Annotated in this window: 102 protein-coding genes, 1 tRNA gene, 1 other RNA gene and 1 pseudogene (2 of these 105 running past the window's edge); 48 read left to right on the forward strand and 57 right to left on the reverse strand. The window is 63.8% G+C overall.

Features of this window, described 5'->3' with window-relative positions; translation table 11 throughout:
- Positions 1-190: the 3' portion of a glutathione S-transferase family protein gene (locus tag HYH07_RS04915; protein ID WP_220001401.1), read on the forward strand. The gene continues 437 nt to the left of window position 1, outside the view; the window shows 190 of its 627 coding nt (coding positions 438-627); its start codon lies beyond the left edge, outside the window; its stop codon occupies positions 188-190.
- 123 nt (positions 191-313) lie between these two features.
- On the opposite strand, the gene HYH07_RS04920 is transcribed toward HYH07_RS04915, so the two are convergent.
- From HYH07_RS04920 to HYH07_RS04930, 3 genes are all read right to left on the reverse strand, one after another.
- The gene (locus HYH07_RS04920; protein WP_220001402.1) at positions 314-949 is read right to left on the reverse strand and encodes a LysE family translocator; all 636 of its coding nucleotides are present in this window, start codon (positions 947-949) and stop codon (positions 314-316) included.
- Positions 950-1239: 290 nt separating this feature from the next.
- The gene (gene polA / locus HYH07_RS04925) at positions 1240-4317 is read right to left on the reverse strand and encodes a DNA polymerase I (protein ID WP_220001403.1); all 3078 of its coding nucleotides are present in this window, start codon (positions 4315-4317) and stop codon (positions 1240-1242) included.
- Positions 4318-4398: 81 nt separating this feature from the next.
- A complete protein-coding gene (locus HYH07_RS04930) occupies positions 4399-5241 on the reverse strand; it encodes a LysR family transcriptional regulator (RefSeq protein WP_220001404.1) in 843 nt (280 codons plus the stop codon).
- A gap of 95 nt (positions 5242-5336) precedes the next feature.
- On the opposite strand from HYH07_RS04930, the gene HYH07_RS04935 reads away from it, so the two are divergent.
- Complete coding sequence (locus HYH07_RS04935) at positions 5337-6308, forward strand: quinone oxidoreductase (protein WP_220001405.1); 972 nt, start codon at positions 5337-5339, stop codon at positions 6306-6308.
- 107 nt (positions 6309-6415) lie between these two features.
- Here HYH07_RS04935 and HYH07_RS04940 read toward each other — a convergent pair whose 3' ends face one another.
- Entirely contained in the window at positions 6416-7483 is a 1068-nt protein-coding gene (locus HYH07_RS04940) for an acyltransferase family protein (RefSeq protein ID WP_220001406.1), read from the reverse strand.
- Positions 7484-7675: 192 nt separating this feature from the next.
- On the opposite strand from HYH07_RS04940, the gene HYH07_RS04945 reads away from it, so the two are divergent.
- From HYH07_RS04945 to HYH07_RS04960, 4 genes are all read left to right on the forward strand, one after another.
- Entirely contained in the window at positions 7676-8992 is a 1317-nt protein-coding gene (locus HYH07_RS04945; protein WP_220001407.1) for a UDP-glucose/GDP-mannose dehydrogenase family protein, read from the forward strand.
- A 118-nt stretch (positions 8993-9110) separates the two neighbouring features.
- A complete protein-coding gene (gene hrpB / locus HYH07_RS04950) occupies positions 9111-11585 on the forward strand; it encodes an ATP-dependent helicase HrpB (RefSeq protein ID WP_220001408.1) in 2475 nt (824 codons plus the stop codon).
- Positions 11586-11703: 118 nt separating this feature from the next.
- On the forward strand, positions 11704-12216 hold the full coding sequence (locus HYH07_RS04955; RefSeq protein WP_228749239.1) for a TIGR02281 family clan AA aspartic protease: 513 nt from the start codon (positions 11704-11706) through the stop codon (positions 12214-12216).
- A gap of 180 nt (positions 12217-12396) precedes the next feature.
- On the forward strand, positions 12397-13896 hold the full coding sequence (locus HYH07_RS04960; protein WP_220001409.1) for a phosphomannomutase/phosphoglucomutase: 1500 nt from the start codon (positions 12397-12399) through the stop codon (positions 13894-13896).
- Between the two features lie 153 nt (positions 13897-14049).
- Here the strand turns inward: HYH07_RS04960 and HYH07_RS04965 are convergent, their stop codons facing one another.
- From HYH07_RS04965 to HYH07_RS05005, 9 genes are all read right to left on the reverse strand, one after another.
- Entirely contained in the window at positions 14050-14559 is a 510-nt protein-coding gene (locus tag HYH07_RS04965; RefSeq protein WP_057748368.1) for an Lrp/AsnC family transcriptional regulator, read from the reverse strand.
- Positions 14560-14658: 99 nt separating this feature from the next.
- The gene (locus HYH07_RS04970; RefSeq protein WP_220001410.1) at positions 14659-15579 is read right to left on the reverse strand and encodes a sugar kinase; all 921 of its coding nucleotides are present in this window, start codon (positions 15577-15579) and stop codon (positions 14659-14661) included.
- A gap of 8 nt (positions 15580-15587) precedes the next feature.
- Positions 15588-16526: an NAD(+) diphosphatase gene (gene nudC / locus HYH07_RS04975; RefSeq protein ID WP_220001411.1), complete on the reverse strand. Its 939-nt coding sequence runs from the start codon at positions 16524-16526 to the stop codon at positions 15588-15590.
- Positions 16527-16536: 10 nt separating this feature from the next.
- Positions 16537-16956 (reverse strand): HIT family protein, encoded by a 420-nt coding sequence (locus tag HYH07_RS04980; RefSeq protein WP_057748378.1) that lies wholly within the window; start codon positions 16954-16956, stop codon positions 16537-16539.
- Positions 16957-17171: 215 nt separating this feature from the next.
- Positions 17172-18299, reverse strand: a complete 1128-nt coding sequence (locus HYH07_RS04985; protein WP_220001412.1) for a muconate cycloisomerase family protein — start codon at positions 18297-18299, stop codon at positions 17172-17174.
- Positions 18296-19051 carry an SDR family NAD(P)-dependent oxidoreductase gene (locus HYH07_RS04990; RefSeq protein ID WP_220001413.1) on the reverse strand — a complete coding sequence of 252 codons (756 nt, stop codon included), beginning with the start codon at positions 19049-19051 and terminating at the stop codon, positions 18296-18298. Before HYH07_RS04990 ends, HYH07_RS04985 begins: the two co-directional genes overlap by 4 nt.
- A complete protein-coding gene (locus HYH07_RS04995; RefSeq protein ID WP_220001414.1) occupies positions 19051-19845 on the reverse strand; it encodes an amino acid ABC transporter ATP-binding protein in 795 nt (264 codons plus the stop codon). Before HYH07_RS04995 ends, HYH07_RS04990 begins: the two co-directional genes overlap by 1 nt.
- Positions 19842-20504: an amino acid ABC transporter permease gene (locus tag HYH07_RS05000; RefSeq protein WP_220001415.1), complete on the reverse strand. Its 663-nt coding sequence runs from the start codon at positions 20502-20504 to the stop codon at positions 19842-19844. The genes HYH07_RS04995 and HYH07_RS05000 overlap by 4 nt, the downstream gene beginning before the upstream one ends.
- Positions 20505-20689: 185 nt before the next feature.
- Positions 20690-21544: a transporter substrate-binding domain-containing protein gene (locus HYH07_RS05005; RefSeq protein ID WP_220001416.1), complete on the reverse strand. Its 855-nt coding sequence runs from the start codon at positions 21542-21544 to the stop codon at positions 20690-20692.
- A 183-nt stretch (positions 21545-21727) separates the two neighbouring features.
- On the opposite strand from HYH07_RS05005, the gene ffs reads away from it, so the two are divergent.
- The 5 genes from ffs to HYH07_RS05030 all read left to right on the forward strand — a co-directional run bounded on the left by ffs (position 21728) and on the right by HYH07_RS05030 (position 25169).
- Positions 21728-21824: signal recognition particle sRNA small type (ffs, locus tag HYH07_RS05010), an RNA gene on the forward strand.
- A gap of 95 nt (positions 21825-21919) precedes the next feature.
- Positions 21920-23758 (forward strand): DNA polymerase III subunit gamma/tau, encoded by a 1839-nt coding sequence (locus HYH07_RS05015; protein WP_220001417.1) that lies wholly within the window; start codon positions 21920-21922, stop codon positions 23756-23758.
- 24 nt (positions 23759-23782) lie between these two features.
- Complete coding sequence (locus HYH07_RS05020; protein ID WP_128949514.1) at positions 23783-24103, forward strand: YbaB/EbfC family nucleoid-associated protein; 321 nt, start codon at positions 23783-23785, stop codon at positions 24101-24103.
- Position 24104: 1 nt separating this feature from the next.
- Positions 24105-24707: a recombination mediator RecR gene (recR, locus tag HYH07_RS05025; protein WP_220001418.1), complete on the forward strand. Its 603-nt coding sequence runs from the start codon at positions 24105-24107 to the stop codon at positions 24705-24707.
- A 24-nt stretch (positions 24708-24731) separates the two neighbouring features.
- Positions 24732-25169: a hypothetical protein gene (locus tag HYH07_RS05030; RefSeq protein ID WP_220001419.1), complete on the forward strand. Its 438-nt coding sequence runs from the start codon at positions 24732-24734 to the stop codon at positions 25167-25169.
- A gap of 140 nt (positions 25170-25309) precedes the next feature.
- On the opposite strand, the gene HYH07_RS05035 is transcribed toward HYH07_RS05030, so the two are convergent.
- From HYH07_RS05035 to HYH07_RS05045, 3 genes are all read right to left on the reverse strand, one after another.
- On the reverse strand, positions 25310-26674 hold the full coding sequence (locus HYH07_RS05035; RefSeq protein WP_220001420.1) for an AmpG family muropeptide MFS transporter: 1365 nt from the start codon (positions 26672-26674) through the stop codon (positions 25310-25312).
- A 196-nt stretch (positions 26675-26870) separates the two neighbouring features.
- On the reverse strand, positions 26871-27173 hold the full coding sequence (locus tag HYH07_RS05040) for a GIY-YIG nuclease family protein (protein ID WP_220001421.1): 303 nt from the start codon (positions 27171-27173) through the stop codon (positions 26871-26873).
- Between the two features lie 135 nt (positions 27174-27308).
- The gene (locus tag HYH07_RS05045) at positions 27309-28508 is read right to left on the reverse strand and encodes a DNA recombination protein RmuC (RefSeq protein ID WP_220001422.1); all 1200 of its coding nucleotides are present in this window, start codon (positions 28506-28508) and stop codon (positions 27309-27311) included.
- A 169-nt stretch (positions 28509-28677) separates the two neighbouring features.
- Between HYH07_RS05045 and def the strand changes: the two genes are divergently transcribed.
- The 3 genes from def to truA all read left to right on the forward strand — a co-directional run bounded on the left by def (position 28678) and on the right by truA (position 31093).
- Entirely contained in the window at positions 28678-29205 is a 528-nt protein-coding gene (def, locus tag HYH07_RS05050; RefSeq protein WP_220001423.1) for a peptide deformylase, read from the forward strand.
- Between the two features lie 131 nt (positions 29206-29336).
- Positions 29337-30260, forward strand: coding sequence for a methionyl-tRNA formyltransferase (fmt, locus tag HYH07_RS05055; protein WP_220001424.1), 924 nt, complete (start codon positions 29337-29339; stop codon positions 30258-30260).
- Positions 30261-30355: 95 nt separating this feature from the next.
- A complete protein-coding gene (gene truA / locus HYH07_RS05060; RefSeq protein WP_220001425.1) occupies positions 30356-31093 on the forward strand; it encodes a tRNA pseudouridine(38-40) synthase TruA in 738 nt (245 codons plus the stop codon).
- Between the two features lie 188 nt (positions 31094-31281).
- Here truA and dapE read toward each other — a convergent pair whose 3' ends face one another.
- The 11 genes from dapE to rpmH all read right to left on the reverse strand — a co-directional run bounded on the left by dapE (position 31282) and on the right by rpmH (position 40707).
- Positions 31282-32448, reverse strand: coding sequence for a succinyl-diaminopimelate desuccinylase (gene dapE / locus HYH07_RS05065; RefSeq protein ID WP_220001426.1), 1167 nt, complete (start codon positions 32446-32448; stop codon positions 31282-31284).
- A complete protein-coding gene (locus tag HYH07_RS05070) occupies positions 32445-33068 on the reverse strand; it encodes a DUF805 domain-containing protein (RefSeq protein ID WP_220001427.1) in 624 nt (207 codons plus the stop codon). The genes dapE and HYH07_RS05070 overlap by 4 nt, the downstream gene beginning before the upstream one ends.
- 241 nt (positions 33069-33309) lie before the next feature.
- The gene (gene dapD, locus HYH07_RS05075; RefSeq protein WP_220001428.1) at positions 33310-34155 is read right to left on the reverse strand and encodes a 2,3,4,5-tetrahydropyridine-2,6-dicarboxylate N-succinyltransferase; all 846 of its coding nucleotides are present in this window, start codon (positions 34153-34155) and stop codon (positions 33310-33312) included.
- A gap of 205 nt (positions 34156-34360) precedes the next feature.
- The gene (locus HYH07_RS05080; protein ID WP_220001429.1) at positions 34361-35056 is read right to left on the reverse strand and encodes a pyrimidine 5'-nucleotidase; all 696 of its coding nucleotides are present in this window, start codon (positions 35054-35056) and stop codon (positions 34361-34363) included.
- 15 nt (positions 35057-35071) lie between these two features.
- Complete coding sequence (locus tag HYH07_RS05085; protein ID WP_220001430.1) at positions 35072-36058, reverse strand: DUF1036 domain-containing protein; 987 nt, start codon at positions 36056-36058, stop codon at positions 35072-35074.
- A gap of 77 nt (positions 36059-36135) precedes the next feature.
- Positions 36136-37023, reverse strand: a complete 888-nt coding sequence (argB, locus tag HYH07_RS05090; protein ID WP_057748412.1) for an acetylglutamate kinase — start codon at positions 37021-37023, stop codon at positions 36136-36138.
- Positions 37024-37114: 91 nt separating this feature from the next.
- Entirely contained in the window at positions 37115-37474 is a 360-nt protein-coding gene (locus tag HYH07_RS05095; RefSeq protein WP_220001431.1) for a DUF423 domain-containing protein, read from the reverse strand.
- Complete coding sequence (gene yihA, locus HYH07_RS05100) at positions 37474-38127, reverse strand: ribosome biogenesis GTP-binding protein YihA/YsxC (protein ID WP_220001432.1); 654 nt, start codon at positions 38125-38127, stop codon at positions 37474-37476. Before yihA ends, HYH07_RS05095 begins: the two co-directional genes overlap by 1 nt.
- 106 nt (positions 38128-38233) lie before the next feature.
- The gene (gene yidC / locus HYH07_RS05105; RefSeq protein ID WP_220001433.1) at positions 38234-40099 is read right to left on the reverse strand and encodes a membrane protein insertase YidC; all 1866 of its coding nucleotides are present in this window, start codon (positions 40097-40099) and stop codon (positions 38234-38236) included.
- Between the two features lie 16 nt (positions 40100-40115).
- Complete coding sequence (rnpA, locus tag HYH07_RS05110) at positions 40116-40544, reverse strand: ribonuclease P protein component (protein ID WP_220001434.1); 429 nt, start codon at positions 40542-40544, stop codon at positions 40116-40118.
- 28 nt (positions 40545-40572) lie between these two features.
- Entirely contained in the window at positions 40573-40707 is a 135-nt protein-coding gene (rpmH, locus tag HYH07_RS05115) for a 50S ribosomal protein L34 (protein WP_008542748.1), read from the reverse strand.
- Between the two features lie 386 nt (positions 40708-41093).
- On the opposite strand from rpmH, the gene HYH07_RS05120 reads away from it, so the two are divergent.
- Together HYH07_RS05120 and HYH07_RS05125 are read left to right on the forward strand one after the other, a co-directional pair.
- Positions 41094-42632, forward strand: coding sequence for a HAMP domain-containing sensor histidine kinase (locus HYH07_RS05120; RefSeq protein WP_083514284.1), 1539 nt, complete (start codon positions 41094-41096; stop codon positions 42630-42632).
- A gap of 298 nt (positions 42633-42930) precedes the next feature.
- Positions 42931-43007 (forward strand) — tRNA-Arg (locus tag HYH07_RS05125).
- A 29-nt stretch (positions 43008-43036) separates the two neighbouring features.
- Here HYH07_RS05125 and HYH07_RS05130 read toward each other — a convergent pair.
- From HYH07_RS05130 to HYH07_RS05150, 5 genes are all read right to left on the reverse strand, one after another.
- Positions 43037-43408: a hypothetical protein gene (locus tag HYH07_RS05130; protein ID WP_228749240.1), complete on the reverse strand. Its 372-nt coding sequence runs from the start codon at positions 43406-43408 to the stop codon at positions 43037-43039.
- A gap of 50 nt (positions 43409-43458) precedes the next feature.
- Complete coding sequence (locus HYH07_RS05135) at positions 43459-48282, reverse strand: NAD-glutamate dehydrogenase (protein ID WP_220001517.1); 4824 nt, start codon at positions 48280-48282, stop codon at positions 43459-43461.
- A 307-nt stretch (positions 48283-48589) separates the two neighbouring features.
- Complete coding sequence (locus tag HYH07_RS05140) at positions 48590-48874, reverse strand: GYD domain-containing protein (RefSeq protein WP_220001435.1); 285 nt, start codon at positions 48872-48874, stop codon at positions 48590-48592.
- A 231-nt stretch (positions 48875-49105) separates the two neighbouring features.
- Positions 49106-49999 (reverse strand): sensor domain-containing diguanylate cyclase, encoded by an 894-nt coding sequence (locus HYH07_RS05145; protein ID WP_220001436.1) that lies wholly within the window; start codon positions 49997-49999, stop codon positions 49106-49108.
- Between the two features lie 234 nt (positions 50000-50233).
- The gene (locus HYH07_RS05150) at positions 50234-51901 is read right to left on the reverse strand and encodes a tetratricopeptide repeat protein (RefSeq protein WP_220001437.1); all 1668 of its coding nucleotides are present in this window, start codon (positions 51899-51901) and stop codon (positions 50234-50236) included.
- A 189-nt stretch (positions 51902-52090) separates the two neighbouring features.
- On the opposite strand from HYH07_RS05150, the gene HYH07_RS05155 reads away from it, so the two are divergent.
- On the forward strand, positions 52091-53779 hold the full coding sequence (locus tag HYH07_RS05155) for a methyl-accepting chemotaxis protein (RefSeq protein ID WP_220001438.1): 1689 nt from the start codon (positions 52091-52093) through the stop codon (positions 53777-53779).
- A 12-nt stretch (positions 53780-53791) separates the two neighbouring features.
- Here the strand turns inward: HYH07_RS05155 and HYH07_RS05160 are convergent, their stop codons facing one another.
- From HYH07_RS05160 to HYH07_RS05180, 5 genes are all read right to left on the reverse strand, one after another.
- Positions 53792-56926 (reverse strand): efflux RND transporter permease subunit, encoded by a 3135-nt coding sequence (locus tag HYH07_RS05160; protein WP_220001439.1) that lies wholly within the window; start codon positions 56924-56926, stop codon positions 53792-53794.
- On the reverse strand, positions 56923-60108 hold the full coding sequence (locus HYH07_RS05165; RefSeq protein ID WP_220001440.1) for an efflux RND transporter permease subunit: 3186 nt from the start codon (positions 60106-60108) through the stop codon (positions 56923-56925). Before HYH07_RS05165 ends, HYH07_RS05160 begins: the two co-directional genes overlap by 4 nt.
- An 8-nt stretch (positions 60109-60116) precedes the next feature.
- Entirely contained in the window at positions 60117-61349 is a 1233-nt protein-coding gene (locus HYH07_RS05170) for an efflux RND transporter periplasmic adaptor subunit (protein WP_312016642.1), read from the reverse strand.
- Between the two features lie 210 nt (positions 61350-61559).
- Positions 61560-62657, reverse strand: coding sequence for a glycoside hydrolase family 3 N-terminal domain-containing protein (locus HYH07_RS05175; protein WP_220001442.1), 1098 nt, complete (start codon positions 62655-62657; stop codon positions 61560-61562).
- Between the two features lie 198 nt (positions 62658-62855).
- Positions 62856-64181, reverse strand: a complete 1326-nt coding sequence (locus HYH07_RS05180; RefSeq protein WP_220001443.1) for an MFS transporter — start codon at positions 64179-64181, stop codon at positions 62856-62858.
- Positions 64182-64268: 87 nt separating this feature from the next.
- On the opposite strand from HYH07_RS05180, the gene HYH07_RS05185 reads away from it, so the two are divergent.
- Positions 64269-64865, forward strand: a complete 597-nt coding sequence (locus tag HYH07_RS05185; protein ID WP_220001444.1) for a TetR/AcrR family transcriptional regulator — start codon at positions 64269-64271, stop codon at positions 64863-64865.
- On the opposite strand, the gene HYH07_RS36780 is transcribed toward HYH07_RS05185, so the two are convergent.
- Positions 64777-65010, reverse strand: a complete 234-nt coding sequence (locus tag HYH07_RS36780; protein ID WP_409363882.1) for a hypothetical protein — start codon at positions 65008-65010, stop codon at positions 64777-64779. The two genes, HYH07_RS05185 and HYH07_RS36780, sit on opposite strands and share 89 nt — an antisense overlap.
- On the opposite strand from HYH07_RS36780, the gene HYH07_RS36550 reads away from it, so the two are divergent.
- The 3 genes from HYH07_RS36550 to HYH07_RS05200 are packed head-to-tail and all read left to right on the forward strand — an operon-like array spanning position 64988 to position 65834.
- The gene (locus tag HYH07_RS36550) at positions 64988-65110 is read left to right on the forward strand and encodes a hypothetical protein (protein WP_283842795.1); all 123 of its coding nucleotides are present in this window, start codon (positions 64988-64990) and stop codon (positions 65108-65110) included. The genes HYH07_RS36780 and HYH07_RS36550 overlap by 23 nt on opposite strands.
- Before the next feature lie 33 nt (positions 65111-65143).
- A complete protein-coding gene (locus HYH07_RS05195; RefSeq protein WP_220001445.1) occupies positions 65144-65362 on the forward strand; it encodes a hypothetical protein in 219 nt (72 codons plus the stop codon).
- A 10-nt stretch (positions 65363-65372) separates the two neighbouring features.
- Positions 65373-65834, forward strand: a complete 462-nt coding sequence (locus HYH07_RS05200) for a hypothetical protein (protein WP_220001446.1) — start codon at positions 65373-65375, stop codon at positions 65832-65834.
- A 77-nt stretch (positions 65835-65911) separates the two neighbouring features.
- Here HYH07_RS05200 and HYH07_RS05205 read toward each other — a convergent pair whose 3' ends face one another.
- The 3 genes from HYH07_RS05205 to HYH07_RS05215 all read right to left on the reverse strand — a co-directional run bounded on the left by HYH07_RS05205 (position 65912) and on the right by HYH07_RS05215 (position 67329).
- Positions 65912-66340 (reverse strand): hypothetical protein, encoded by a 429-nt coding sequence (locus tag HYH07_RS05205; protein WP_220001447.1) that lies wholly within the window; start codon positions 66338-66340, stop codon positions 65912-65914.
- Between the two features lie 19 nt (positions 66341-66359).
- Positions 66360-66713, reverse strand: a complete 354-nt coding sequence (locus tag HYH07_RS05210) for a hypothetical protein (protein ID WP_220001448.1) — start codon at positions 66711-66713, stop codon at positions 66360-66362.
- Positions 66714-66786: 73 nt separating this feature from the next.
- Positions 66787-67329 carry a hypothetical protein gene (locus HYH07_RS05215; protein WP_220001449.1) on the reverse strand — a complete coding sequence of 181 codons (543 nt, stop codon included), beginning with the start codon at positions 67327-67329 and terminating at the stop codon, positions 66787-66789.
- A gap of 282 nt (positions 67330-67611) precedes the next feature.
- Here HYH07_RS05215 and HYH07_RS05220 point away from each other — a divergent pair, with 282 nt between their 5' ends.
- Complete coding sequence (locus HYH07_RS05220) at positions 67612-68046, forward strand: hypothetical protein (RefSeq protein ID WP_220001450.1); 435 nt, start codon at positions 67612-67614, stop codon at positions 68044-68046.
- Between the two features lie 27 nt (positions 68047-68073).
- Here HYH07_RS05220 and HYH07_RS05225 read toward each other — a convergent pair whose 3' ends face one another.
- Both HYH07_RS05225 and HYH07_RS05230 read right to left on the reverse strand, forming a co-directional pair.
- Positions 68074-69096: an LLM class flavin-dependent oxidoreductase gene (locus HYH07_RS05225; protein WP_220001518.1), complete on the reverse strand. Its 1023-nt coding sequence runs from the start codon at positions 69094-69096 to the stop codon at positions 68074-68076.
- 151 nt (positions 69097-69247) lie between these two features.
- Entirely contained in the window at positions 69248-69463 is a 216-nt protein-coding gene (locus HYH07_RS05230) for a hypothetical protein (protein WP_220001451.1), read from the reverse strand.
- 296 nt (positions 69464-69759) lie between these two features.
- On the opposite strand from HYH07_RS05230, the gene HYH07_RS05235 reads away from it, so the two are divergent.
- Positions 69760-70236: a histidine phosphatase family protein gene (locus tag HYH07_RS05235; RefSeq protein WP_220001452.1), complete on the forward strand. Its 477-nt coding sequence runs from the start codon at positions 69760-69762 to the stop codon at positions 70234-70236.
- Between the two features lie 74 nt (positions 70237-70310).
- Entirely contained in the window at positions 70311-71474 is a 1164-nt protein-coding gene (locus HYH07_RS05240) for a hypothetical protein (RefSeq protein ID WP_220001453.1), read from the forward strand.
- 68 nt (positions 71475-71542) lie between these two features.
- On the opposite strand, the gene HYH07_RS05245 is transcribed toward HYH07_RS05240, so the two are convergent.
- Both HYH07_RS05245 and HYH07_RS05250 read right to left on the reverse strand, forming a co-directional pair.
- The gene (locus tag HYH07_RS05245) at positions 71543-72898 is read right to left on the reverse strand and encodes a hypothetical protein (protein WP_220001454.1); all 1356 of its coding nucleotides are present in this window, start codon (positions 72896-72898) and stop codon (positions 71543-71545) included.
- A gap of 209 nt (positions 72899-73107) precedes the next feature.
- Entirely contained in the window at positions 73108-73785 is a 678-nt protein-coding gene (locus HYH07_RS05250; RefSeq protein WP_220001455.1) for a hypothetical protein, read from the reverse strand.
- Positions 73786-74043: 258 nt separating this feature from the next.
- Between HYH07_RS05250 and HYH07_RS05255 the strand changes: the two genes are divergently transcribed.
- Positions 74044-75132, forward strand: a complete 1089-nt coding sequence (locus tag HYH07_RS05255; protein ID WP_220001456.1) for an FAD-dependent oxidoreductase — start codon at positions 74044-74046, stop codon at positions 75130-75132.
- Positions 75133-75222: 90 nt separating this feature from the next.
- Here the strand turns inward: HYH07_RS05255 and HYH07_RS05260 are convergent, their stop codons facing one another.
- The 3 genes from HYH07_RS05260 to HYH07_RS05270 all read right to left on the reverse strand — a co-directional run bounded on the left by HYH07_RS05260 (position 75223) and on the right by HYH07_RS05270 (position 78893).
- Positions 75223-76215, reverse strand: a complete 993-nt coding sequence (locus HYH07_RS05260) for a cysteine synthase A (protein ID WP_220001457.1) — start codon at positions 76213-76215, stop codon at positions 75223-75225.
- 1237 nt (positions 76216-77452) lie between these two features.
- Positions 77453-78109 (reverse strand): phosphoribosylanthranilate isomerase, encoded by a 657-nt coding sequence (locus HYH07_RS05265; RefSeq protein ID WP_220001458.1) that lies wholly within the window; start codon positions 78107-78109, stop codon positions 77453-77455.
- Positions 78110-78299: 190 nt separating this feature from the next.
- The gene (locus HYH07_RS05270; protein WP_228749242.1) at positions 78300-78893 is read right to left on the reverse strand and encodes a hypothetical protein; all 594 of its coding nucleotides are present in this window, start codon (positions 78891-78893) and stop codon (positions 78300-78302) included.
- A gap of 495 nt (positions 78894-79388) precedes the next feature.
- Between HYH07_RS05270 and HYH07_RS05275 the strand changes: the two genes are divergently transcribed.
- Positions 79389-79706 carry a DUF1648 domain-containing protein gene (locus HYH07_RS05275; protein WP_220001459.1) on the forward strand — a complete coding sequence of 106 codons (318 nt, stop codon included), beginning with the start codon at positions 79389-79391 and terminating at the stop codon, positions 79704-79706.
- 53 nt (positions 79707-79759) lie between these two features.
- On the forward strand, positions 79760-80050 hold the full coding sequence (locus HYH07_RS05280; RefSeq protein WP_220001460.1) for a hypothetical protein: 291 nt from the start codon (positions 79760-79762) through the stop codon (positions 80048-80050).
- Positions 80051-80667: 617 nt separating this feature from the next.
- Here the strand turns inward: HYH07_RS05280 and HYH07_RS05285 are convergent.
- From HYH07_RS05285 to HYH07_RS05295, 3 genes are all read right to left on the reverse strand, one after another.
- Positions 80668-80862, reverse strand: a complete 195-nt coding sequence (locus tag HYH07_RS05285; RefSeq protein WP_220001521.1) for a hypothetical protein — start codon at positions 80860-80862, stop codon at positions 80668-80670.
- A gap of 383 nt (positions 80863-81245) precedes the next feature.
- Entirely contained in the window at positions 81246-82136 is an 891-nt protein-coding gene (locus HYH07_RS05290) for an ABC transporter substrate-binding protein (RefSeq protein ID WP_220001461.1), read from the reverse strand.
- Between the two features lie 297 nt (positions 82137-82433).
- A complete protein-coding gene (locus HYH07_RS05295; protein ID WP_220001462.1) occupies positions 82434-82838 on the reverse strand; it encodes a VOC family protein in 405 nt (134 codons plus the stop codon).
- A gap of 310 nt (positions 82839-83148) precedes the next feature.
- Between HYH07_RS05295 and HYH07_RS05300 the strand changes: the two genes are divergently transcribed.
- The 5 genes and pseudogenes from HYH07_RS05300 to HYH07_RS05320 all read left to right on the forward strand — a co-directional run bounded on the left by HYH07_RS05300 (position 83149) and on the right by HYH07_RS05320 (position 88201).
- Positions 83149-84924, forward strand: a complete 1776-nt coding sequence (locus HYH07_RS05300) for an adenylate/guanylate cyclase domain-containing protein (RefSeq protein ID WP_220001463.1) — start codon at positions 83149-83151, stop codon at positions 84922-84924.
- Positions 84925-85113: 189 nt separating this feature from the next.
- Complete coding sequence (locus tag HYH07_RS05305; RefSeq protein WP_220001464.1) at positions 85114-85962, forward strand: class I SAM-dependent methyltransferase; 849 nt, start codon at positions 85114-85116, stop codon at positions 85960-85962.
- Positions 85963-86146: 184 nt separating this feature from the next.
- Positions 86147-86401 (forward strand): annotated as a pseudogene (gene fusA, locus HYH07_RS05310) (elongation factor G); the annotation flags it as partial.
- A 53-nt stretch (positions 86402-86454) separates the two neighbouring features.
- The gene (locus HYH07_RS05315) at positions 86455-87015 is read left to right on the forward strand and encodes a GNAT family N-acetyltransferase (protein ID WP_220001466.1); all 561 of its coding nucleotides are present in this window, start codon (positions 86455-86457) and stop codon (positions 87013-87015) included.
- 892 nt (positions 87016-87907) lie between these two features.
- A complete protein-coding gene (locus HYH07_RS05320; RefSeq protein WP_220001467.1) occupies positions 87908-88201 on the forward strand; it encodes a DUF718 domain-containing protein in 294 nt (97 codons plus the stop codon).
- A 15-nt stretch (positions 88202-88216) separates the two neighbouring features.
- On the opposite strand, the gene HYH07_RS05325 is transcribed toward HYH07_RS05320, so the two are convergent.
- Entirely contained in the window at positions 88217-90238 is a 2022-nt protein-coding gene (locus HYH07_RS05325) for a YgiQ family radical SAM protein (protein ID WP_220001468.1), read from the reverse strand.
- A 265-nt stretch (positions 90239-90503) separates the two neighbouring features.
- Between HYH07_RS05325 and HYH07_RS05330 the strand changes: the two genes are divergently transcribed.
- Positions 90504-90668: a hypothetical protein gene (locus HYH07_RS05330; protein WP_220001469.1), complete on the forward strand. Its 165-nt coding sequence runs from the start codon at positions 90504-90506 to the stop codon at positions 90666-90668.
- A gap of 7 nt (positions 90669-90675) precedes the next feature.
- Here the strand turns inward: HYH07_RS05330 and HYH07_RS05335 are convergent, their stop codons facing one another.
- Together HYH07_RS05335 and HYH07_RS05340 are read right to left on the reverse strand one after the other, a co-directional pair.
- Complete coding sequence (locus HYH07_RS05335) at positions 90676-91353, reverse strand: GntR family transcriptional regulator (RefSeq protein ID WP_220001470.1); 678 nt, start codon at positions 91351-91353, stop codon at positions 90676-90678.
- A gap of 8 nt (positions 91354-91361) precedes the next feature.
- Positions 91362-92774: an FAD-binding oxidoreductase gene (locus HYH07_RS05340; protein ID WP_220001471.1), complete on the reverse strand. Its 1413-nt coding sequence runs from the start codon at positions 92772-92774 to the stop codon at positions 91362-91364.
- A 169-nt stretch (positions 92775-92943) separates the two neighbouring features.
- On the opposite strand from HYH07_RS05340, the gene HYH07_RS05345 reads away from it, so the two are divergent.
- From HYH07_RS05345 to HYH07_RS05355, 3 genes are all read left to right on the forward strand, one after another.
- A complete protein-coding gene (locus tag HYH07_RS05345; RefSeq protein ID WP_220001472.1) occupies positions 92944-93828 on the forward strand; it encodes a dihydrodipicolinate synthase family protein in 885 nt (294 codons plus the stop codon).
- Positions 93829-94014: 186 nt separating this feature from the next.
- Positions 94015-96348, forward strand: coding sequence for a TonB-dependent siderophore receptor (locus HYH07_RS05350; protein WP_220001473.1), 2334 nt, complete (start codon positions 94015-94017; stop codon positions 96346-96348).
- 2 nt (positions 96349-96350) lie between these two features.
- Positions 96351-97586: a PepSY domain-containing protein gene (locus HYH07_RS05355; protein ID WP_220001474.1), complete on the forward strand. Its 1236-nt coding sequence runs from the start codon at positions 96351-96353 to the stop codon at positions 97584-97586.
- Here the strand turns inward: HYH07_RS05355 and HYH07_RS05360 are convergent.
- Positions 97500-98363, reverse strand: coding sequence for a LysR family transcriptional regulator (locus HYH07_RS05360; RefSeq protein ID WP_220001475.1), 864 nt, complete (start codon positions 98361-98363; stop codon positions 97500-97502). The genes HYH07_RS05355 and HYH07_RS05360 overlap by 87 nt on opposite strands.
- A gap of 135 nt (positions 98364-98498) precedes the next feature.
- Between HYH07_RS05360 and HYH07_RS05365 the strand changes: the two genes are divergently transcribed.
- From HYH07_RS05365 to HYH07_RS05385, 5 genes are all read left to right on the forward strand, one after another.
- Complete coding sequence (locus HYH07_RS05365; protein WP_220001476.1) at positions 98499-99398, forward strand: alpha/beta fold hydrolase; 900 nt, start codon at positions 98499-98501, stop codon at positions 99396-99398.
- Positions 99399-99482: 84 nt separating this feature from the next.
- Positions 99483-100715 carry a rhodanese-like domain-containing protein gene (locus HYH07_RS05370; protein WP_220001477.1) on the forward strand — a complete coding sequence of 411 codons (1233 nt, stop codon included), beginning with the start codon at positions 99483-99485 and terminating at the stop codon, positions 100713-100715.
- Between the two features lie 99 nt (positions 100716-100814).
- Complete coding sequence (gene serA / locus HYH07_RS05375; protein ID WP_220001478.1) at positions 100815-102059, forward strand: phosphoglycerate dehydrogenase; 1245 nt, start codon at positions 100815-100817, stop codon at positions 102057-102059.
- 230 nt (positions 102060-102289) lie between these two features.
- Positions 102290-103309 (forward strand): patatin-like phospholipase family protein, encoded by a 1020-nt coding sequence (locus tag HYH07_RS05380; RefSeq protein ID WP_220001479.1) that lies wholly within the window; start codon positions 102290-102292, stop codon positions 103307-103309.
- A gap of 3 nt (positions 103310-103312) precedes the next feature.
- The gene (locus HYH07_RS05385; protein WP_220001480.1) at positions 103313-104767 is read left to right on the forward strand and encodes a GntP family permease; all 1455 of its coding nucleotides are present in this window, start codon (positions 103313-103315) and stop codon (positions 104765-104767) included.
- Positions 104768-104846: 79 nt separating this feature from the next.
- Here HYH07_RS05385 and HYH07_RS05390 read toward each other — a convergent pair whose 3' ends face one another.
- Together HYH07_RS05390 and HYH07_RS05395 are read right to left on the reverse strand one after the other, a co-directional pair.
- Positions 104847-106469 carry an MDR family MFS transporter gene (locus tag HYH07_RS05390; protein ID WP_220001481.1) on the reverse strand — a complete coding sequence of 541 codons (1623 nt, stop codon included), beginning with the start codon at positions 106467-106469 and terminating at the stop codon, positions 104847-104849.
- On the reverse strand, positions 106411-107673 hold the full coding sequence (locus HYH07_RS05395) for an HlyD family secretion protein (RefSeq protein ID WP_220001482.1): 1263 nt from the start codon (positions 107671-107673) through the stop codon (positions 106411-106413). The genes HYH07_RS05390 and HYH07_RS05395 overlap by 59 nt, the downstream gene beginning before the upstream one ends.
- A gap of 141 nt (positions 107674-107814) precedes the next feature.
- On the opposite strand from HYH07_RS05395, the gene HYH07_RS05400 reads away from it, so the two are divergent.
- The 7 genes from HYH07_RS05400 to HYH07_RS05430 all read left to right on the forward strand — a co-directional run.
- Positions 107815-108423: a TetR/AcrR family transcriptional regulator gene (locus tag HYH07_RS05400; RefSeq protein ID WP_312016640.1), complete on the forward strand. Its 609-nt coding sequence runs from the start codon at positions 107815-107817 to the stop codon at positions 108421-108423.
- Between the two features lie 47 nt (positions 108424-108470).
- Positions 108471-108944, forward strand: a complete 474-nt coding sequence (locus HYH07_RS05405) for a MarR family winged helix-turn-helix transcriptional regulator (protein WP_220001484.1) — start codon at positions 108471-108473, stop codon at positions 108942-108944.
- Between the two features lie 12 nt (positions 108945-108956).
- Positions 108957-109727, forward strand: coding sequence for an enoyl-CoA hydratase (locus tag HYH07_RS05410; RefSeq protein ID WP_220001485.1), 771 nt, complete (start codon positions 108957-108959; stop codon positions 109725-109727).
- Between the two features lie 124 nt (positions 109728-109851).
- Positions 109852-111933, forward strand: a complete 2082-nt coding sequence (locus HYH07_RS05415; protein ID WP_220001486.1) for a methyl-accepting chemotaxis protein — start codon at positions 109852-109854, stop codon at positions 111931-111933.
- 112 nt (positions 111934-112045) lie between these two features.
- Positions 112046-112984 (forward strand): dihydrodipicolinate synthase family protein, encoded by a 939-nt coding sequence (locus HYH07_RS05420; RefSeq protein ID WP_220001487.1) that lies wholly within the window; start codon positions 112046-112048, stop codon positions 112982-112984.
- A gap of 311 nt (positions 112985-113295) precedes the next feature.
- Positions 113296-114696 (forward strand): selenium-binding family protein, encoded by a 1401-nt coding sequence (locus tag HYH07_RS05425; protein WP_220001488.1) that lies wholly within the window; start codon positions 113296-113298, stop codon positions 114694-114696.
- Positions 114697-114779: 83 nt separating this feature from the next.
- A protein-coding gene (locus HYH07_RS05430) for a hypothetical protein (protein ID WP_220001489.1) crosses the window boundary here: on the forward strand, positions 114780-115343 show its 5' portion. The gene runs 45 nt beyond the window's last position; the window shows 564 of its 609 coding nt (coding positions 1-564); it begins with the start codon at positions 114780-114782; its stop codon lies off the right edge, out of view.

Raw genomic sequence — 115343 nt, forward strand, 5'->3', positions numbered from 1 at the left:
CCGTCGCCTGGACGGCCGCGAGTTCGTCGCCGGCGACCTCTCGGTCGCCGATTTCGCCATCCTCGGATGGGCCTGGCGCCATCCCCGCCACAAGGTGGATCTGGCCGACTTCCCCAACGTCAAGCGCTGGTACGAGGCGCTGATGGCGCGTCCGGCGGTGAAGCGCGGCATGGATGCGAAGCTGGATTGAAATGACGTTGTCGTCGCCCGGCTTAACCGGGCGGCCCAGTATTCCAGAGACGGCAGTGATTGAGCCGAGAGGCCACGGCGTACTGGATGCCCCGGTCAAGCCGGGGCATGACAGTTTGCCTTCTCACACCTTCTTTGCTTCCACCGCCATCCGCACCGCAAGGCCCGCCAGCACCGTGCCCATCAGCCAGCGCTGCACCAGCATCCAGCTCGGCCGGCTCGCCAGGAAGAGGGCGATCGATCCGGCCGCGAGCGCGATCATCGCATTGACGCTGACGCTGATCGCGATCTGGATCGCCCCCAGCACCACCGACTGCATCAGCACGCTGCCGGCCATGGGATCGATGAACTGCGGCAGCAGCGCCAGATACAGCATCGCGATCTTCGGATTGAGCAGGTTGGTGACGAGCCCCATCGTGAACAATTTGGGCGGGCTGTCGATCGCGAGCTTCTTCACCTGGAACGGCGAGCGGCCGCCCGGCTTCACCGCCTGCCAGGCCAGCCACAGCATGTAGCCGGCGCCGGCAAAGCGCAGCGCGTCGTAGGCGAAGGGGATCGCGAGCAGCAGCGCGGTGATGCCGAACGCCGCGCACAGCATGTAGAACACGAAGCCCAGCGCGACGCCGCCGAGCGAGACGATGCCCGCCGCCGGGCCCTGCGTGATCGAGCGCGAGATCAGATAGATCATGTTCGGCCCGGGCGTGAGCACGAGACCGAGGCAGACGAGGGCGAAGCCGAGCAGGGCGGAGGTGTGGGGCATGGCTGAACCGGTGCGGGAGATGCAGCGATTCTAATATGCGACGTAGAGCCGTTCCATCGCGCAATTGCACGGAGGACAATTCATAGGCGGGGTCTCACCTCAGGTCGCCCCGGCGAAGGCCGGGACCCATACCCCCAGGAAGAAGTTGTGACGCGAGATCATAGTGGGCAATCTTCGCCTAACTCGATCCTGTGGTGATGGGTCCCGGCCCCCCGCGCGCAATTGCGCGCTAGGCCGGGACGACACCTGTACGTGGCGTCGGCCGAGTGCAGGAGAGGTGAAGAAAGAACTCAATGCGCCTCGTCCCAATTATTGGCCGCCCGCGCGTCCACATGCAGCGGCACGGACAGCAGCACGGCCGGGAACGGCGCGTCCTGCATCACATGCTGCACGACGGGAAGCGTCTTCTCGACCTCCGCGTCCGGCACCTCGAAGATCAATTCGTCATGCACCTGCAGCAGCATCTGTGCCGAGAGCTTCTTCTCGGCCAGCGCGTCCTCCACCCGCGTCATGGCGCGGCGAATGATGTCGGCGGCGGTGCCTTGCAGCCGAGCGTTGATCGCGGCGCGCTCGTTGAAGGCGCGCACCGAGGCGTTCGACGCCTTGATGTCGGGGTAGTGGCACTTGCGGCCGAACAGCGTGGTGACATAGCCGTGGCTCCGGCAGAAGTCGCGCGTCTCGTCCATATAGGCGCGGATGCCGGGGAAGCGCTCGAAGTACTTCTTGATGTAGGCCGAGGCTTCCTCGCGGGCGATGCCGAGCTGGTTGGCGAGGCCGAACGCCGAGATGCCGTAGATAATGCCGAAATTGATCGCCTTGGCGCGGCGGCGGATCTCGCTCGGCATGCCCTTGATCGGCACGCCGAACATTTCCGATGCGGTCATTGCGTGAATGTCGAGGCCGTCCTTGAATGCCTGCTTCAGCACGGGAATGTCGGCGATCTCTGCCAGCAGCCGCAGCTCGATCTGCGAATAGTCGGCAGAAACAAGCTTATGGCCCGGCGTCGCGATGAAGGCGCGGCGAATTTTTCGGCCGTCCTCCGTACGTACCGGGATGTTCTGCAGGTTCGGCTCGTTCGACGACAGCCGACCCGTGGTGGTCGCGGCCAGCGCGTAGGTCGTGTGCACGCGATGGGTCTGCGGATTGACATAGGTCGGCAGTGCGTCGGTGTAGGTCGACTTCAGCTTCGAGACCTGGCGCCACTCCAAAATCTTCCGTGGAAAATCGTGGCCCTGCTCGGCGAGCTCGTCGAGCACCTGCGCGGTGGTCGACCACGCGCCGGTCTTGGTCTTGGTACCGCCTGGCAGACCCATCTTGCCGAACAGGATGTCGCCGATCTGCTTGGGGCTGCCGACATTGACGGGCTCGCCGGCGATCTGCTGGATCTCGGCCTCGACGCGCGCGGCGGTCTGAGCAAAGTCGCCTGACAGCCGCGACAGCACCTGGCGGTCGATCGAGATGCCGCGCCGCTCCATGCGCGCGAGCACCGACACCAGCGGCCGCTCCAGCGTCTCGTAGACCGTCGTCATGTGCTCGGCGACGAGGCGCGGTTTCAGCACGCGCCAGATGCGCAAGGCGATATCGGCGCCCTCTGCCGACAGCGGCGCTGCCTTGTCGATCGGCACCTGGTCGAAGGTGATCTTGCTCTTGCCGCTGCCAAGCAGCTCGCCCTCTTTCAGCATGGCATGGCCGAACCAGCGCTCGGACAGCTGCTCCAGCGCGTGCGAGCCGCGGCCGGCATCGAGAACATAGGAGATCAACTGCGCATCATCGGTGTTGCGCAAGGTGATGCCGTGCTGCGCCAGCATCACGGCAGCGAATTTGACGTCGAAGCCGATCTTGAGGATGCCGGGTGATTCCAGCACCGGCCGCAGCGCTTCGATTGCATCGGCGTGCTTGACCTGATCCGGTGCGAGGCCGGCGTCGAACAGGCCGGCGCCGCCGCCGGACTGCTTGTGGGCCAGCGGCACATAGCAGGCCTCGTTCGGCGCCACCGCCAGCGCCACGCCGCAGAGATCGGCCTGCATGGGATCGATCGAGTTGGCCTTGATCTCGATCGCGACCTGGCCGGCATCATGGATGCGTGCGATGAAGGCGTTGAGCTCCTTCAGCGACTTGATGTTTTCGTACTTGGCCCGGTCGACCGGAAGCTTGCGCAGCGCCTCCTCCCGCGCAGCGGCGAGCGAGATCGGCGCGCCCTTCGTGCTTGCGGCCTTGTCCTCCTTGCCGGCCGATGCGTTGCGCTGGCCCGGACGGGCCTGCGGCGGCGTGCCTGTTCCCGGCGTGGGCACGACGTCGGAGGGCGGCAGCGTCGTGAACACGCTGGCGCCGCTGGCATAGCCGGGATCGGCATCGACATTGGAAGGATCGATCTGCGAGTAATCGGCGACACGACGCGTCAGCGTCGAAAATTCCATCGCCTTCAGGAAGGCGATCAGCTTGCGCGCGTCTGGCTCGTGGACCGCGAGGTCGTCGAGCGGCACTTCCAGATCAACCTTGTCATCGAGCAGGACGAGCTGGCGCGAGATCCGCGCCTTCTCGGCGTTTTCGAGCAAGGCTTCGCGGCGCTTCGGCTGCTTGATCTCGGTGGCGCGGAACAGGAGCTGTTCGAGGTCGCCATATTCGACGATCAGCTGCGCCGCGGTCTTGATGCCGATGCCGGGCACGCCGGGTACGTTGTCGGTGGAATCGCCGGCCAGGGCCTGCACCTCGACGACCTTCTCCGGCGGCACGCCAAATTTCTCGATCACCTCAGGGATGCCGATGCGGCGATCCTTCATGGTGTCGTACATCGTGATCTTGTCATCCACGAGCTGCATCAGATCCTTGTCGGAGGACACGATGGTCGTGGTGGCGCCGCGTTCGCTCGCCTGCCGCGCATAGGTGGCGATCAGGTCGTCAGCCTCGAAGCCGGTTTGTTCCAGACAGGGAAGATCGAAGGCGCGCACCGCCTCGCGGATCAGGGCGAATTGGGGGATCAGATCGTCAGGCGCCGGCGGCCGGTGCGCCTTGTAGTCGGGATAGATCTTGTTGCGGAAGGTGATTTCCGACTTGTCGAACACGATCGCCAGATGCGTCGGCCGGTTGTCCTCGGGCATCTCGCGGAGCAGCTTCCACAGCATGTTGCAGAAGCCGAGCACGGCATTGACCTGCAAGCCGTCGGACTTGCGGTTCAGCGGCGGCAGCGCGTGATAGGCGCGGAAGATGTAGCCGGAACCGTCGACCAGGAAGATATGGTCGCCTCTGCCCGCCGCCTTGGCTGCGACCGGTTTGGCTGCGACCGGTTTGGCAGCAGCTGTCGCCGCAGCGGGCTTGGCGTCGGCTTTGGTGGAGGTTTTCGGGGATGTCTTTTGGGAGCTCTTGGGCATGGCCGCAATGTATGAATTTTTGCGGCAAAAGACAGCCTCGGGGGATCGCTATTTCGCCGAGTCGCACAGCAAATCGCGGCATCAGGCCAGGCAGTCCTCGATGAAACCTGCAACAATGCGCACCGTCGGCGTGCGGCGCAGGTCGCGATGGACGACCAGCCAGACCTCGCGCCCGACGGGACGTCCGCCGATGTCATGGCGCTCCAGCCCTGGATCGGCCTCGCCGAGGAATTTTGGCAGGGCGGCGAGCCCCATTCCCGTCCGCGCGGCCGCCGCCTGGTTCTCCAGGTCGTTGCTGCGAAGCACGATCTCGCGCGAGGCGGCGAAGCGCATCAGCCATCGTTGTTGCGGAACATCACCCATGCTGGAATCGTAGGCGATGAATGCGAAGGCATGTGGTGGCGTCGTCTTCAAATAGTCGGGCGAGCCATAGAGGGCGAACTCGAAATAGCCGATCTTGCGTGCAATCAGCCCGGGCTCCGTCGGACGCGACAGCCGAAGCGCCAGATCGGCTTCGCGACGGTTCAGCGAGGCCGTGCGCTTCTCGCCGATCAGCTTGATCCTGATGCCGGGATGCTGTTGTCGCAGCCGGATCAGCTTCGGCGCGATCAGGACGTTGGCGAGCGAAGGTGGCGCGCTGATCGTGATCTCGCCGCCGATGCCGGATTTCGAGGCCTGCACGGCGCGCTCCACCGCAAATGCCGTGTCCGTCATCGGCGCTGCGATCTTGGCGATGCGCTTGCCGTCCTCGGTGAGCTCGTAGCTGCGCGGCCTGCGATCGACGAGCCTGAGCGACAAGGATGCTTCCAGGGCGGCGACGCGGCGCGCCACGGTGACGTGGTCGACATTGAGGCTCCTCGCCGCGGCGGACAGTGTGCCCTCGCGTGCGAGCGCCAGGAAATGCTGCAGGTCGGTCCAGTCCATTTGTGCAAATTCTCACAATGGGGTCTCGATCTTGAGCAGTTTCGCAGATCTTCACGTTGTTCCATAGTCCTCCGTCATCGACAGGAGGACCCGATATGGCCGTGATCGTGAGATTGAAGAGCCCCGGCGGCGCAGACCAGCTCGAGCTGGCGAGCGCTGATTTGCCGCCGCCAGGCCGCGGCGAAATCCGGTTGCAGCAGAGCGCGATCGGCGTGAATACCATCGATATTTATCAGCGCATGGGTCTTTACGCGCTTCCACCCGAGCGCATTCCCGGCGTCGAGGCGGTGGGCGTTATTGCGGCGCTGGGTCCGGAGGTGAGCGGCCTCGAAATCGGCGACCGCATCGCCTATGCGGGCACTCCCGTCGGCGCCTATGCGTCCGAGCGCAATTTGCCAGCCTGGCGCTGCGTCAAGCTTCCCGCCGGCATTCCGGACGAGGCCGTCGCGGCAGTGTTCGTCAAGGGCATCACGGCCGACATGCTGCTCAATCGTGTTTTCCCGGTTGGCCCTGGCACGACAATTCTCGTCCATAGCGCGGCAGGAGGGCTCGGACAGCTCCTGACGCGCTGGGCCAGCGTAACAGGGGCGACCGTGATCGGGACCGTCGGATCATCTGATAAGACCGAGATCGCCCGTGCTGCCGGTGCGTCGCATGTGATCATTGGGCGGGATGCCGATTTTGCCGCAGCCGTCGCCGATGTCACCGCCGGGCGCGGGGTCGATGTCGCCTATGACGGCGTCGGCGGGACGACGTTGCAGAAGACGCTGGGCTGCGTGCGGCCGTTCGGCGTCGTGGCAAGCATTGGCCAGTCGGCCGGGCCGATCCCATCAATCGACGTTCACGATCTCGGGCCGCGGCGCAGCCTGATGCTGGCGCGGCCGAGCGTCATGGCCCACATGAGCGATGCCGATGCCTATCACCGTTCTGCCGCGCGGGTGCTCGCCGCAATGACCGACGGCGTGCTGCAGGTCAGCGGCACAGCCTACAGCCTGCGGGACGCGGCGCGGGCTCAGGCCGACCTCGAAGCGGGGCGGACGACGGGCGCTTTGTATCTGCGTCCCTAAAGCATGATCCGGAAAAGTGCGAAGCGGTTTTCCGAAAAGATCATGCTCAAACAATAATCTAAAGCGCGATGACGATTCATCTTGGTCTCATCGCGCTTTACAGCGGTCTATTCCGCCGCTTGCAAGACCGGCCCGGCCTGCTTCGGCGCGATCCAGAACGCGTCGGGCCGTTCGAACAGGAAGTCGGCGTGGAGCAGCAAGGCGGCCTGCCAGATCGCGAGCGAGCCGAGCACGCCGGCGATGGTCACGATCAGCGACATCGCGCCGATATCGGAAATGACTGAGGTGTGCAGCAGCAGCGTTCGCGTTGCCGCCATCGGCAGGAAGAAGGCGAGATAGATCACGATCGAATGCTCGCCGCAGAAGCGCAGGAAATTGCACCATCCAGCGCGCGCCAGCAGCGTGCCCGATGTGATGATCGCCCCCGCGCCGGCAAAGCCCAGCAGGAGCGAGACGATCTTCCACTCGCTGGTGCCCGATGCGACGAGGCCGGCATTGACCAGCGCCCAGGTCGTGAGCGCCGCGAGTGCAAGCGCGGGGCGGCTTCGTGCGCGGTCCGCCAGTGCGAACACATAAGGCGCGAACAGATAGCCGGAATAGAAGTAGACGAAGCGCGCGCAGAATTCGTCGATCGCGGTCCAGCCTGTCGTGATGCGGGCCGTCTCCAGCGCGGCCGCGATCAGCCAGATCGCGAGCGGCGGCCATTTGCGTGTCAGTTTCGTGACGATGAAGAACACCGGCAGCAGATAGATGAACCAGAGCGTGCCGAAGGGCTCGATGAAAGATTCCAGATACAGCAGGCCAACGTCGCGCCAGCCGGTTTCGGCCGCGAACGCAGGCGCCTTGAAGCCGAACTGGATTGTCACCCAGACGACATAAAAATAGGCGAAATGCACCACCTTGCGGTCGAGATAGGTTCGCCAGTCCCGATCGATCACCAGCGGCAGGAACAGGCCCGAAATCAGGAAGAAGTCCGGCATCCGGAACGGCTTTGCGAAGGCCACGAGCGGATGCATGAACCCGGGTTCGCCGGCGGCGAGCTCGACCCCCAGCACCGAATGCATCATCACGACCATGATGATGCAGATGCCCTTGGCGTAATCGACCCAGTCGACACGCGCGGCGTCCGGGGCTTTCGGTCCCCCGGTCGCGGCGATAGTGCCTGGTAATGCCATGGTGTCCCTTTTCGAGGCGTATTCCGACCGGCTCTGTGCGGGCGTGGGGCAGTTTGCCGCCTTGTGGCTTAGGATTTCTTTACCTGTACAATTCGCATGCCTGATTTCGCGCCGGATGGTTTTCTTCTGCCGGGAAAATGCTAAACCGTCCCGTATCAGGGGTTTCGTTAACCAAGCCAGGCAGGGATTTTCATGCGCATCGCGATGATCGGAACGGGCTATGTCGGACTGGTGTCTGGAGCCTGCTTTGCGGATTTCGGTCACGACGTCACCTGCGTCGACAAGGACGAGAAGAAGATAGCAGCGCTCCATCGCGGCGAGATCCCGATCTATGAGCCGGGCCTGGACGAGCTGGTGGCCAACAACGTCAAGGCCAAGCGGCTCGAGTTCACCACCGATCTGTCCAAGCCGGTTGCGGATGCCGACGCCGTGTTCATCGCGGTCGGCACGCCGTCGCGCCGTGGTGACGGCCACGCCGATCTGTCCTATGTCTACGCCGCGGCGAAGGAGATCGCGCAGTCGCTCTCCGGCTTCACCGTGGTGGTGACGAAGTCGACCGTGCCTGTCGGCACCGGCGACGAGGTCGAGCGCATCATCCGCGAGACCAATCCGTCAGCGGATGTCGTGGTCGCATCCAATCCGGAGTTCCTGCGCGAGGGCGCCGCGATCCGTGACTTCAAATTCCCTGACCGCGTCGTGGTCGGCACCTCCGACGAGCGCGGCCGCAAGGTGATGGGCGACATCTATCGCCCGCTGTCATTGAACCAGGCGCCGCTGATGTTCACCGCGCGCCGCACCGCCGAGATGATCAAATACGCCGCCAACGCCTTCCTCGCGACCAAGATCACCTTCATCAACGAGATCGCGGATCTTTCCGAGAAAGTCGGCGCCAATGTGCAGGAGGTCGCCCGCGGCATCGGCCTCGACAACCGCATCGGCACCAAATTCCTGCATGCCGGTCCCGGCTTCGGCGGTTCCTGCTTTCCGAAGGACACCAAAGCGCTGATCAAGATCGCGCAGGACTACGACGTCAACTTGCGCATCGTCGAATCCGTGCTCGCGGTCAACGAGAACCGCAAGCGCGCGATGGCACGCAAGGTGAGCCAGGCGCTCGGCGGCTCCTTGCGCGGCAAGACCATTGCGGTGCTCGGCCTGACCTTCAAGCCCGATACCGACGACATGCGCGATGCGCCGTCGATCCCGCTCGTCACCGGTCTGCTCGACATGGGGGCGAAGGTGAAGGCGTTCGACCCTGTCGGCATGGAGCAGGCGAAGAGCGAGCTGCCCAGCATCACCTATTGCGAAGATGCCTATTCCTGCGCGCAAGGTGCCGATGCGGTTGTCGTCGTCACCGAATGGACCCAGTTCCGCGGCCTCGATCTCGATCGGCTGAAGGCGGCCATGGCCCAGCCCGTCGTCGTCGACCTCCGCAATATCTTCCGCGCCGAGGACATGGCTACGGCCGGCTTTGTCTATGAGAGCGTCGGACGCCCGCCCGTGCAGGGCTGAGATAAGTCGTAATAGACTGAAACCGTCATGGCCGGGCTTGTCCCGGCCATCCACGTCTGTTTTCTAGTCCAAGACGTGGATGCCCGGGACGAGCCCGGGCATGACCAGTGGATAGGCCTTGCCCCGCAACTTCGACACGCCCCTCCCGATCGATGCCGTGCTCGAGGACCTCTCGCGCACGCTGGATCAGCACAACGCCGCCGTGCTGGTGGCGCCCCCCGGCGCCGGCAAGACCACGCGGGTGCCGCTGGCGCTGCTCGATGCGCCCTGGGCCAAAGGCAAGAAGATCATCGTGCTGGAGCCGCGCCGCATCGCGGCACGGGCCAGCGCCGACCGCATGGCCAAGTCGCTCGGCGAGCGCGCTGGCGAGACCGTGGGCTATCGCGTCCGCTTCGGCTCGAAGATCTCGCGTACAACCCGCATCGAGGTCGTGACCGAAGGCATCTTTACCCGGCAGATCCTCGACGATCCCGAGCTTTCCGATGTGGCCGCCATCCTGTTTGACGAATTCCACGAGCGCTCGCTCGATGCCGATCTGGGCCTTGCGCTGGCGCGCGATGCGCAGCTCGGCCTGCGCGAAGACTTACGCATCCTGGTGATGTCGGCGACGCTTGATGGCGCGCGTGTCGCAAGGCTGCTCGGAGAAGCGCCGGTCGTCGAGAGCGAGGGCCGCGCCTTTCCGGTCGAGACCCGTTATCTCGGCCGCAAGGTGGATGCGCCGATCGAGCGGCAGATGGCGGATGCCATCGCATCGGCACTGCGCGCCGACAGCGGCTCGGTGCTCGCCTTCCTGCCGGGTGCCGCCGAAATCCGTCGCACCCAGAATTTCCTGGCCGAACGCGTGCAGGACGCCAGTATCGAGATCGTGCCGCTGTTCGGCGCGCTTGATGCCGCCGTGCAGGATCGCGCCATCGCACCGGCGCCGAAGGGCACGCGAAAAGTGGTGCTCGCGACCTCGATCGCGGAGACCTCGCTCACCATCGAAGGCGTGCGCATCGTTGTCGATTCCGGGCTTGCCCGGGTGCCGCGCTATGAGCCCGATATCGGCCTGACGCGGCTCGAGACGGTGCGCGCCTCGCGTGCGGCGGTGGACCAGCGCCGCGGCCGCGCCGGCCGCACCGAGCCTGGCGTCTGCTACCGGCTCTGGGACGAGCCGCAGACGGCCTCGCTGGCGCCCTACACGCAGCCGGAAATCCTCAGCGCCGATCTCTCCTCGCTGGTGCTTGATCTCGCGCAATGGGGCGTCGCCGATCCGGCTGCGCTGTCGTTCCTCGACCCGCCGCCACAGCCGGCATGGAAGGAAGCCAAAAGCCTCCTCACCGAGCTCAACGCGCTCGATCGCGACGGCCGCATCACCGCCGAGGGCAAGAGCCTGCGCGCATTGGCGTTGCCGCCGCGGCTGGCGCGCATGATCGTGGATTCGCATCGCGCAGGGTGCGGCGAGGAAGCGGCCGAGATCGCGGCGATCCTCACCGAACGCGGGCTCGGCGGCGACAGCGCCGATCTGGAGCACCGGCGCGACCAGTTTCGCCGCGACCGTTCGCCGCGAGCGGCGAGCGCGCGCGATCTGGCGCGGCGCTGGGCCTCGCAAGTGGCAGCGTCGGAGAAGCCGGGACCGCAGGAGGATCTCTCGACCGGCCTGATGCTCGCTTATGCCTTCCCGGACCGTGTCGCGCGCAACCGCGGCAATGGCAGTTTTGTACTCGCCAACGGTCGCGGCGCCGCAGTGGAGCAGACCTCGTCGCTGGCCCGCGCGCCCTACATCGCGATCGGTGAAATGACCGGCACGGCCGCAAGCGGTCGCATTCTGCTGGCAGCGCAAATTGCTGAAGAAGATATCGAGCGACATTTTGCCGAACATATCGACACCACCGACGAAATCTCCTTCGACCGCGGCGCGATGGCGCTGCGCGCGCGGCGCAAGCGCGTGCTGCACGCGATCACGCTGTCCGAGGCCACGCTTGCGGTGTCGCCCTCGGAAGACACTGCGCGCATTTTTGCCGATGGTCTGCTCGCCATAGGTCTCGACCGGCTGCCCTGGTCCAAGGCCGCAAAGCAATGGCGCGACCGTGTGATGTTCCTGCGCAAGGCCGAGGGCGACAATTGGCCCGACCTGTCGGACGATGGGCTGATCGCGCGGCGCGACGATTGGCTGGTGCCCGCGCTCTACGGCAAGATCGCGCTGAAGGACGTCTCCGCGGGTGATCTCTCCGATGCGCTGATGGCGCTCTTGCCCTGGGAGATGCGCGCGCGGCTCGACCGCGAGGCGCCGACACATTTCGAGGCGCCGACGGGTAGCGTGCTGGCGATCGATTACGAGGCCGAACAAGGGCCGACCATCGCCGTGCGGCTGCAGGAATTGTTCGGCCTCAACACCCATCCGTCGATCGCCGCCGGCAAGGTGCCGCTGGTGCTGGAGCTGCTGTCGCCGGCGCAGCGTCCGGTGCAGGTGACGCGCGATCTCCCCGGCTTCTGGCGCGGCAGCTACGCCGCGGTGCGCTCCGACCTGCGCGGCCGCTATCCGCGCCATCCCTGGCCGGACGATCCGGCGACTGCGCTGCCGACCCGGCGGGCGAAGCCGCGCGGGACGTGAGTCCGCATTAACCGTTCGCTCATCCTTTTCGTCAAAATGACCCGGGCCCTGCCGCGGCGTCGCTCGCAGACGGGCGCGCCGCGTGGTGAAATCGAGCGTTCGGCTCGGAAGTGGTGTGATGCGTAACATTATGATCTTCGCGGCCGTGATGATCGGTCTCGGTACATTCATGGCGCAGATGGCGGACAGGATGAGTTCCGCCTCCGCCACGTCGGCGCCGCATCCGACGGTCGTAGTTACAACCACCGCGCCGGCCGGCAGCCGCAGCCTCAACATCCCCCGGGACGTCCGCGGTCATTTCCAGGCCGAGGGCCGCATCGAGGGCCAGCGCATCGGTTTCATGGTCGACACCGGAGCTTCCGTCGTGGCGCTGAACGAGACCTCGGCCGCCCGCTTCGGCCTGCGTCCCTCGCGCAACGAGTACAACGCCGCGGTCACCACTGCGAACGGCACCGTCAAGGCCGCGCGCACCCGGATCGCGATGCTTGAGGTCGGCGACCTCGTCGTGCGCGATGTCGATGCCATGGTGCTGCCGGACGCTGCGCTGTCCGAGAACCTGCTCGGCCTCTCCTTCCTGTCCCGCCTGAAGCGCTTTGAATACGCCAACGGCCAGATGGTGCTGGAGCAGTAAAGCGACCGCATTTCAGCCTTATGATTTCGAAAATGCCTTGAGCGCGTCTGCGGCCGGTAACGTTTTCCCGTTACCAAACTGCCGCAATTATCGGCCATAAGCCTTCATTCCCGCCTTCCGCCGCGCCCTGGCATTCGCTAAGGCTGCAACAATTCCTGTCATTTTCACGAGACCGTCTCAATGTTCCCCAAGCCGAAATCCGTCTTGTTGCCCAACACCTACGCCTTCGAATCCGAGCCGATGGTGAAGCCCACGGGTTTCCGCGAATACGACGCGCGCTGGTTGTTCCAGAAGGAAATCAACCTGATGGGCGTGCAGGCGCTCGGCATGGGGCTCGGCGCGCTGATCGCCGAGCTTGGCGTCAAGCAGGAGATCGTCACCGGCCATGATTTCCGCGGCTATTCGGCCTCGATCAAATATGCGCTGATCTCCGGCCTGATGGCGGCGGGCTGCAAGGTGCACGATATCGGTCTTGCGGTGACGCCGATGGCCTATTTCGCGCAATTCGATCTCGACGTGCCCGCCGTCGCCATGGTCACGGCCTCGCACAACGACAATGGCTGGACCGGCGTGAAGATGGGCGCCAACCGTCCGCTGACCTTCGGCCCCGACGAGATGACGCGGCTGAAAGAGATCGTGCTCAATGCCGAGTTCAAGAACAAGGCGGGTGGCTCCTACCAGTTCCACGAGAACTATCCGGCACGCTATATCGCCGATCTCACCAACCGTCCGAAGCTGACGCGCAAGCTCAAGGTCGTCGCGGCCTGCGGCAACGGCACGGCTGGCGCCTTCGCGCCGCAGGTGCTGGAGGCGATCGGCTGCGAGGTGATCCCGCTCGACACCGAGCTCGACCACACCTTCCCGAAATACAATCCGAACCCTGAGGACATGGAGATGCTGCACGCGATCCGCGACGCGGTGCTGCATCACAAGGCCGATGTCGGCCTTGGCTTCGACGGCGACGGCGACCGCTGCGGCGTCGTCGACAACACCGGCGAGGAGATCTTTGCCGACAAGGTCGGCGTGATGCTGGCGCGCGACATGTCGGCGATCCACAAGGAGGCGCAGTTCATCGTCGACGTGAAGTCGACCGGTCTCTTCATCACCGATCCCGTCCTGCAGAAGCAGGGCGCCAGGACTGCCTATTGGAAGACCGGCCATTCCTACATGAAGCGACGCACCAACGAGACCGGTGCGCTCGCCGGCTTCGAGAAATCAGGCCATTTCTTCTTCAACAAGCCGTATGGGCGCGGCTATGACGACGGCCTCGTCTCGGCGATCGCGATCTGCGACATGCTCGACCGCGCCCCCGGCAAGTCGATGGCTGACCTCAAGGACGCGCTGCCAAAGACCTGGTCGTCGCCGACCATGTCGCCGCATTGCGCCGACGAGGTGAAGTACGGCGTCATCGACGCCGTGGTGAAGCACTTCGAGGGCTTGCAGGCCAAGGGCGCCAAGATCGGCGGCCAGGCGATCCGTGATCTCGTCACCGTCAACGGCGTGCGCGTCACCGTCGAGGACGGCAGCTGGGGCCTGGTCCGCGCCTCCTCCAACAAGCCCGAGCTCGTGGTCGTGGTCGAGAGCCCGGTCTCCGAGCAGCGCATGCACGACATGTTCGAGATGGTGAACAGCGTGCTGCGGACCCATCCGGAGGTGGGAGAGTACAATCAGAAGATTTGAGATCGGACCGTAGCGCTTGCCGCATTCGCTGCTGTCATCACCCGCGAAAGCGGGTGATCCAGTACGCCGCGGCCTCACGGTTCTATCACTGGCGTCACGGCGTACCGGATCGCCCGGTCAAGCCGGGCGATGACAGTTTTCGTGTGGTGAGCCCTACGCCGCCACCACCGCCGGGATCGGCAGCGCCGTCACCGACTTGATCTTCTCCATCGCAAAGCGCGAGGTGACGTTCTTCAGCGGCACGGCGCTGATCAGCTTCTTGTAGAAGATGTCATAGGCCTGCATGTCCGCGACCACGACGCGCAGCATGTAATCGACGTCGCCGGCCATGCGGTAGAATTCCATCACTTCGGGCATGGCGCTGACCGCCTCGGCAAACTTCTTCAGCCAGGCATCGGAATGATCGGAGCTCTCCACCGACACGAACACGGAGATGCCGAGCCCGATCTTGTTCTGATCGACCAGCGCCACCCGCTTCAGGATCACGCCGTCGGCCTCGAGGCGCTGGATGCGCTTCCAGCAGGGGGTCGAGGACAGTCCGACCCGGTCGCCGATTTCGGCAACGGACAGGGAGGCATCCTCCTGGAGGACCATCAGGATCTTGCGGTCAATGGCGTCGAGGCGGCGGCTGGTCTCGGGGATTTGGACAGCGAGGTCGGTCATTTGAAGAACTTTGTTCCATTTCAGGGGCTGATTTCCCTGATATAGAGAAAATCATTCTATAGCAAGCCCATAATCTCGGCGGCGGGCTGGCTCAGCGTCTCAGAAGCTGCGCAAAAGCTCTTCAACTTCAACACGTTGCGGTGCGACCAGGCCGCCACCATGGCGGGTGCATTTCAGCGCCGCAGCGGCCGCGGCGAATCGCAGCGCCTCGCGCAGGCCTCCGCCCTCAGCGAGCCGGAGGGTGAAGGCGCCGTGGAAGACGTCGCCAGCGCCAAGCGTATCCACCGCCTCGACCGGGAAGGCGGGTGTTTCCTCCAGCCGGCCTGCCTCGTTCAGCCAGATCGTGCCGTGCGGGCCGCGGGTGGCGGCGAGGAAAGCGGGCGTGAGCTTGGCGAGCTGCCTCAGCGCCTCGCCGTCCTCAGTACCGCCAGCGGTTTCCTGCACCTGCTCGCTGGCGAACAGCAAATGCGAAGCGGCTGTGAGCAGATCGTCGGTCAGCGCCATCGCGCGATCGACGCCGACAATGACGGGGATGCCGCACCGGCGCGCCTCGGTGCAGAGATCAATGCAGAAGGCGCCGCAGCGGCTCTCGACGAGAACCGCTTGGCAACCCGCGAGCAATTCGTCGGCGTCAGATAGCTTCACGCTCCACAGCGCCGGATCGCGGTAGATCGTCAGCGTTCTTTCGCCTGATGCGTCGATGATGATCGCCGAGACGGGCGTGGCCGTATCAGGAACGCGCACGATGCGCCCGACATCAATCCCCTCGGCAGCCATCCGTTCGAGAATGAAGCCGCTCGACGTCTCCTGCGCGTCGCCCATGGGACCTGCAAACGCGACGCGGCCGCCAAGTCGTGCCATCGCGATCGCGGCGTTGAGCGCGTTGCCGCCGCATATCTCGGCAAGATGCGTCGCGTTCGCCTTGCTGCCGCGCTCCGCCACGGCCTCCACCCGGAAGGTGAGGTCGCGCACGGGAATGCCGATGCACAGGATGCGCGGCGCGATCGCAGAGTGCGCCATCGGCAGCCTCAGCTCCTGTCGTGCACCCAGCGGCCGAGCAGATGATGTGCGATCGCAAACGGATGCGGCCCGGCTAACCCGTTCGGATGCGTCCGTTTCAGCATCAGCGCCGCCTCATCGCGCGTGAACCAGCGTGCGTCCTCCAGCTCGGAATGATCGACGACGATGTCCTCGTTCAGCGCCCGCGCGCTGCAGCCAATCATCAGCGACGACGGATAGGGCCAGGGCTGCGACATGTAATACTGCACGTCGGTGCAGCGAATGCCTGACTCTTCGAGGATTTCACGGCGCACCGCATCCTCGATGGTTTCGGCGGCCTCGACGAAGCCGGCGAGGCACGAAAACATGCCGGGCGGAAACTGCTTCTGGCGGCCGAGCAGGCACTTTTCGCCCGATGCCACCAGCATGATCACGACAGGATCGGTGCGCGGAAAATGCTCGGCCTTGCACGCCGGGCAGTCGCGCTTCCAGCCGCCTTCCTTCATCGCGCTGCGGGCGCCGCAATTGGCGCAATAGCCGTGGCGCTGATGCCAGCTGACCATCGACTTCGCCATCGCGATCGCCGACAGCTCGTCGGGCGGGATCGCGCCCTGCATCGCCATGCCGCGCAGCTCGGTGACGGTGTAGTCGTCACGGCCGATCAGCTTCTCGGCTGCGGCTTGCGCCAGGCCCATGCCGAAGATCGCCGCGCCGTCGCGCAAGCCCAGAAAGATCGTGCCGGGATTGGCGCCGCATTTCAGCGCCTCGTCGATCGAGAGCAGCGCACGCACCTTGTCGCCCTCGCGCTTCACCAGCAGCGAGTCGCGGTAAACGACATAGGCGCGCGACGACGGTTTCTGTTCCAGTGCAAACAGCTTTTCGTCATCGCGGCGCAAATGCGCGGCGCGGTCGAGGACGTTGGTGACGAAAGCGGGTTGCCCCAAGGGAAACGAGTCGAATGCTGACATTCTTTTTCTTTCAACCCAACCAGATTTTCTTGCGAAGCGCGCTGATGAAATTCTGTACCTCGGCCGCGTCATGCGCCAAGGGCTTCATCACGCCCCAGACTGGCCGCGGCCAGGCGGCGTCACCGGTGCGGCGCGCGATGATGTGAATATGAAGCTGCGGCACGAGATTGCCGAGCGCCGCGACATTGAGCTTGTCGCATCTGGTGATCTCCTTCAGCGCGCGCGAGACGCGGGAGATCTCGGTCATCAGCTGTGCCTGCTGCACCTCGTCGAGATCGATGATCTCGACCGCATCAGGCCGCCGCGGCACCAGCAGCAGCCAGGGATAGTTGGCGTCCTTGATGACCAGCACCTTCGACAGCGGCAGATCGCCGATGTCGATGGTGTCCTCTTTCAGGCGGGAGTGCAGGGACCAGGCGGGTTCGGGCATGAAGGTTTCCGGATGGCCCGATGGGTCGGGCGTGTTGGGCCAGACCATACGATAGGAGGTCAGTAAGGGAAAGGATGGCAACCGCATACGCGATCGTCGTCCTGGACAAGCGAAGCGCAGATCCGACCATTACCCCAGGGAGCCGTTTTGCGAAGAGTCGCGGCGACCAGCTCGCCTCACGACTCCTGCCTGGGGTGGGTCCTGGCTTTCAAAAACTACCCCTCCGCCAGCACCCGCGCATTGGCGCGAATCGAGGCTTCGCTGACGCGGATGCCCAGGCCCGGCCCGTCGGGCACCACTATCTGTCCGGCGCGGTTGGCAACGCGCTCTTCCAGCACGTCTTCGGTCAACACGTGATGCGGCATGTAGAATTCGCAGCCGAGCGAGATGCCTGGTGTGGCCGCGATCAGCTGCGTGCCGGCGGCGAGGCCAATGCCGCCTTCCCACAGCGTGCCGCCGTAACCGGGCAGGCCGGCGATGTCGGCGATCGCCATGATCGCCTGCGCCTCGTACAGGCCGCCTGATTTCATCAGCTTGATCGAGACGGCATCGGCCGCCTTCCGGCGCACCACCTCCATCATGTCACGGCGATCGAAGCAGCTCTCATCCGCGAGCAAGGGCGTTTCCAGCGCCGCCGTCAGTTGCGCCATCACGTCGAGAAACTTGCGCGGCACCGGCTGCTCGATGAAGGTCGGCGCGAACTCTTCGACATCGCGCAGGATCTTGATGGCGCCGAACGGCGCCAAAGCCTGGTTGTAGTCGACGCGCAGATCGACCTTGTCGCCGAACTCTTTCCGGATCGCTTCGAGATGATCGAGGTCCTCGCGATGCGGTTTCACGCCGGTCTTGACCTTGTAGATGACATTGCCCTCAGGAACCATTTTTCGCATGCGTTCGAGATCGGCGGCGAAGTCAGGATCGGCGATGGAGAACGACAGCGGGATGGTGTCGCGCACGCGGCCGCCGAGCAAATCGGCAACCGAGAGTCCCGACGATTTGCCGACGATGTCGAGCAGCGCCATCTCAATCGCAACTTTTGCTTCGGCGTGCCCAACCAGCGCGCGGTCGAGCTCGGCCATCAGCGCGCGGATGCGGCGCACGGATTTGCCGATCACGATCGGCCGTAAATAAATGTCGAGCGCCGCGAACGCAGCTTCCGGTGTTCCCGTGAACACCTCCCACGGCGCAGCTTCGCCCCAGCCGATCACGCCATCGCTCGAGGTCAGCTCGAGCAGCACGCGCTTCACGGTGCCCTTGACGTTGCCGACGCCCTGCAGGCGCGCCATCTTGATCGGGCTTTCGATCAGGAACAGGCGGAGACGCTGGATGGTCGCTTCGGTCATGTCAGGCCTCCATTGACGTGCCAGACCTGGCCGGTGACGTAGGATGCTTTCGGGGACGCCAGAAAGGCGATGATCTCGGCGACTTCTTCCGGCCGCCCGCGGCGGCGCATCGGGATCAGCGCTTCCGTTGCGGCGATCTGCTCGGGCGACAGCCGGCTCTCGCCCGGCTTGTCCTTGACGATCAGGCCGGGCGACACCGCGTTGACGGCGATGCCGTCTTTTGCAAGCTCCATCGCGGTGAGCCGCACCAGCGCTTCCAGCGCGGAGCGGCTCGCGGCCGTCGCTGCGAACGGCGCGAATTCGGGCCGGATCGCGTGTGCGACGAAGGAGGACACCGCGACGATCCGCGCATCATTCCCGGCCCGCAGCAGCGGCAGTGCAGCCTCGACCATCCGTGTGAAAGCCAGCGCCGATTCGTCCATCGCCTGCCGGAACTGATCCGCCGGGGTGCCGATCGGGCTGCCGCGGCGGGCATGGCCGCCGACGAGAATCAAGCCATCGAGCCGGCCGAAAGCCGATTGCACGGCAGCGATGGCATCGGTCGCGGCTGTTTCCCCGGCGAGATCGCCAAGGCATTTGGCGACCACGGCGCCCTTTGCTTCGGCTTCCGCTGCCGTGGCATCCAGGCCGGTGGCGTTCGAGCGCGTGTGCAGCAGAAGCGCCGTGCCCGGCGCGGCAAGCAGCTTTGCCGTGGCGCGGCCGATGCCGCTGGCGGCGCCGGTGACGAGATAGACGCGATTGATCTCGGACATCACGATGTCGCGTTGGCCGGCGCCAGCGCGCCGGTGCGGTGGAAATGGCTGAGGAAGGCGCGCGTTGCGGCTTCCCTGGGATTGTCGATCACCTGCCGCGCGGGTCCTTCCTCGACCACGACGCCGTCGCGCATGAAGATCAGGCGGTCGGCGACTTCGCGGGCAAAGGCGATTTCGTGGGTCACGATCACCATGGTCATGCCTTCGGAGGCCAGCTGCTGGATCACGTTCAGCACCTCGCCGACGAGCTCGGGATCGAGCGCCGACGTCGCCTCGTCGAACAGCATGACGTCAGGCTCCATCGCCAGCGCACGTGCGATCGCGACGCGCTGCTTCTGGCCGCCTGACAGCGTTGCCGGATATTGGTCCGCCTTCTCGGCGAGCCCGACCTTGGCGAGCTGCGCGCGTGCGAGCTGTTCGGCGTCGGCCTTGGCCATGCGCCGCACGGTGACGGGCCCCTCCATCACGTTCTGGAGTGTCGTCATGTGCGGGAACAGGTTGAAGTGCTGGAACACCATGCCGGTGGTGGCGCGGAATTTTGCCAGGCTCTTTACATCAGGCAGCTTTGTGCCGTCGCCGAACGCAAAGCTGATATCACCGACGCGCACGCTGCCGCCGTCGGGCACGACCAGAAGATTGATGCAGCGGAGCAGCGTCGACTTGCCGGAGCCTGATGGCCCGATCAGCGCCACGACACCACCCTTGGCGACGTCGAGACCAATGTTCTTGAGGACCTCGTTGCTGCCAAAGCTCTTGCGCAGGCCACGGATCTCGATTTTTGAAGTCTCGCTCATTCGCTGACCGCCAGTCGCTTCTCGCCGCGGCGGACGATGATGGTGAGCGGGATCAGGATCGCCGCATAGGCGACCGCAACCGCGGTGTAGGTCTCGAGCGGCCGGTAGCTGTCATGAGCCGCGACCTGGCTCTGATACACGAGGTCGGGCACCGCCAGCACCGAGACCAGCGAAGTGTTCTTGAACTGGATGATCGACTGGTTCATCAGCGCCGGGATCATGCGCTTGATCGCCTGTGGCAGCACGATGCGCCGCATGCTCTGGCTTGGGGTCATGCCGAGCGCGGCACCGGCTTCCGACTGGCCCTTGTCGATCGAGATGATGCCGCCGCGGATGATCTCCGAATAGAACGAGCCACCATAGAGCGAGAGCGCCAGCGCCGAGGCCGTGATCGGCGTCATCTCGACGCCGGCGAGGATCGGCAGCGCGTAGTAGAACCAGATCAGCTGCACCAGGATCGGCGTGCAGCGGAACGCCTCGATGAAGGCGAGGGCGACGAGCCGCACCGGCTTCAAGCGCGACAGGCTGCCGAAGGCGCCGAAGAGGCCGAACACGAGGCCGAGCAGCACGATCACCACGGTGAAGCCGACGGTGACGCCAAGCCCGTTGAGAAAGAGCCAGCGATAGCTCCAGAGGATGCCGAAGTCCCACTGATACATGTTTGCCTTCTTGCTTCACCTCTCCCGCTTGCGGGAGAGGTCGCATCGCATCGTAGATGCGATGCGGGTGAGGGCTCTTTCCTCCGGGGGAGTCTTGCCGGCGGAGACACCCTCTCCCCGACCCTCTCCCGCAAGCGGGAGAGGGAGCCCAGCGAGGATGCCGATGCCGCGACGCTCGATCACGCTTACAGCGACACGCCCGGCGGGATGTCCGCCTCGGTCACGCCCACCAGCTCCATATTGGTGATGATGGCGTTGCGGATGAAGCCGAGGCCCTTGTTGAAGTCGATCCAGGTGTTGACGTAGTCACGCCAGGTCTTGTCGTTCTCGCGCCGGAAGCCGGCGTTCGACGTCGTCGCGAAGATCGGCGTCGGCAGCACGAACTGGCCGAGCGAGGGGTTCTTCTTCAGCACGGTCAGCGACAGCATGGTGATCAGGCACTGCGCGTCGACGCGGCCGGTCTGCAGCGCGGCGGTGGCGTCGTCGGCGGTCTTCAGCCGCGAGATCTGCGCCTTCGGCGTCAGGCGGCTGACGACCTGGTCGTGGGACGAGCCCTGATCGACCGCGATCTTGATTTCGGGCGAGTTCAGCTCGGCCCAGCTCTTCGGCTTGAAGTCCTTCTTGCAGAGAATGCCGAAGGCATTGTTGAAGACAGGCACTGAGAAGTCGACCACCAGCGCGCGCTTCGGCGTCGGGTTCAGGCCGAAGAAGATGTCGATCTTGTTGGACTGCAGATCCAGCACCGAATTGCCCCAGGTGGTCTCAGTGATCTCGAGCTCGGCCTCCATGTCGTCGGCCAGCGCCTTGGCGATGTCGATGTAGAAGCCCTTCCACTGGCCGCTGGAAAGATCCTTCATGTAATAGGGCGCGCCGCCGCCGACGGCGCCGATCCGCATCTTCTTGGTGCGGCGGATGCGGGCAAAGGTCGATTCGTTGGGATCGGCCGCCTGGGCCACGGCCTTCGAGGCCAGCGTGCTCGCGGTCACCGCGCCGACGGCGCCAAGTCCGACAATCGATGCAACATCACGACGTGTAACCATTGGGATCAATCGCTTTTCTGGTGAGGTGGAGTTCCGGAAGCGTTCTTACCAAGGCGGCCCTGGTAGCGAAAGCACAGCCTATCGGCTGGGCAGGTCAGGAATTGCCCGGATGCTGGGCAAGATCAAGTTGGCCGATGTGATACCCGCTTGCTTTCCCGTTCCTTTGGCCCCAAATAGGGACCGGGAGATTGGCGGTGGACGAGCCACTCGCCAACCGGGTCAGGTCCGGAAGGAAGCAGCCCTAACGAGGTCCGGATCGGGTCGCTCGTCAGTCTCCTACCTGTTTTTTCGAGCGAACCAGCGCCGGCGGGCCTCCCGCTGGCGCGCTCTTGTCCGCAAAAGCCAGCCGAGAGACATTCCATTGCGGATTGACCGATGACCGACGCTGGCGCCCCTCCACCTCCCGATAGCGCCGGCCCGGCCGGCAACGCGCCCTATCGGGTGCTGGCGCGGAAATACCGTCCCTCGAGCTTCGACGATCTGATTGGCCAGGAGGCGGTGGTCCGCACCGTCTCCAATGCGTTCGAAACCGGCCGGATTCCGCAGGCCTGGATCCTCACTGGCGTCCGCGGTGTCGGCAAGACCACCACTGCGCGCATCCTCGCCCGTGCGCTCAACTATGAGATGCTGGATGGATCGGTGAAGGGCCCGACCATCCACATGCCGACCCTTGGCGTGCACTGCCAGGCCATCATGGAAAGCCGGCACATGGACGTGCTGGAGATGGACGCGGCCTCGCATACTGGCGTCGATGACGTCCGCCAGATCAATGACAGCGTGCGCTATGCGCCGGCCAGCGCCCGCTACAAGGTCTACATCATCGACGAAGTCCACATGCTGTCGACGGCGGCGTTCAACGCCTTCCTGAAGACACTGGAGGAACCGCCGGAGCACGCCAAGTTCGTGTTCGCCACCACCGAGATCCGCAAGGTCCCGGTCACGGTGCTGTCGCGCTGCCAGCGCTTCGACCTGCGCCGCGTCGAGGCCGACGTGCTGATGAAGCATCTTGCCAATATCGCCGCGAAGGAACATGTCGAGATCGAGCCCGAGGCGCTCGGCATCATCGCGCGCGCGGCCGAAGGCTCGGTCCGCGATTCGCTGTCGCTGCTCGACCAGGCCATCGCCCATGCGGCGGGCCAGGTGAAGGCCGATGCGGTCAGGCAGATGCTGGGCCTTGCCGACCGCACCCGCGTCATCGATCTGTTCGAGTCGCTGGCGCGCGGCGACATTGCGGCTGCGTTCAAGGAGTTCCGCGATCAGTACGATGTCGGCGCGGATCCGATCGTGGTGCTGTCGGATCTCGCTGAATTCGTCAATTTCGTCACCCGCGTGAAGATCGTGCCGGCGACGGCCGACAACGTCGCCTATGGCGAGACCGAGCGCGTGCGCGCGAAGGATTTCGCCTCAAGGATCTCGATGCGCGTGCTGTCGCGGATGTGGCAGATGCTGCTCAAGGGCATCACCGAGGTACAAGGCGCGACGCGCCCGGCCGCAGCCGCCGAGATGGTGCTGGTGCGCATCGCCTATGTCGCCGATCTGCCGACGCCCGACGAAGCGATCCGGATGCTGGAGCAGAATGGCGGCGGCTCACAGCTCGTGAGCGGGGGCGCCGCGCGCAGCAGCGCGCCGGCGGGGCCGACGGTCTCCGCGGCGCCGGCCCCGCCAGCCGCGCCGGTTCGCATGCCGACCTCGTCGCCATCGGCGTTCGGCGGTGGCGCGCGGCCGCAGATGGCGGCGCCCGCGCCGGATCCGCAAGGCGCAACACCTCAGCTGCGTGTCACCAGCTTCACCCAGCTCGTCGCGCTCGCGGGCCAGAAGCGCGACCTCATGACCAAGAGCGCGCTGGAAGGCGACATGCGGCTCGTCCGTTTCGAGGAGGGCCGGCTGGAGGTCGCGCTCGAGCCGAACGCCTCCAAGACCATGATCTCGGAGCTTGCGAAGAAGTTCGAGCTGTGGACCGGCCGGCGCTGGACCATGATCGTTTCCAACGAGCCGGGCCAGCCCACGCTCCGTTCGGTGAACCAGGCCGCCAAGCAGGAACATGCGCGCAACGCGGAGGCCGATCCGCGCGTGCAGGAGGTGCTGTCGCGCTTCCCCGGTGCGAAGGTCATCGAGGTCCGCAGGCTTGCCCCGGAGACGCCGGAGTCCAATATTAACGCTGACTACGGCTCTGACGATCTGCCCGACGGTTCCGACGCCGACGACGATCTCTGAGCCTATCTTTGAGGACGAAAACCCATGGCTGATTTTCTCGGCATGATGAAGCAGGCGGCGCAGCTGCAATCCAAGATGCAGGAGATGCAGGAGCAGCTCGGCAATGTGGAGGTCGAGGGTATCTCCGGCGGCGGCCTCGTCGCTGTCCGCATGACCGCGAAGATGGACGTCAAGGGCGTCAAGATCGATCCCTCGCTGATGAAGCCGGAAGAACGCGAGGTGCTGGAAGACCTGCTCGTCACCGCGCTCGGTGACGCCCGCCGCAAGGCCGAGACCGCGATGCAGGAGAAGATGCAGTCGCTGACCGGCGGGCTCGGCCTGCCGCCGGGGCTGTTCGGCCAGTAAGATGGGCGCGGTTGCAGGGCCTGAAATCGAGCGGCTGGTCCAGCTTCTCGCGCGGCTGCCCGGTTTGGGCCCGCGCTCCGCGCGTCGCGCGGCGCTGCATCTGATCAAGAAGCGCGAAGCGCTGATGATGCCGCTGTCATCAGCCTTGCAGGTCGCGCTGGACAAGGTCCAGGTCTGCAAGACCTGCGGCAATATCGATACGCAAAATCCCTGCACGGTCTGCACCGATCCGAAGCGCGATGACGCCATCATCGTCGTCGTCGCCGATGTCGCCGATCTCTGGGCGCTGGAGCGGGCCAATGCGACGCAGGGCCGCTATCACGTGCTGGGTGCGACCCTGTCGCCGCTCGACGGTGTCGGCCCGCAGGACCTCACCATCGACGCGCTGGTCGCGCGCGCGCATGCGGCCGAGGTGCACGAGGTCATTCTGGCGCTGAATGCGACTGTCGACGGCCAGACCACGGCGCATTACATCACCGACCTGCTTCAGGACGCCAACGTCAAGGTCACCCGGCTGGCGCATGGTGTGCCTGTCGGCGGCGAGCTTGATTATCTCGATGAGGGCACGCTATCGGCGGCCATGCGGCAGCGCACCCTGTTCTAGCCACAGACCCACGGAACGGACGACATGACGAAACTTTTCGCCACACGATCGGCTTTGGTCGCGACGATGCTGCTGCTGGTGACGCCGGCCATCGCCGCCGCGCAGCAGGAGAGCGAGGCGCCGCCGCCCTCGAAACCCGGCAAGCCGATCAGCGCCGGCGAGGTGCTCTCGGGCGAGCTCAACGCCATGAAGATTCGCGACGCCAAGAACGCCGGCAAGCGTGTCGCGATGTACCAGATCACCTCCGAGCCGCGCCGCCTGCCGGCGCCGAACGGGCTGTGCGACCTCGAGACCGGGCCTGAGACCTTCCAGCTCGTCACCTCCAGCGACGCGCAGGCCTCGCAGCTGAAATCCTTCGTCGGCAAGGAGATCTCCGTGAAGGTGGATGAAGTCGCCTGCGCCAGCGATCCCGGCCAGATGAGCGAGGCTGTCGTGACGAAATGGAGCCTGGTGAAGAAGTAAGGGGGCGACATCGTCGCCACGATTTCGGTGTCATCGCCCGCGAAGGCGGGCGATCCAGTACGCCGCAGCTCCTCGGTCAACGACGACTGCCTCGGAATACTGGATGCCCCGCCTTCGCGGGGCATGACAGTGAGTTGTGACTACACCCTCACCGGCCCCAGCGTCTCGAAATGTCCGCGCTTCTGCAACCAGGTGAGCAACACCAGGCTCGGGATCGCCACCAGCACGCAGATCACGAAGAACAGCGGCCAGCCGGTCGCGCTGGCGACGAAGCCTGCCCCTGACGACAGATACGTCCGTCCCACCGCCGCGAGCGCGGTGAGCAGGGCGTATTGCGTCGCGGTGTGCAGCGGGTTCTGGCACAGCGCCGAGAGATAGGCGACGAAGATCACCGTGCCGATGGCGCTGGTGAAATTCTCGGCGCAGATCGCGAGCGCCAGCGCCCATTGATTGGTGCCGACCAGCGCGAGCCAGGAGAAGGTGAGGTTGGCCAGCGCCTGCACCACGCCGCCGATCCACAGCGAGGCCGCCAGCGAGTAGCGCCGCGCAACGAAGCCGCCGGCAAAGCCGCCGATCAGCGTCGCGGCCAAGCCGACGCCCTTCACGATCGCCGCATAATCGTTGCGGGTGAAGCCGAGGTCGATCACGAACGGCGCCGTCATGGTGCCGGAGAACGCGTCGGTGAACTTGAACAGCACCACGAAGGCGAGCGCTGCGAACGCGTCCTTGCGCGACAGGAATTCCGAGAAGGCGCCGATCGCCGCGTGCAGCACCCGCGTGAATGCGGTCTCGGTTTGCGTCGCAGCTTCCGCCCGCACCGACTGCTCGGGCTCGGTCGCAACAAGCGCCGTGATCGTCCCGATCAGCACCATCGCCGCCATCACCACATAGCCCCACATCCAGGCCGCGCTGCGCGTGATGCCGGTGCTCTCGAAGCCGGAGACGATGAACAGCGCGCCCGCGGTCGAGACCAGCATGCCGATGCGATAGGCCGCGACATAGGCCGCCATGCCGGCAGCCTGCTCGCTCTCCGGCAGGCTCTCGACGCGGAAGGCGTCGACCACGATGTCCTGGGTCGACGACGTCGTCGCCACCAGCAGCGCACCGAGCGCGACGTAGAATGGCGAGCGCGCCGGATCGGTCATCGCCAGCAGCAGGATCGAAATGATCAGCAGCAGCTGCGAGAACAGCAGCCAGCCGCGCCGCCGTCCGAAGGCGCGCGTGAACAGCGGCACGTGCAGCGCATCCACCAGCGGCGCCCACAGGAATTTCAGCGTATAGGGCGTGCCGACCAGCGCGAACAGCCCGATGGTCTTGAGATCGACGCCGGCCTCGCGCATCCACACCAAGAGCGTCGAGCCCGACAGTGCCAGCGGCAGCCCCGACGAAAAGCCGAGGAACAGCACGATCAGCACCCGCGGTTGCAGATACACAGCCAGGCTGTTGCGCCATGAGGTCGCGGGGGTGTCGGTGCCGGCGGGGGACGTCGTGTCGGGTGCGGTCATGGGGCGGTGTTAGCAGATTCTGGGGGAAAAGACTCGCGGCAGCCGTGTGGCGGGAATGCCTTCGGCACCTCGCCGTCATCGTCCGCGAAGGCGGACGATCCAGTAGTCACCAGCGCTTCGGTTCAATCACGTCAGCTGCGGCGTACTGGATACCCCGCCTTCGCGGGGTATGACAGTGCCACGCGGCATGACATCTTCATGGTGGGCCGGCTATTCCGGGATACAGATCATCCCAGTTCGGATTGTCTTTCTCAATCAATCGGACCTTCCACGCCCTGTTCCACTTCTTCAGCCGTTTCTCCCGCTTGATCGCATTCTCGGGATCGTCGAACTGTTCGAAATAGACCAGCCTTGCTACATCGTACTTTTCCGTGAAGCTCTCGATGAGTTTTGCCTTGTGCTCAGCCACACGGCGGATCAGATCGTTTGTCACGCCGATATACAGCGTGCCGCCGATCTTGCTGGCGAGAATGTAGACGTAGTAGGAGCGTGCGCCCATCTCCGCCCTCCGGCTCCGCTGTCATCGTCCGCGAAGGCGGACGATCCAGTATTCCGCGACGTCTCGATTCAATCACTGCTGCCGCGGCGTACTGGATACCCCGCCTTCGCGGGGTATGACGGTGTGCCCCATATCCTATTCCCCCGCCTGCAGCTTCCTCGGAAACAGCTCGCCCGCTCCCGTCGCCACCAGTCGTGGGCCCTCCGGCGCATCGGTCTTGCTGAAATCGAGCTCCTCGATTCGTCCCGCCCGCTTCTCGATCTTGTCGGCGGAGATCAGGATCTGCCGGACGTCTTCGTTGGCGTCGGCAAAGTGCTTCTGCAATTTCAGCACACGGTCGCGCAGGCGGCCGAGATCGTCGCCGAGCTTGATCACCTCGGTCTGGATCTGGTCGGCGGCATCGCGCATGCGCGCGTCCTTCATGATCTGCTGCATCACCTGGATCGCGAGCATCAGAAGCGAGGGCGACACCAGCACGACGCGGGCGCGATAGGCCTTCTGGATCACGTCGTCGAAACCGTCATGGATCTCGGCGTAGACCGATTCCGACGGCACGAACATCAGCGCCATCTCCTGGGTCTCGCCGGTGACGAGGTATTTTTCGGCGATGTCGCTGACATGCTTCATCACGTCGCCGCGCAGCCGCTGCGTGGCGAGGCGCTTCTCCTCGTCGGTGCGGGCATCGTGCAGCGCGGTCATCGCCTCCAGCGGGAATTTCGCATCGATGCAGAGCGGGCGCTGGTCGGGCAGGAACACGACGCAGTCGGGCCGTTTTCCGGTCGAGAGCGTGAACTGGAATTCGTAGGACCCCTTCGGCAGACCGTCCTGGACGATCGCCTCCATCCGCGCCTGGCCGAAGGCGCCGCGCGATTGCTTGTTGGCGAGCACGTCGCGCAGGGTCGTTACCTGTGTGGTGAGGTCGGTGAGGTTCTTGTGGGCAGAGTCGATGATGCCGAGCCGCTCGTGCAGCGCGCGCAGGCTCTCCATGGTGTTGCGGGTCGAGTGTTCCATGGACTGGCCGACCCGATGGGTCACCGAATCCAGTCGCTCGTTGACTGCCCGCGCCATTTCGGCCTGGCGGCCGGCCAGGGCCTGGGTCATGGCGTCGACCCGGCCGGAGGCCTCGCTCTGCGCGTGCAGCACCTGGGCGAGCCGCTCCTCCAGCTCGTCGGCCCGGATCGCGCTCGCCATCGCGAGTTCCGCGCCGCGCCGCCCCGAGCGCGCGATCACGACGGCAATCACCACCAGCAGGATGAGGACGAGGGCGCCGAAGCCGATCAGCGCATCGATTCCGCGCACCGGCCAGTCGCCCAGCATGAAAATGATCTCGTTCATGTCGCCCTTCTAGCCGATTCGCGGGCCGGAGCGAACGAAGAGAGAACAATGGGCCTAACCGCCCCCTCATTTTTATGGTTACCGAAAGGCGAAGTTTTATGGTTGGCGGAGGGTTGACGCGTTCCCGGCCGCATTGACCGCTTCTCGTGCGCAGCTTAAATCGCCCGCCATGGCCCTCAGAGAAATCATCATATTGCCCGACAAGCAGCTGCGTCTGGTCTCCAAGCCGATCGAGAAGGTCACGCCGGAGATCCGCAAGCTTGCCGACGACATGTTCGAGACGATGTACGACGCGCCCGGCATTGGCCTCGCTGCGATCCAGATCGCGCAGCCGCTGCGGCTGATCACCATGGACCTCGCCAAGCCCAACCCGGAGGGCGAGACCAAGCCGGAGCCGCGCGTCTTCATCAATCCGGAGATCATCGCCTCGTCCGAGGAGCTGTCCACTTACGAGGAAGGCTGCCTGTCGATCCCCGAATATTACGAGGAGGTCGAACGCCCGGCCAAGGTGCGCGTGCGCTTCACCGATCTCGACGGCAAGCTGCACGAGGAGGACGCCGAAGGCCTCTACGCCACCTGCATCCAGCATGAGATCGATCATCTCAACGGTGTGCTGTTCGTCGACTATCTGTCGAAGCTCAAGCGCGACCGCGTCATCAAGAAGTTCGAGAAAGCCGCCAAGCGCGCGGCGGAGTAGGGCCCGGCTCTCGTCATGGCCGGGCTTGACCCGGCCATCCACGCCTTGCTTGCTTTGTCGCCAAGTCCGTGGATGCCCGGGACGAGCCCGGGCATGACGGAGAACCAGAACTCTCACCGAACGCAGCCCACATGCCCCTCCGCCTGATCTTCATGGGCACGCCCGATTTCTCCGTGCCGACGCTGCTCGAGCTCGTCGCGCACGGCCACGAGATCGTGGCCGTCTATACCCGCGCGCCGAAGCCGGGCGGGCGGCGCGGGCTGCAGATGCAGCCGACGCCGGTTGAAGAGGCCGCGCGAAAGCTCGGCGTCCCCGTGCTGACGCCGAAGACGTTGAAGACGCCGGAGGCGCTGGAAGAGTTTCGCGCCTTCGACGCCGATGCCGCCGTCGTCGTCGCCTATGGCATGATCCTGCCGCAGGCGATCCTCGATACGCCCCGGCTCGGTTGCTACAATCTGCACGCTTCGCTGCTGCCGCGCTGGCGCGGTGCCGCGCCGATCAACCGCGCGATCATGGCCGGCGATGCCGAGAGCGGCGTCATGGTGATGAAGATGGATGTCGGCCTCGATACCGGCGACGTCGCCATGGCCGAGCGGCTTCCGATCACCGACAGCATGACCGCGGCCGATCTGCATGATCGCCTCTCCCGCCTCGGTGCCGACCTGATGGTGCGCGCCATGGCGGCGCTCGACCGCGGCGGGCTCCAGCTGAAAAAGCAGCGCGAGGACGGCGTCACCTATGCCGCCAAGATCGACAAGGCCGAGGCGCGGATCGACTGGAGCAAGCCCGCGCATGCGGTGCTGCGTCACATCCACGGCCTGTCGCCGTTTCCGGGTGCCTGGGCGGAGCTCGAGAATGCGCGCGTGAAAATCCTGCGCTGTGAGCTTGCCAAAGGTTCCGGCGCGCCGGGCGCGGTGCTGGACGATCAGCTCACCATCGCCTGCGGCGAGGGCGCCATCCGCATCCTCGAGCTCCAGCGCGAAGGCAAAGGGCGGATGCAGGCGGCAGATTTTTTGCGCGGCGTGCCAGTGAAGGCAGGCGCCAAATTCACCTAACGCTGTCATACCCCGCGAAGGCGGGGTATCCAGTACGCCGAGGCTTCTACTGGATCGCCCGCTCTAGGCGGGCGATCACAGCGAAACTGGACAAGATGCCGCGCTACAAGCTCACCATCGAATATGACGGCGCGCCGTTCTTCGGCTGGCAGATCCAGGACACGCTGCCGTCGGTGCAGGGCGCGCTGGAAGCAGCTGTCAAGGCGATGACCGGCGCCGATCTGCGCGTGCACGGCGCCGGCCGCACCGATGCCGGCGTGCATGCGCGCGGCCAGGTCGCGCATGTCGATGTCGAGAAGCAGTTTCCGCCCGGGCGGTTTCGTGATGGCCTGAACGCGCATCTGCGCCCGCATCCGATCGCGGTGCTCGAAGCCGAGATCGTGCCCGATAATTTCGAGGCGCGCTTCTCGGCGATCAAGCGCCATTATCGCTACCGCGTCATCAACACCCGCGCCAATCTCGCGCTCGACGCCGGCCACGCTTGGCGCGTGCCGCGCCGGCTCGACTCTGACGCGATGCATGCGGCCGCCCAACGCCTGCTCGGCAAGCACGATTTCACGACGTTCCGCGACACCGAGTGCCAGGCGAAGTCGCCGGAGAAGACGCTCGATCAGCTCGACGTCTTTCGCGATGGCCGCGAGATCACCATCGTCACCTCGGCACGTTCGTTCCTGCACAGCCAGGTGCGCTCGATGGTGGGCTCGCTGGTCTGGGTCGGCGAAGGACGCTGGACCGCGGACGATCTCTCCGCGGCGCTTGCCGCCCGCAACCGCGCCGCCTGCGGCATCGTCGCGCCGCCGGAGGGGCTGTATCTGATGAAGGTGGATTATTAGAGGGGTACAGAGCGCGGAAGCGCTCACCACACCCACCGCTGTCATGCCCCGCCTAGTGCGCAATTGCGCACGGGGGCGGGGCATCCAGTACGCCGCGGCCTATCGTCCTATCGCTGGCGTCTCTGGAATACTGGATCGCCCGGTCAAGCCGGGCGATGACAGCGGAGAATGGGGCGCCAGTTGAGCGCTCACCCAAAATACCTTGCCAGAATCCCGCGATAGATTTTCGTCAGCTTCTCCAAATCCACCACCGGAACGCGCTCGTCGACCTGGTGCATGGTTTGGCCGACCAGGCCGAACTCGATCACCGGGCAATAGCTGGAGATGAAGCGAGCGTCCGAGGTGCCGCCTGAGGTCGACAGCTCCGGCTTGCGACCCGTCACCTCTTCGATCGCAGATACCGCGAGGTCAGTGAACGGGCCGGGCTTGGTCACGAACACGTTCGAGTTCGATGGCTCCCAGACAATACGGGCCTTGATGCGGTTGCCGCAGGCTTTGGCGAGACGGGTCTCGACCAGCTCGCGCAAGGATGCCTGGGTGTGGTTGTCATTGTAGCGGATGTTGAATTTCGCGCGGGCTTCGCCCGGGATCACGTTGAAGGCCTTGTTGCCGACGTCGACCGAAGTGAACTCCAGATTGGAGGCCTGGAACTGCGCGCTGCCATGATCGAGCGGCTCGTCGGAGATCGCCACGATCAGGCGCGAGATGTCCGGCACCGGATTGGTGGCGCGATGCGGATAGGCGACGTGGCCCTGCACGCCGTCGACGACGAGCGTGCCGTTTTGCGAGCCACGGCGGCCGACCTTGATGGTGTCGCCGAGCGTCTCGACATTGGACGGCTCGCCCAGCACGCAATGATCGAATGTCTCGCCGCGCTCGGCGGCCCATTTCAGCAGCTTGATGGTGCCGTTGATGGAGACGTCTTCCTCGTCGCCCGTGATCAGGAACGAGATCGAGCCGGTCCCGTCCGCGCGCGCCTTGCCGCCATTGGCGGCGAGATGCTCCAGCACCGCGGCCACCGAGCACGCAATGCCGCCCTTCATGTCGACCGCGCCGCGGCCGTGCAGAAAACCGTCCTTCACCTCGCCGGAGAACGCGCCAACGCTCCAGGCGCTCTCGTCGCCTGCTGGCACGACGTCGGTGTGGCCGGCAAAGGTGATGTGCGGGCTTTCGGTGCCGATCCGCGCATAGAGATTGTCGACGTCGGCGGTGCCGTCCTCGCTGAAGGTCACGCGGTGGCAAATGAAGCCGGCTGCATCAAGCGCTTTCTCAAGCACACCGAGCGCGCCGGCGTCTTCAGGGGTTACCGAGGGGCAGCGGATCAGGTCGCGGGCAATGGAGAGGGCATCGGTCATGTGCCCCGCTTAACATGCATGCCGCCGGGCGGGCTAGCGCTGGGCGGGACAATTTCGAGCTCGCGGCTCTGGTCCCAGCTTTTCGCAGGGGAGGCAGAATCGTCGGCCTGCTCGGCCTCCGGGTCCGGACCGAACCGGTTCGGCCCGATGGTGCCGCGCAGAAAGCCGGTCTCGACAAAGGCCGAAAGGGTGAGGACGGCGCTCGCCAGCGCGAGCGGCAGCACCCAATAGCTGTCCGGAAGGCGCTCCTCGAACTGCTTGTAGAGGCCCGGCAGCACGAAATAAGCGAGCAGCCACCAGGCGCTCTTGTCGCGGTCATGCAGCCGCTTCACGACGATCGCGAGATAAATCCAGAGCAACAGTCCGGTCGCGGCAAGCTTGAGCAGCAGCAGCGGCACATGGTCCAGCAGCGACCATCGATAGGTGGAGGGATCGACAATCGCGAAGACGTCGTCGGCATTCAGCTCGAACGATCCGATCTTGCCGCTGAACGCGACCATGACGCCCGCGCAGAGGAACAGCAGCAGGATCATGCCGCACAAGACAAAGATCAGGCTGCACCAGAACCCGGCACGGCCAATGCGGCCGTCGAAGCGGAACAGGTACCAAATCCAGTTCATGCGAAGGGCTCCGGGCAGGAAAGGTCGCCCGGATGTTGGTCGCGATGGAAGGAGAGGGGGTTCGATAGACCACCAGACCCGTCATCCTGAGGTGCGAGTGGCGCGATGCCAAGCATCGCGCCGGGAGCCTCGAAGGATGCACGGCCACGATGCAGCCGGCAGCCGGGCCGTCGCGCTTCGAGGGCCGCTAAGAAGCGGCCGCCTCGGGGTGACGGCGATAGGTTTGAGCTTGCGGCTTAACTCAATCCCGCAGCAGCTCGTTGATGCTGGTCTTCGAGCGCGTGCGCTCGTCGACGCGCTTGACGATCACGGCGCAGGCGGTGCTCGGGCCGATCTGGCCGTTCTTCATCGGCTTGCCGGGCAGCGCGCCGGGTACCACCACCGCATATTCAGGCACCTCGCCCATGAAGATCTCACCGGTCTCGCGATCGACGATCTTGGTCGAGGCGCCCAGGAACACGCCCATCGACAGCACCGCGCCCTTGCGCACGATCACGCCCTCGGCGACCTCGCTTCGCGCGCCGATGAAGCAATCGTCCTCGATGATCACAGGCTCGGCCTGCAGCGGCTCGAGCACGCCGCCGATGCCGGCGCCGCCGGAGATGTGCACGCGCTTGCCGATCTGCGCGCAGGAGCCGACGGTGGCCCAGGTGTCGACCATGGTGCTCTCATCGACATAAGCGCCGAGATTGACGAAGGACGGCATCAGCACGACGTTCCTGGCGATGAAGGCCGAGCGGCGCACCACCGCGCCCGGCACCGCGCGAAAACCGGCGTCGCGAAAACGGTTCGGGCCCCAGCCTTCGAACTTCGAGGGCACCTTGTCCCACCAGTTGGCCTGGCCCGGGCCGCCGGCAATGACGTCCATGTCATTGAGACGGAACGACAGCAGCACGGCCTTCTTCAGCCACTGGTTGACCCTCCACTTGCCGTCGGCCCCGCGCTCGGCCACGCGCGCCTCGCCCTTGTCCAGGGTCTCCAGCGCCTGGTTCACGGCCTCGCGCACTTCGCCCTTGGTCGAGGTCGAGATGCCGTCACGCGCCTCGAAAGCGCTGTTGATGGTGGATTCCAGGGCGGACAGGGACATCGGGATTTCCTCTTGGGATCAGGGAATTTTGATGGATTGGGGCGCTTTTTCGGGATTTGGGCCGGGAGAGTCAAGGCATACCCGGTCGTCGTCCATACTCCGCTGTCATCACCCGCGAAGGCGGGTGATCCAGTACGCCGCGGCGGTCGTAGTGAATCGAGATGGCGGTGATTACTGGATTCCCCGCTTTCGCGGGGAATGACGGCTAATTGGGGTGGGACAACCCCGCCAAAAACCCCGCCAGGTCCTCCGTGACGTGATCGACATGGGCCGCATCGCGGCCCTCCAGCTCCCAATCCTCGCGTACCACGTCCTTGGTGCCGTCAGGCACCACCAGCACCGTGGTCATGCCGAGCTGGTGCGGAACGGTGAGGTTGCGGGCGAGATCCTCGAACATGGCGGCCTTGGTTGCATCGACCGCGTGCAGATCGAGGAATTTCCGGTAGGTGTGCTCCGCCGGCTTGGGCTCGAATTCGGCGGCGATGATGTCGAACACGCCGTCGAAATGCGAGCTGAGGCCGAGTCGCGCCAGCACCGCATCGACATGATCGACCGAGCCGTTGGTCAGGATCAGCTTGCGTCCCGGCAGCTTTGCGATGGCCGCGCCGAGCGCCGGATTCGGCTCCAGCGGCGAATGGTCGATCTTGTGCACGTAGGCGAGATAGTCGTCGGCGCGCACGCCATGCAGGGTCATCATGCCGCGCATGGTGGTGCCGAAGCGCCGGTAATAGTCCTTCTGGATGTTGCGCGCTTCCGCGGGCGTCACGTTCAGCCAGTTGCAGACGAACTCGCCGATTCTGGCATCGACCTGCTGCCACAGATTGACGTGGTGCGGGTAGAGCGTGTTGTCGAGATCGAACACCCAGGTGTCGATATGGCTGAAGGCGCGGGGGGATTTCATCACAATTCCCTCAAATCACGGCAACGCAAAGCGCAGCGTCTTGCCGCCATTGCTCATATCCACCACGCCAAACCCCGTCGCCGCAAATCCGCGCGCACCGCAATCGGTCTGCTCGTTGGTCTCGAACTTGGTCTCGCGCGTGCAGAGCTGCTTGCCGCCGCCCCAGTTCAGTGGCTTGTCCTTCAGCCTGATGGCGCGGTTGTCGCTGTCCACGGCTTCCGCGAAGCTGAAGATCTGCTTGGGCTGGCCGGACAAGTCAGGATGCAGGCAGGTCTTGGGATCGATGCGATACCAGCCGCGGCTGGTGACGGACTTGCCGTCATCGGTCGCGATTGCCGCCATCACCTTGTGCGGCGTGTCGTTGCACCAGGTGAGACCGCTGGTGGACGGCGTCTGCGCCGCATCGACCAGCGTCTTGAAGAAGCCTGGCGAAGAGACCGTGTCGGACGACAGTCCGCGGCTCTTCAGGAACGCGGCGAGCGCTCCTTGCGTCTTCGGCCCGTCGACGCCGTCAATGGCGCCGATGTCGTAGCCTGCGATCACCAGGAGCCGCTGGATGCCGGCCAGTCGCGCCTGCTCGTCGTCATATTCGGAATCCTCGGCGAGATAGGCGACGAGATTGCCGTCGTCGGCCTGCGTCGGCGTCACTTGCGTGAACGCCTCCTGGGTCTGGCCGCTGCGGCATTGCCGCGCGGCGGCGATGACGAAATTCTCCTGCGCCACGCACAGCATGTCGTGGCCGTTCTGCGGGATCGGCGAGGCGCCATAGACGCCGAGCGCGCGGGCGTGAAGCAGGATGCGGTCGGCGGCGAGCGTGCCCTGCACCACGACGCGGCAGGTGGCGGGATCGATCCTGAACCAGCCGCGCGTCGCGGTCGCGGCCTTGTCGTCGATGCCGATCGCGGCCTCGACCACATAGGACATGCGGTTGCAGATCTTGAGGTCGGCCAAAGCAGGCGCGGAGGAGAAGAAGAGCGAGACGGCCGCTGCCGGCAGCGTCATCAGGAAACGCGTCAAGGCCGAGCGGCGTGGTCGCCGCTCTTGCCCGGCTATGACAGCGTCTCTCGCCTTCTCGTCCATCACTTATGGATCAGCGTCCCCGTACCCTGGTTGGTGAACAGCTCGAGCAGGACCGCGTGCTGCATCTTGCCGTCGATGATGACGACGCCCTCGACGCCTTGCTCCAGCGCGTAGATGCAGGTCTCGACCTTCGGGATCATGCCGCCGGAAATGGTGCCGTCGGCGATCAGCTTTCGCGCGTCCTTCACCGAGAGCTGCGGGATCAGCTTCTTCGACTTGTCGAGCACGCCGGGTACGTCGGTGAGCAGCAACAGGCGTTTTGCTTTGAGCGCACCGGCGACAGCGCCGGCAAAAGTGTCCGCGTTGATGTTTAGCGTCTGGCCCTCTTTCGAGGTCGCGAGCGGCGCCAGCACCGGGATCAGCTCGTAGCCGATCAGCTGGTTGAGCAGCGTCAGATCGACCTTCTCGGGATCGCCGACGAAGCCGAGATCGATTGCCTTTTCGATGTTCGAGTCCGGATCGATGATGGTGCGCGTCGTCTTCGACGCCTTCACCATGTTGCCGTCCTTGCCGGAGAGACCCACGGCCTTGCCGCCGGCCTCGTTGATGTAGCCGACGATCTGCTTGTTGACCGAGCCGGCCAGCACCATCTCGACGATCTCGATGGTGGCGGCATCGGTGATGCGCAGGCCAGCGGCGAATTCCGAGACGATGCCGAGGCGCTTGAGCATGGTCGCGATCTGCGGCCCGCCGCCATGCACCACCACCGGATTGATCGCGGTCTGCTCCAGCAGCACGATGTCGCGGGCAAAATTCTTCGCGGTCTCCTCGTCGCCCATGGCGTGGCCGCCATATTTGATGACGATGGTTTCTTCGTCGTACTGCTGCATGTGCGGCAGCGCTTCGGACAGGATGCGGGCCTGGTCGAGCGGGGAGATGTCGGTCATGTCACGGATCTCGCTGGCGGGACTATGCGGGTTTGCGTTCTATCTGATTGGCGGGCGAGGCGCAAAGTGTGGCTGGTAACCGGGCTACGGATCAGCGTTTCCCCACCACCGCCGCCAGCGTCACCACCAGCCAGCTCAAGATCATCAGCGTTCCGCCCGATGGCGCCGCCATCGGAAACAGCGAATGCCCCGCATATTGCCGCAAGGTGAGATCGCCCGCGAATAGCATGGCGCCGATCCCGAAGCCGAATGCGGCGATCAGGCCAATTCCGCCGTGCAGAAGGTCGCGCGCGAGCAAGGCTACCACCGCCAATATGGCAGTTGCATGAAACAGCAGCATGGCGCTCGCGGAGGCAAGCCGGCTGGCATCCGTGCCGTGGGCGGCGGCCGCAGCCAGCGCCACGCCGGCAGCGCCCATCAGACCGGCGAGGGCGAGCAGCAGGCGGAGCATCACGCGCTCCGCTCTTCGAGCAGCTTGGCCATCGCGGCACGCAATTCAGCCATGCCGGTCGATGAGCGCGACGAGGTCGCGATCACGTTCGGAAACGCGGCCGGATGTTTTGCCAATGCAGCTTCCGTCTCGGCGATGCGCGCTTGCAGCTCGGAGGCCTTCACTTGATCGGCCTTGGTCAGCACGACCTGATAGCTGACGGCGGAGCGGTCGAGCGTCTTCAGGACGTCGAGGTCGACGTCCTTGACGCCATGGCGCGCATCGATCAGCACATAGACGCGCGCGAGCGAGGCCCGCCCCAGCAGGAATGTGTGGATCAGTTCGGTCCATGACGCGACCTGGCTCTTCGGCGCCTTGGCATAGCCATAGCCGGGCATGTCGACGAGGCGCAGGTCGGTCTTGCCGGGGACCTCGAAGAAGATCAGCTCCTGGGTGCGGCCCGGCGTGTGCGAAGTGCGCGCCAACGCGTTGCGTCCCGTGAGCGCGTTGATCAGGCTCGATTTGCCGACATTGGAGCGCCCGGCAAAGGCGATCTCCGGCCCCGCCATCGGCGGCAGCGTCTGGATCGAGGGCGAGGCCCAGATGAATTGCCAGTCCCGCGCGAACAGCTTTCGCCCGGCCTCGATCAGCTTCGCATCGATGTCGTCGGTCATGCGAAGCCCTCTGCTTTGCCGTCATTCCGGGGCGATGCGCAGCATCGAACCCGGAATCTCGAGATTCCGGGTCTGGTGCTTCGCACCATCCCGGAATGACGGAGACTTACACCGCCTCAGTCGTCACTTTTTTTTTGAACATACTTCGAATGTTATCGAACAGCTCCACCTTCACGCCGTTGCGACGCATGATGAAGCTCTGCTGGATCACCGAGAGCGTGTTGTTCCAGGCCCAGTAGATCACGAGGCCTGCCGGGAAGCCCGCCAGCATGAAAGTGAAGATCAGCGGCATCCAGTTGAAGATGATCTGCTGCGTCGGATCCGGCGGCGTCGGGTTCAGCTTCATCTGGAACCACATCGTGATGCCCATGATGATCGGCCAGATACCGAGTGCCAGATAATGGCCGAACACCGGGATGGTGGTCGGGTCGAACGGGATCAGCCCGAACAGGTTGAAGAGGTTGGTCGGATCGGGTGCGGAGAGGTCCTTGATCCAGCCGTAGAACGGCGCGTGCCGCATTTCGATGGTGACGAACAGCACCTTGTAGAGCGAGAAGAACACCGGGATCTGGATCACCACGGGAAGACAGCCGGCGACCGGGTTGATCTTCTCCTTGCGGTAGATCTCCATCATCTCCTGCTGCTGCTTCACCTTGTCGTCGGGATAGCGCTCCTTCAGCGCCTGAAGCTGCGGCTGGATCGACTTCATCTTCGCCATCGAGGCGTAGGACTTGTTCGCCAGCGGGAAGAACAACAGCTTCACGATCACGGTCACGAGCAGGATCGAGATGCCGAAATTGCCGAAGAACCGGTAGAAGAAGTCGAGGCCGAGGAACATCGGCTTGGTGATGAAGTAGAACCAGCCCCAGTCGATCAGGAGATCGAACTTGTTCAGACCGAGCGCCTTGTTGTAGCCGCCGAGGCCGGCGAGCGGGAAATTGATGCCGACCACGCCGGCTTCCTTGGCGCCCGCGAACAGGCGCGCATTTGCGGTCGCGGTGCCGCCGATCGCGACGGTCACAGGATCGAGCAGATAGTCGGTCTGGTAGGTGTGGACGTTGCCGACGAGGTTCGAGGAGAACTTGGCCTGGAGCTGCGCACTGGTGTCGGGCAGCAGCGCCGAAGCCCAGTATTTGTCGGTGATGCCGAGCCAGCCATTGGTGGCCTTGAAGTCGACCTTCTTGGCTTCGTCGATCTTCTTGTAGGCGTACTCCTGCAGGCCGTGCTCGCCGAGATAGCCGATCAGGCCTTCATGCAGGATGTAATAGCCCGACACCTGCGGCGTGCCGTGGCGCGAGATCAGCGCGAACGGATAGAGCGTAACAGGCGCGTTGCCGACATTGCTCACCTCGTCCTTGATGGTGAAGAGATAGTGGTCGTCGACCGAGATGGTGCGGCGAAAGGTGAGGCCATCGCCATTATCCCACTTCAGCACAACAGGCGCGGTCGGCGTCAGGCTGCCGCTGCCGTCCTGCTGCCAGACGGTTTGGGAGTCCGGCATCTTCGAGGTCACGCCCGTCGCCGCCACCCAGCCGAACTCGGCGTAATAGGGCTCTGCGGTGCCCGAGGGCGAATAGAGGATGATCGGCGGCGATTTCGGATCGACCGTCTCGCGATATTGCACCAGCGCGAGATCGTCGATGCGGCCACCCTTCAGCGAGATGCTGCCGACGAGCCGCGGTGTGTCGACCTTCACGCGCGGGCTCGATGCAATCGCGGTGTCGCGGGCAACGACCGGCTGGGCCGGCTGGTTCGCCCCTGGTGTGGTCGTCGGCGTCGTCGAGCCCGCCTGCGGCGTGGTCCCCGGCGTGGCCGAGGCCGTCGGCTGCGGATTGGCCTTCTGCAGCTCGGCCTGGGCCTGCTGCTGGGCGCGCTGCTTCTCCATCGCCGGCACGTTGTAGAAGTACTGCCAGGCGATCAGCACCAGGCCGGACAGAATGACGGCGAGGATGGTATTGCGATTGTCGGTCATCACTATGGTCTCGTCATCAATCCGGTTTGCGGCTGGCGGCTGGGCCGGGCCTTGGATTTGGCCGGCGTCCCTTGTCAGATCCGTTGTCAGATCCTTTGGCCGTCGTATGCCGCGCGGGCTTCGTGATCGCTATGCGCAGATCGTCGAGCATGGTCGTGAAGTCGCGCGAGAGCGCGCCCCTGCGGCCGACCAGCACGTAATCATGATGGGGTTGCAACGATACCGGGTCGAGCCGCTTCACCAATTCGCGAAGTCGGCGCCGGATGCGATTGCGTTCGGGGGCGTTGCCGTTCTTTTTGGTAACGGTGAAGCCGATCCTGACAGGACCGAGGTCGTCGCGACCAAGGCTTCGTCGGTCAAGGCTTTGCAGGACGAACGCGGGACTGTTCACCCGCGCGCCATTGGCAACGGCGAGGAAATCCGCTCGCTGCCTCAGCCGATCCATAATGAAATCCCGGTAAAGGGGGTCCGGCTCAGGCGCTCAGACGCTTGCGGCCGCGGGCGCGGCGGGCGGCGAGAACCTTGCGGCCGCCGGCAGTGGCGAGACGAGCACGGAAACCGTGACGGCGCTTGCGCACCAGTTTGCTGGGTTGATAAGTCCGCTTCACGGGTTTTTCTCCGCTGACCGGGCAATTTGCCTGTAGAATTGATGATAAAGTCCGTAAAGATGCGGCCCAAAACGGGCCGTTTCCGGCCCCAGAAGAGCCGCTCCCGGTGTCGCACCGGGTCATCGCGGACAATTTGCGCGGCTTATAAGGGAGCGTCTTGTTTTCGTCAACGCCGCAGGACCGCGCAGTTCCGGTGAATATCGCTGTTTCCTTCCTGTTTCCTTCCTGTTTCCCTTGGGGTTTTTAACCCTTGAGGTGGCGGATAGCGATATCAGCGCCTACATCCCACCTTGGCAGATTAGCGATCTGTAATTTGACCGCCCCCGGGGGGCGGTCGCATCCTCCATTACTACCAAGCTCTCAGAAGGCCAGCAGGGGCGAACTTCGTGGAAGCGACGGACCTTCAGCAGCCGGCCCAGAATCCGGATCAAAGCCTGGATCGAGATCTGGATCGGCCAGAGGACCAGCCGGGTTCGCCGGCGACGCGGTCCCGTGGCCCGGGCGGGCTTGGGCTATCGGGCAAGCTGCTGCTGCTGACCGTCCCCCTGGTGATGATCGCAGCCGTGCTGCTTTACGTCCCCGCGATCGCCAACTTCTGGGTCAACCGCCTCAACGACCGCGTTGCGGCGGCCAACACCGCGGCACTGGTGCTCGACGCGGCGCCGCTTGGCATGGTGCCGGACTCGCTGTCGCGGGAAATCCTCAAAAGCATCAATGCGCGCGCCGTCGCGATCAAGATGGGCCAGCAGCGCCGGCTGCTTGCCAGCGACAATCTGCCGTCCGCGATCGAGCATGACGTCGATTTGCGCGACATGACCGTGTGGGAGGCGATCACCGGCTCGTTCCAGATGATGCTTGAGACCGGCAACCAGCCGATCCGCATCGTCGGTCCCGGTGTCGGCAACGCCCAGTTCGTCGAGATCGTGACCGACGAGTTGCCGCTGCGGCAGTCGATGTACCGCTTCTCCCGCAACGTCGTGGTGGTCGCGCTGATCATCGGTGTCTTGACCGCGGGTCTCGTCTATCTCGCCCTGCACTATCTCTTCGTGCGGCCGATGCGGCGGCTGACCGCGAGCCTGGTCGGCTTCCACGAGAATCCGGAAAGCTCGGCCCGGATCATCGTGCCGAGCCAGCGCAGCGACGAGATCGGCGTCGCCGAGCGCGAATTGTCCGACATGCAGCGCGACCTGATGTCGATGCTGCATCAGAAGAGCCGGCTCGCCGCGCTCGGTCTTGCCGTCTCCAAGATCAACCATGATCTGCGCAACCTGCTGGCTTCGGCGCAGCTCTTGTCGGATCAGCTCGCCAGCGTGCCCGATCCCCGGGTGCAGCGCTTCGCGCCGAAGCTGGTGCGCTCGCTCGAGCGCGCCATCGCCTTCTGCCAGTCGACGCTGTCCTATGGCCGCGCCCAGGAGGCCGCGCCCGACCGCCGCATGTTGCTGGTCGAGCCTGTCGTGCTCGAGGTGCGCGAGACCGCCGGTCTTGCCAACGACGCCACGATCGCCTGGGTCGCCGCGATCGAGCGCGGCCTTTCGGTCGATGCCGACCCCGACCAGCTGTTTCGCGTGCTGCTCAACCTCGTGCGCAACGCCGCCCAGGCGCTGGAGAGCCATGCCTCCGGCGACGGCGGCCCGCAGCAGATCCGGATCACCGGCAAACGCGAGGGCGCAGTCGCCATCCTGGAGGTCTCTGATACCGGCCCTGGCGTACCCCAGAAGACCCGGGAGCACCTGTTCGAGGCCTTCCAGACCTCCGGCCGCCCCGGCGGCAGTGGCCTTGGCCTCGCCATCGCCGCCGAGCTGGTCCGTGCCCATGGCGGCGACATCCACCTCGTCGAAGGCACCATCGGCGCCACCTTCCGGATCGTCATCCCCGACCGCCCGGTGGAACTCCTCTCCATCCGCAGCGAGCGGCAGCGGGCGTAGGTCGGCCAGCGGGCGACAGAGCTACCAGGGGGCCAACCCCTCATCAATCATTCCGGGGCGCGACGAAGTCGCGAGCCCGGAATCCATCGGGCCGCATACGCTGAGGCGTAATGGATTCCGGGCTCGCCGCTTCGCGTCGCCCCGGAATGACGCAAGAGATGCAGAAATGCCCCAAAATACCGCTCAGGCAGACCTTGCCAACGCCGGCAAGAGCGGTTAGTCAGAGCGCTCTTTCGCACCCCCTCCGGCGCTGTCCGGAGGCTGCGTGCGGGCCTGGCCCGCACCATCGGCGAAAAACGCGCCCGTAGCTCAGCTGGATAGAGCATCAGACTACGAATCTGAGGGTCGGACGTTCGAATCGTTCCGGGCGCGCCATTTTCGGCCATTCGTTGCGAGGCCCTCTCCTAGTAGCGTTGACCACGGCTCTGGTTCGGAATTCTTGCCGCGACGTTCGGCCGGTTTTTCTCGAGCCAGGTCACGGCTTCGGGTCCGTTGACGACGCACTCGAACGTTTCCCAGGCCGGATCCTCGATCGTGTCGGGTTGCAGTCGCTTCGCGGCATATTCAACGAGATCATGCAGGCCTTCGTATCCGCGTCGGCGCTCGAGGGAGTCGACAATCGCCGTGCTGGCCCAGCCTCGTTGGGCCAGATCGACAATGCTCGGAACGTCAGCCTCGCTGAACCAGGGCGTAGCATCGAATTCGAGACAGCGGATATTGTCGGCGGTATGGCAAGTCGCGTGGATCATCGGGTCCCTCCATTCGCTGGCTGACAACCATTCCCCTGACATTGCATTCCAGATTCGCTCGCGCAGCCATGCGCCCGTCAGCCTTTGACCAGGTCGCCCAGCAAGTTGGCCGCCACCATCAGCTTGGCAAGCGTCAGGCCACCAGCGGCAATCTCCTCGACCGCTCGGCGGATGCGCGTGGCTTCAGGATGAGCCACAAGCCACGTCTCGGCAGCCTGCTGACCGGATTGGCCGATGGTCAGCATGTCTGCGGCCAGGCGTCTTTCGGCAGCTGCGATCAGGTCGACGGCACGGTCGATGGCGAGGCGTTCGAAATGATCGCTTGCCGGCACGTTGCGCGCAGCGGCGGTGATGCGGTCGAGACGGAAATTGGCCTCGGCGGCAAAGAACGTCGCTGCGGCATCGCCGATGCTGCGACCGGTACGCTCGGCGACGGTCACGATATCAGGCGCCGAGTGCAGGGCATCGAGGTCGGCAAGATCTCCGGCGAGTCCGCTCGGGACGCCGGCATCGGTCAGCTCCTGCCGGCGCTTGGCTCGTGCGGCCTGCATGTCCGGCGGCAGGGCGTCGTCGAGCGAGGCTGCAACGTCGCGAACGGCAGGGCCAAACCGGGCGATGATTGCGCTCAGCCCATCCTTGAAATCGACGTTGCGCACATACCAGACCATGCGGGAGAGCAGCAGATCCTGGATCGCCGCGTAGAGGCTGAGCTGCAACTGCCCGTCGATGAGGGTGTCGAGCGCGTCGATCCCGTCGTTGAGCCGCCTGAGCTCGTAGATCGCGTCCACCGCAACCTGCGCCATGACGATGGTCGAGACATCGGCGTCGGTTTCGTCGCTCAGGCGAACGATGCAGGCTGGGCCGCCGCGATTGATCACGGCATTGACGAGACTGGTCGCGATGATCTCGCGTCGCAGGCGATGGAGCTCGACCGCGGTCGGGAATTTATCGAGAACTTCGCGCGGAAAATACAGGGACAGTCTGCGGGCGAGATAGGGATCGTCAGGCACGCCCGTGACGAGCAGGTCCTCGTAGAGCGTCAGCTTGGCGTAGGCGAGCAGCACTGCAAGCTCGGGCCGTGTCAGGGCCTGGCCGCGCCGCGTGCGCTCAGTGATCGCGGCGTCGTCGGGCAGGAATTCGATGGTACGGCTGAGCAGGCCGCGCTGCTCGAGCGACTGCATCAGGCGGGTGAGGAAGCCGGTCTCAGCGATGCCCTTGCGTTCGGCGAGCGAGAGCGCCAGCGTCTGCAGATAGTTGTTGCGCAGCACCAGCGTGCCGACCTCGTCGGTCATTGCGGCAAGCAGGTTGTTGCGATCGGCGAAGCTGAGGCGTCCCTCGCGCTCGGGGCGTGCCAGCGCGATCTTGATATTGACCTCGACGTCGGACGTGTTCACGCCGGCCGAATTGTCGATGGCGTCGGTGTTGAGCTTGACGCCCTTCTGCGCCGCTTCGATGCGGCCGCGCTGGGTGACGCCGAGATTGGCACCTTCGCCGATGACCTTGGCGCGAACCTCGGTCCCGGTGATGCGGATCGGATCGTTGGCGCGGTCACCGGCCTGATCGTCGCTTTCCGTCGACGCGCGGATGTAGGTGCCGATGCCGCCGAACCACAAGAGGTCGGCGCGCGCCTTCAGGATCGCCGTCATCACCTCGAAGGGCGTTGCCTGCTCCTTGTCGAGATCGAGCAGGCTGCGCACTTCCGGCGCGAGCGGGATCGCCTTGAGCGAGCGCGAGAACACGCCACCTCCTTCCGAGATCAGCGATTTGTCGTAGTCCTGCCAGCTCGATCGCGGCAGGTCGAACAGGCGCTTGCGCTCAGCGAAGCTGGTCGCCGGGTCGGGGGATGGATCGATGAAGATGTCGCGGTGATCGAACGCCGCAACGAGCTTCGTCGCCGGCGAGAGCAGCATGCCGTTGCCGAACACGTCGCCGGACATGTCGCCGACGCCGACCACGGTGAACGGCATGGTCTGAATGTCGGTGCCGAGCTCGCGGAAGTGGCGCTTGACCGCCTCCCAGGCGCCGCGCGCCGTGATCCCCATCTTCTTGTGGTCGTAGCCCTGGCTGCCGCCGGAGGCGAAGGCATCGCCGAGCCAATGGTTCTTTTCGGCCGAGATCGCATTGGCGACGTCGGAGAAGGTAGCGGTGCCCTTGTCGGCGGCGACGACCAGATAGGGATCGTCGCCGTCGTGCCGCACGGTCAGGTCGGGCGGCACCACGATGTCGCCGTCAAGATTGTCGGTGAGTTCGAGCAGCGAGCGCACGAAGATGCGATAGGCTTCGGTGCCCTCCGCGAGCCACGCCTCGCGATCGGATGGCGGCGGCAGGTGCTTGGGCACGAAGCCGCCCTTGGCGCCGACCGGCACGATCACGGCGTTCTTGACTTGCTGCGCTTTCACGAGGCCGAGGATCTCTGTACGGAAATCCTGCGGCCGATCGGACCAGCGCAAGCCACCGCGCGCAACCTTGCCGAAGCGCAGGTGAATGCCTTCGACGCGCGGTGAATAGACGAAGATTTCGTAGAGCGGTCGCGGCGCCGGCAAATCCTCGATCTTGCGCGCGTCGAACTTGAAGGAGATCACCGGGCGCGGATGTCCATCCGGGCCGAGCTGCCACAAATTGGTGCGGATGGTCGATTGCACCAGATTGGTGAAACGGCGCAGGATGCGGTCTTCATCGAGCGAGGCGACGGATTTGAGCTGCTCCTCGATCTCGGCAACGAGCGTTATCTCGCGCGCCGAACGCTCGCGATCGGTCAGGACAAGGCGCGGATCAAGGCGCGTCTGGAACAGCGCGACGAGGTTCGCCGTGATCGCGGCGTTCTTGCGCGTCGTCTCCCACATGTAATCCTGGGTGAACGGCGCGCGGATCTGGTGCAGATAACGCGACAGCGCCCGGATAGACGAGACTTCCCGCCAGCCGAGCGCAGTGCGGAGGATCAGGGCATTGTATCCGTCGGATTCGGCGCGGTCGGCGACAACAGCCATGATCGAGGCCTCCAGGCGATGGCTGAAGTCCCGGCTGATCTCGATCGGCTGGCCGTCGCTGGTCTCAATCGTCATGTCGTGCAGCCAGACCGGCTCGGGCCTGTTGCCGGGCACGATCTGATAGGTGCGTTCGTTGACCACGCGCAGGCCGTGATTTTCGATCACGGGCACGCGGTAGGACAGCGATAGAGGCGCGGCATCCGAAAACACCCTGAGGCCGAAGCGCCTGGGATCGTCCTTCTCGAAGCGGTGAACCGAAATTGTCACCGGGCGGGCTGGTGTGAGCTTCTCGATAGTGGCGATATCGGCGACCGCCTGTTCGGCCGTGGAAGCCTCGGTATAGCCGCCGCTGAAGGCCTGAGCGTAGCGATTTGCGAGCATGCGCGCCCGCATGCCGTCGGTCGACGCAGCCAGCGCCGCCTTCAGCTTGTCGGCCCAGGTCGCGGCAATGGCGCTGATCCCGGCTTCAAGCGTGGCGCGCTCCACAGCGGGAGTCTTACCTTCATAGCGTCCGATGATGAATTGGACTCGCGCCAGCGCGCCTTCCGGGAACGAGACGTAGGAGGCGGACAGGGTCCCCTTGTAGGCCTGCGCCAGGAAGGCTCCGACACGCGTACGGACGTCGGTGTCGTATTTGTCGCGCGGAATGAAGGTGAGGATGGAGACGAAGCGATCGAACTTGTCGATCCGCGCCAGCGCCCGGACGCGGGGACGCTCATAGAGAATCAGGATCTCCATGACGAAATCGAACAGGGTATCGACGTCGATCTGGAAAAGTTCGTCGCGTGGGTATTCCTCGAGAATATGCTGGAGAGCTTTGCCCGAATGGCTGTTCGGGTCGAAGCCGGCGCGCTGGAGCACCCGCGATACCTTGTGGCGAACATAGGGGATCTGTCGTGCCGAGCGCGTATAGGCACCCGAGGTGAACAGACCGACGACTCGCAATTCACCCTCGAGCCGGCCGTCGGGCGTATAGAGCTTGATGCCGACGTAATCCATCCGGATGCGTCGATGAACGCGGCTGCTCACATTGGCCTTGATGACAATGAGCAGGGTCGGCTCGCGCATGAACTCGCGAATCTCCGACGTCATCACCACCATTTCGCTGCCGCGGCGCAGGACCTTTACGTCGGGATCGCGGAGGATACCAAGGCCCTCGCCGGTCGTGATGTCGTCCGAGGCATCCCGCCCCGGCAGGAAGCGATATTCGCGCACGCCGAGAAAGGTGAAATTGTCCGCGCATAGCCATTGCAGGAACTGGTTGGCCTCGGCGACCTCGTCGATCGGCAGCGGTGGCGGATTGGACGAGAACGTCTTGACCGCGTCCTCGACGCGGTCGCGCATGGCGCGCCAGTCCGTGACGCAGGCGCGCACGTCGCCGAGCGTCCTGGTCAGGCCGTCAATCAGCCTCTCGCGGTCGGCGTCGGCGTCCAGGCGGGTGATGTGGAGATGAATCAGGCTCTCTCGCGCGCCCTTTGCCCCTTCCGGCAGTGCCTCGCCGTAGAAGCGCAGGAGCTTGCCCTGCTCGTCGCGCTCCACAGCGATGATGGGGTGAGCGACGAGGGTGACTTCGATGCCCTGCTCGGTGAGCTCCGCCATGGTGGAATCGAACAGGAAGGGCATGTTGTCGTTGAGGATTTCGAGCACTGAGATCTCGCGCCCGTCCGGCATCAGCGGATTGACGACGCGGATATCGGCACGCCCCGCCGTGCGCCGCTGTACATGCTCCCAGGCTTGCTCCGCCAGGAAGGCAAGCGAGGAGGCATCGTGACTGGCGAGATCCTCGACATTGGTGAAGGCGAACAAAAGCTCGGCAAAGCTTCGGGGGGCCTTTCCCGGCTGCACGCTTCCTGCCGCCTCGCGGATCAGAGTTGCCCGGGCCTTGTCGTCACGCCACGCCATCGCGTCCTCCATCTCCCACCGACGATCCCTATGACGGTCGGGCATTGTGTTCTTGGAGTGCGCCTCTTCGAGCGCATCTTCCTGACCGCGTTTCAATCGCCTCGGCGAAAATCTTCGGTCTTGCGGCTTCGACGATATTAGCATTCCGCAGCCGTCATGGCGCGCGGAGTTGTGGGGCGCGCTTTGGGGCGGAACCGGTGCCGACGACCATCGTGCCGTTGGGTGCCCTGCAAAATGACGAGGAATCTCGATTCAAGGTAGCTTGAACGGCCGGGCCGTTTCGGCTGCCCGGCCGTCGCCTCCGTGAGCCAGCAAGCGCTCAGCCCGCTGCGTTCTTGATCGCGGTTTCGAAGCTCTTGGCGTCGAAGGCCGGCATACTTTGGATCCGCCCTAGACCTTGGGTCGAGTACCAGACGGAGAACGCGAGCACCGCTTCCGCATTCGGGGCATCGATGACGTCAACGAAATCGTAGTAGCCCTGCGTGTAGTGGATCGACTCGATCTTGATACCCAGATTGTCGAGCCTTGCCTTGGCCTTGCCGATCCGTTCCGATTGCTTGCTCGCCCACTCCGGGCTCAGATTGCCAAGCAGTACATATTTCATTGGCCACCTCCACGTCATATTGATCATCGCGCGCGAAGGAACCTGAAAATTATACGCCTTCCCGCGCCCCGCGTACATGCCGTTCCGTGGCGAAGGCGGCATGGGAGCCGGGCCTCGAAGACTAGCCCTGCCATTGGCGACCGGACCGTGTCCCCGGCCACAACATCATTGCGCAACAGCGAACACGGAGTGCCCATCTTCATCGGCCGTGGCGCGCCATTTCAATCTGCGCTAAGCTGCGAGGCCCCGCTTCTCGTCCCCGATCAGATGGACCCGGTTACGGCCGGCGGCCTTGGCGTCATAGAGCGCAATGTCGGCTTCGGCGAACAATTCGGCGATCGGCCGGCGGTGCGGGCAGCCGATCAGGGCAGCTCCGATCGAGGCGCCGACTTCGAGGCGAAGACCGTTCCAGAACAGCGGGCGGCTCAGCATCATCACGGTCTTTTGCAACACGCGTGCGATCCGCGCAGGGTCCTTCGGGGCGCGCAGGATGATCGCGAATTCATCGCCGCCGAGCCGGCCGACCAGGCCGGCATTGTGGAAGGCCCGCCGCAAACGCTGCGCGACCTCGCACAGGCATGCGTCTCCGGCCAGATGGCCGAATGTATCGTTGAGCTGCTTGAAGCCATCGAGGTCGATCAGCACCAGCGCCGAGGCGAATCCGTGATTCAGGCTGTCGTTGACCACCTCGCGATAGCGGGCCTGAAAAACGGAACGATTGGCGAGCCCGGTCAGCGGATCGGTTTCGGCTTGCTGCCGCAGGCTCTCGAGAGCCTGCCGGTCGGAGGTGACGTCCTGCTTGCAGCCGAAGATCCGCACCGGCCGGCCGCCCTCGTGCACCGCGTTGATCGAGAGGCGCATCCAGCGCCGTTCGCCGCGCCAGGTTCGGATCTCGGCATCGAGCGTCACAGGCGAGCCGCTCCGGATCACTTCGGCTCGCGCGAGCTCCATGTGGCGCCTGGATTCGTCGATGTAGAGGTCAACGATGTCAGCGCGCCGCAGCGGGTTGCTCTCGGGATAGTCGAAGATGTCGTAGACGCCCTGGGTCCAGCTCAGGCGCTCGGTCTCGAGCACGCATTCCCACGCGCCGATGCGCGCGGCATTCCTCGTCCGGCAAGGACGCATGATCTTCTGTCATCGACGGTCCGGCAGCGTATCGCGATTTTGCCCAAAGACTTAAGGAAGCGCCCAAAGGCTAGGGCGCCTGCGTTAACGAATTCTGTATGTCGATGGGAGCAGGCCAAGGAAGCAGGCCAAGGAAGCAGGCCAAGGAAGCAGGCCAAGGAAGCAGGCAAGGGAGCAGGCAAAGGGAGCCACAAACATGCGCCGGCCGGCGATGTTCGCCGCCTCTCGGGGGGCTCAAGCTCCGAATGCGGCGGCGAGGATCCGCAATTCGTCCCTGAGGCGATCAAGCACGGTCTCATAGTCACGCGTCTCGGTCTGGCGAAACAGCCGCACGCTCGGATACCAGGGGCTGTCGGTGCGATCGAGCAGCCAGCGGTAGTCGGGCGTCCATGGCAGCAGGATCCAGGTCGGTCGACCAAGGGCGCCGGCGAGATGGGCGACGCTGGTGTCGACCGTGATGACGAGATCGAGACAGCTGATCAAGGCGGCAGTCTCGGTGAAGTCGGTGAGTTCTGCGGTCAGGTCGAGAATGTCGCTTCGCTCGCGCAACACCGCCGCATCGTGCGGCCGCGGCGCCTTTTGCAGGCTGACAAAGCTGACATCGACGTCGAGGATGCGCGACAGCGTTCGCAACGGGATCGAGCGCGTCTCGTCGTTCACGTGCGAAGGATCGCCGGACCAGACCAAGCCGACCCGGAGCCTGGTGCGAGGACCAAGCCTGCTGTCCCAGGCCTGAACGCGGCTCTCCGGTGGGGAAGGCAGATATTGTCCGGACGGGATCGTGTCGAGGCGGGTGTTGAAGGCGAGCGGAAGGCTGGAGATCGGGCAGTGCAGATCGAAATCAGGCAGCGTGCCCATCGCCGACATCGGCACGCAGACAGATGCACCGCTCAAGTCAGACATCAGCCGATGCAGCGGATCCTGAACGGCAAGGAGAACGCGCGCACCGCGCGCGGCCAGCATCGGGACGTAGCGGGCGAAGTGAATGGTGTCGCCCAATCCCTCGTCCGCAGCGATCAGGATCGTCTTGCCTTCAACGTTCTCGTCACCAAGCCACATCGGTTGCGGAAAGGAAGGATATTTCGACGAAGGCAGCTTCGACCTCGTCTGGTGCCCGAGCCAGCCGGCTTCGAAATTGCCGGTCAGGAGCTGGGCCAGCGACACATTCCACGCGGTCACCTCATTGCTTAAGCCCAGCGAAATCATGCGGTCGGATAGCGCGAACAGCTCGTCGAAGCGATGAAGGTGAAACAGCGCGACCAGTCTGTTGTCGAACGCATCGGCAAAGCGCGGCGCCAGCGCGATGGCCTTTTCGAACCAGACAAGCGCCTCTTCGTTGCGGCGAAGCCGCCTGAGCGCAAGGCCGAGATTGTTGCAGATCTCGGCATTGGCGGGGTCGAGCCGGTGCGCCCGCGCGCCTTCGGTCGCGGCCTCCTCGTACCGCTTCAGGCCATAGAGAACCCATGCGCGCGTCCGCAGCGTCGGGGCATGGTCCGGCAACAGCCCGACGCTCTCGTCAAGACGCGCAAGAGCCTCCTCGTTGCGCCCGAGCTTGTGAAGCAGAATTCCGCTTTGGCACCATAGGCCTGCATCATCTCGCCGAAGCTGGATAGCCTTGTCGAGCACCGCCAGTGCTTCGTCGCAACGTCCATGCAGCTGCAGCACGGTTGCGAAGCTCGCGAGATATTCCGCCTTGGGGGCGCGCCGGATAGCGCGGACGATCCATTCCAGAGCGTCGTTGTATTGCCGGGCCTGAAGATGCAGCAGCCCCATGAGATGCTGGGCGTCGGTATGCTCGGCATCGATTCCGAGGGCCTGCTGGTAGCAGGCACGCGCATCGAGATGCCGTCCGGCCTGAAAATGCGCAAGGCCCGCTTCGCAGAAGGCGGAGGCTGTGCTCATTGCTGCTCGGTCCCATGAATGGCGAATGGCCACCTCGGCGGCGGCAGCGGATGAGCAGACTTCAGCAGCGGGAGGTTGCGCGAGGCTTGCGGCGGCTCCGGACGCTCGATTGCGTCGTATCCTTAACGTAGATGTAATGAGTGCTCCATATTGGTTCTCGCGCCACAAATCTGGCACCGGAGCGCAATGATGAAACTGATCAACAATCTCCCGATCGCGGCAAAATTGGGCGGGCTTATTGTCCTCGCATTGCTGGGCTTGGGGGTTGCGGGTCTGCAAGCTGCTCGCCTGATGAGCGACCAGCTCCTGGCCGACCGGACTGAGCAAGCGCGCACGATCGTGGATATCGCCAAGAACGTCGCTCTGGAGCTCCAGAAGCAGGTCGATGCCGGTCGGATGACCAAGGAGCAGGCGATCCAGGAATTTGCCAAGCGCACGGCAAGCATGACCTACGACAAAGGCGAAGGTTACCTCTTCGTATACACGATGGACGGCGTGCTGCTGGCGCATCCTGACTTGAAGCTGATCGGCACCGATCGGCTGGATGCCGTGACTGGCGGCCGCAAGCTGATTCGCGAGTTGCGCGACGGCGTGGCCTCCAAGGGCGAAGTCACCTTGAGCTATGAGCACACAAAGACGGGCGAGACCCGGCTGTCGCGGAAGTTGACGTATGCGGCCGGCATTCCGGGATGGAGCGTGTTCGTCGGCACAGGCGCTTACCTCGACGATTTGGAGGCCAAGCTTTGGCCGATCATCCGATCGTTGGGCTTCTCGATGCTCGTGATTGCCTGCGTCACCGGGCTCGCCGCCTGGCTCACCGCACGCGGGATTACCGTTCCGCTCGGGCTGCTGCGAGACAGCATGCGCAAACTCGCGAGCGGCGATCTTCAGGTAACGGTCTCCAACGGGGGGCGGCGTGACGAGATCGGCTCGATGGCCGAGACCGTTCAGGTGTTCAAGGACAACGCCATCCGTATCCGAGGGCTTGAGCAGAAGGAGGCTGAAGCGCAGCAGCAAGCCATCGCCGATCGCCGTGCGGCCATGGCGGCGCTTGCCGACGGGTTCGAACGCAGTGTCGACGGCGTGGTGCGCGCTGTCGGCCTCTCCGCGGGTGAAATGCAGACCGCCGCGGAATCCATGACCGCGACTGCCGGCGACGCCAGCCAGCGCGCGGCTACCGTCGGTCAGGCTTCGGAAAAGGCCCTCGGCAACGTACAAGCCGTTGCTGCGGCGGCCGAGGAGCTTTCGGCCTCCGTCGCCGAGATCTCACGCCAAATGCTGCAATCGAGCGAGATCGCGCGCCGTGCTGTCAGCGAGGCTGAGCAGACCAATTCGACAGTGCAGCAATTGTCGGGTGGCGCCGAGAAAATCGGAGCGGTCGTCCAACTGATCCAAAACATTGCCGAGCAGACCAATCTGCTGGCACTCAACGCCACCATCGAGGCCGCGCGCGCCGGCGATGCCGGCCGGGGCTTCGCGGTGGTGGCATCCGAGGTCAAGGCGCTGGCCACTCAGACCGCCAAGGCGACGGAGGAAATCTCGACACAAGTCTCGAACATGCAGGCGACAACCGGCGAAGCGGTTGTGGCGATCAATGGTATTGCAGGGACCATCGGCAAGATGAGCGAGATTGCGATCGCGATCTCATCTGCCGTGGAAGAACAAGGCGCGGCGACGCAGGAGATCGCTCGCAACATTCAATCCGCCGCGCAGGGCTCGAGCGAGATCACGAGCCATATCGGCGGGGTGAGCAAAGCGGCCACGGCTACCGGCTCCGCTGCGTCCGAAGTATTGCGCGGCGCGCGCGAACTCGACCAGCAGGCCGGAACGCTGCGCATGGCGGTTGACGGATTCCTGCGCCAGGTTCGAGCGAGCTGAAGAGCTGAGGCGTCAGGTCTGAGGGCTCGCCGCGGCTCCGACCTGGTCAACTGGACGCGCGGCATCGAAAGTTTGGCCGTCCATTCCGAGGTCCTGACCTGCGGCCACCTTCTTCCGCCGCCGCAGCCCGTCCAGGATCAGGTACATCGCCGGCGTCGAGTACAGCGTGAACAGCTGGGCGACGACCAGGCCGCCCATGATGGTGATGCCGAGCGGCTGGCGGATCTCGAAGCCGGGGCCGGTGCCGAGCGCGATCGGGACGGCGCTCAGGAAAGCGGCCAGCATCGTCATGGTGATGGGGCGCGCCCGCAGCCGTGCCGCAAGCAGGATGGCGTCGCGCGCAGCGAGGCCGCGGGTCCGCTCCGCGTCGAGCGCATAGTCGACCATCATGATCGCGTTCTTCATCACCATGCCGACCAAAAGGATGCAGGCGATGGTGGTCACCAGCGTGAACTGCGTTTTGGTCGCCCACAGCGCGACCAGCGCGCCGAAGGCGGTCGGCGGCAAGGTCGAGAGAATCGTCAGCGGATGGACGTAGCTCTCGTAGAGCATGCCGAGCGCGAGGTAGATCGTGATCAGTGCTGCCGCGAACAGCGCCGCCTGCTTGACGATCGATTTGTCCGCTTCCTTGGCCTCGCCGCGGAATTCGGCCTTGACGTCGTCGGGCAGTTTTGCCGCAAGCTCTTCCTTGCGGATCGAGGCGATGGCGTCGCCAATCGACGTGCCGGGCTTGATGTCGAACGAAATCGTCGCGGCTGGAAACTGGGCGCTGTGACGGACCCACATCGCCGCATGCGCGCGCTGCGGCCGGGTCAAGGCCGTCAGCGGCACCGCTTTGCCGCTGGCGCTCGGCACATAGATCTGGCTGATGGACTCGGGGCCGGTTGCCGCCTGCGGCTCGACCTCGAAGATCACGCGCGAATAATTGGTCGGCAAGAACAACAGATTGATCTGTCGCTGGCCGAAGGCGTCATTGAGCGTGTTGTCGATCGCAACCGGCGTGACGCCGAGCATCGCGGCGCGAACGCGGTCGATGGTCAGCCCGGCCTGCAAGCCGGCGGTTTCCCAGCTCGGGATGATGTCGATGATTTGAGGGATGCCGCGGACGCGACGGACCATGTTTTCCGCGGCGCGTATCACCTCGTCCTCGTCGATGCCCCAGAGCGTGTATTGATAACGCGAGCCGCTGGACTGAACGCCGAGATTGAGATCCTGCAGCGGCACGAAGAAGACGCGGACGCCGTCGATCCGGTCCATGCGCTCGCGCAAGCGCGCGATCACCTGCTGGATCGACAGCTTGCGCATGTCGGGCGGCTTGAGCGCAACCAGCATCTGCCCGACGCTGAGCGCATTGCCATTGCCCTCGCCGATGAAGGACGTCAGGCCCGAGATCGCGGGATCCCCAAGGATCGCCTCGCCGACGGCGCGCTGCCGGTCCTCCATGGACAGGAACGAGATGTTGGAAGGAGCTACGGTCCGCACGAACATCACGCCGGTGTCCTGGGTCGGCATGAAACCTTTCGGCAGTTGCAGATAGAGCCAGACGCTGGCCCCGGTCAGGGCGGTGATCACAAGGGCGGTCAGAAAACGATGACGCAGCGTCCAGTCGAGGCTGTGCGCATAGAAGGTGCGTCGCGCAGGTAGCGCATCGGGATTGTGCAGCCGCCGCCGGCCGCGATCGAGCAGATGACCGCACATCATCGGCGTCAGCGTCAGCGAGATCACCGCGGAGGATACGATGGCGACAACCAGCGTCACGCCGAACTCGCGGAAATAGCGCCCGACGACGTCGGGCATGAACAGGATCGGAATGAGCGCCGCGATCAGGGCGACGGTGATGGCGATAACAGTGAAGGCCATCTGCCTGGCGCCGTTGATGGCGGCCTGCAGCGCCGGCTCGCCCTCGGACATGCGGCGGATGATGTTCTCGATCATGACGATGGCATCGTCCACGACGAAGCCGGCGGCGATGGTCAGCGCCATCAGCGACAGATTGTCGAGGCTGAAGCCGCACAGGTTCATCACGAACAGCGTCGCGGCCAGCGAGACGGGAATCGTGACGCTCGGGATCACGGTCGCCCAGAACCGCCGCAGGAACAGCGCGATGACCAGCACGACCAGCACTGATGCGATCACCAGCGTGAGCTTGACGTCGTTCACGGCGGCCCGGATCAGCGTGGTGCGGTCATAGATGGTGTGCAGCTTGATGCCGGGCGGCAGCCAGCGCTGGATTTCCGGCAGCTCGGCCTTGATCGCATCGACCGTCTCGACGATGTTGGCGTCCGATTGCTTGTAGACGAACAGGACGATGCCGCGCTCGGTGCCGTACCATCCGGCAAGGCGGTTGTTGATGACGCTGTCGGTGACGGAGGCGACGTCGCCGAGCTTGACAGGGGCGCCGTTGCGCCAGGCCAGCACGATGTCGCGATAATCGGAAGCCTGGAGCAACTGGTCGTTGGCCTCGATGGTCAGGCGCTGACCGTCAACCGAGACCGCGCCCTTCGGCAGGTTCTGCGATGCATTGAAGACCGCGATGCGCGCCGCTTCCAGCGACAGGTTCATCGCCGCGAGCCGGGCCGGTGACACCTGGATGCGCACCGCGCTTCGCTCGGCGCCGCTGACGACGATGCGCGCGACGCCCGGCAGCTGTGACAGCTTTGGCGAGATCACGCCGTCGGCAAGGCTGTAGACTTCGCCCGGCGTGAACACGTCGCTGGTCAAGGCGAGCGCCACGACCGCGGCGCCCGCCGGGTTCGCCTTCCAATAGGTCGGCGGCCAAGGTCCCTTCGGCAGGTTCGGGCCCGCGGCGTTGATAGCGGCCTGGACCGCGCCGGCAGCGGCGTCGAGGTCGACCGAGAGTTCGAACTGCACGGTGATGCTGGTGCCGCCCATGGCGCTGAACGAGGTGATTTCGGTGACGCCGGGGATCAGCGCGAGCGTGGTCTCGAGCGGCTGCGACAGCGCATTCGCAACCGTTGCCGGGCTGGCGCCGGGGAACGGTGCATAGATCCCGATCGTGGGCCGTTCTACCGCCGGCACGGAGGCGATCGGCAGGCGGAAATAGGCGACGCAGCCGAGCAGGAACACGCCGATCATCAGCAGCGTCGTCGCAACCGGCCGCAGCACGAATTGTGCGGTGATGCTCACGGCGCCGGCCGCTCTGCCTGCGGCAGCGCCGCCGGATCATCGGCGGGTGCGGATCGCCATCCGAACCGGGTGCGCAGCGAGGCGAACGCCAGATAGACGACGGGCGTCGTATAGAGCGTGAGGATCTGGGAGACGATCAGGCCACCCACGATGGAGATGCCGAGCGGCTGGCGCAGCTCCGAGCCCGTGCCTGCGCCGATCGCCAGCGGCAGCGCGCCGAACAGCGCCGCCATCGTCGTCATCATGATCGGACGGAAACGCAGGATACAGGCCTGCCTGATCGCGTCGAACGAGGACGCGCCGTCCTCACGCTCGGCCGCGAGCGCAAAGTCCACCATCATGATGGCGTTCTTCTTGACGATGCCGATCAGGAGGATGATGCCGATCAGCGAGATCAGGTTGAGATCCTGCCGGTACAGCATCAGCGCCAGCAGCGCGCCGATGCCGGCCGACGGCAATGTCGACAGGATCGTGATCGGATGGATGTAGCTCTCATAGAGCATGCCGAGGATCAGGTAGACCGTTACGATCGCGGCCAGCAGCAGCCACTTCTCGTCGCTGAGCGAGTTGGCGAACTCGGCGGCGGTGCCGATGAGCTTGGTGGTGACTGCATCCGGCAATCCGATCTCGCGCTCGGTCTGGCGCAGCGCCTCCGTCGCCTGGCTCAGCGACACGCCGTCGGCCAGGTTGAAGGAAATCGTCGTGGCGGGAAACAGGCCCTGGTGCGAGATCAAGAGCGGGGCGTGCTGCCGCTCGATCCGCGCGAAAGCCGACAGCGGCACCGGCGCGGAGGCCTTGCTGAAGGCGCCGCTGAAGCCGCCGGTCTGCTGATCGATGGTGCTGGCCTGGGCCGCGGCCGCAGTCAGATAGATCTTGCCGAGGATATCGGGATCGTTGCGCAGCGCCGGATCGACCTCGATGATCACGTGGTACTGCGTCAGCGGTCCGAATACCGTTGCGATCTGGCGCTGACCGAAGGCGTCATACAGCGTCTGGTCGATCGTGTTCAGGCTGACGCCGTAGCTCGCCGCGAGCTGGCGGTCGATGGTGACGGACATCTGCAGGCCTTCGTCCTGACGGTCGTCGGCGACGTCGGCGAGCTCTGGGCGCTTGCGTAAGCCCTCGACCAGGCGGCGGCTCCAGAGCCGGAGCTCGTCCTCGTCGAGATCCTGCAGCGCATATTGGTATTGCGTGCGCGCGACGCGCGACTCGATCTGCAGGTCCTGCGCCGGCTGCAAATGCAGCGTGATGCCATGAACGCCCTCGACCGCATGCTGCAGCCGCGCCATCACGGCCGCCGCGGACGATTTCCGCGCGTCGGGACTGCCGATATCGATATAGAGCCGGCCGCTGTTCAAGGTCGTGTTGACCGAGCCGATGCCGACGAAGCTCCCGACGGTGACGACGTCGCCATCGCGCGCGATCACGGCCGCGAGCTGTTGCTGCCGCTCGGCCATCGCCGCGAAGGAGATGTCCTGGGCCGCATCGGTGGTGCCGATCAGGAGACCCGTGTCCTGCAGGGGCAAGAAACCCTTGGGAATCGCAACGTACAGCATTCCTGTCGCGACCAGCGTGAGCACGGTGAAGACCAGCGTGAGGCCACGGTGCCGCAGCACCCAGTCGAGCCCCCGGAGATAGAAGCCAGCGGAGGCGTCGAAGCCGCGCTCGCTGATCCGGAACAGCAGGCCGTGCCGTGCATCGGGGTCTTCGCGTCGCAGCAGTTGCGCGCACATCATCGGGGTCAGCGTCAGCGAGACCAGGCCGGATATGACGACGGCGATGGACAGCGTGATGGCGAATTCCCGGAACAGCCGGCCGACCACGCCGCCCATCAGCAGCAGCGGGATGAACACGGCGATCAGCGAGACCGTCAGCGAGACGATGGTGAAGCCGATCTGCCGCGCGCCCTTCAGGGCTGCTTGCAGCGGCTCCTCGCCGTCCTCGACATAGCGCGCGATGTTCTCGATCATCACGATGGCGTCATCGACGACGAAGCCTGACGCAATCGTCAGGGCCATCAGCGAGAGATTGTCGAGGCTGAAGCCGCACAGCGCCATGACGCCGAAGGTCGCCACCAGCGACACCGGCAGGGTGACGCTCGGGATCACCGTCGCCCACAGCTTGCGCAGGAAGATGAAGATGACAAGCACCACCAGTGCGACGGTCAGCACCAGCGTGAACTGCACGTCGTGGATCGCGGCGCGGATCGTCGTGGTGCGATCGCTGACGACGGAGATCTTCAATGCTGCGGGCAAGGAATCCTGCAGCTTCGGCAACACGCTCTTGATCGCGTCCACGACCTCGATCGTGTTGGCGCCGGGCTGGCGCTGGATGTCCAGCAGCACGGCGCGTTCGCCCTGGAACCAGGCCGCCTGCTCGGAATCCTCGACGCTGTCGATGGCGGTGCCGACATCGCGCAGCAGCACCGGCGCGCCGTTGCGATAGGCGATCACCGCGTCCTGATAGGCCCCCGCGGTAAAGAGCTGGTCGTTGGTGTCGACGTGAAACGCCTGCCTCGGACCGTCGAGCGAGCCCTTGGGATTGTCTGCAGTGGTCGCGGCGATGCCGCGGCGGACGTCGTCGAGCGAGAGGCCGAGCCCGGCCAGCCGGGTCGGGTTCATTTGCAGGCGCACGGCGCGGGTCTGCCCGCCCTCGATGCTGACGGCGCCGACGCCCGGGATCTGAGACAGCTTAGGCACCAGAATGGTCGCGGCGTGATCATTGGCCTCGTGCAGCGCCATCGTCTTCGAGGTCAGCGCCAGGATCAGCACCGGCGTGTCGGCCGGATTGACCATGCGATAGGTCGGCGGGCTCGGCAACTGCTCGACCGGAATCCAGCCCGCGGCTGCATTGATGCGCGCCTGCACGTCCTGCGCGGCCGCGTCGATCTTGCGCGAGAGGTCGAACTGCAGCGTGATCTGGCTGTAGCCGTAGGAGCTGGTCGAGCTCATGTCGGTCAGCCCCGAGATCGTGCCGAAATAATGCTCCAGCGGCGCGGTGATCGAGGTTGCGACGACGGTTGCCGAAGCGCCGGGATAGCGCGTCACCACCTGGATGGTGGGAAAGTCGACATTCGGCAGCGGCGCGATCGGCAGCTCACGATAGCCGAGCATGCCCAGCAGCACGACCGCGACGATCATCAGCGTCGTTGCGATCGGCCGGAAAATGAAGGGCGCGGACATGACGGACCTCAGTCAACGCGCGGCTCGGAACGCGGCTGGGTGGTGGGCTGTGCCTTGGCGGTCGGCGTCTGGCCCTCGATGGTGATGCGGGACCCGTTCTCGAGCCGGTAATAACCATCGGTGACGACGCGCTCACCCCTCGCGAGGCCCTTGTCGATCAGCGCGCGCCCGTCAAAAATCTGCCCGACCGTGACGGGGCGGAAGGCGGCCGTGTCGTCCGCCTTCGCGACCCAGACGAAGTCCCCGCGCGGCCCGTGCCGCACGGCAATCGCGGGCGCGGTGATCGCGTTCTTGCGCGTGTCCACCGTGATCCGCCCGTTGGCGAAATTGCCCGGCCAGAGTTTCAGCGCCTTGTTGGGAAAGCTCGCCTTCAGCTTGATCGTGCCGCTGGCCTGGTCGACCTGGTTGTCGACCAGCGTGATCGTGCCCTTGTCGAGCTCGACCGAGTTGTCGGCGGTGAGCGCGACCACCGGCGCCTCGGTCTGGCCGAGGCTGAGCCGGGTCTGCCCGACCGCGACCGCGGCGAGCGTGTAGATCACCGAGATCGGCTGTAATTGCGTCACGGTGACGATGGTCGTCGGCGACACTGCGCGCACAAAATTGCCCTGGTCGACCAGGCGGATGCCGAGCCGGCCGCTGATCGGCGCGCGAATGTTGGTGAAGCCGAGCTGGGTGCGCGCATATTCGATCTGGGCGTCGTCGTTGCGGACCTGCGCCTTGTACTGCTCGACCAGCGCATGCTGCTGGTCCACGACTTGCCGCGAGATCGCGGCGGTCTTGATCAGCGCGTCATAGCGCTCCATGTCGATCTGGGCGCCGTCGAGCAGCGCCTGGTCCTTCTGCCGCACTGCGATCTGCTGATCGAGCTGGGCCTGGAACGGGCGCGGGTCGATCACGGCGAGAATGTCGCCTTGCTTGACGTCCTGGCCTTCCTGGAAAAGGATTTGCACGATCTCTCCGTCGACCCGGCTCTGCACGTTGACGGTGTTGGAGGCCTGGATGGTGCCGATACCGGTCAGGTAGATCGGCACGTCCTCCGCCTTCGCGGCGGCAACCTTCACCGCGACCGGCGGCCTTGGCGGAGGTGCTGCGGCGGGACTTTGCTCGGCTTCCGCCGCCGGCATGAAGGGCAGCGCGAACGGGAGCTTGAGGCTCTTGATGTCATCTCTGAAATGATAGGCGGCATAGCCTGCCGGCAGCACGACCAGCGCGCCGATGAGGAGTTTTGCTGCGCGTTTCACGTTCAAACCCATCACCTGAGCTGACCAGACGCCGGGTCCGACGAATCCGGACGGCGCTTCCCTGGCACGAAGCAACCTGACATTGCTGTCGCCAGGGTCCATGTGCTACCGTTAGTAACATTAACACGTGTAGCATATCGAGATCAACGGTGCTGGCGTTGATTGAACGCTTGATTGGCTGATCGACTGTGACGGGGCGGGCCGCTGACTCTAGACGACTTCGACGGTCGCAGCGTCGAACTGGGTGCCGGCCGTGCGATGGCGGGCGAGCACTTCGGCAGGCAGCTCCGTGACTGCGTTTTGCGCGCTGCCGTCCAGCATCGCGTGGACGCGCCTGGCTGAAGCCTTCAGCATTGCCGGATCGAGCTTGCCGGAATCGACGCCGTTGATGATCGACCGGGCGAGGAAGCGCGCGCGTTCGGTGTCGGTCAGATGCGAGCAGATCATCAGCATGTCGTTGCCGGCGGCCATGAAACGCGCGCCGGAGTCAGGCGCATCCAGTCGGCCCGCCATTGCGCGCATGCCGACGTCGTCGGACACGATCACCCCGTCGAACTTCATCGCCTCGCGGAGCAGCCCGTGCGTGATCGTGCGTGACAGCGTCACGGGATCGTTGCGATCGAGCTTCCGGTACAGGATGTGCGACGTCATCATCATGCCGATGCCGCCGGCGATCGCGGCGGCAAACGGCTTCAGCTCGCGCGCCTTGATCTGCTCGAGATCGAGATCGAGCATCGGCAATTCGTGATGCGAATCCACCTGCGTGTCGCCATGTCCGGGGAAATGCTTGCCGCAGGCGCGCACGCCGCGGCGCTCCATCGCCCTGGTGAAGGGCAGCATCGACTTGATGACGTCATCAGCGGTGCGGCCGAAGGCGCGCTCACCGATCACAGGGTTGGCGGGGTTGCTGTGAATATCCAGCACCGGCGCGAAATTCAGGTTGCAGCCGAGCGAGGCGAGCTCGGCGCCCATGGCGTCGCCGACCTGCTCCGCGGTGCCGGCCCAGCGGGCCGCATAGGAGAAGCGCGTGATCGGCGCCGGCGTGCGGCAGACGCGCCCGCCCTCATGATCGATCGCGATGAACTGCTTGTCGCGCCGCGAGGCGTCGCGGATCGCGGCGATCAGGTCGCGGTGGACCGAGAGCCAGTCCCGATAGGGCAGATCGTGGCGGAAATTGCTCTTGTAGAGAATGACGCCGGCCGGCCTGAGATCCTGCAGCAGCGCGCGGTCGCGGTCATCGAGGACGCTGGTCGGCCGCAGGCCGAGGAAGAAATGGTCACCGACCGTTGCAAGAAGGGAATCGCTCATCCGCTAGCGCCGCCACAGATTGTCAGTTTGATTGAGATGGAGCTGAACGCAACGCGAACTCTTGAAGCTCCGGCGCGGGCCTGACGAGCCGCCCGCTTCGCCACCACATTATTTCAAATTCCTTAACGGAATCAATCTTCGAATCCAGCGTACGAGGAACCGGCGCCGGCAAGGTGAGTGCCTTGCCGGCCCCGTTTTTCACGCCGCAGCCAGCTGCGGCTGCACCGGCCGCCTGCCGATCATCAAGGACAGCACGGCTGCGACGATGCCGGTCGCACCCGCGATCATGAAGGCCTGCAGGTAATCGCCCTGCGCCGAGCGCATGAAGCCGGCGAAGAACGCGGCGCACGCCGCGCCCAACTGATGGCCGGCGACCACCCAGCCGAAGATCAGCGGCGCGTTCTTGTCGCCGAAGGCTTCGTTGGCGATGCGCACCGTTGGCGGCACGGTCGCGATCCAGTCGAGGCCGTAGAACACGGCGAACACGGAGAGGCTGACGAAAGAGAAGTCCGAATAGGGCAGGTAGATCAGCGACAACCCGCGCAGGCCGTAATAGAGGAACAAGAGCTTGCGCGGATCGAAGCGGTCGGTGAGCCAGCCCGACAGCGTGGTGCCGAACAGGTCGAAGAAGCCCATCAGCGCGAGCAGGCTCGCGGCCTGCACCTCGAAGATGCCGTGGTCGCCGCAGAACGCGATCAGGTGGGTGCCGACCAGGCCGTTGGTGGTGAAGCCGCAGATGAAGAAGGTCGCGAACAGGAACCAGAAGGTCGGCGTCCTCGCGGCGCGCACGAGATTGCTGATCGCCGCGATGAACGGATTGCCCTGCGACGGCGCGGCTGGTTGATCCTCATGCGTGCTGCCATAGGAGCGCAGGCCGATCGCAGCGGGGCGCTCCGGCACCAGGAAATACACCAGCGGGATCAGCGCCGCGCAGCAGGCGGCGACCGTCACCACGACAGGCTTCCAGCCGCCATATTCGACCAGCGACGCAAGGCCCGGCATGAAGATCAGCGTGCCGGTTGCGGTGCTCGCCGTCAAAAGTCCCATGACAAGGCCGCGATTGGTGGTGAACCAGCGATTGACGATGGTGGCGCCAAGCACGTTGGCGACCGCGCCCGAGCCGATGCCGGAGAGCAGTCCCCAGCTCATGAACATCTGCCACGGCGCGGTCATGTAATAGCTCATGGCCGTCGAGACCGACATCAGCATGAGCGCGCCGAGCACTGTGCGGCGGATGCCGAAGCGCTGCATCACCGCCGCGGCGAAGGGACCGGCGAGGCCATAGAGGAAAATGCCGACAGCAGCCGAGGACGAGATCACGCTGACGTCCCAGCCGAAGGCCTTCTGCAGCGGCAGCATGAGGACACCAGGCGCCGCGCGCAGGCCGGCGGAGGCCAGGAGCGCCAGGAAGATCACGGCAACGACCACAAAGGCGTAGTTCTGGCCGAACGGCCGCCGGGAGACCGAGGAAGATTGAGCGAAGGCAGGTTGAACGGGGGCAGGTTGAACGGGGGAAGGGGGCATGTTACTTACCGGTACGTATGGGGATGCGGTATTAGTACGTACCGGTCAGTAACATTGTCAAGCCTGTCTTGGAGGCACGGGAGCCAGATGACGAAAAAAGCCGAGAAGCCCGCCAACGCCCCGCTGCGGGCTGCCGACCGCATCCGCGCCTCCGCCAGCGAGCTGTTCTACCGCGAAGGCATCCGCGCCGTCGGCGTCGACGAGGTGGTGGACCGCGCCGGAGTGACCAAACCGAGCCTTTATCGCAGCTTCGCCTCCAAGGACGATCTCGCCGCCGCCTATTTGCGCGACTACGAATTGAACTTCTGGGAGAATTTCGAGCGCCCCGGCGGCAAGACCTACAGCAATGCGCGCGATCACGTGCTCGCATACATCGGCATTCTCTCCTCGCGCGCCGTCGCCAAGGGCTACCGCGGCTGCGGCCTCAGCAATGCCGCGGTGGAATATCCCGCGCGCGACAATCCCGCCCGGCAGGTCGCAGAAGCGCACAAGAAGGTGTTCCGCAAGCGCCTGCGCGAACTCGCCGCGCAAATGGGCGCGCGCCAGCCGAACGTGCTCGGCGATGCGCTGCTGCTCCTGATCGAAGGCGTCTACGTCACCGGCCAGCAATCCGAAGACGGCCCCGCGCAGTCGGCGCTTGCGGCCGCGAAGCTGCTGATCGATGCGAGCGTGAAGGCGGGGTGAGGAAGCGCGTGAACGCTGCGTCAGGCGGCGGATAGCCGCACCCGGAATTTGCTGCCGGTCGCCTCGGCATAGCGCAGATTGGCTTTGTGCTCGGTAGCGTCTGTCCGCTCTCGAGCCGGGCAATGGTCGACTGGCTGGTGCCCATTCGCTCGGCCGGCGCGGTCTGGGAGAAGCCGGCTCTCGACACCGTCGTCGACGCCGCGCATTCCTCGGTGACAGGAACTTCCATTTTTTCCCGACGTTAGACCGGCGGCGCGCACAAGCGCCCGGCTCGTGAGATGAAGAACCTTGCCAACGCGGAATTTTCACCCGAGGTGATCGAGCTCATGACCACCGCCCTGGACGCTGCGGTCGCGACCCTGCCGGAGCCCGTGCATTCCGCCCATGTCAATGCGCTGGCCGAGTCGATCCTGCGTACGGCCGGAGCGGGCGAGCGCGATGTGACGAATTTGCAGAGGATCGCCTTGCTGGAGCTGCAGCTTGCGCCACGAAATTGATGAGGCTGACATGAAGACGAGAGCTGCAATTGTCATCGCACTCTTTGCGGCCTGGGCCGTTCCGGCGCAGGCGAGCAACTGGACCACCTATCGTATCCCTCAGTCCGGAACCTCCATCGACATTCCCACCTCGATCTTTACCGAGCAGGCCGGAAAGCCCGACGGATACGGCCAGCAATTTCGCACATCCGACGGTGCTGCGGATCTCACCGTGCAGGCCGTTCCTCGCCAGCCCGGGATTTCGCCCGCCGCATTCCTCAATGCCAAACAGCCGCCCTCGGGAATAGTCTACAAGCGGATCGCGCCTGATTTCTTCGTCGTCTCCAGCATCAAGCGCGACAAGATCTGGTATGACCGCTGCAACTTCACCAGCCGTTACGTGCATTGCGTGCTGATCAATTATCCCGCGGCCGAGAAGCGGCAATGGGACGACGTGGTCACGCGCATCAGCCACAGCCTGAGTGGCGGCTGACCGAACGCAAAAAGGGCTGCCCGATCGGATCGGGCAGCAGGTCGTGAGGACCAAATTGCTTGCGCGGATCTGCGGATCTAACGCACCGTCGTCGACGTGGTTGACATGCTCGGCTTCGAACCGGGCGTGTGCGACATCGTCTTGGTGGTCGAGCCCACCTCTTCGCCGGCCTTGACCTTGGTGCGGGTGTGGGAACGGCTGAACGTGCCGCCCTCATGCGCCTGCGCCCGGGCGTTGGAATTCATCACCGGGCCGTTGCCCTTGTTCATGCTGACGCCAGTGTGGGATTTGCCGTTGACGGAAGCAGCGCTTCCGCCTGATGCGATCGACGAACCCGTGCTGCCGGTGGCTGAGGTGGAGGTGCCGCCGGTGCCGACCGTGGAAGCGGAAGTGCCGCCCACTGCGGCCGAGCCGCCCGTTCCGCCTGTCATGCTCTTCTGCGCGAGGGCGGGCGATGCGGCGCCGAGCAGAAGTGCGAGCGCCGCGATGGTCAGATGTGTTCTCATGTTTCAATCCTCAACAAATTTAGGGTGACGAGGTCGAGATCGTGCAGCCGTTGACGGTGATGGTGCTGGCACTTGCGGAGCCGGGGCCGCCCGCCGTCGAGGACGAGCTCGAGACGTTGCCGCCGCCGGCCTGCACATGCACCGACGATCCGCCCGCCGAGCTGGAGCTCGACAGCGACCCGCTGGATGCGGTCGATCCCGTCGTGCCTGAGCCCGACGCGCCCACCGCGCTGATGCTGCCGTCGGCATGCTTCTCGACCTTAACCTTGCAGGTGTCGCCCGACGCGGTCTTGCCGGTTTTCTCGATGGTTTCGGCCACAGCAGTGGAGCCCATCAAAGCCAGGGTCGCGATCGCAATGATTGATCTGTTCATGCGAGTTCTCCTCCAACACAGATCCAACACAGACGAAGGAGCGGCATTGCTGCCGCTCCGGAAAGTCAAGGCATCAATCCTTGTCCTTGTCCTTCTTCATCTCGTCCTTGTGGTGGCCCTTGCCCTTTTCCATGCCCATGTCGCTGGCATGACCCGCAGACGAGCCGGCCGCGCCGACGGTCGAGCCGCTCTTGCCGTCGCCGGCTGACGAGCCGCCGGTGCCTACAGTCGATGCCGAGTTGGATCCCGAGCCGGCCGCGGAGCCGCCGGTGCCGACGCTGGACGAGCTCTTGCCGCCGCCCGCGGACGAACCGCCGGTGCCGAGCGTCGAGGCCGAACCGCTGCCCGAGCCGCTGCCGGCCGCAGAGCCGCCGGTGCCGACGCTGGACGAGCTCTGGCCGCCGCCCGCGGACGAGCCGCCGGTCCCGAGCGTCGAGGCCGAGCCCGAGCCGCTACCCGATCCCGCCGAAGAGCCGCCCGTGCCGATGGTCGAGTTGCTGGTGCCACCACCGGCCGAAGAGCCGCCGGTGCCGACCGTCGAGCTCGATTGCGCAACGGCGAGAGCCGTGCCGGCCAGCAGGGCAGCCGCAGCCGCAGAAAGTTTCCAAATCCTCATCTCTGTCTCCTCCAGTTTCTTTCAAAGAATCGCCAAGCAGGCACGGGATAAATTGGCAATCGCGCAAACGTTCCCGTGGCGCGATGTCTGCGGCTGATGTTCCGCATTCGCAATTCTGCAACGCACCGAGTGGGCAACATCATCGCGTCTATTCATCTGATGTTCATTCGCGCCTCGCTGCGCACGCAGAAAAGGAAGTCCGAGCCTGGCTGCGCCGATTTGCTCGGCGCCCGGTCTGGTCTATCTCTGTTGCTTCAGTGCCCCGCGTGAGGAGACGGACGCGTGCTCGACCACATTCTCAGATTCATGACGCTCGGGACGGTCATCGTCGGCATGACGGCGATCTACGTCGCGCTCCACACCAACAACAGGCGCCTGGGCGCGGACATCTTCCTGCGCTATTCCGACCGCGTTTCCGACTTGCGACGCCGTCTTCCGGTAGCGGCCTTCCTCGAACGAGGCGCCGCCGGCGATATCGAGATTGCGGCGGACGAACGGCGCGCCGTTCAGGAGATCATCCACTCGATCTTCGAGCTCTATGAGCTCAAGGTGCATGGCTTCTTTCCGGCCGCGATCTGGAAGATCCGGGAGCCCGACATCGAACGGCTGCTGTCGTTGCCGGTTTTTCAACAGGAGCTGGCGAGTCTCGAAGGCCGCTATGCCAGGCATCCGCGTTTGACGGCCTGGCTCGGGAAGATCAAGGCCAGTCAATCCTGACTTGCATCGCGAGGCAGCGACCTCGCCTCACCGCCACCCCAGCGCCGGCGCCACATGCTTCAGGATCGCCTCGATCGCATGGGCGCAATAGTCGACGCCGAGCTGGTTCGGAATGGTCAGCAGCAGCGTATCGGCTTCCGCGATCGCCTCGTCCTGCCTGAGTTGCTCGATCAGCACCTCAGGCTCCGCCGCATAGGAGCGGCCGAAGATCGCCCTTGTCTGTGGGTCGATGAAGCCGATCTGGTCCTCGCCGCCGCGCTCGCGGCCGAAATAGGCGCGGTCACGATCATCCATCAGCGCGAAGATGCTGCGGCTGACCGAGACGCGGGGCTCTCTGGCATGACCGGCTTCTGTCCACGCGGCGCGATAGGCACGGATTTGCGCGGCTTGCTGCACGTGAAAGGCTTCGCCGGTCTCGTCGTTCTTCAGCGTCGAGCTCTGCAGGTTCATGCCGAGCTTTGCCGCCCACACCGCGGTCGCGTTCGAGCCGGCGCCCCACCAGATGCGCTGGCGCAAGCCCGCCGAATGCGGCTCGAGCCGCAACAGGCCCGGCGGGTTCGGAAACATCGGCTGCGGATTTGGCTCGGCGAAGCCTTGGCCGCCTAAGAGGTCGAGAAACACCTCCGCGTGGCGCCGGCCCATGTCGGCATCGCTCTGGCCCTCCGCCGGGCGATAGCCAAAATAGCGCCAGCCGTCGATCACCTGCTCGGGCGAGCCGCGGCTGATGCCGAGCTGAAGCCGTCCGCCGGCAATGAGATCGGCGCTGCCTGCGTCCTCGACCATGTAGAGCGGGTTCTCGTAGCGCATGTCGATCACGGCCGTGCCGATCTCGATCGTGCTGGTCCTGGCGCCGACGGCGGCAAGCAGCGGGAAGGGCGAGGCCAGCTGCCGCGCGAAATGATGGACTCGGTAATAGGCGCCATCGGCGCCAAGCTGTTCGGCCGCCACCGCCAGCTCGATCGATTGCAGCAACGTGTCTGCCGCCGAGCGCGTCTGAGACTGCGGCGAGGGGGTCCAATGTCCGAAGGACAGAAATCCGATCTTTTTCATCAGCGTCATTTAATGCTGGCAGCAGCGGCGTCAACCGCCTGCGCCGGCGGCCGCATGAGGCTGTGTCCTCATTGAGGCTGGCCGCCCGGTGTCCGCTCACTCCGGAAGAGCAGCGGCATCGCTCAACCGCTGCCTGGTGATCCACGCACAATCAATCTCCTACCTCGGGTATTCTGGTTTCCTTCCATGGATTTTTTGCGCGCTTGAGCTTCTTTGCGATATCTGTACCGCCTGTCAGCCTTTGAAGAAGGTACTTCACCAAATCCTCGCGCTCTGATTTTTTCTTGAGCGAGTAATGCTTGATGGTGATTTCGAGGCGATCCCGCTTGGGATGGTATTCATGATGAATGGACGGCCTTTTCGACATTGTTGACCTCCCCGCGAGGGACATGAACCGATCATCCGTCATGCATGCTTGACTGTACGATCGGCAGCCGTTCGGCACTGTGATTTAGCTTACATTTGCTCGAGCGAAGTCCTGCTACACAAGACCTGCTGAAAGAGCACCGGGGCATCGACCTTGGGCCGGGCTATGCAGTCGTCCGCGGCCACGCAGCTGAAAAGGCAAGAATTGAAATCACGGAACGTCAGGAATCTTCGCGTGCTACAGCGATCACGCGAGGAGGACCCGTGTTCTATCCCCCTTCCGGGAGCATTTTGATCATGAACGCCAAGGTGATTTTGGTCATGCGGCACGCCGAGAAGTCGGACGATCCGCTTGATCCTGACCTCACTCCCGCCGGCAATGCCCGCGCGCAACGGCTGGCACAATACATTCCAGCGACATTCGGAAAGCCGAAGTGGCTGTTTGCAACCGCTGCTTCAAAGCACAGTCGGCGTCCAATTCAGACGCTGGAGCCTCTTGCCAGGCAATGTCACCTGACAATTGATGAAACCTACGCCGATCAGGACTACGGCGCGCTGGCGCACCACCTTCGCAAGAGCGATGCCTTCGATGGGGCGCTAGTCGTGGTCTGTTGGCATCACGGAAATATCCCACCGATGCTTCATGCGCTGAAGGCATCGGCGGACGATTATCCGGACCCTTGGAAGCGCGATGTTTTCGATCTCATTCTTCAAGTCGAGTTTGCGAAGGATCGGGAAACGCCCGAGGTGACGAAAGTGCGGGAGCCGTTCTGACGTTGCGCCTGGCGCCGAGGCCGGTGAGTGAAGGTCAGATCGGCGGTCGCGGTTAACAATTTCGAGAGGAAACAATGGGTCGGTTGCCGAAGGAGCGAACGGCTATTCTGGTGACAGCAGCGCTTTGTCTGGCCGCATTGGCTGCGGCTAATGTGCCAGCTCCCTTGCGCGCCGCGCCGGCCGGTTACGAGATCCAGAGTTTTCCAGTGCCCGAAGCGCTCCAGTCGGAGGGCCGGTCACTTTCAGCGGACAGCAAGGATTGGATGAAGAAATGGAGGGGAATGAACCTCGAGGACAGCGCCGTCTATACATTCAAGGAGCTGTCCGGCTCGACGTCGATCAATATGAAGATCGAGAAGATCGATGCGTCGGATCCGAAAGGCTACAAGTCACGCGGATCCTTCGTTCCGCGGAATAGTTCCGCCAATCCCGACGTCGAGATCGCGGCTTTCAATCTCAGTGCCATCCTTGGATACGACCAGATCTATCGCCCCGCCGCACGCTACGAGCTTGGTCCGGTCGCGAGCAAGGCGTTGAAATCCCTCATCGGAAAGTACAGCTTTCATGGTTCCGCACGGCTGGCCAACAAGGCCCGAATATTGAAGGCCATAGACTCCGGGTCACCCTTGAAGGGATGTGTCAAAGCCAAGAAGGACGACACGGGCGTCGCGTTCGACGCGATCGCCAACACCCACGCCGCGTCAAATGGCGCCCCGAACGCCGGTCACCCGATCATTCGGTTCCTGCAGGCGGCGAATGAGAAACCGATGGCAGGCAAGAGCCTGACTTTGAAAACCGGCTATGACGGCGACGAACTCGAGCTCGCGCGAGAGTATTCGGTCATCATGACGATCGACGCCGTTACCCAGCAGTGGGACCGGTACAGCGGCGGCAACGTGGCGATCCGGAAAGACGATCAAGGTCGCGCTCATTTCTACATGACCGATAACGGCGGAGCCGATCTCAGCGACAGTTGGAACGCGCGGAATCTGACCTGGTTCAGCCGCTTCGATCGCGGTGTCATCCAGAAACTGGACGATCTGAAACGATTCCTCGACACCCCCGCGACCGGCTATCTCGGCTATTCCGATCCTGAAGTGTTCGTCACTGACCTTGGTCTCTACTCCCAGAACAGCGCGGCTATCAATGTTCAACGGCTCAGAAGGAACCTGGGCCTTGTGCTGGACTATGTCCGAGCGACCGAAGCCAAGTTCGGCGACAAAGCCTTCTTCGACTGACTCTGCCATGGACAATCAAATGGCGCAGCTGATCGGATTCGCCCGCGGCTGCTGCGGCAGCGGAGCTCTCACGGCTCGCAACTCGTGACTTTGACGCTCTGGGTCGAGAAATGGGCCTGCGGATCCAGGTCGAGCTTCAAGACGCCTTTGAGGCATGCTTGATGCAGCTTGGCCGCAAGGTCCTTCAGATTCCTTCGGATGTTGGCGTAATCGTCGGCAGTAAAAGCCAATTCCCGAACGAAGAAATCCTTCGTTTCAGTCGAATCGGCAACGGCGTCAAATTGCTGGAGAAGCAGGTAGGTCTTTGGATCGATGTGCGCGATACGATCGACCAGGCCGACTCGATTTGCAATATTCTCCTTTGCGACCCCGCAGTCATTGTCTTTCAGGAGCATCTTCTTGAGCTGAACAGCTCCCAGTCTTCCAGCCTCTTCGGGCGTCAAGTCCTTGCTCGACTTCAGCTTGGGGCTGCCATCCCCCTCCGGGTCCGCTGCGTCGAGGTAGTAGTAGGTCGTAAGATAGTGGATGTTGCCGAAGCGATCCTGCTGGTTCATCAGCGTGTCGAGCACGATCATATCAGCGGCATCCTTGAGCTGCACCATCTTCTGGACGTTTTCGGTGGTGAAGCTTCGTCCCACCAGCGTACTGACGTCGACGTGGCGGGCCAGCATCTGCACGACCGGGTTCTTGTCGCGGAAATTCAAGGCGCGGGCCACGTTGTTGGCCCCGCCGTTGAAGAACTCCTTGTAGAAGCTTTCATGCTTTGGATTTTCACTGAGGGCGCCGTACGATTGGGTGAGGTCGTCGGTCAACAGAAAATCCCGCCTCTTGCCGTTCGCGCCTGCCGTCAATTGCGCCATCAGGCTTGCCCAGGTCTGATGAATAAGACTGCTCGAAGGGGTCTCCGCCAGAGCCGCGCGACCGAGGGTGATATGATTTTGCAGGTCGAACGTGCGCAGAACTGCCGGAGGTACGTCAGTGATGCCACCAAGCATGCGCGACAGATGGTAGTAGCCGAGGATGGATGGCGTGTAGCTGCAGCTGGAGCTCAGCTTGTATTTGGCTATCTTGTGGGCGCCGGCGATGTTGCAACGAGCGGCTTCCACCTGTTGGGGAGTGCCTCCTTCGGGGAGTGAATAGAGGTCAAGACCCGGATTCGTGCTGTTGAGTTTCGGACAAACAGCCGAATTCTTGTGCTCGTCGATATTGCAAAGCCAAATCTCGATCTCAACGTCCTTGTCGAAATATCTCCCCGCAGCGATATGCTTGGGAACGACGCAAATCTCGGCATGTCTGCCCGGCACCGGAATCTGCGTGGTCTGTTCGCCGCGCACAGGGTCGATGGATAAGCCGGCATGGGCGTATGCCGAACCGAGGAGCTGCAGCGGCAGCAGTAGAAGCCGAGTGAAACGCACAGGTCTCATGGCGTGTCGTCCCAGTCTCGCGTGGCACGTGGAGGAAAACCCGCTGGAGCGAGGTCTCCGATCGGTTTGCATGCGCAACGTCCATGCGCTGCGCCGACCGCGGCGACTGACTCCAGGTCAGAGCGGAGCGCCAGCGGCGAGAATTGGTTCGCTTTCCGCGGCTCCTTTGCATGCTAGCGATGCGCGCATGGAAAACGCTCCTGGAAGCCTCAATGATATTGCGGACAAACGCGAGCCGCGTCCTGCTCGGAGATTTGCAGCTCCGGATCGGTGAATCGGACGAAATTCGCGACTTCGTCGTGCTCCTTTGGATAACGAATCTTGGGCGGGATCACGCTATCCCAATATTCGGCTGCCTTGCGGGAATCCCATCCCGCTGGAGCGCAAAATTGAGCGAGGGAAGCGGCCGAGATAAAACCGGAAGCGTGCAGGCCATACCAGCAATGGACGTACATCGCACCCTTGCCTTGAGTGATGATCTCATGGAGCTTGGTGAACACCGTTTTCAAGGCCGCGCGATTGTCCCACTGGTGATAGTCATATTGGAGCGAATTGCCGGCGCAGCTGACATTTTCCGTTCCGTTCCATCCGGTTCGATACGCGTACACCGCCTGCGAGAAGCCGGCTTTGCAAAGTGCCTGAAGAGACTGATTTTGCAGCGGTCGGCGTGGACCGTCGACACCAGCGCGAGACCCTTCGGTGCCGCCGCGGTAGAGGACCCCGGGCATGACGACTCGAAAGTGCGTCAGCCCTACTCCGTTCCCAACTGGAAAGAGCTTCTCTTTCTTCATATCGGCGTCGTCGGTTCCCGCAGGCTGCGCAAGAGCGCTCGCTGCAACTGACAGTCCCAACAGCACAACCGAACAAAATCCAGGGATCTTGGACATGGCGTCTCCTCACCGAAGATAGTCAGTCTTGACGTCGCGTCGGACCTTGATTCCCTCCTGAAGGCGAAAAGAGCGAGGTGGCTCCAGCGCATCCTGGGCAGTTAAGAGATCACGCTGGTCTGCAACGTTAGAGCAGCCTGCGACTAACAGTTGTGAGCCACTTCACAGGGCCGGAAAATGCGATTGAGCTAAAGTTGCAATCTCAAGTGAAGGTCGTTTGGTGCAGACCTAGGTTCATAGGTTTCGCGAGGACCGGACATGCCAGCAACGCCCAATTTGCCGACGCCCGATTTCAGCTTCGATGCCGACCAGCCCGGCGCATGTATCGCTGGCGTACGGCCGTATCGCAATGGATCCTACCGTCTCGACGCCGAGACGATCTCCAGCAAATTCTTCGTCCATAATTACGGGCATGGCGGCGCCGGCATTACGTTGAGCTGGGGCTGCGCCTCCAAGGTGCGGGATATCGTCAGGAGCCATCTGGTTGGCTCGCCCGATACGAAGGTGGCCGTCCTCGGTGCAGGGGTGATGGGCCTGACCGCCGCCACGCTGCTTGCCGATCTCGGTCTGACGGTCAGGATCTATTCGGACCGCCCGCCGCTGCAGACCACGTCATCCAAGGCCGGCGGCCAGTGGGCGGTGTCGGTGGTGGAATTCGCGGGCAAGCAACAGGAACTCACTGACATCATCAAGTTCGCATACACGACCTTCAAAGCCAGCATCGGCCAGGGCTTTGGCGTCAGCGAGCGGCCGAACTATTCGGCCACGCCGTCGCATAATCTGGATGTCGTGATCCAGCTGGCGCCCGGTCTCATCAAGCCAAGGCAATCGCTTCCAAGGGAGCCGTTCGAGGGCCATACCAAGCCTGGCTTCGTCTACCAGACCTTGTTGATCGAACCGCCGATCTTCCTTGCGAAGCTCGAAGCAGACCTGCGGGCGCGCGGCATTACGTTCGTGAACAAGAGATTCGTCGACAGGTCGGATATCATCGCGTCGGTGCCGGAAACGATCGTCGTCAATTGCACCGGGCTCGGGTCGATGATGTTGATGAGCGATCCGAAGATGGTCCCGATCAAGGGGCAGTTGGCGATGTTGCCGCCGCAGCCCGCGTTGCAATATTTGTATGGTCAGGACGGATATTTGTTCCCGCGCGCCGATCACGTCGTCATCGGCGGAACGTTCGAGGTCGGCGTGAACAATGAGACGGCGGATAAATCGGTGTGCCGGGGTCTCGTGAGTCACATCGCTTCCCAGTTCGGCAAGGCGTCGGCGAAACCTCTTCCGGACATCCATATCCACAACCCGGACCACGCGCCGATCGTCAATCCGCAAATCCCGGAGGTCTGAGGTGCGAGGTCTCGTAGGGTGGGTTAGCCGTGAAGATGCGCGGAGCGCATCTGCAGGGCGTAACCCACCAGCTTCGGCGAATTGCTCGAACTATCGCGCCTCCATCCAGCGTGGAACGGGCAAGTTCTTCTGGCGCAGGAATTCCGGGTTAAACAGCTTGGATTGATAGCGCTGTCCGCCGTCGGCGAGGATGGTCACGATGGTCTTGCCGGGACCGAGGTCCCGCGCAAGTCGCATGGCTCCGGCGATGTTGATGCCGCTCGATCCACCGAGCACCAGTCCTTCGTGCGCGATCAGGTCGAACAGAACCGGCAATGCCTCCTCGTCCGCGATCCGGTACGCCGCATCGATTGGTGTGCCTTCAAGATTCCTGGTCACACGCACTTGTCCTATCCCCTCGGTAATGGAGTTTCCTTCGCTCGTCAGCTCGCCCTTGGTGAACCAGTTGTAGAGCGCGGCCCCCATGGGATCGCTGAGCGCAATCCTGATTGCTGGATTTCGCTCCTTGAGGGCTCGTGCGACCCCACCCAGCGTTCCGCCACTGCCGACGGCACAGGTAAAGCCGTCGATCTTTCCGCACGTTTGTTGCCAGATCTCCGGCCCGGTCGTGCGGTAGTGGCCCTCGCGGTTGGCAACGTTGTCGAACTGATTGGCCCAGAACGCACCGAGCTCTTCGGCGAGTTGACCGGAATAGCGCGCGTAATGACCGGGATCCGAATAGGGAACGGCAGGGACCAGGCGCAGGTCTGCGCCGCACAGGCGCAGCATATCCTTTTTCTCCTGACTCTGCGTGTCAGGCATCACGATCACGCTGCGGTAACCGCGTGCATTCGCCACGAGCGCAATGCCGATGCCGACATTGCCGGCCGTGCCTTCGACGATGACGCTGCCCGGTGCGAGCTTGCCGCTTCGCTCGGCATCATCGATCATGGCGAGCGCCGCACGATCCTTGATCGACCCACCTGGATTGAGAAATTCGGCCTTGCCGTAGATCTCGCAGCCCGTGGCCTCCGACGCCATTCGCAGCCTGATCAATGGCGTATTGCCGATCGAGTCCAAAAATCCGGTTCGGATGCCGTTCATCGCCTGCCCCCCTTCGCGCGCTCGCGCAACTTTAGGCTGGCAAGCAGACAATTCCGTTCCCTAGTTCGGGCGTTATGGGCAACGACTTTGGCGTCCAAGCTGCTCGATCGGCAATTCCATTCCTGCGCCGTCTTTCACTCCGCTGCCGACCCAAAGCCGCTGCGTCCGCGTGTCCAACAGGCGCGAAACACGAGCGCTGCGCCGGATTACGACATCGTCGACGGCCTGCCGCCTTGCGGGATGCACCGCCTGGTTCGCCTGCAAGGTCACCCGCCGGGTCGATGTCGGCGACCCCACGCTGATCATCACCGAAGCCTGTATGCGGTCACCATGCGGTGAGGCGGGGAGCGTCCCTTACGCCGCTTTTTCTGACTGGGCGAGATTAGGCTGTGTACTCACCAAGGCTAGCCGTCTGATGTCCGCTCCCCCCGAACGGCAGCGGAGAACCGGACATCTCCGGATGTCGCAGATGGGCCAGCAGCAGACTTAAACGGTCTGCAAACCTTGTTCCTGGAGAGGCGCGAACCTAGGCGACGTTGTGTTACCATGCGAGCATGTTTCGCTTCAAAATCCCGCCCACCGTTTTGCTCGTCCTTATAGTTGGAGGCGCGTCCTGCATTTTCGTGTTTTACGGCCTCTACCTACTGATCGCGCTGATTGCGTTGAACCTGGCCTGCCTGCTGTTGGCCCCGATCGCGAAACGGCGCGGATGCGGCGCTGAAGGGCGGCTGATGAGACATCTCAGTCGTCCCCGGTTCGAAGACGAAAGCCGCAGAGCCAGTTAGGCGCGAGAGCGTACGCACCCCGAAGGAAGAGGGATGACTGTTTCAGAGGAAATCCGAGTTTGGCGGTTACGAGCGGGAGGCTTTGCGGTTGCGGGAGCTGTATGTCTCGCCTTGATTTTCTTGCTGAAGATTCTCGATCCAACCGAGTTCGCGAAAAGCTTCATTCGTCCGCTTGTTCTAGTTCTCGTCTTCCTTTGGCTGTACGGGCTATATTGCACCTACCGATATTGGAAAGATTTTAGAGAAGATGAAATACGGCGCGGCGGATCAGCGGAAACCGCTCGTGCAAAATGGCATAAACTGCACCCGCCCCCAGGCTAGATGCTGGTGGGCCGCTTTGGGTCATCAGCGCCGTTTGACCAGCGCTGAGGCACTTCCGCTTTACCCCCCGACCCCGGACATCTCGCCGCAACGCCCTAGCGGAAGCGAAGGGCCAAGAAGAGAAGTGCAATCTAACTGCTCGTCGCGGCGCGATAGAAGGCTTCTACCTTCCCCAGGTCTTTGGAGTGAGTGCCCTCCTGATCGGTTCTTGTTTTCGAATCGACACCGGCAGGTCGCACCGACCGAATAGCTTCTTTGACATTGTCTGGTCCGAGTCCACCAGCAAGTATCACTGGCGTACGAATACTCTCCACTATCTTTCGACTGATGCTCCAGTCATGCGTCACGCCCTGCGCGCCGATTTGCACATCACCTGTGCGATGACTATCAAGCAGGATCCAGTCCACAACTCCATCATATGCTTGCGCCACACCTATCGCCTCAGGTCCCGTGACAGGTACGCTCCGCATGAACTTGCTCTTTGGCAGAGACTTTCGCAGCGCCACGACAAGATCAGGTGTGAGCAATTCGCTTGATGCGCCGAGATGGACGATGGGCGGATCAAGCTCCCCCGCCATCCGTTCGATAAGAGCGACGTCCGCCGAGAGGAACAGCGCGGAAAGTACGGACGGCGCCCGGATCATCTTCATAACGGCCGACGCCTTCCGAACCGGAAGCTCCCGAGGGAAGGTGCCATCGCCAACGAGTACGCCGACATGGTCCACGCCGATTGCCGAGATAGCCACTGCTTCGGCAGGGGTCGCAACTTCGTAAATTTGCGTCAGCACCGTCTTGCACCCGCTTCCCGCAACTCAGGTGAATAGACAGGATGGCCTGGTCTTGGGTCAATGGCAGTTTCGGGTCCAACAGCGCCGTTTTGACCAGCGGTGGGGAGCTTCCGCATTAATCCCGATCCCCAGACATCCCGCCGCAACGCCCTAACGGAAGCGAAGAGCCAAAGCCGACCTCGCGATTGGTTTATGGGCCTGGCACCATCATGGTCGGCTCTTCGAGCAGGGAAAAGTCGTAGCCCTCGCAGCTAACATTCGGGTTGGTGGGCGCAAACATGCCGAGCGGGTTCTCCTTGAACAACCAGGCATGCAGATCATAATGTACAAACTCCTTTGGAATGAGCGGCCAGTGTCCTTCCATCGGGCCCATGAAGGGTTGGTCGAAGAGAGAGGGGCGCTGCTTGGTATCTGCCGTCAGAGGCACCAGCCACTCGACAGCCACGAGCTTCAATTCCTTGCCCACGGGTTCGTAGATCAAAACGTTGGGCTTCATCGGATCGGGAGCGCCCTGCACTGTAACATTGGCGAAGTGCACTCCCATAGCGCCTTTGGCATACTCCATGTGGTGCGGTAGTTTCTCACCAGAATAGTGCACGCAGCCCACCGTCGACAGGTAGCGGTCGCGCACGGCTGCCTTGTAGTCCTGATATTTCTCCAGCGATTTTCGCAACGTGTCGAGTTGAGCCTCGTAAGGCTCTTCGGCTGCAATTGGTCTGAGGGTTGCACCGATAAAGGCAAGACCTAGCACGGCGACAAAGGTACCACGGACAGATTTGCGCATGTTCCCTCCTGGCTTTTCATCAATGCGATGTCGGAATGAGCTGGCCTAACGAGACCGCGCCCCAGCGCTAGCAATGGCATCAGCTGAAGCTCCATAGCCGCGATCAGCGAAATCCAACCCCAGGACCAGCACGCCACAAGTCCCCCTTGCAGTCCCCGAACCAATTATTGCGCCTATGAATGTGAGTATGTTTCGGCTGCTGCGAGGTTCACGTATCAACTCAAGGCGCAGCACCCGTTGCGATTTCGACCCGACTGATGTCGGCTCGGGGTCAACAGCGCTGATTTGACCAGCGCTGGGGCGCTTCCGCTTTACCCCCGATCCCGGACATCTCGCCGCAACGCCGAAATGGAAGCGATGGCCATAAGCGGTCGTAGCGTCCAGTCAATCCATCAGCAACCATAAGGAAGCAGACGCGCGCGGTTACATCTAAACAAGAATGGATTGCTTCTCCATCTCTGGGTAGTCTCGGCTGGATTTGGGAAGGCGGAAAGCATGGTGCCAGCAGACTACGTCTTTGGCTTCGCTATCGCGTTTGTCGTCGGCTTAAACCTGTATCTTGGCCCGCGTATCGCAAGCGAGCGTGTCGCCATGCAATGGGGTCCCAACGGCGAGCCGACTTGGTACGCCCCAAAATGGCTTGCAATGTGGGGGATGATCGCCTTCATGGCGGCCGTTCGGCTCTTCATTTGGGCGGCTTCAACCTATGCGCCGCAGCATGTGCACGGTGCTGAATTGGGAATAGTCATTTTCTCGTTGATCGCCGCCGGTTCTCACCTGTTTGTCTTGATGAAGGCGAGAGCCACTCCCTGAAAATCTTCTAAAGTCCGCTCCGGATCGAGCAGTGAAAGGTTGAGCTGATCATTATGGGCACATTCTACAGCGACGATCAGATACAGGAAGCGATTGCGGCCTTGGAGGGCTACTCTCCGAGTATTTGGGAAACCATGAAGAAGATGGCTTTCATCACGGACCCGCAGAGTGAGGAAGAAAGGTTAGCAAAAGCGGCCATCTCACGTGCGCTGACTGTTGTTTTGCCCGAGGTCTCCTTCGTCGCTCAGGCCGAAGACAAATTCGAGGCCGAGAACCGTCTGATCATAGACGTGGGCAATGCTCTCAGGGGCGCAATCGATGCAGCTGGGTCCCAGCACAACTGAACGTCCGCTTGGTTCAATCGCGCCGTTTTGGCCCGGTTTAAGTTAGGTCCGGTCTACGCCTGACGGCCGACATATCCGCGGCCGTGGGATACGGTAGTGATGGGCCACAAGGAGACGCCGCCGAACGAGAGAGGCCGGTGCGCGATATAATTCATGATTGGAATCGATTAACTAATTTCAATTCATTTAATTTGGTGGTACGTTAATATCTGCCGTCTGACAACCATAGGATGGTTCCCATGCCCTCGGAAGACGAAGATCGGCGCGAGTTTTTGAAGACTTGCGGAAAATTCGCAGCGGTCACACCGCCTGCCATGACCATGCTGCTGTCGACCTCCCTCACATCAAACGCAATTGCGCACTCCGGAGGTGGAGGCGGCCGGCACGAGCACCACGAACACCATCACGACCGCGACTAGTGACAGGTAATCTTTCTGAAGGGATTATGAGGCCTTGCAGGGGCGGCCTTAATCAATTGGGGCCGAGTTCTCTCGCGGGCGACTTCGCGATCTCATCCGGGTCATGAGCCGAGTTTTCCCGATGCCCTTCCCCAAGAGGGCGACCCTAATCGGCCCCAGCTTCATCCCGTGCCAAAGCGGCGGCGGCGTAGGGCGACCTTAGTTCTTCGTTAGCGGTTTTTTTGGCTCTTGGGCGGACATCTCAATATCAACGGCGGGCAACTCGCCCGTGCGATCCTTCAGGTCGGCCGCTCGCTGGATCAATCCCGACGCGACCTGCGGGTCCTTTGTTGTCTTGGCCATTCGCAGCAGCGTTGCTGCCGCCTCTCGGGCGAAGGAGGTGTAACGCGGCACGTCTTTTTATCCCGTCGAAGTCCCCCTGAGATGAGTCAGAAACCCGGATTGGGTTCCGGTGCTTTGTGCAAAAATGTACACAGGCGACAAAAAGGACCTCAGCTCCGGGGCTGGCGCCAAGCTGAGGTTCTTGTGTCGGCATCACATTGTCAAGGCGTGAGCCGGGACGATCAACTTAGCTCCGGCCATTCGGTTCCCGCCCGCAAACGTTCGTTCTGATATGCCTTCGCGCGCGGCACAGAATAGGCGGCCGATGTCGGCTCGGGGTCAAAATGCAAAGAACTCAGGTTGAGCAAATCTGGTCCGCTCTGTCGCGATGAGCGGACCTCCGACAGACGCGGCGCAACTTCGCAGTTGGGCCATAACCGGAATAACGCCATTGGCTATTCAATCACTTCGTCGGCGCGGGTGAGGACGGTTGGAGACAACTCAAGACCCAAGGTCTTGGCGATCCGCAGATTGATCCTGAGCTCGAATTTTGTGGGTCGTTCGAAAGGTAAGTCACCTGGCTTTACGCCTTTCAGAACGCGATCAACCTGTGCAACCAAGAGACGCGTTGCGTCCGAAAAATCGGGCCCAAACGACATAAGGCCGCCGTTGGCCACCCAGTCCGGTGCAGCAAATATCGCAGGTTTTCTGCTCAGGCCCACTAGCCGAATGATTTCGGCCATGTGGGCATTGAGTATGGCATCCGGAACAAAAACAAGCCCGTCAAATCGGGCGAGGATTTCTGGGCTAAGGATTTTCTCGATGTTGGCGGGATCATCGATGTTGATCGCTTCAACCTCGAAACCCAGCTTCCGCCCGGTCTCAAGGACTGGCGCAAGGCTCGTTGCGCCGCTCGTGAGTGGTGTCGTCACCGTACCAAGGCGGACGGCCTTCGGAAGAACTTCCCGCATCAGCTCGACCCGCTTGACGGTGGTTTCTTCAGAAAAAACCGCGATGCCGGTCACGTTGCGACCTGGACGGGCTAGGCTATCTGCCAATCCCGACGCGACTGGATCAACTGCGGCAAAGGCCACGATCGGAATTGTCCGAGTTGCCTTGTAGGCCGCGAGTGCGGCTGGTGTGCTAATCGCGATCATCACGTCCGCGCGGCTATCTCGCACGATTTCCTCTGCCAGCGCCGGCAGCGCGTCGGCATTTCCGCCCGTGTTACGAAATTCAAGTTGAATATTGCGCCCTTCAACATAACCAAGCTCGGCCAGGAGGCGCCTGATTCTGTCATTCTGCCCAGGAATGTTGACCGGTCCCAGTTGGACAACGCGCGTCATTCCAGCCAGCTTTTGGGCGCGTGCAACGAGCGGGCAACTTATTGCTCCTGTCACGAGCCCGATGAATCTGCGTCGTCGCACCTGACCTCGCTGGTTCCTGTCATGCGGTGGCGAGACTATCGCAAAATTAGGGTGCTCGCGAGTGAAAGGACCGTTGGTCACGTCCGGTTCGGGTCAAAATCGGCGGTCCAGATCGCTGCAATCAGTTTCCGCTCTACAACCGACAGCCGACGTCCCAACGAGCATTCCGCTGGACAGCGATGGGCTAACTGCAGACCTCGGCGCCCCAGAGGTGCGTCAGGATCGAACTGGCTGCCCGATCCCAAGAAGATTGCCTTCGCTGTCGCGGAACCACGCGCCTCGTTCACCGATACCCTTGCTGGCGTAATTCCCGGCTATCTCGGCTATCCCATCGACCGTCTTCAGACCGGGCAGGTCATACTCCTCGAACTTGACGCCCCGCGCACGAAGCTCGCGCACCGTTGTATAGATATCCTCGACTTCCCAGCCCATCTGCGTGTGTGTGCCGGGTTGCGCTCCGACCGAGACGAATATCGCAAACTCGCCCGCTGCGCAGACGTAGCGCAGTCCACCTTGGCGCTGTTCTACCGGGTCGAGGCCCAGTTTTTCGGAATAGAACCTCCGCGCCCGATTTAGGTCCTTCGCTGGAAGACGGGCAGCCACCTTCGCTTTCCCAAGCATCAGTCTCTCCTTCAGCGTTCAATTGAATGGGCGCGTCGTTACTCGTCAAGCCGAAGTCCGTTAAGGCCAAACTGAGAAAGCTCAACGCGAGCAATTTGGGTCCGCTTGACCCGGCGGAGCAGACCTCAAATCGGCGAACCGCGACTTCGCCGAAGGGCCAGAAGGCGAACTCCCGGTGACCATTGAATATTTCCCGCGGCGACACGGTCAGGGTAGCTGTCGTTTCGCGTAGGCCTCCGCTTGGAGGTAGTGCGAGTTTGTTACCGCCCGTGATCCAGCGTACAAATGTGCCAGGCAGGATTTGTCGGCCATGGTGCAAGAGCGGTCAGTTCGGGTCGAGCGAAGATTATCGGCGATACTGGCTGCCGATGTGTCGGGATATTCGCGCCTTATGCATGAAGACGAAGAAGGTACGCACGCCAAGCTGATGGTGCTTCTCGCCAGCGGCGTCGAGCCCGCAATCGCGGAACACGGCGGTCGCATCGTGAAAAACACCGGCGACGGGTTCTTGGCAGAGTTTCCAAGTGCCGTCGAAGCAGTTCGGGCTGCGATGCAATTCCAAGCTCACATCCGCGAACTTACCAGTGCAGACCGGGAGGACAGCCGTATCGCTTTTCGGGTGGGCGTCAATATTGGTGATGTAATCGTCGAACCCCACGACATCTTTGGGGATGGCGTCAATATCGCGGCACGGCTCGAGAGCGTCGCAGCTCCCGGCGGCATCTGCATCTCCTCGGCTGTTTACGATCAAGTCCAAGGCAAGATTGGCGATAGGTTTGCCGATCTTGGCGAACAGGAATTCAAAAACATCGGCCGTCCGGTTCGAGTTTACGGCGTAATGGATCAATTCAGCCCAGCGACACTGTCTCAGCGCGTGGGTTCGCCACCTCGCCTTTCCATCGTTGTGCTGCCCTTCGCCAATCTCAGCGGCGATCCCGAGCAGGACTACTTTGTCGATGGCGTGACCGGGAACCTCACTACAGATTTGTCACGCATCAGTGGCTCTTTTGTTATCGGCCAACACACCGCGTTCACATACAAAGGCAAATTGGTCGATATCAGGCAGATTGGTCGCGAGTTGAACGTCCGCTACGCGCTTGAAGGCTCGGTACAGCGTTGCGACAATCGTCTTCGGGTAAACGTTCAATTGATCGACGCGAAGACGGGCAATCACCTGTGGGCCGACCGCTTCGACAAACCTATCGCCGATCTGCTCGATATGCAGGACGAAATTGTAACCAGGATTGCGCGGACATTAGACAACCAACTCATACTGGCCGAAGCGCGGCGCGCGGCAAGAACGCGGAATCCCGATGCCATGGATCTCTATTTCCAAGGTCGCTATTCCTGGAGCAAAGGACTGACGCTCGAATATTTGACAGAAGCTCGCGGTTCTTTTGAACAGGCTCTAGCGATTGATCCTAAAAATGTCGACGCTATGAGCTGGGCCGCGACGGTCGAGGCCGCACTCGGAGTGTTGTTCTTAACCGACCATCCCCACGAGCATCAGGCAGCGGCAGAGACAATGGTGTTAAAGGCGCTAAGCCTCGCATCGGACCATGCCTGGGCTCATTGCATCTTGGCAGGCCTACTCATGTGTACGAATCGAGTGGCCCAAGGCGTCGCGGAGTGCGAGCGAGCCCTGGCCCTGGATCGCAATTTGGCTGACGCGCACGAGATGATGGGCGCCGCCAAATTTTACATGAGTTGCGGAGCAGATACTGAGTCCCACATCAACGAAGCACTGCGCCTATCCCCTCGCGATATCTCCGCCTTCCGATGGATGAATACGGCCGGCTATGCCAAGCTACAGATCGCAGCAGACGCTGAAGCCGCCGCTTGGTTTGCTCGAGGTATCGAGGCCAACCGAAACTATCCGAACCTGCATTTTGGCTACGCTTCGGCGCTCGCGCTTCTTGGGAAGCTGGATGAGGCGCGAGTGGCCGCGAAAACGGGACTCGCACTTGATCCAACATTTACTATCCGTCGCTTCAGAAGCTTTCCCGTGCGCGGCGATGCGAAGTTCGTTGCAGGAGCCAAGCGCATGGTTAAGGGATTGCACATCGCCGGAGTACCGGAGGGGTGATGTCCGTTCAGGGTCAAAATGCGAAGAACTCAGGTTGAGCAAATCTGGTCCGCTCTGCTGCCCTGAACGGACCTCGGTCAGGCGCGGCGCAACTTTGGAGATGGGCCAGCTCCGGACGGCGAGGATATTGCCGCGCCCCGGAGCTGCTATGATGATGCGGTCTTGGGGATAGATCGTCCAGAAGAGGTAATGATCATGTCTTCAGAAGGATTGTCGAGCAGCGACTCCGAACGACTGCGGGCTTTCGAACGCCAAGGTCATGACGCTTTGGCAAGGAGTTATCACGAATTTTTTGCGGCGGTGACCACTCTAGCTACTGAGCCGCTTCTCGACGCCGTACATTTGCATCCTGGCACAAATCTGCTGGATGTCGCGAGCGGGCCCGGTGCTCTTGCGGCGGAGGCGGCAAATCGCGGCGCGCGCGCCGTGGGCGCTGACTTGTCCCCACGGATGGTAGAGCTCGCACACCAACTGCATCCTGCTGTAGAATATCGTGAGGCAGACGTAGAACATCTCCCATTTCTCGATCGCACGTTCGATGCGGTCGTCTGCGCCTTTGGGCTTGGACATTTTCCCCAGCCGGAGCTTGCTGTCGCAGAGTGCGTCCGAACCTTAGCGCCAGGCGGACGCATTGCGTTCGCTTGGTGGGATGATCCAGCGCGCCAGCGAATCCAAGGCCTCTTCCGTGAAGCCATTGCCGAGATCGGAGTAACGGTGCCGACGGAGGTCCCGCAGGGCCACAATGTGTTTCGTTTCTCCGACTCGGGCGAATTTCTTCGGTTACTAAACGGAGCTGGCCTCACGGCGGTGACGGTCAGCGAGCACGCCGCCTCTTTTTTCGTCCCTGACACGGAAACTCTTTGGCAAGGTGGGTTGGGCAGCCTCGTTCTAACCGGCGCTGTCATCAGGCACCAGGACCAGGCAACTCAAGACTTGATCCGAACCGCGTTCGAACGTCGCGCCAGGGTCTACGAATCGGCCCACGGGCTGACGCTGCCTATCGCGTTTAAAATTGGTTCCGCCCAGCGACCAACTTGATGGGTGCTCAAGCGAAAGGTCGCCTTTGGCTCAACTGCGACTTCAACTCTGTTCGAGCGCTGTCGGACGCAGCCAGGTTCGCGTGGAGATCAGCAGCGGGCCAAGCTAGACCTTTTGAGTTAACACCGCTAACTTTAGGTTGAATTCGAGCTTGCCCAGTTGAATCGCGGAGCGAATTTTGAGCGTTGAGCCGGTCATGAGGATTGAAGTGGTGACCCCGGAAGATTGCACGGGCACCGTCATCAGCGACCTGAATGCGCGGCAGGCCCGGATTCGGGGCCAGGACGTGCGCGGCAACGCAAACGTCATCACTGCGATGGTGGCACTCGCTGATATGTTCGGCTACGCCGATAGCCTGCGCTCTTTGAGCCGAGGGCGTGCGACTTTCACGATGGGTTTCGACCACTATGCTACCCCCAAGCCATCGAACGACGCTTAGGCCATCGAATTCCGACGCCACATTTGATTGGACGCGCGACTAGCGAGAGCATGATGTTGATAACCAAAGGACGGAATTTTCCCTCACTGTCCACAAAACGCCTGGTGCTGCGCGCCATGAAACCCAAAGATGCCACCGCCTTCGGAGCACTCCTATCGATACCGGAAGTAACCCGTCATTCAAACTGGCCGGATAAACCCAGCAAAATTCAAAGCGAACGGTATGCAAGGTGGATGGTGAAGCTTTACGCCTCCGGCAAGGGCTGCGCGTGGATCATCGAAGACCGAAAGTCGGTATCCCTCATTGGCGCGATCCGCTTCAATAGCTTTGATAGAAAATGGAGTTCCGGCGAGATCGGGTACGAGTTACACCCGCAATTTTGGGGAAAGGGCCTGATGTCCGAGGCGGTCTCCGCCACGGTGGCATGCGGTCACGAGATTTTTGGGCTTAACCGCATTGAGGCTTGGACGCTTCCCGGAAACTCGGCGTCAGACCGGGTCCTGGAAAAATCCGGATTTCGATACGAGGGCACCCTTCGACAGAAGGCTTGGTTCAAAGGCGCGTATCATGATTTCCGAATGTTTGGACGGATTGCGGGCGACCCACCGAATTAAATTGATCGGTTACGCGGCTCTTTTGCGGAACGGCGCCGACAACTTCTCAGGCGGAATCAGGGTCGTATTCACCTTGGAATTTGTCTCACTCGTCCGGTAGCAATTCGGACAATGGAATAGATGCGCGATGGTAAATGTCCTCCGAGGTCAGATCGCGACCCTCGCTGTTGTCGATCGATCCCGAATGCGTGACATGCTCCGACATGTTCTGTCTCGACATGACGTTGTGCGGGGCCGCCATCACGCCGACATTTGCAGCGAGTGCATATTCCTCGCCGAAAGTGGATCGGGAAGTGATCGCCAGTTCAAATGCCGGTTCTTCCGGAAATCCGTTTCCTCAAAAGACACATCATTGCTGTGCAGCCATTTTGAAGGGAAAACGCCGAGCACTGTCCCCACAACCGAATAGCCCCCGGGTCGGTTTCGGGTCAAACAGCGAAGAACTCAGGTTTGAGCGCAGCCTCATAGTCGCGCCCTGACCGGATCTGGTTGATCCTACTCGCCGTCATGTCGAAGGTCTCTCAGATGGGGCCGGCCGGAATGCGGCTCGGCTCATCACCCATTTGCGGATTGGATTTGGCGAGCAGATGCGTGTCGAGCTGTCACGAGCGGGCCCTTGCCGCACGCCGCGATGATGCCATCCTACACCTGTTTTGCCCGACGCCTCAAGCAATTTTCGGTTTTACGGAAAATTTTACGCGGGGCCGAGCCGTTCGGGCGCGATGACGACGCGGCTCGACCTCGTTGTGCTTCAAGCCCTTGATTTCGCTGTCGCCGGCTACAGTGCATGGGGTTGTTTTCGACTTTTCGTCGCGAGGGTGCAAATATCTGCCCGAGCCCGAAATGGTCCGGCGCTCGCGTTTTTCATCAATGCATTTTCGGGAGACGCACCATGCAGGTTTACAACGTGGTGAAGTTCAAGGTGAAGGCCGGTGAGGAGGCCGCCTTCCTCGATGCGCATCGAGACGGCAAGGCGAAATGGCCGGGCCTCGAACATGGCGTCATCATCAAGACCGGCGAGCAGACCTTCTGCCTGATCGGCCGATGGTCCGGCCAGGACGCGATGGTCGCGGCACGGCCGGCGATGATCAAGACGCTCGACAGTTTCAGGTCGGTGCTGGAGGACCAGGGCCAGGGGCGCGGCGTCACCGATGCCGTGTCAGGCGCGGTGGTGCTCGATCTCTAGCAGGCGCGACGCCTGCTACTTCATCAGCCGTATGCCCTTGGTCGTGAACTTCTGCGTCCTGCCGCCTGATCGAACGGGGCGCCTGGTGCCGGCGGCCTTGCCGGTGCCGGGCGGCTGGTGCGCCGGGACCAGCTGGTGCGGTTGCGAGCCGATCAGGTCGCGGCGGTCCATCTCGATCAAGGCCTCGCGCAGCACCGGCCAATTATCAGGGTCGTGATAGCGCAGGAACGCCTTGTGCAGGCGGCGCTGGCGCAGGCCCTTGATCGCATCGACCTTGTCGCTGCCGCCATGGCGGACGCCGCGCAAGGGATTGACGCCGGTATGGTACATCGCCGTGGCGGTCGCCATCGGCGAGGGCAGGAAGGTCTGCACTTGATCCGCGCGATAGCGGTTCTTCTTCAGCCACAGCGCGAGGTTCATCATGTCCTCGTCGGTCGTGCCCGGATGCGCCGCGATGAAGTAGGGAATGAGATAGTATTTCTTGCCGGCCTTTTCGGCGGCTTCATCGAACATCCGCTTGAACTTGTTATAGGCGCCGATGCCGGGCTTCATCATCTTGTCGAGCGGGCCGCGCTCGGTATGTTCAGGCGCGATCTTCAGGTAGCCGCCGACGTGATGGGTGACGAGCTCCTTGATGTATTCGGGGCTCTCGACCGCGAGGTCGTAGCGCACGCCCGAGGCGACCATCACCTTCTTGATGCCTTTGGTCTCGCGCACCTTGCGATAGAGCCTGATCAGATCGTCATGCGAGGTGTTGAGGTTCGGGCAGATCTCAGGGAAGACGCAGGACGGCCGCCGGCACGCGGCCTCGACCTTCGGGTCCTTGCAGGCCATCCGGTACATGTTGGCGGTGGGGCCGCCGATGTCGGAGATCACGCCGGTGAAGCCGGGCGTCTTGTCGCGGATCTTCTCGATCTCACGCAGGATCGATCCTTCCGAGCGATTCTGGATGATGCGCCCCTCGTGCTCGGTGATCGAGCAGAAGGTGCAGCCGCCGAAGCAGCCGCGCATGATCGTCACCGAGAACTTGATCATGTCCCACGCGGGGATCTTGGCATCGCCATAGGACGGATGCGGCGCGCGCGCGTAAGGCAGGTCGTAGACCGCGTCCATCTCCTCAGATGTCAGCGGGATCGGCGGCGGGTTGAGCCAGAGATCGCGATCGCCGTGACGCTGCACCAGCGGCCGCGCATTGCCGGGATTACTCTCACGATGCAGCACGCGTGAGGCGCGGGCATAGGCTTCCTTGTCCTGCTCGACCTGCTCCAGTGCCGGCAGGCGGATCACGGTCGGGCCTGGCTTCCGCGTTGCGCCTTCGTCGGCGGAATCGAGATCGTCGGCGTGCAGCTCGGTGTAGTCTTCAGGCACGCGGCGGAACAGCGCGACTCCCCTGATGTCGTCGAGCTCGCGCGGCGCCTCGCCGGCGGCGAGCCGATGCGCCACTTCGACGACGGCGCGCTCGGCATTGCCGTAGAGCAGCAGGTCGGCCTTGGCGTCGGCCAGCACCGAGCGGCGCACCTTGTCGGACCAGTAATCGTAATGCGCGATCCGGCGCAGCGAGGCCTCGATGCCGCCGAGCACGATCGGTACATCCTTGAACGCCTCGCGGCAGCGCTGGGCGTAGACGATGGTGCAGCGATCCGGCCGCTTGCCGCCTTCGCCGCCAGCGGTGTAGGCGTCGTCGCTGCGGATGCGCCGGTCCGCGGTGTAGCGGTTCACCATGGAATCCATGTTGCCGCCGGTGACGCCGAAGAAGATCTTTGGCTTGCCGAGCGCCTTGAACGGTTCGGCCGAGTGCCAGTCCGGCTGCGCAATGATGCCGACCCGGAATCCCTGCGCTTCGAGCAGCCGGCCGATGATGGCCATGCCGAAGCTCGGATGGTCGACATAGGCATCCCCGGTCACCAGCACGATGTCGCATTCGTCCCAGCCGAGCGCGTCCATCTCGGCGCGGCTCATCGGGAGGAACGGCGCCGGCTTGCGCGGGCGCGCGCTCGCCATCAGGGGCTTTTCGGCGGTGATGATCTGGGTGTCCATGGCGCCAAGGCATAGGACTCCGGACGCGCGAATACAACCGACGCTCGCGTGAAAGATGCCGGTTCCGTCCTCATTCGGGCGCATTAACCCTTCGCCTGCCCCCGGTCGGGGCTCGGGCGCCGTGGCTGGCTCGCCTGCCGCGGTTCATTTGCAGGAACGATCCGGCTCCGCGCACATTCTGACTTAAGGGATCGTGGCGAGCCCCGCTTGCGCGCGCCCGTGCCCGGGATCTGCCTCGATATTCGCCTCGGGCGATGGGGGAACTGTGAGTACAGTCATAGAGAACTTGCTGTCGCGGAAGCAGAAGCTTGTCGAACAGCTCGAGAAGGCGCAGTCGATCGAGGACCGCGACAAAATTGAGCACCAGCTCGAACAGATCAACACAGCGCTGGATTTCCTCGACAGGCCGGGGCCGGAGAGCGGGAAGTAGAAGCCGCTCAATTCGCCGGCGTCTCCACCTTCAACGCTTTGGCGTAGACCACGCCGGAATTCGTGATGTGCGTCGTCATCGCCGCTTCGAACGCCGCAAATTCGCCGCGCGCGAACAGATCGAGCAGCTTGCGGTGCTCATCGAATGACGAGCGGGTGCGGACGTCGATCGGCGAGGTCAGGTTGGTGCGCAGTGCCGCCACGCGCCCCGAGACGAGCTGGTAGGATTCGGCGAGGTAGCGGTTGCCGCAATGCGCGAACAGACCTTCGTGAAAAGCGGCGTCGGCGCGGCCATAGGCGATGTTGTCCCTGGCCTCGACCGCCGGCTCCATCGCCGCGATCGCATCGCTCAGCGTCGCGATGGCGCCGTCGCGATCGTGGCGGAACGCAAGCTCTGCGGCCTTGGGCTCGAGCGCGATTCTGAAAGTGCAGAGCGCGGTAATGTCCTCCGCGCTCGGCGTGAACACGAAGCTGCCGACCTGGGGCCGGATCACGACCAGGCCCTGCGCCTGCAACTGGCCCATCGCCTCGCGCACCGGCGTGCGGCTGACTCCGAAAGAGTTCGCCACCATCTCCTCGGAGATGGCAGCCCCGAGCGCGAACTCGCCGTCGATGATGGCCTGCCGCAGCCGTAGCATCACCCGCTGCGACAGCGATTTCGGCGTATCGAGCCTGAGCGATCGCATCGATGCTCTCAGATCACCTTGCCGGGGTTGAGCAGATGATCGGGATCGAGCGCGGCCTTTAGCGTCCGCATCAAGGCGATCTCCGCCTCGCTGCGGGCGTGGCCGAGCCATTTCTTCTTCAGCGTGCCGATGCCGTGCTCGGCCGAGACGCTGCCGCCCAGCTCGCGCACGAGGCCATAGATGATCGCGTCCATCTTCTCCTTGGGCTGCTGCTCGACGGGAAGGCCCGTGACCCAGGAGACGAGGTGCAGATTGCCGTCCCCGATATGGCCGTAATAGACGCTTTCGCAGCCCTTGATGCCATCAGCGAGCGCTGTCTTGCAGCGCGCGACGAACTCATCCATCCGCGCCACCGCAAGACCGATGTCGTAGGAGATGTGCGGCCCCAGCACCTGGCCGAACTCGGCGCAGATATCGCGCACGCGCCAGAACGCCTGCGTCTGCGCGAGCGATTGCGCCACGGCCGCATCGACCAGCAGCCCGCGCTCCATCAGCTCTTCGAGCCAGGCCTGGAAGCGCGGCGCATCGATGCTCTCGTCGGTGCCCTGCGCCTCGACCAGCACGCAGAGACCCTGGCCCGCGGCGACCGGCGGTTTGACGCCGGCGCGGGTCGTGATCACGTCCCAATAATCCGGCCACATCACTTCGAATGCAGAGAGCAGCGGGCCCAGTCCGCTGCGGGCGGCATCGAGCAGCGCGATGACGGCGGCATAGTCCTTCAATGCGCACAGCGCAGCCATGGTCGAGCGCGGCTTCGGAAACAGTTTCAGCACGACGCGGGTGATGATGCCGAGCGTGCCTTCCGAGCCGATGAAGAGATGCTTCAAATCGTAGCCGGCATTGTTCTTCATCAGCTTGTTGAGGCTGGTGACGATGGTGCCATCAGGCAAGACGACTTCGAGGCCGAGCACCAGCTCGCGCGTCATGCCGTAGCGGATCACGCGGTTGCCGCCGGCATTGGTGGAGAGATTGCCGCCAATGGCGCAGGAGCCGCGCGAGCCGAGGTCGAGCGGAAAGAAGAAGCCGGCCTCGTCAGCGGCTTTCTGGATCGTCTCGAGCGGCGTGCCTGATTTGACGGTCATCGTCATCGACGCGCGGTCGATCTCCTCGATGCCGGTCATCCGCTCCAGCGAGATCGCGACCCATCCCGCCTCAGGCGAAGCGCCGCGGCAGAGCCCGGTCAAGCCGCCCTGCGGCACGAACGGCAGGCGCGCCTGCCGGCAGGTCGCAATCGCATCGGCAACGCCCTGCGCGTCGAGCGGGCGGATCACCGCAAGCGGCGTTTGCGGCAGGCTCGCACTCCAGTCGTTGCAATTGCGCGCGGGCACTTCGCTGCCGGTCAGCACGGTCGCCGCGCCGAGCTTGTCGCGGAGGGCGGCAAGCAACGGCTCCGGATGTCCGACGGGGCTCACCATATTCATGCGAGACCTCCTCCAAATTTGGCTGCGCCTCATGCGCGCCGTGACGGCTGAAAGGATTTGCGTCCATCTTGTATGTAAGGTACAAGACGAGAAGTAAAGCAAAAACAAGGCTCGATAAGCCCTCGACGATCCTGAGTTTATTCGGGGAGCTGCAACAATGGGTGGCGCTATGACGGAGGCAATTCGCGGGTTCTGGGTGGCGTCGGCAACGCCGCTGGCGGCAGACGGCGGTGTAGATTCCGTCAAGCTTGCCGCCCATGCCAAGCAGCTGTTCGGCAAGGGCGTGGACGGCGTCGTGCTGTTCGGAACCACCGGCGAGGGCACCTCCTTCAATGTCACCGAGCGTGTCGCGACCATCGAAGCTGTGCTCAAGGCCGGCGTGCCGGCGGATCGCATTGGCATCGGCGGTGGCTTTCCTGCGATCAGCGACAGTATCGCACTGGCGCGCGCCGTGCTCGGTCTTGGCCTGCGGCACATTCTGATCCTGCCGCCGTATTTCGATCGCAGCGCCACGCCTGAAGGTATCGAAGATGCCTTCGCCGCCGTCATCGACGGCGCAGCCGATGATCGCCTGCGTGCCTATCTCTATCACATCCCACAGATATCAGGCGTCGCGATCCCGACACGCGTCGCCGCGAGTCTGCGCAAGCGTTACGGCAAGGTGGTAGCGGGCCTGAAGGACTCCAGCGGCGATTTCAAACAATTCCAGGCCTTCCGTGCAGCGGCGCCCGAGCTCGCCATCACGGTCGGCAACGAAACCGACATCGCGCGCGCGATCGCTGGTGGCGGCGCCGGCACCATCTGCGGCATGGCCAATATCGCGCCGGAGCTGGTCAAGGCGATGATCGACGGCAAGGACGTCGAGGCGCGCATGCAGGCCGCTGTCGATATCGTGGTGAAGTCGCCGTCTTTCCTGACGACGTTGAAGGCCATCCTCGCCGCGCAGACCGGGGACGCCGGCTGGCTCCGCGTGCGTCCGCCGCTGCGCGCTTTGTCTGACGGAGCCGCGCTCAAGGCGAAGCTCGACGAGCTGACCCGCCCTGTGCTCGTCTAAGATCGGGCAAAGCTGCGACACGTTCCCGCGAATTCGCGAGCGCGTGTCGCGATAGCCTTTTCGCGCTGATCTCAGTCTTAGAACCATTCAACACTAGAGCTATTCAAGTCCGCGGACGGTTCTCTTCATTCGCAGCCGCTGCTAGATGCGCGAGCGTCAATGCTGTGACTTGGAAGTGAATCGAAAGTGCGTGCCCTTGCGGATGGCTCTCGCGTCAGAGGTCATCGAAATCGCGCCGGCAAAAGCGGTGCCAGCCTTTTCATCGGCGCAGCCCTGCTGCTCCCTGAAATTCCTCTCAACCCCGCGATCGCGCAGGCGCAAACAGCGCTCCCGCCGGTGAATGTGGACGCACCGGCGTCGCGGCCGAAACCGTCGCGCGCGTCGCAGCAGTCCCGACAACGGACGCAGGCGCTTGCGCGCCGCACCCCAACGGTCATTCCGCCCGCGCTCCCGACATTGTCGGAAAGCGCCGCGGCGGAAGCTGCCGCACAACAGGCCGCAAAGCTCGGTTATCGCGCGATGCCGAGCGCGAGCACGTTGCGCTCGGGCGCATCGCCGCTCGACACCTCACAATCCGTCAACGTCGTGCCTGCGCAGGTCCTGAAGGATCAGTTGCCCCGCAATATCGACGATGCGCTGGTCAACATCAGCGGCATCACCCAGACCAATACGCTCGCCGGCACCCAGGATGCGGTGATCCGCCGCGGCTTCGGCGACAACCGCGACGGCTCGATCATGCGCAACGGCATGCCGCTGGTGCAGGGGCGAAGCCTGAATGCCGGGGTCGAGAGCGTCGAGGTGCTGAAAGGGCCGGCCTCGCTGCTCTATGGGATCATGGATCCCGGCGGCATCGTCAATACCATCAGCAAGCGGCCGGAGTTGTACCAGCACGGCTCGGTCACGCTGCTCGGCTCGACCTATGCGAACAACCGCAACGGTGCCGATGGCACGCTCGACATCACCGGACCGATCGGCGATGGCGGGCTCGCATATCGCTTCATCGGTTACGGCGTCAGCGAAGACTATTGGCGCAATTTCGGCCGTCACCGGGAAATGCTGGTGAACCCGTCGCTCGCCTGGTACGGCGAGACCACGACGGTCCAGCTCACCTATGAGCATCGGGAGTTTATCACCCCGTTCGATCGCGGCACCGCTTTCGTCAAGGGCGCGCCGCTGGCGATCCCGGCGACGCGCCGGCTGGATGAGCCCTTCAACAACATGTGGGGCACGTCCGATCTGGTGCAGGGCTCGGTCGAGCAGAAGCTCGATGATCATTGGAAGGTCACCGCGGCCTACAGCTACAACACCGAGACCTACAGCGCCAATCAGCTCCGGATTACCGGCGTCAATGCTGCGACCGGTATCGAGACCCGCAGCAATGACGGCACGCAGAACTCGCTGAGCAATGCCAGCTACGGCACATCCTACATGCAGGGCGACGTCTGGGTCGGCGGCTTCCGCAACGAAATCCTGTTCGGCGGCGAGGCGATGTATCGAACCATCGATCGCCACGATTTGATCCGCCAGGCGACGCCGAGTTTCAATTTCTACAACCCGGTCTACGGGCGCGTCATGCCCGGCACGACCATCTCGGCGACCGACAGCGAGCAGACCGACAAGCTCGGCACCCGCGGCTTGTTCGCGCAGGACACGTTCCATCTCACCAACTGGCTGACCGTCGTCGGCGGCGTGCGCTGGATGGAATACGAGCAGCTCGCCGGAAAGGGCCGGCCTGTCTTCGTCACCAACACCAACCTTTCCGGCGACAAGGTGCTGCCGCTCGGCGGTGTCATCGTCAAGCTGAACGACGAGCTCTCTTACTATGTGAGCTACACGCAGTCGCTGAAGCCGACCTCGACCATTGCGCTCTTCACCGGTGCACCTATCGGCTTCGTCGTCGACTCCACCATTGCGCCTGAAGAAGGCACGCAATGGGAGACCGGCGTCAAGTTCGACGCCAACAAGCGGCTGTCCGGCACGCTTGCGGTCTACGACATCGAGAAGAAGAACGTGCTGGTCGCCGATCCCTTTAGCAGCGGTACGGTCTTGGTACGAACATCCGCGAAGGCGCGGTCGCGCGGTGTCGAACTGGACGTCACCGGCCGGCTGACCGACGAATGGAGCATGATTGGCAGCTACGGCTATACCGACGCGCGCCTGATCAACGATCCCGTCGCCGGCAACGCAAAATTGCTGAACGCCGCGATGAACACGGCCTCGCTCTATCTGGTCTACGATTTCGGCGGCCGGCTCCCCGGTCGCCTGCGACTCGGCGGCGGCGCACATTATGTCGGTGACCGGCCCGGCGACTCCGCCAACACGTTCTTCCTTCCCGCCTATACCGTCGCGGACATCTTCGCGACCTACGACACCAGGGTCGACAAGGTGCCCGTGACCTATCAGTTCAACGTCAAGAATCTGTTCGACAAGGTCTACTACACCTCCACCACCGGAAACGCCCTGAACGTCGCGATGGGCGATGGCCGCCGAATCTCGCTGTCGGCGACGGTGAATTTCTAGCCATGGCGATACGACATCCGGCCGGACGCAAGATCAGGGCCGCGCTGCTCCAGGTCCATTCCATCGCGGGCCTCGGGCTCGCGCTGCTGCTCTCCTTGATCGCGCTCACCGGCGCGGTCATAAGCTTCGAGGACGAGATCGTCGACCATCTGAACGCAGACGTCATGCAGGTCGCGCCGCGCGCGATGCCGGCGCTGTCACCGGACGAACTGGTGTCGCGCCTGAAGGTCGTGCCAGATGTTGGCAGGGTCGCCGGCATGACGCTCTCGAGCGATCCTGCGGCCGCCGTGCACATCCGCTTCGCGCGCGACGAGCCCGGCGGGCGGCCGTCGTCGCTCTATGTCGATCCCTATGACGGCCACGTGCTGGGTGTCCCGCGTGGCGAGGAATTTTTTGCGACGGTGCGCCGGCTGCATCGCTGGTTGCTGATATCGGGCGATGGCAAGGGATGGGGACGCCAGATCACAGGTGTTGCGGCGCTGGGCCTGATCCTGATGCTGGTCTCGGGCCTCGTTCTGCGCTGGCCGCGCCGCGCGAGCAGCATGAAGATGTGGCTGAAGCCGAATCTTGCGCTCACCGGCCGTGGCCTGCACCATTCGCTGCATGCCGTCATCGGCACCTGGGTGCTGCCGGTCTATCTGGTGATGGCGATCACCGGGCTCTGGTACTCGTTCGACTGGTACAAGGACGGCGTCGTCTGGTTGCTGGCACGCCCGCACGTGGCGGCGGCGAAGATGCAGCCGAAGCAGCCGCGTCCAGCCGGCAGTGCCGAGACGGCGGAGGCCGTCGGGTTCGATCGCGCATGGTCGACCATCCAGCGAGAGGAGATCAGCGGTTTCGCCAAGGTTCAGCTTCTGCATCAGGCAGGTCCGGGCACGGTGATGCGGATCCGGTCGTGGCCAAAGGGCTCCACGCTCGAAAGCGAGCGCGACGAATTCCGCATCGACGCAGCGACAGGCCAGGTGATCTCCTCGGAACGCTACGCCGACAAGACGCTGGGCGAAAAAGCCATCGCGGGCGTGTTCGACATCCACCGCGGCGCGATCCTGGGCTGGCCCGGCAAGCTTGCGTTCATGATTGCCGCGGCGCTGATGCCACTGTTCGCGGCTACTGGCGTGCTCCTGTACCTGTCGCGCCGGAAGCTGCGGCCGTCACGCCAGCGCGCAGCGCTCGGCGATGATGCCGCCGATGGCGCGGGTGAACGGCAGGTTGCAGCCCTCGGCAATACCAAGCGCTAGCTCGACGGCGTTGAGCCGCGGCAGGCCCGCCAGATCGCTCGCCTGCTGCAGCGATTTGCGCATCCCGAGCTTGACCGGAAGCGCCGCATAACCAAGGCCGGCTTTGACGGCGCCGACCAGCGCGGAAAGGCTGCGCGCCTCGCAGGCGATGCTGCAATCCCGCCCCATCAGGCGCAGGCTGCGCAGGGCTTCGCCACGATAGGCGCAGCCGTCCGCAAAGGCCACCAGCGGAACGGCATCGTCGGACCGGTCTGGCGCCGGCGCCTTGCCGAACCATGCCATTGGTTCGAACGCGATCGCGGCGTCCGCGGCGTTCGAGGGAGCGCGCTTGTAGAAGGCGAGATCGAGCCGCCCATGGTCGACGTCTTCGGCGAGTCGAGCCGACAGTTCGGTGCGTACCGATAGTTGTGCCCTGGGAAAGCGCGAGCGGATCTCGCCGACGGCAGACGCGAAATCGCGCTCGAGAAAATCGGCGGGCATGCCGAGCCTGATCGGCGCGTCCGAGGCTGGCCGGCGCATCGCGTTAACGGCACGCTCGTTGAGCGCGATCATCTCCCGCGCATGCGCGACGAGCTCGGCGCCCTTCACGGTTGGCCCGAGCACCCGGCCGCGCGCCCGCTCCAGCAAGGGATGGCCGACCATGGCTTCGAGCCGGGCGATCTGCAGGCTGATCGCGGATTGCGATCGCCCCAATCGCTCCGCCGCGCGCGAAAAGCTGTTGAGCTCGACGATGGCGAGCAGTGCGCGGAGCGTATCGAGATCGAGGGTCGTCGGCATGGAAAGCTCCGGCGCGGCGGACGGTCAGAATGAGATTTATCAATCAAGCCATTGCAGAAATCAATTTCTCCCATGAGGCAGGCTCGCGCTATCAGGCATGCGCGCCAGTCGCAACCAGAGGCGCGGGGGAAACACATGCAGCGCCGCAACGTCCTGAAGGGTCTGGGTCTGACCGCTACCGCCGCTATCACGAACACTGCGGCGTTCGCGCAAGGCGCGGGAAGCGCTGCCGGCACTTCGCCATCGCCCTGGCCTTCACCGCAACTGGCGACCGGTAGCCGCCTCGGCCATTGCCGCATCGGCAACGGATCCACGGTGTGCGTGGTGCTGCACGAATGGCTTGGCGATCACGTCAATTGGGAGCCGGTGCTGCCTTATCTCGATCCGGCACGCTGCACCATCGTGTTTGTGGATCTCAGGGGTTACGGCTGGTCGCGCGGCGTGAGCGGCAGCTACACGCTGGATGAGGCTGCGGCCGACGTGCTGCGTACCGCCGATGAGCTCGCCATCACCCGTTTCCATCTTGTCGGTCACTCGATGTCCGGTCTGGTGGCGCAGAAGATCGCGCTTCAGGCCGGGAGCCGGCTTCAGACCGTGACGCTGTTCTCGCCGGTGCCGCCGACCGGCTTCCGCGCTGACGAGGCGGCGATGAAGGCGCTCAACGCCGTCATCGATGAGGACGAAGCGGCCGGGCGCGCGATCACGGCCCGCACCTCCAGCCGCTATGGTGCCGGCTGGTTGCGCCGCAAGCTCGCCATCGCGCGCCAGGCCTCGACGGTCGAGGCCAAGCGCGGCTATCTCACCATGTTCACGTCCTCCGCCATATCAGGCGAAACCCATGGGCTGGCCGCACCCGTGCATGTCGTGACCGGCGCGCTGGATATTCCGTTCTATCGCGGCGAGCCGCTACGCGATGCCTTTGCGCTCGCTTATCCCCGCGTCACCTTTGAGACCATCGACGACGCCGGACATTATTCCATGCTGGAGACCCCGGTGCGGGTTGCCAGCATCATCGAGAAGCAGTTGGCGGGCTGATCGGCCGCCATGCGGCCGAGTGACTAGCCAAGCTCGCTGCAATCGTTCAAAAGCCCATGGCCTGTCCTTACCAGGGTTCACGCCATGAAGCTTACGACCGTCACTCCCGCCGATATCCGCCGCGCGCTCTTGCTGCGCGAGGAGATTGCGCTGCTCGATGTCAGGTTCGAGGCCGCCTTCGCCACCGGCCATCCGCTGTTTGCCGCCAACATGGCCGTGGACCGGATCGCGATCGAGGCCGAGGTGCGGCTGCCGCGCAAGAACGTGCCGGTGGTGCTCTATGACGATGGCGAGGGGTTGGTCGCTGCAGGCGCCGAACGCCTCGCCGCGCTCGGCTACAGCAATGTCCGCGCGCTCGATGGCGGGCTGAGGTCCTGGCGTGCGGCGGGCTACGAGGTGTTCGAGGACGTCAATTCCTATTCAAAGGCATTCGGCGAGCTGGTCGAGGCGCGCCGTCACACGCCCTCGCTCGGCGCCGACGAGGTGGCAAAGCTGATCGCGGACAAGGCCAACATTGCCATCCTCGATGTCCGTCGCTTCGACGAATATGCGACCATGAATATCCCGGGCTCGATCAGCGTGCCCGGTGCCGAGCTGGTGCTAAGGGCCGGGCAAGCTGCGCCCGATCCAGACACCACCATCATCGTCAATTGCGCCGGGCGCACCCGCTCGATCATCGGCACCCAATCGCTGATCAATGCCGGCGTGCCCAACAAGGTGCGGGCGCTGCGCAACGGCACGATCGGCTGGACGCTGGCGCGGCACACGCTCGATCACGGCGCGGACAGGCGCGGCGCGATCGGCTCGTTCGAGGGCGGCCCGGCCAATGCGCGCGACGTCGCCTATCGCGCCGGCGTCCGCCATATCGGGGCGAACGAGATGGCGGCGCTGGTTGCCGATAGCAGCCGGACGCTCTATCGCTTCGACGTGCGCGGCGCCGAGGAATATGCGGCCGGTCACCTCCAGGGCTTTCGCCACTATCCCGGCGGCCAGCTGGTGCAGGAGACCGACATGGCAGCACCCGTGCGCGGCGCGCGCATTGTGCTGACCGACGACAAGGGTGTGCGCGCCGACATGACGGCGTCCTGGCTCGCGCAGATGGGCTGGGAGGTTTATGTTCTTGAAGGCGGCTATGATGGCCCGCTCGAGGCCAGCCCGCCGCTGGTGCTGCCGAAGCCCGATCCGGCGCATCGCTACCGCAGGCCCTATGAGGGCACTGATGTTGCGGAGACGGCGATGCAGGCCTATCTCGACTGGGAATATGGCCTCGTCGAGCAGCTGCGCCGCGACGGCACGCACGGGTTTTATGTGATCTGACTACCACCAGGCGACGATATCCCCGTATCCAAACCCTATTGTGCTCAGCCTCGTCCACGGTCTAAGAGCTGCGGCAAAGCCGTCATTTCAGGAGATTCCATGCCAGCCCCAGGCCAGAGCCCTGAGCGGAGCGCGAAGGCGCTGCTGCTTGAAGGTGTCAACGATAGCGCCGTGGATCTGTTCAAGAGCGCAGGCTTCACCAATGTCGAGCGTCTGACCAAGGCGCTGGATGGCGAGGCGCTGCGCCAGGCGCTCAAGGGCGTGTCGCTGCTCGGCATCCGCTCCCGCACCCAGATCACCGACGAGGTGCTGGAAGCGGCCGACGGGCTGCTCGCGGTCGGGTGCTTCAGCGTCGGCACCAACCAGGTTGATCTGCTGGCGGCGCGCAAGCGCGGCATTCCCGTGTTCAACGCGCCGTTCTCCAACACCCGCAGCGTCGCCGAGCTCGTGATCGGCGAGATCGTGATGCTGCTGCGGCAGATTTTTCCACGCTCGGTATCGGCCCATGGGGGCGGCTGGGACAAGTCGGCGGCCGGCAGCCGCGAGGTGCGCGGTCGCACGCTCGGCATCATCGGCTATGGCAATATCGGCTCGCAGCTCTCGACGCTGGCCGAAGCCATGGGCATGCGGGTGATCTATTACGACCGCACCGACAAGCTCCGCCACGGCAACACCGAGCCGGTGGAGAAGCTGGAAGAGCTGCTGGCGCAGAGCGACATCGTCAGCCTGCACGTGCCGGAGACGCCGGAAACCGCGGGCATGATCGGCGAGAAGGAGCTGCGGGCGATGAAGCCCGGCGCGTTCCTGATCAACAACAGCCGCGGCACGGTGGTCGATCTCGATGCGCTCGCGGGCGCCTTGCGCGATGGCCACATCGCCGGTGCCGCCATCGACGTGTTTCCGGTCGAGCCGTCGTCGAATTCGGAGCGCTTCAAGAGCCCGGTACAGGGCCTTGGCAACGTCATCCTCACTCCGCATATCGGCGGCTCGACCGAGGAGGCGCAGGAGCGCATCGGCGGCGAGGTGGCGCGCAAGCTGGTCGACTATTTCATCACCGGCTCGACGATGGGCGCGGTGAATTTCCCGGAGGTGCAGCTGCATCTGCGCCCCTCGGGCGCGCGTTTCAGCCACGTCCATCGCAACGTGCCGGGCATGCTGCGCCGGCTGAACGAGGTCTTCCTCCAGCGCGATATCAACATCGCCGCGCAATATCTGGAGACTGCCGGCGACCTCGGCTATGTCGTGCTCGATGCCGACCTTAACGGCGCGGACTCCGGCGCGCTGCTGGCGCAGATCCGCGCCCTCGAAGGCACGGTCGGCGCGCGGCTGGTGTTCGAGCACTAGGCATGATCCGGACCCGAAGGGCCGCGTTAGCGCAAAGTGTGAAGCGATGTTCCGGAAAGATCATGCTCAAACAAAGAGCTAAAGCGCGATGACGATTCAACCCAATCTCATCGCGCTTTAGGTCCCGTCACGTTCCGGTTGCATTGTCCGGCCTAAACTCTCTAAACTGTACCGGCTTCGACGTGTTCCAGTCACGTCGGATTTGAGCTTCAGTTGCGCGAGTGTCCGCCATGGAACGCGACGCCGTCCTGATCGATCTCGCACTTCAAGGCGGCGGTTCGCACGGCGCTTTCTCCTGGGGCGTGCTCGACCGCCTGCTGGAGGAGGAGTGGCTCACCATCGCCGCGATCTCCGGCACGTCGGCCGGCGCGATGAATGCGGCGGTGCTGGCGGACGGCTGGACCGCCGGCGGCGCCGAGGGCGCGCGCAAGGCGCTGGAACGATATTGGCGCCGAGTCTCGAAGGCTGCCGCCTTCAGCCCATTGCAGCGCTCACCGCTCGACCGGTTGATGGGACGCTGGACACTCGATACCTCGCCCTTCTACATCCTCACCGACCTGATGTCGCGGGTGCTGTCACCCTACGATCTCAATCCGACCGGCTACAATCCGCTGCGCGCGGTGCTGGCGGAGAGCATCGACTTCGAACGGCTCGCGCGCTCGCCGATCCAGCTCTTCGTCACCGCGACGCGCGTGCGCACGGGTCGCGGCCGCATCTTCCGCAATGCCGAGATCACCGCCGACGTGCTGCTCGCGTCGGCCTGCCTGCCGACCATGTTTCGCGCGATCGAGATCGACGGCGAGCCTTACTGGGACGGCGGCTATGCCGGCAACCCGACCATCACGCCGCTGGTTCGCGAGAGCGACGCGCATGACACGATACTCGTTCAGATCAATCCAACCGAACGGCCGGAAGTGCCGCGCACCGCGGCGGAGATCCTCAACCGGCTCAACGAAATCTCCTTCAACTCGCCGCTGATGAAGGAGTTGCGCATGATCGCGCTGCTGCGCCAGGCCGCCGATCCCGGCAGCGGCGAGGGGGCGCGCTGGGCGAAGATGCGGACCCACCGGGTCAAGAGCGACATGCTGGCGAAGTTTGGCGCTTCGTCGAAGCTCAATGCGGAATGGGAGTTTGTCTCGCTGCTCCGCGCCGAGGGACGCCTGGCCGCGGATGCGTTTCTCCGCGAGCACGGCGCCGATGTCGGCCGGCAATCGACAGCCGATCTCGATGTTCTCCTGGCGGAGTGTTGAGGCATGGGTCTTCTCGGCCTGCTCGTCGGGCTCGGCCTGCTGGTGCTGTTCGCCTTTCGCGGCTGGAGCGTGCTTCTGCTCGCGCCCTTCGCCGCGCTGGTGGCCGCGTTGTTTGGCGGCGAGCCGCTGCTGGCGAACCTCACCCAGGTGTTCATGACCAATGCGGCAGCATTCCTTGCGCAGTTCTTTCCGATCTTCCTGCTCGGCGCCGTATTCGGCAAGCTGATGGATGACAGCGGCGCGGTGACATCGGTGGCCGACTTCATGGCCAAGCGTCTCGGTGAGCGCCGCGTGATCCTGGCCGTGGTGCTGGCCGGCGCCGCGGTGACTTACGGTGGCGTCAGCCTGTTCGTCGCGTTCTTCGTCATCGTGCCGATGGCCCGCTCGCTTTTTCGCGCGGCTGAAATTCCGCGCCGTCTGATTCCCGCTGCCATCGTGCTGGGGACGTCGACCTTCACCATGTCGGCTTTGCCGGGCACGCCGTCGATCCAGAATGCGATCCCGATGCCGTTCTTCGGCACGACGCCCTTTGCCGCGCCGGGCCTCGGGATCGTCGCATCTCTGATCATGCTCATGACCGGTTTGTGGTGGCTGCATCGCGCGGAGGCCAAGGCCAGGCGCGCCGGCGAGGGCTATGGCGACGAAGTCGAGGATGTGACCGAGCGCGCCGCGTCCGACGAGCTCGTGCGCGAGCGTGCGACGACGGCGCGAGAGTTCGATCCGGCGGAGCTGCAACATGGCCATCGCAGCGACCAGGCATCACCGATCCTGAACGCCGTCCTGCCGTTGATCGTCGTCGTGGCCGCCAATCTCTTGATGTCGCTCGTGGTGCTGCCGCGGCTCGATGTCAGCTACCTTGCCGAGCAACGCTTTGGCGAGACGTCGCTCGCAGCGGTTGCCGGCGTCTGGTCGGTCGCCGTTGCGCTAACCGCCGCCATCGTCACGACCATCGTGCTGAACTGGTCCCGCCTGCCGGCATTGCGGCAGACCATGGACGCCGGCGCGAACGCGTCGGTGCTACCCGCATTCAGCGTCGCGAGCCTGGTCGGGTTCGGCGCGGTCGTTGCCGCGCTGCCGGCGTTCACGACCGTGCGCGACTGGGTGCTCGCGATCGAAGGTGGCCCACTGGTCTCGCTGGCGGTCGCGACCAACATCCTGGCCGCGCTGACCGGCTCTGCGTCGGGCGGCTTGACCATCGCTCTCGACGCGCTCGGCCAGACCTATGTGGAGCTGGCGTGGCGCACCGGCATCGACCTTGCCCTGATGCATCGCGTCGCTGTGATCGGCTCGGGAACGCTCGACATCCTGCCGCACAACGGCGCGGTGGTGAGCCTGCTCGCAATCTGCGGCCTGACGCATCGCGACAGCTATTTCGACATCGTGATGGTCGGCATCGTGACGTCGCTGCTCGCACTGGTGGCCGTGATCGCCTTGGGCAGCGTGCTGGGTTCGTTTTGAGACGATTGCGCAGGCGGTGGCGGGCGGCCTCGGCGGCCGTCAAGCGTGACGGCCGCGACAATTTCGTGGTTGTTTTCTGCTAGTGCGCGCCGCCCCCGCCGGCCGCCTTCACCCGCCGCGTCAGCAGCACCGCGATCGCGGCCAGCACCAGCACCACGCCGATCACCGCAAAGGTGTCGGAGAAGCCCATCACCAGCGCCTGACGCTTCACCGTCTTGCCGAGCGCGATGATCGCCTGCTCGCGTGCGGCGTTGGGGTCGGGCACGCCGTGGGCGATGAAATAGTCCGTCATCTGCGCGATGCGGGTGCGGACTTCCTCGCGGCCGAGCGTCACGGAATGGCCGATGATGTTGGAGTGGAACTGTTCGCGCTTGGTGACGATCGTCGCCAGCACGGCCGTGCCGATGGCGCCGCCGAGATTGCGCATCATGTTGGAGATGCCGGAGGCCGCGGGCGCGTCCTGCGGCGCGACGCTGCCGAGGCTGAGCGCGGACAGCGGCGCCAGCGTCAGCGCCTGGCCGACGGCACGCACGACGTTCGGTATGAAGAACTGGTCGCCGGAATAGTCGAGCGACATCTCGATGTTCAGGAAAGAGCTCACCGCGAACAGCAAGAGGCCGACGGTCGCGATGTAGCGCGCGTCGAAGCGCTGCATCAGCTTCGGCACCAGCGGAATCAGCAGCAGCTGCGGCAGGCCGGTCCAGGCCAGCACATTGCCGATCTGCTCGGCATTGTAGCCCTGCACCTGGCCGAGATAGGCCGGCAGCAGATAGACCGAGCCGAACAGCGCAAAGCCGAGGAACACCGCGGCGATGGTGCCGACGCCGAAATTCCACTGCGTCAGCAAGCGGAGGCGAAGCAGCGGCTTCTCGACCACGAGCTCGATGGTGATGAACAGCGACAGGCTGATCGCGGCGATGACCGCAAGCCGCACGATGAAGGGCGAGCCGAACCAGTCGTTCTTGTTGCCTTCCTCGAGCACGGCCTGCAGCGAGGCGAGGCCGACGGCCATGGTGGCGATGCCGAACCAGTCGCCTTCACGCAGCAAGGTGAGATTCAGGGGCGCACGTTCCAGGGTGAGGAACAGAATGCTCACCATGACTGCCGTCGGCAGCACGTTGACGAAGAAGATGGTCTGCCAGCCGTAATTCTCGGTGAGATAGCCGCCGATGGTCGGGCCGATCGCCGGCGCGAACGTCACGGCCAGCGAGAACATCGCGAGCCCGATCGGCTGCTGGCCCTTCGGCAGCTTGGTGAAAACCAGCGTGAAGGCCATCGGGATCAGCACGCCGCCGAAGAAGCCCTGGAAGCCGCGCATCGCGATCATCGACGGCAGATCGTGGGTGAAGGCACAGGCGACCGAGAACGCCGCAAACAGCGAGGCAAAGCTCAGCATGATATTGCGGAACGAGAACACCCGTGACAGATAGTCGGTCAGCGGAATCACGATGATCTCGCCGATCAGGTACGACGTTGAGATCCAGGATCCGTTGTCGACACCGGTGCCGATGCCGCCCTCGATATTGAGCAGCGAGGCGTTGGTGATCTGGATGTTCAGGATCGCCATGAAAGCGCCGATCATCGCGGCGAAGACGGCGATCCAGACTGTGGCACTGGCCCTGTTGGGATCGGCGGCGACGCGATCAGGCGTCGCGGCCGGTATGGTGGGCGCTGGCGTCGAGATTGCGAGGCTGTTGGACATGGCACGACCCTCCGGAAACAAGCTTGGCTTTGGACTGCGTCGAGGGCGTCGTTGCCGCTTGCGCGGTCGGCGCTGAACGGGTTGCGATCGTCGGGATCACGGACATGCCGGGTCGCAGCTCGATCGCTGGCTGCGTTTCGGTATCCAGCGCGATCTTCACGGGGATGCGCTGCACGATCTTGGTGAAATTGCCGGTGGCGTTGTCAGGCGGTAGCAAAGCAAATTCCTGGCCGCTGGCCGGCGCGATGGAATCGACGTGGCCATGCACCACCTGGCCCGGGAACGTATCGACCTCGATCTCGACCTCTTGTCCGGCGCGGACGTGGGTGAGCTGCGTTTCCTTGAAATTGGCGACGACATAGGCGCCCTCGGCGGGCACGATCGACATCAGCTGCGTGCCGGCCTGCACGAACTGGCCGACGCGCAAGGTGCGGTTGCCGATGACGCCGTCGATCGGCGCGACGATCGTGGTGTAGCCGAGATTGAGCTCGGCCTGATGTTGAAGCGCGGCGGCGCGGGCGGCGGCGGCATTGGCCTGCGCGATCTCGGCCTTCAGCAGCTCGACCTGCTTGAGCGCGGAGGCGAGATTGGCGGTGTCGCGCTGGATCGCAGCCTCGGCGCCGGCGTTGCGCGACTGCGCCTGCTGCGCATTCTGCACGCTGCCATAGCCGGTCGCGGCGAGATCGGTGTAGCGCTTGTTCTCCTGTTGCGCGAAGATCTTTGCGGCGGTGTCGACATCGATGGTCGCCCTGGCTGCGGCGATCACCGCATCCTGAACCTCGAGCTGCGCCTGTTTGCTGGTGATCGTCGCATTCGCGGCGGCGACATCGGCCTTGGCCTGGTCGAGCGCGACGCGGAAGTCGCGTTCGTCGATCCGCGCCAGCACCTGGCCGGCTTTCACATGCTCGTTATCGCCGACCAGGACACGGTCGAGATAGCCGCTGACCTTCGGCGCGATGGTGGTGTTGTCGGCCTTCACATAGGCGTCATCGGTCGAGACCAGGAAGCGGCCGACGGTCCAGTATTCGTAGCCGTACCAGCTCGCGCCGGCGAGGGCGACGACCGCCACTCCCGCAAGCAACAGCTTGCGAAGGTTGAGCTTTCGGCGTGGGGCGGACACCGGCGTGGTGGGCATAACGCCCTCCGGCACGGGCGTTGGAACCACGGCGGCTTCGGATTTCGCTGGGTTGGTGTGGACGGTCATGGCCGCCTCCCTGAATTAGGAAACTTGACGATTTCCAAAATAGGACTAGCTTTGAGACTGTCAATGGAATGACAGGCGTCATTTAAAAACATGGCTCAGACAAAACCGTCATCAGAGTGTCGCCCACGCGGGCGGCCGCCGGTGCGTAGCGACGAGGAGACGAAGCGGATCGTCCTCGAGGCGGCGCGGCACGCCTTTGCCGTCGATGGTTACGCAGCAACCAGCACCGAGGAGCTGGCGCGTGGAGCCGGCATCTCGACCAAGACGCTGTACCGGTTGTTTCCGGGCAAGGCGGCGCTGTTCGAGGCGATGTGCGCCGACAGGCTCGAGCGGCTGCTCTCCGACGTCAATCTTCAGGCCAACAACCAGGCCGACATCGAAACAAATCTTGCTGCCGTCCTGGTCGCTTGCGCCGATCTTGCGCTCGATCCTGAAGTGGTGGCGCTGCAGCGTATGGTGCTGCAGCAATCGGCGACGTTCCCCGACCTTGCCGCGAATTTTTATCGGGATGGCATCGCCCGCACCGCGGCGGCGCTCGTGGGCTGGCTCCGCGATCAGGTCAGGAAGCAGCGCCTCGCGCTCGACAATGTCGATGAAGCGGCCGGCATGATGATCGGCATGATGGTGTCTGCGCCGCAACGCGCAGCGATCTACGCAAGCGTGACGCTGCCCTCCCGCAAGGAGATCGAGCGGCGGGCAAAGGCATGCGCCGCAATTCTGCTTGACGGCTGCCGCGGGCCGTCGCGCTAGCGACGGCAGGCTTTGACAATCCGACGAAGCTGGATTATCTATTTCGCATGCGAAATAAATCGTCTGAGGCGAAGCATCATCGGCTGATTTATTTATTGAACGTTGCGCAGCGGCGCTTGCAGCGCTGGATAGCGGCGCAGCGCTCGAGCGAAGTGACGCCGGCGCAGGCGGGGCTACTGTTTATCCTCGGCAGGGAGAATGGCGTTCTGATGGGTGAGGCGGGCGCCGCCCTAGACATGGGACCGGCCGGCATTTCTGGTCTGGTCGATCGCAGCGCTGCGGCAAGATTGGTCGAGCGGCGAGCTGACCGCGAGGACGGTCGCGCCTTTCGCGTGTGGCTGACGCCGAAGGGCCGCACTGTGCTGGCGCAGGCGAGGGCCGATACGGCTGCGATCAATGCCACCCTGACGGAAGGATTTACCAGCGCCGAGATCGATATCGTCGCGCGCTGGTTGACCAGCATTCAGGACAAGTTTCCAAGAGACTCCATAAGAGACATCGCAAGAGATCCAGAGGAATAAGAGGAGACACTCATGACCGAGCATGTGCGAGTTGAAAACAACAACGGAATTCTCACCCTTACCCTGGCGCGCCCCGACAAGAAGAACGCGCTGACGGACGCGATGTACGGCAAGCTCGCCGACACCATCGAAGCCGCCGAGTCCGATCCCTCCGTGCGCGTGCTGCTGATCCGCGGCGAGGGTGACATGTTCACCGCCGGCAATGACGTCGGCGAGTTTGCGGCCGTCGCATCAGGCAAGTCCGAAGGCAGCCGCAATGTCGGACGCTTCATCCAGTCGCTGGCGCGTTGCACGCGACCTCTTGTTGCAGCCGTGCAGGGCCGTGCCGTCGGCGTCGGCACCACAATGCTGCTGCATTGCGATCTGGTCGTGCTGGCCGAGAATACGCAGCTGTCGACGCCCTTCGTCAGCCTCGCACTGGTGCCGGAAGCTGCCTCCAGCCTCCTGATGCCGGCGCGCATCGGTTATGCCCGCGCCTATGAGATGTTCGCCCTCGGCGAGACCGTGCCGGCCAAGTCTGCGCTGGAATGGGGCCTCGCCAACCGCGTCGTGCCGCTTGACAGGCTCGATGCCGAGGCGCTCGCGCTGGCCCAGCGTCTGGCCAAACAGCCGGCCGGCGCGCTCATCGCGACCAAGAAGCTGATGCGCAATGGCGAGGCGCTGGTCGCGCAGATGAATGCCGAGGGCGAGCAGTTCGCCAGGCGTCTGCGCACCGCCGAGGCGCGCGAGGCATTCACGGCCTTTGCCGAACGGCGCCCGCCTGATTTCACGAAGGTTTCGTGACGTTCGAACCTGCCTTAAGGGTTTGGCAAAGCGGGACCGACCCGCATTTGACCAAAACCTTAACCGAACATTGGCATGTCGCGATGCAAGGTGGCCTCTCCTGGACGAAGGCCCCTTGTGACCCATGGCAATGTTTAAGAAATCGGTAAGCTCGCTGCTCCTGACCCTGATGGCCCTGTTGGCGGCCGGCGCGCTGGCTTCGACGGCGATCCAGATGGTCGGGGCCTTCGGCCGCTACAACGACAGTCTCGAGACAGCGCGGCTTGCCGCCGCCGACAAGGCGATCTTCCACGGCGTGGTAGCGCTCCGCCAGAATCGCGGCGACGCCCAGAGCGCGATCCTCGGCGAGGACGATCCGCGCGCAAAGCTCGCCGAGGCGGAGAAGGCGGAGCAGGGCGGCTATGAAGGCGTCATCGCCGCGATGGCCAGCGTCGACTTTGCCCGCCGGGACGAGCTGGCGAGCAAGCTGAAGCAGGGCTGGAGCGAGGCCGCGCCGCAATTCCAGCTGTTCTATGATGAAGCCAAACGTCCGCGCGCCGAGCGGAAGATCGAGCGCGCCAACCCCTGGTACGATGCCGTCACCAAGGTCATCGACACGGCGAACCTCGCCTCGACCGCGGTGTCGAACCGGGCCTGGATGAACGATCCCTTCATCGCCCGCATGGTCCAGGTCCGCCGCCTCGCCTGGCAGGTGCGCGACCGCTATGGCATCCATTGCTCGTCGCTGCGCTCGAACGTCAACAGCAGCAAGCCGCTCGACGACACTCAAAAGCGATCAGTGGCACAGTGGGACGGTACCATTGCCTCCGGCTGGGCCGGCATGGCCGAGTTGCTGGCAGCCCCCGATGTTCCGGCAGAATTGGTGAGCGCAGCAAGGGACGCGCAGGCCAAGACCGACGGTGTTCTCAAGCAGATCGGCGATCTCACCAGGAGTTTTGACGGCAGCGGCAAGCCTGCGATGGCAGCGGCGGATTGGAATGCGCTGTGCCAGTCGCCGTTTCCGCTCATTGTCGGTATCGCGACCACGGCGCTCGACCAGTCGATCGTGCGAGCCGAGACCGTTCAGGCCAAGGCGCTGACCAATCTCATCGTGCAGTCGCTCGCGTTCCTGCTGGCGCTGTCAGTGACGCTGGCCGGTGTCTATGTCGTGCGCAACCGCCTGATGCGTCCGGTGCGGGCCATTCTCGACGCCATCGCCCGGATCAGCGCGCGCGATTACGCAACGCCGGTTCCGCAATCCCGCTATCCCGACGAGTTCGGCACCATGGCCGCCGCGCTCGAAAGCCTGCGCGAGAGCGCGGCCATCGCGGAACGGCTCGGCCGGGAACGCGAATCGCAGCAGGCGCTGCAGCTCGCCCGCTCCGGCGCCGTGGACGAGGCATGCCGTAGCTTCGATGACACCGTGCAGGCGGTGATCCAGAGCGTCGCGGCATCGGCCAAGGAGCTCGATGCCACTGCGACCGACGTGCGCACGCTGACGTCGGAATCGAGCAGCCAGACGGCCGCGGTGTCGTCCGCCGCCGAGCAGGCCACCAACAATCTCGAAAGCATCGCGGCCGCGACCGAGGAGCTCTCGGCCTCGGTCGGCGAAATCTCCGCGCAGGTGCAGTCCAGCGCACGCGATGCGCGCGAGGCGGTGGCGCAGGTCGAGCAGACCAACGCCACCGTCGAGATCCTCGACCAGACCGCCGGCCGCATCAGCGAAGTCGTGAAGATGATCCACGCCATCGCCGGCCAGACCAATCTGCTCGCCCTAAACGCCACCATCGAGGCGGCGCGCGCCGGCGAGGCCGGGCGCGGCTTTGCGGTGGTTGCCGGCGAGGTCAAGAGCCTGGCGTCGCAGACCGCGACCGCCACCGAAGAGATTTCGCGCCAGGTCGAGGAGATCCAGAGCGCGACCGGCCAGGCCGTTGCCGCCATCCGTTCGATCGGGGGCGCCATCGGCGGCATCGACGAGAAGATGACGGCCATCGCCGCCGCCGTCGAACAGCAGCGCGCGGCCACCACCGAGATCTCGCGCAACTTCCAGCATGCGGCCCAGGGCACCCGCGAGGTCACCGACACCATCGGCAGCGTGGCCCAGCTCAACCAGGAGACCGGCAATGCCGGCACGGTGCTGTTCCAGTCCGTGACCAAGATGTCGGCCGACGCTGACCGCCTCCGCACCGCGGTGGAGGGCTTCCTCGGCGCCGTGAAGTCCGCCTAGGGCTTCTTTCCCAGCTTGATGGAACGTGGATCGGCATTGCCGGCCCTGCCCGCGACCTGTAAATGGTAGCGGTACCAAGCTCCAACGACAGGACGACAGGGAGATAATTTCGATGCCGGTCACCCCACATAAGGCTCAGCGCCCCTATCGCGGCGTGTTTCCGGTCGCACCCACCATCTTCGATGAGCGCGGCGAGCTCGATCTCGAGGGCCAGCGCCGCTGTATCGATTTCATGATCGACGCCGGCTCGAACGGCATCTGCATCCTCGCCAATTTCTCCGAGCAGTTCGTGCTGACCGATGCCGAGCGTGAGGCCGTGATGCATGTGGTGCTGGAGCATGTCGCCGGCCGCGTGCCCGTGATCGTCACCACCACCCATTTCAGCTCGGCGGTGTGCGCGGCGCGCAGCAAGCAGGCCGAGGCCGCCGGGGCCGCCATGGTGATGGTGATGCCGCCCTATCACGGCGCCACCTTCCGCGTGCCGGAGAAGGGCATCGTCGAATTCTTCAAGGTGCTCTCGGGCGCGATCACCATCCCCATCATGATCCAGGATGCGCCGGTTGCGGGCACGCCGCTGTCGGTCGAGCTGCTGGCGCGGCTGGCGCGCGAGCTCTCCAACATCCGCTATTTCAAGATCGAGGTGCCGGGCGCGGCGTCAAAGCTCCGCAGCCTGATCGAGGCCGGCGGCAAGGACATCGAGGGCCCCTGGGATGGCGAGGAAGCCATCACGCTGATGGCCGATCTCGATGCCGGCGCGACCGGCGCGATGACCGGCGGCGGCTATCCCGACGGTATCCGCCAGATCATCGATCCCTATTTCGCGGGCGACCGGGAGAAGGCGAAGGCCGCCTATGAACGCTGGCTGCCGCTGATCAATTACGAGAACCGCCAATGCGGCCTGATCGCCTGCAAGGCGATGATGCAGGCCGGCGGCGTGATCAAGTCCGACGCGGTGCGCCATCCGCTGCAACCGCTGCATCCGGCAACGCGCGCAGGATTGCTGGAACTAGCCAAGGAGCGCGACGCGCTGGCGCTGCGCTGGGGAAAGTAATTCTCTCCCTCGTTATTGCGAGCGGAGCGAAGCAATCCAGGAATGTGTCCGCGGAGACAGTCTGGATTGCTTCGCTTCGCTCGCAATGACGGGGTCTGCCAATTTCGGCTGTGAGGCGTCGAATTATCGCGGTTACGCCAGTTTCGCGCAGCCCGGCGATGGCATATTGTACGCTCGCCAACCGGCCCTGCGGAGAATCCCAAGTCATCGCGTAACAAGTCATCGCGTAACAAGACATCGCGCAACAGCTCTTCTTTTGCCGTTATCCCGAGCCAGGTTGGAGCGAACCGACAGAACAGGGAGGCAGTGCCATGACGATGAGGCCGGATCCCACCTTTCACGCATCGCCCAGGCTTGCGATGGAAGCGCCTGCGGAGAACTTTGCCTACACCTTGCTGCTCAGTCCGGATTTCTCGAAGCCGGACGCTCTCGCGGTCATCGACGTCAAGCCGGGATCGCCGACCTATAGCCAGATCGTCCACACCGTGACGATGCCCAACAAGGGCGATGAGTTTCATCACTTCGGCTGGAATGCCTGCTCCTCGGCCTTGTCGCCGCTGGCCGGACACGCCTTCATCGAGCGGCGTTATCTCATCATTCCCGGGCTGCGCTCGTCGCGGATCTACATCATCGATACCAAGCCCGATCCGACCAAGGCCAAGATCCACAAGATCATCGAACCCGAGGAAGTCTTCAAGAAGACCGGCTACTCGCGGCCGCACACCATTCATTGCGGGCCGGACGGCATCTATGTGAGCACGCTGGGTGGCGGGGGCAAGGATGGCACCAATGGCCCTCCAGGCGTCTTCATCATGGATTGCGAGACATTCGAGGTCCTTGGACGATGGGAGATCGACCGCGGTCCGCAGACGCTGCACTATGATTTCTGGTGGAACCTGCCGCGCGACTACATGGTGACGAGCGAATGGGCGTTACCGCCGCAGTTCGAGAACGGGATCGTCCCGGAGGATCTGCTGTCGAACAAATATGGCCATCGTCTCCACTTCTGGGATCTCCGCGCCCGGCGCAACGTCCAGACCATCGACCTCGGCGCCAATCATCAGATGGCGCTGGAGGTGCGGCCCGCGCACGATCCGGTTCGCGAATACGGCTTCGTTGGCGTTGTGGTCGACACCACCAACCTCGAAGCATCGATCTGGACCTGGTGGCGCGAGGGTGGAAAATTCCATGCCGAAAAGACGGCCACGATCCCTCCCGAAGCCGCGCCAAAGGAGAAGCTCCCGCCGCTGCTGCAGGGATTTGGCGCCGTGCCGCCGCTGGTGACGGACATCGACCTGTCGATGGACGACCGGTTTCTCTATGTCTCGTGCTGGGGCACGGGTGAAATGCGCCAGTACGACGTCAGTGATCCCAGAAAGCCGAAGCTTGCGGGCTCCGTCCACATCGGCGGCATCGCGCGGCGCACGCCCCATCCGAACGGCAAGGCCTTTGCGGCGGGTCCGCAGATGGTCGAGATCAGCCGCGATGGCCGGCGCGTATACTGGACCAACTCGCTCTATTCCACCTGGGACGACCAGTTCTATCCCGACGGGGTTCCGGGCGTGGAAGTCATGGCCAATGTCGGTCGCAACGGCGGCATCGAGCTCGACAGGGACTATTTCGTGAGCTTCCCCGACGGATATCGTGCGCACCAGATCAGGCTCGAGGGCGGCGACTGTTCGACCGACTCCTTTTGCTACCCGTCGGTCTAGATGGGACGCATGCGGGCCCGGCGGTTGGCTGGCTGTGGCTCGCGCTTGCTGCGAGCGGTTTCTACCACGGAGTCAATCCGGGAATGGGATGGCCGCTCGCAGTTTCAGCCGGGCTCATGGACAAGAGCCCGCGCGCGCTCTTTCGTGCATTGTGGGCTCTGGCGGCCGGGCATCTCCTGGCAACGCTTCTCGTGCTGCTGCCATTCGCGTTTCTGTTCGTGCTGGCCGAGTGGCAGCGTCCAATCCAGCTCGGTGCGAGCCTTCTCGTCATCGGCTTTGGCGTCTATCGGCTGATCGAGCGTCGTCATCCGCGCGCGCTGGCCCGAATTCCGCCGACACAACTGGCGCTCTGGTCGTTTGCCGTCGCCATCGCTCACGGCGCCGCCCTGATGCTGGTGCCGATCTATCTCGGGCTCTGTCAGGCCTTCGATCTCGATGCCGGCCATGAGGCGGCGGGCGCGCTGATGAAGGCAAGCCTTATTGAGTCAAGCCTCGGGATGGCGGTGCTGGTGTCCTTGGTGCACGTGACCGCCATGGTCGGCGCCAGCGGGTGTCTGGCGTGGCTAGTCTACCGCCATCTGGGATTGAGGTTCGTCTCGCGAAGCTGGTTCAATCTCGATGCAGTCTGGGCGACCAGCCTCGTTCTG

The organism is Bradyrhizobium sp. BR 10261 (genome assembly GCF_019455395.1).
GTDB classification, from domain to species: domain Bacteria; phylum Pseudomonadota; class Alphaproteobacteria; order Rhizobiales; family Xanthobacteraceae; genus Bradyrhizobium; species Bradyrhizobium manausense.

Bases quoted from the DNA above. Each gene is read 5' to 3' on its own strand.
- HYH07_RS05195 (WP_220001445.1), top strand. From the start codon at position 65,144: ATGAAGAACCTTGCCAACGCGGAATTTTCACCCGAGGTGATCGAGCTC.
- HYH07_RS04960 (WP_220001409.1), top strand. From the start codon at position 12,397: ATGTTCCCCAAGCCGAAATCCGTCTTGTTGCCCAACACCTACGCCTTC.
- rnpA (WP_220001434.1), bottom strand. From the start codon at position 40,544: ATGGATCGGCTGAGGCAGCGAGCGGATTTCCTCGCCGTTGCCAATGGC.
- HYH07_RS05180 (WP_220001443.1), bottom strand. From the start codon at position 64,181: ATGCCCCCTTCCCCCGTTCAACCTGCCCCCGTTCAACCTGCCTTCGCT.
- HYH07_RS05020 (WP_128949514.1), top strand. From the start codon at position 23,783: ATGGCTGATTTTCTCGGCATGATGAAGCAGGCGGCGCAGCTGCAATCC.
- HYH07_RS05390 (WP_220001481.1), bottom strand. From the start codon at position 106,469: ATGTCCAACAGCCTCGCAATCTCGACGCCAGCGCCCACCATACCGGCC.
- HYH07_RS05175 (WP_220001442.1), bottom strand. From the start codon at position 62,657: ATGAGCGATTCCCTTCTTGCAACGGTCGGTGACCATTTCTTCCTCGGC.
- HYH07_RS05200 (WP_220001446.1), top strand. From the start codon at position 65,373: ATGAAGACGAGAGCTGCAATTGTCATCGCACTCTTTGCGGCCTGGGCC.
- HYH07_RS05345 (WP_220001472.1), top strand. From the start codon at position 92,944: ATGACGGAGGCAATTCGCGGGTTCTGGGTGGCGTCGGCAACGCCGCTG.
- HYH07_RS05135 (WP_220001517.1), bottom strand. From the start codon at position 48,282: ATGGAGGACGCGATGGCGTGGCGTGACGACAAGGCCCGGGCAACTCTG.
- HYH07_RS36780 (WP_409363882.1), bottom strand. From the start codon at position 65,010: ATGGGCACCAGCCAGTCGACCATTGCCCGGCTCGAGAGCGGACAGACG.
- dapE (WP_220001426.1), bottom strand. From the start codon at position 32,448: ATGACCGATGCCCTCTCCATTGCCCGCGACCTGATCCGCTGCCCCTCG.
- truA (WP_220001425.1), top strand. From the start codon at position 30,356: ATGCCGCGCTACAAGCTCACCATCGAATATGACGGCGCGCCGTTCTTC.
- HYH07_RS36550 (WP_283842795.1), top strand. From the start codon at position 64,988: ATGGTCGACTGGCTGGTGCCCATTCGCTCGGCCGGCGCGGTCTGGGAG.
- HYH07_RS04965 (WP_057748368.1), bottom strand. From the start codon at position 14,559: ATGACCGACCTCGCTGTCCAAATCCCCGAGACCAGCCGCCGCCTCGAC.
- HYH07_RS05140 (WP_220001435.1), bottom strand. From the start codon at position 48,874: ATGAAATATGTACTGCTTGGCAATCTGAGCCCGGAGTGGGCGAGCAAG.
- HYH07_RS05270 (WP_228749242.1), bottom strand. From the start codon at position 78,893: ATGCGCAAATCTGTCCGTGGTACCTTTGTCGCCGTGCTAGGTCTTGCC.
- HYH07_RS05240 (WP_220001453.1), top strand. From the start codon at position 70,311: ATGGGTCGGTTGCCGAAGGAGCGAACGGCTATTCTGGTGACAGCAGCG.
- HYH07_RS05405 (WP_220001484.1), top strand. From the start codon at position 108,471: ATGCGAAATAAATCGTCTGAGGCGAAGCATCATCGGCTGATTTATTTA.
- HYH07_RS05280 (WP_220001460.1), top strand. From the start codon at position 79,760: ATGGGCACATTCTACAGCGACGATCAGATACAGGAAGCGATTGCGGCC.
- HYH07_RS05080 (WP_220001429.1), bottom strand. From the start codon at position 35,056: ATGAAATCCCCCCGCGCCTTCAGCCATATCGACACCTGGGTGTTCGAT.
- HYH07_RS05205 (WP_220001447.1), bottom strand. From the start codon at position 66,340: ATGAGAACACATCTGACCATCGCGGCGCTCGCACTTCTGCTCGGCGCC.
- HYH07_RS04935 (WP_220001405.1), top strand. From the start codon at position 5,337: ATGGCCGTGATCGTGAGATTGAAGAGCCCCGGCGGCGCAGACCAGCTC.
- HYH07_RS05040 (WP_220001421.1), bottom strand. From the start codon at position 27,173: ATGGGCGCACGCTCCTACTACGTCTACATTCTCGCCAGCAAGATCGGC.
- serA (WP_220001478.1), top strand. From the start codon at position 100,815: ATGCCAGCCCCAGGCCAGAGCCCTGAGCGGAGCGCGAAGGCGCTGCTG.
- HYH07_RS04920 (WP_220001402.1), bottom strand. From the start codon at position 949: ATGCCCCACACCTCCGCCCTGCTCGGCTTCGCCCTCGTCTGCCTCGGT.
- HYH07_RS05425 (WP_220001488.1), top strand. From the start codon at position 113,296: ATGACGATGAGGCCGGATCCCACCTTTCACGCATCGCCCAGGCTTGCG.
- HYH07_RS05250 (WP_220001455.1), bottom strand. From the start codon at position 73,785: ATGTCCAAGATCCCTGGATTTTGTTCGGTTGTGCTGTTGGGACTGTCA.
- HYH07_RS05015 (WP_220001417.1), top strand. From the start codon at position 21,920: ATGACCGACGCTGGCGCCCCTCCACCTCCCGATAGCGCCGGCCCGGCC.
- HYH07_RS05340 (WP_220001471.1), bottom strand. From the start codon at position 92,774: ATGAATATGGTGAGCCCCGTCGGACATCCGGAGCCGTTGCTTGCCGCC.
- polA (WP_220001403.1), bottom strand. From the start codon at position 4,317: ATGCCCAAGAGCTCCCAAAAGACATCCCCGAAAACCTCCACCAAAGCC.
- HYH07_RS05300 (WP_220001463.1), top strand. From the start codon at position 83,149: ATGGTGCAAGAGCGGTCAGTTCGGGTCGAGCGAAGATTATCGGCGATA.
- HYH07_RS05185 (WP_220001444.1), top strand. From the start codon at position 64,269: ATGACGAAAAAAGCCGAGAAGCCCGCCAACGCCCCGCTGCGGGCTGCC.
- HYH07_RS05070 (WP_220001427.1), bottom strand. From the start codon at position 33,068: ATGAACTGGATTTGGTACCTGTTCCGCTTCGACGGCCGCATTGGCCGT.
- HYH07_RS05325 (WP_220001468.1), bottom strand. From the start codon at position 90,238: ATGGACACCCAGATCATCACCGCCGAAAAGCCCCTGATGGCGAGCGCG.
- def (WP_220001423.1), top strand. From the start codon at position 28,678: ATGGCCCTCAGAGAAATCATCATATTGCCCGACAAGCAGCTGCGTCTG.
- dapD (WP_220001428.1), bottom strand. From the start codon at position 34,155: ATGTCCCTGTCCGCCCTGGAATCCACCATCAACAGCGCTTTCGAGGCG.
- HYH07_RS05335 (WP_220001470.1), bottom strand. From the start codon at position 91,353: ATGCGATCGCTCAGGCTCGATACGCCGAAATCGCTGTCGCAGCGGGTG.
- HYH07_RS05380 (WP_220001479.1), top strand. From the start codon at position 102,290: ATGGAACGCGACGCCGTCCTGATCGATCTCGCACTTCAAGGCGGCGGT.
- HYH07_RS05260 (WP_220001457.1), bottom strand. From the start codon at position 76,215: ATGAACGGCATCCGAACCGGATTTTTGGACTCGATCGGCAATACGCCA.
- HYH07_RS05385 (WP_220001480.1), top strand. From the start codon at position 103,313: ATGGGTCTTCTCGGCCTGCTCGTCGGGCTCGGCCTGCTGGTGCTGTTC.
- yihA (WP_220001432.1), bottom strand. From the start codon at position 38,127: ATGACCGACGACATCGATGCGAAGCTGATCGAGGCCGGGCGAAAGCTG.
- HYH07_RS05305 (WP_220001464.1), top strand. From the start codon at position 85,114: ATGATCATGTCTTCAGAAGGATTGTCGAGCAGCGACTCCGAACGACTG.
- HYH07_RS04955 (WP_228749239.1), top strand. From the start codon at position 11,704: ATGCGTAACATTATGATCTTCGCGGCCGTGATGATCGGTCTCGGTACA.
- HYH07_RS04995 (WP_220001414.1), bottom strand. From the start codon at position 19,845: ATGAGCGAGACTTCAAAAATCGAGATCCGTGGCCTGCGCAAGAGCTTT.
- yidC (WP_220001433.1), bottom strand. From the start codon at position 40,099: ATGACCGACAATCGCAATACCATCCTCGCCGTCATTCTGTCCGGCCTG.
- HYH07_RS05245 (WP_220001454.1), bottom strand. From the start codon at position 72,898: ATGAGACCTGTGCGTTTCACTCGGCTTCTACTGCTGCCGCTGCAGCTC.
- HYH07_RS05215 (WP_220001449.1), bottom strand. From the start codon at position 67,329: ATGAGGATTTGGAAACTTTCTGCGGCTGCGGCTGCCCTGCTGGCCGGC.
- HYH07_RS05295 (WP_220001462.1), bottom strand. From the start codon at position 82,838: ATGCTTGGGAAAGCGAAGGTGGCTGCCCGTCTTCCAGCGAAGGACCTA.
- HYH07_RS05210 (WP_220001448.1), bottom strand. From the start codon at position 66,713: ATGAACAGATCAATCATTGCGATCGCGACCCTGGCTTTGATGGGCTCC.
- HYH07_RS05045 (WP_220001422.1), bottom strand. From the start codon at position 28,508: ATGAACGAGATCATTTTCATGCTGGGCGACTGGCCGGTGCGCGGAATC.
- HYH07_RS04945 (WP_220001407.1), top strand. From the start codon at position 7,676: ATGCGCATCGCGATGATCGGAACGGGCTATGTCGGACTGGTGTCTGGA.
- HYH07_RS05145 (WP_220001436.1), bottom strand. From the start codon at position 49,999: ATGCGTCCTTGCCGGACGAGGAATGCCGCGCGCATCGGCGCGTGGGAA.
- HYH07_RS05005 (WP_220001416.1), bottom strand. From the start codon at position 21,544: ATGGTTACACGTCGTGATGTTGCATCGATTGTCGGACTTGGCGCCGTC.
- HYH07_RS05230 (WP_220001451.1), bottom strand. From the start codon at position 69,463: ATGTCGAAAAGGCCGTCCATTCATCATGAATACCATCCCAAGCGGGAT.
- HYH07_RS05415 (WP_220001486.1), top strand. From the start codon at position 109,852: ATGGCAATGTTTAAGAAATCGGTAAGCTCGCTGCTCCTGACCCTGATG.
- HYH07_RS05420 (WP_220001487.1), top strand. From the start codon at position 112,046: ATGCCGGTCACCCCACATAAGGCTCAGCGCCCCTATCGCGGCGTGTTT.
- HYH07_RS05165 (WP_220001440.1), bottom strand. From the start codon at position 60,108: ATGTCCGCGCCCTTCATTTTCCGGCCGATCGCAACGACGCTGATGATC.
- HYH07_RS05085 (WP_220001430.1), bottom strand. From the start codon at position 36,058: ATGACGCTGCCGGCAGCGGCCGTCTCGCTCTTCTTCTCCTCCGCGCCT.
- HYH07_RS04970 (WP_220001410.1), bottom strand. From the start codon at position 15,579: ATGGCGCACTCTGCGATCGCGCCGCGCATCCTGTGCATCGGCATTCCC.
- HYH07_RS05030 (WP_220001419.1), top strand. From the start codon at position 24,732: ATGACGAAACTTTTCGCCACACGATCGGCTTTGGTCGCGACGATGCTG.
- HYH07_RS05095 (WP_220001431.1), bottom strand. From the start codon at position 37,474: ATGCTCCGCCTGCTGCTCGCCCTCGCCGGTCTGATGGGCGCTGCCGGC.
- HYH07_RS05320 (WP_220001467.1), top strand. From the start codon at position 87,908: ATGCAGGTTTACAACGTGGTGAAGTTCAAGGTGAAGGCCGGTGAGGAG.
- HYH07_RS05150 (WP_220001437.1), bottom strand. From the start codon at position 51,901: ATGAGCACAGCCTCCGCCTTCTGCGAAGCGGGCCTTGCGCATTTTCAG.
- HYH07_RS05290 (WP_220001461.1), bottom strand. From the start codon at position 82,136: ATGACGCGCGTTGTCCAACTGGGACCGGTCAACATTCCTGGGCAGAAT.
- HYH07_RS05225 (WP_220001518.1), bottom strand. From the start codon at position 69,096: ATGAAAAAGATCGGATTTCTGTCCTTCGGACATTGGACCCCCTCGCCG.
- HYH07_RS05315 (WP_220001466.1), top strand. From the start codon at position 86,455: ATGTTGATAACCAAAGGACGGAATTTTCCCTCACTGTCCACAAAACGC.
- argB (WP_057748412.1), bottom strand. From the start codon at position 37,023: ATGACCGACATCTCCCCGCTCGACCAGGCCCGCATCCTGTCCGAAGCG.
- HYH07_RS04940 (WP_220001406.1), bottom strand. From the start codon at position 7,483: ATGGCATTACCAGGCACTATCGCCGCGACCGGGGGACCGAAAGCCCCG.
- HYH07_RS05275 (WP_220001459.1), top strand. From the start codon at position 79,389: ATGGTGCCAGCAGACTACGTCTTTGGCTTCGCTATCGCGTTTGTCGTC.
- HYH07_RS05395 (WP_220001482.1), bottom strand. From the start codon at position 107,673: ATGACCGTCCACACCAACCCAGCGAAATCCGAAGCCGCCGTGGTTCCA.
- recR (WP_220001418.1), top strand. From the start codon at position 24,105: ATGGGCGCGGTTGCAGGGCCTGAAATCGAGCGGCTGGTCCAGCTTCTC.
- HYH07_RS05370 (WP_220001477.1), top strand. From the start codon at position 99,483: ATGAAGCTTACGACCGTCACTCCCGCCGATATCCGCCGCGCGCTCTTG.
- HYH07_RS04980 (WP_057748378.1), bottom strand. From the start codon at position 16,956: ATGCCCGAACCCGCCTGGTCCCTGCACTCCCGCCTGAAAGAGGACACC.
- nudC (WP_220001411.1), bottom strand. From the start codon at position 16,526: ATGTCAGCATTCGACTCGTTTCCCTTGGGGCAACCCGCTTTCGTCACC.
- HYH07_RS04990 (WP_220001413.1), bottom strand. From the start codon at position 19,051: ATGTCCGAGATCAATCGCGTCTATCTCGTCACCGGCGCCGCCAGCGGC.
- HYH07_RS05155 (WP_220001438.1), top strand. From the start codon at position 52,091: ATGAAACTGATCAACAATCTCCCGATCGCGGCAAAATTGGGCGGGCTT.
- HYH07_RS04985 (WP_220001412.1), bottom strand. From the start codon at position 18,299: ATGACCGAAGCGACCATCCAGCGTCTCCGCCTGTTCCTGATCGAAAGC.
- HYH07_RS05355 (WP_220001474.1), top strand. From the start codon at position 96,351: ATGGCGATACGACATCCGGCCGGACGCAAGATCAGGGCCGCGCTGCTC.
- HYH07_RS05000 (WP_220001415.1), bottom strand. From the start codon at position 20,504: ATGTATCAGTGGGACTTCGGCATCCTCTGGAGCTATCGCTGGCTCTTT.
- HYH07_RS05235 (WP_220001452.1), top strand. From the start codon at position 69,760: ATGAACGCCAAGGTGATTTTGGTCATGCGGCACGCCGAGAAGTCGGAC.
- HYH07_RS05255 (WP_220001456.1), top strand. From the start codon at position 74,044: ATGCCAGCAACGCCCAATTTGCCGACGCCCGATTTCAGCTTCGATGCC.
- HYH07_RS05035 (WP_220001420.1), bottom strand. From the start codon at position 26,674: ATGACCGCACCCGACACGACGTCCCCCGCCGGCACCGACACCCCCGCG.
- HYH07_RS05360 (WP_220001475.1), bottom strand. From the start codon at position 98,363: ATGCCGACGACCCTCGATCTCGATACGCTCCGCGCACTGCTCGCCATC.
- HYH07_RS04930 (WP_220001404.1), bottom strand. From the start codon at position 5,241: ATGGACTGGACCGACCTGCAGCATTTCCTGGCGCTCGCACGCGAGGGC.
- fmt (WP_220001424.1), top strand. From the start codon at position 29,337: ATGCCCCTCCGCCTGATCTTCATGGGCACGCCCGATTTCTCCGTGCCG.
- HYH07_RS05410 (WP_220001485.1), top strand. From the start codon at position 108,957: ATGACCGAGCATGTGCGAGTTGAAAACAACAACGGAATTCTCACCCTT.
- HYH07_RS05365 (WP_220001476.1), top strand. From the start codon at position 98,499: ATGCAGCGCCGCAACGTCCTGAAGGGTCTGGGTCTGACCGCTACCGCC.